This window comes from Streptococcus sp. SN-1, from assembly GCF_041154385.1.
In the GTDB taxonomy this organism is placed as follows: domain Bacteria; phylum Bacillota; class Bacilli; order Lactobacillales; family Streptococcaceae; genus Streptococcus; species Streptococcus mitis_CT.
In genome coordinates this window covers 1930005-2045347 of record NZ_AP028929.1, presented here as the reverse complement: position 1 = coordinate 2045347, position 115343 = coordinate 1930005, and the positions used below count along the sequence as shown (strand labels likewise).

The 115343-nt window shown below is 39.9% G+C and carries 106 protein-coding genes, 2 tRNA genes and 2 rRNA genes (2 of these 110 cut by a window edge); 83 read left to right on the top strand and 27 right to left on the bottom strand.

The annotated features are described in order from the left end of the window. Positions 1 to 1156: the 3' portion of an adenylosuccinate lyase gene (gene purB, locus ACAM22_RS09555; protein ID WP_369606754.1), read on the top strand. The gene continues 140 nt to the left of window position 1, outside the view; 1156 of the gene's 1296 nt are visible here — the last part of the coding sequence; the start codon falls outside the window, past its left edge; it ends in the stop codon at positions 1154 to 1156. A gap of 215 nt (positions 1157 to 1371) precedes the next feature. Here purB and ACAM22_RS09550 read toward each other — a convergent pair whose 3' ends face one another. After that, positions 1372 to 2088, bottom strand: coding sequence for a GntR family transcriptional regulator (locus ACAM22_RS09550; RefSeq protein ID WP_369606753.1), 717 nt, complete (start codon positions 2086 to 2088; stop codon positions 1372 to 1374). Between the two features lie 319 nt (positions 2089 to 2407). Here ACAM22_RS09550 and ACAM22_RS09545 point away from each other — a divergent pair, with 319 nt between their 5' ends. From ACAM22_RS09545 to rpsD, 18 genes are all read left to right on the top strand, one after another. Beyond that, complete coding sequence (locus tag ACAM22_RS09545) at positions 2408 to 4195, top strand: beta-galactosidase family protein (RefSeq protein WP_369606752.1); 1788 nt, start codon at positions 2408 to 2410, stop codon at positions 4193 to 4195. After that, the gene (locus ACAM22_RS09540; protein ID WP_369606751.1) at positions 4192 to 4668 is read left to right on the top strand and encodes a PTS sugar transporter subunit IIB; all 477 of its coding nucleotides are present in this window, start codon (positions 4192 to 4194) and stop codon (positions 4666 to 4668) included. The genes ACAM22_RS09545 and ACAM22_RS09540 overlap by 4 nt, the downstream gene beginning before the upstream one ends. 26 nt (positions 4669 to 4694) lie before the next feature. Continuing rightward, the gene (locus ACAM22_RS09535; RefSeq protein WP_369606750.1) at positions 4695 to 5600 is read left to right on the top strand and encodes a PTS mannose/fructose/sorbose/N-acetylgalactosamine transporter subunit IIC; all 906 of its coding nucleotides are present in this window, start codon (positions 4695 to 4697) and stop codon (positions 5598 to 5600) included. Next, positions 5587 to 6408 carry a PTS system mannose/fructose/sorbose family transporter subunit IID gene (locus tag ACAM22_RS09530; protein WP_020902272.1) on the top strand — a complete coding sequence of 274 codons (822 nt, stop codon included), beginning with the start codon at positions 5587 to 5589 and terminating at the stop codon, positions 6406 to 6408. Before ACAM22_RS09535 ends, ACAM22_RS09530 begins: the two co-directional genes overlap by 14 nt. A gap of 3 nt (positions 6409 to 6411) precedes the next feature. Next, a complete protein-coding gene (locus ACAM22_RS09525) occupies positions 6412 to 6816 on the top strand; it encodes a PTS sugar transporter subunit IIA (RefSeq protein ID WP_369606749.1) in 405 nt (134 codons plus the stop codon). A 99-nt stretch (positions 6817 to 6915) separates the two neighbouring features. Then, positions 6916 to 8082 (top strand): SIS domain-containing protein, encoded by a 1167-nt coding sequence (locus ACAM22_RS09520; protein ID WP_369606748.1) that lies wholly within the window; start codon positions 6916 to 6918, stop codon positions 8080 to 8082. A 314-nt stretch (positions 8083 to 8396) separates the two neighbouring features. Next, entirely contained in the window at positions 8397 to 9434 is a 1038-nt protein-coding gene (locus tag ACAM22_RS09515; RefSeq protein ID WP_261053236.1) for an aldose epimerase family protein, read from the top strand. A gap of 127 nt (positions 9435 to 9561) precedes the next feature. After that, positions 9562 to 10758 carry a CAP domain-containing protein gene (locus ACAM22_RS09510; protein WP_261053234.1) on the top strand — a complete coding sequence of 399 codons (1197 nt, stop codon included), beginning with the start codon at positions 9562 to 9564 and terminating at the stop codon, positions 10756 to 10758. Between the two features lie 461 nt (positions 10759 to 11219). After that, a complete protein-coding gene (locus ACAM22_RS09505) occupies positions 11220 to 15644 on the top strand; it encodes a ZmpA/ZmpB/ZmpC family metallo-endopeptidase-related protein (protein ID WP_369606747.1) in 4425 nt (1474 codons plus the stop codon). A 33-nt stretch (positions 15645 to 15677) separates the two neighbouring features. Then, positions 15678 to 17927, top strand: a complete 2250-nt coding sequence (locus tag ACAM22_RS09500) for a ZmpA/ZmpB/ZmpC family metallo-endopeptidase (RefSeq protein ID WP_369607024.1) — start codon at positions 15678 to 15680, stop codon at positions 17925 to 17927. 688 nt (positions 17928 to 18615) lie between these two features. After that, the gene (locus ACAM22_RS09495; RefSeq protein WP_369606746.1) at positions 18616 to 19380 is read left to right on the top strand and encodes a nucleoside phosphorylase; all 765 of its coding nucleotides are present in this window, start codon (positions 18616 to 18618) and stop codon (positions 19378 to 19380) included. A 33-nt stretch (positions 19381 to 19413) separates the two neighbouring features. Next, entirely contained in the window at positions 19414 to 20793 is a 1380-nt protein-coding gene (locus tag ACAM22_RS09490; protein ID WP_369606745.1) for a TrkH family potassium uptake protein, read from the top strand. A 13-nt stretch (positions 20794 to 20806) separates the two neighbouring features. Beyond that, positions 20807 to 21472 carry a TrkA family potassium uptake protein gene (locus tag ACAM22_RS09485; RefSeq protein ID WP_001283905.1) on the top strand — a complete coding sequence of 222 codons (666 nt, stop codon included), beginning with the start codon at positions 20807 to 20809 and terminating at the stop codon, positions 21470 to 21472. 178 nt (positions 21473 to 21650) lie between these two features. Continuing rightward, on the top strand, positions 21651 to 22667 hold the full coding sequence (locus tag ACAM22_RS09480; protein WP_369606744.1) for a glycosyltransferase family 2 protein: 1017 nt from the start codon (positions 21651 to 21653) through the stop codon (positions 22665 to 22667). A gap of 115 nt (positions 22668 to 22782) precedes the next feature. After that, positions 22783 to 25047, top strand: a complete 2265-nt coding sequence (locus tag ACAM22_RS09475; protein WP_369606743.1) for a fibronectin-binding SSURE repeat-containing protein — start codon at positions 22783 to 22785, stop codon at positions 25045 to 25047. Positions 25048 to 25169: 122 nt separating this feature from the next. Further along, positions 25170 to 25868, top strand: a complete 699-nt coding sequence (locus tag ACAM22_RS09470) for a response regulator transcription factor (protein ID WP_369606742.1) — start codon at positions 25170 to 25172, stop codon at positions 25866 to 25868. Continuing rightward, the gene (locus ACAM22_RS09465) at positions 25865 to 26917 is read left to right on the top strand and encodes a sensor histidine kinase (RefSeq protein ID WP_369606741.1); all 1053 of its coding nucleotides are present in this window, start codon (positions 25865 to 25867) and stop codon (positions 26915 to 26917) included. Before ACAM22_RS09470 ends, ACAM22_RS09465 begins: the two co-directional genes overlap by 4 nt. 195 nt (positions 26918 to 27112) lie before the next feature. Further along, positions 27113 to 27724 carry a 30S ribosomal protein S4 gene (rpsD, locus tag ACAM22_RS09460; protein WP_000092756.1) on the top strand — a complete coding sequence of 204 codons (612 nt, stop codon included), beginning with the start codon at positions 27113 to 27115 and terminating at the stop codon, positions 27722 to 27724. 94 nt (positions 27725 to 27818) lie between these two features. Here the strand turns inward: rpsD and ACAM22_RS09455 are convergent, their stop codons facing one another. From ACAM22_RS09455 to ACAM22_RS09445, 3 genes are all read right to left on the bottom strand, one after another. Then, entirely contained in the window at positions 27819 to 28985 is a 1167-nt protein-coding gene (locus tag ACAM22_RS09455) for a site-specific integrase (RefSeq protein WP_084950513.1), read from the bottom strand. A gap of 83 nt (positions 28986 to 29068) precedes the next feature. Then, entirely contained in the window at positions 29069 to 30583 is a 1515-nt protein-coding gene (locus tag ACAM22_RS09450; RefSeq protein WP_261051691.1) for an RNA-binding domain-containing protein, read from the bottom strand. 421 nt (positions 30584 to 31004) lie between these two features. Further along, a complete protein-coding gene (locus ACAM22_RS09445) occupies positions 31005 to 31691 on the bottom strand; it encodes a helix-turn-helix transcriptional regulator (protein WP_261051689.1) in 687 nt (228 codons plus the stop codon). A gap of 142 nt (positions 31692 to 31833) precedes the next feature. On the opposite strand from ACAM22_RS09445, the gene ACAM22_RS09440 reads away from it, so the two are divergent. The 18 genes from ACAM22_RS09440 to ACAM22_RS09355 all read left to right on the top strand — a co-directional run bounded on the left by ACAM22_RS09440 (position 31834) and on the right by ACAM22_RS09355 (position 42488). After that, complete coding sequence (locus ACAM22_RS09440; RefSeq protein WP_000435333.1) at positions 31834 to 32052, top strand: helix-turn-helix domain-containing protein; 219 nt, start codon at positions 31834 to 31836, stop codon at positions 32050 to 32052. Positions 32053 to 32067: 15 nt separating this feature from the next. Beyond that, complete coding sequence (locus tag ACAM22_RS09435) at positions 32068 to 32838, top strand: BRO family protein (protein ID WP_261051685.1); 771 nt, start codon at positions 32068 to 32070, stop codon at positions 32836 to 32838. Beyond that, the gene (locus ACAM22_RS09430) at positions 32829 to 33458 is read left to right on the top strand and encodes a Rha family transcriptional regulator (RefSeq protein WP_261051674.1); all 630 of its coding nucleotides are present in this window, start codon (positions 32829 to 32831) and stop codon (positions 33456 to 33458) included. Before ACAM22_RS09435 ends, ACAM22_RS09430 begins: the two co-directional genes overlap by 10 nt. Before the next feature lie 281 nt (positions 33459 to 33739). Then, positions 33740 to 34240, top strand: a complete 501-nt coding sequence (locus tag ACAM22_RS09425; RefSeq protein WP_261051671.1) for a hypothetical protein — start codon at positions 33740 to 33742, stop codon at positions 34238 to 34240. An 11-nt stretch (positions 34241 to 34251) separates the two neighbouring features. Next, the gene (locus ACAM22_RS09420) at positions 34252 to 34452 is read left to right on the top strand and encodes a hypothetical protein (protein WP_261051670.1); all 201 of its coding nucleotides are present in this window, start codon (positions 34252 to 34254) and stop codon (positions 34450 to 34452) included. A 1-nt stretch (position 34453) separates the two neighbouring features. After that, entirely contained in the window at positions 34454 to 34669 is a 216-nt protein-coding gene (locus ACAM22_RS09415) for a hypothetical protein (RefSeq protein ID WP_261051668.1), read from the top strand. Beyond that, positions 34666 to 35007, top strand: coding sequence for a DNA-binding protein (locus tag ACAM22_RS09410; protein ID WP_261051664.1), 342 nt, complete (start codon positions 34666 to 34668; stop codon positions 35005 to 35007). Before ACAM22_RS09415 ends, ACAM22_RS09410 begins: the two co-directional genes overlap by 4 nt. Then, complete coding sequence (locus tag ACAM22_RS09405) at positions 35000 to 35272, top strand: XRE family transcriptional regulator (protein ID WP_261051662.1); 273 nt, start codon at positions 35000 to 35002, stop codon at positions 35270 to 35272. Before ACAM22_RS09410 ends, ACAM22_RS09405 begins: the two co-directional genes overlap by 8 nt. Positions 35273 to 35419: 147 nt before the next feature. Next, positions 35420 to 36286, top strand: coding sequence for a primase alpha helix C-terminal domain-containing protein (locus tag ACAM22_RS09400; protein WP_261051660.1), 867 nt, complete (start codon positions 35420 to 35422; stop codon positions 36284 to 36286). Positions 36287 to 36329: 43 nt separating this feature from the next. Then, positions 36330 to 37820 carry a DNA primase family protein gene (locus ACAM22_RS09395; RefSeq protein WP_261051659.1) on the top strand — a complete coding sequence of 497 codons (1491 nt, stop codon included), beginning with the start codon at positions 36330 to 36332 and terminating at the stop codon, positions 37818 to 37820. A 318-nt stretch (positions 37821 to 38138) separates the two neighbouring features. Further along, entirely contained in the window at positions 38139 to 38315 is a 177-nt protein-coding gene (locus ACAM22_RS09390) for a hypothetical protein (RefSeq protein WP_261051644.1), read from the top strand. 13 nt (positions 38316 to 38328) lie between these two features. Continuing rightward, positions 38329 to 38862 (top strand): hypothetical protein, encoded by a 534-nt coding sequence (locus ACAM22_RS09385; RefSeq protein ID WP_261051642.1) that lies wholly within the window; start codon positions 38329 to 38331, stop codon positions 38860 to 38862. Between the two features lie 101 nt (positions 38863 to 38963). Beyond that, the gene (locus tag ACAM22_RS09380) at positions 38964 to 39473 is read left to right on the top strand and encodes a hypothetical protein (protein WP_261051725.1); all 510 of its coding nucleotides are present in this window, start codon (positions 38964 to 38966) and stop codon (positions 39471 to 39473) included. An 811-nt stretch (positions 39474 to 40284) separates the two neighbouring features. After that, positions 40285 to 40704 carry a DUF1492 domain-containing protein gene (locus tag ACAM22_RS09375; protein ID WP_261051639.1) on the top strand — a complete coding sequence of 140 codons (420 nt, stop codon included), beginning with the start codon at positions 40285 to 40287 and terminating at the stop codon, positions 40702 to 40704. Continuing rightward, positions 40704 to 41096, top strand: a complete 393-nt coding sequence (locus ACAM22_RS09370; RefSeq protein ID WP_265472232.1) for a transcriptional regulator — start codon at positions 40704 to 40706, stop codon at positions 41094 to 41096. Before ACAM22_RS09375 ends, ACAM22_RS09370 begins: the two co-directional genes overlap by 1 nt. Before the next feature lie 52 nt (positions 41097 to 41148). Next, on the top strand, positions 41149 to 41283 hold the full coding sequence (locus ACAM22_RS09365) for a hypothetical protein (RefSeq protein WP_261043244.1): 135 nt from the start codon (positions 41149 to 41151) through the stop codon (positions 41281 to 41283). 580 nt (positions 41284 to 41863) lie between these two features. Continuing rightward, on the top strand, positions 41864 to 42151 hold the full coding sequence (locus tag ACAM22_RS09360) for a type II toxin-antitoxin system RelB/DinJ family antitoxin (protein WP_001101478.1): 288 nt from the start codon (positions 41864 to 41866) through the stop codon (positions 42149 to 42151). Further along, positions 42141 to 42488: a type II toxin-antitoxin system RelE/ParE family toxin gene (locus tag ACAM22_RS09355; protein ID WP_084923593.1), complete on the top strand. Its 348-nt coding sequence runs from the start codon at positions 42141 to 42143 to the stop codon at positions 42486 to 42488. Before ACAM22_RS09360 ends, ACAM22_RS09355 begins: the two co-directional genes overlap by 11 nt. Before the next feature lie 697 nt (positions 42489 to 43185). Here ACAM22_RS09355 and ACAM22_RS09350 read toward each other — a convergent pair. The 6 genes from ACAM22_RS09350 to ACAM22_RS09325 form a co-directional block, all read right to left on the bottom strand. Continuing rightward, positions 43186 to 44451 (bottom strand): tyrosine-type recombinase/integrase, encoded by a 1266-nt coding sequence (locus tag ACAM22_RS09350; RefSeq protein WP_369606740.1) that lies wholly within the window; start codon positions 44449 to 44451, stop codon positions 43186 to 43188. 85 nt (positions 44452 to 44536) lie between these two features. Then, a complete protein-coding gene (locus ACAM22_RS09345; RefSeq protein WP_369606739.1) occupies positions 44537 to 44791 on the bottom strand; it encodes a helix-turn-helix transcriptional regulator in 255 nt (84 codons plus the stop codon). Positions 44792 to 44812: 21 nt separating this feature from the next. After that, on the bottom strand, positions 44813 to 45943 hold the full coding sequence (locus ACAM22_RS09340) for a replication initiation factor domain-containing protein (protein WP_369606738.1): 1131 nt from the start codon (positions 45941 to 45943) through the stop codon (positions 44813 to 44815). 92 nt (positions 45944 to 46035) lie between these two features. Then, positions 46036 to 47457 carry an FtsK/SpoIIIE domain-containing protein gene (locus ACAM22_RS09335; protein WP_369606737.1) on the bottom strand — a complete coding sequence of 474 codons (1422 nt, stop codon included), beginning with the start codon at positions 47455 to 47457 and terminating at the stop codon, positions 46036 to 46038. Then, positions 47454 to 47693, bottom strand: a complete 240-nt coding sequence (locus ACAM22_RS09330) for a hypothetical protein (protein ID WP_369606736.1) — start codon at positions 47691 to 47693, stop codon at positions 47454 to 47456. The genes ACAM22_RS09335 and ACAM22_RS09330 overlap by 4 nt, the downstream gene beginning before the upstream one ends. A gap of 13 nt (positions 47694 to 47706) precedes the next feature. Next, positions 47707 to 48135 carry a hypothetical protein gene (locus ACAM22_RS09325; protein WP_369606735.1) on the bottom strand — a complete coding sequence of 143 codons (429 nt, stop codon included), beginning with the start codon at positions 48133 to 48135 and terminating at the stop codon, positions 47707 to 47709. A gap of 304 nt (positions 48136 to 48439) precedes the next feature. Here ACAM22_RS09325 and ACAM22_RS09320 point away from each other — a divergent pair, with 304 nt between their 5' ends. Next, positions 48440 to 49516, top strand: coding sequence for a hypothetical protein (locus tag ACAM22_RS09320; protein WP_369606734.1), 1077 nt, complete (start codon positions 48440 to 48442; stop codon positions 49514 to 49516). Positions 49517 to 49540: 24 nt separating this feature from the next. Here ACAM22_RS09320 and ACAM22_RS09315 read toward each other — a convergent pair whose 3' ends face one another. Further along, positions 49541 to 49879 carry a helix-turn-helix domain-containing protein gene (locus ACAM22_RS09315; RefSeq protein WP_049513271.1) on the bottom strand — a complete coding sequence of 113 codons (339 nt, stop codon included), beginning with the start codon at positions 49877 to 49879 and terminating at the stop codon, positions 49541 to 49543. A 171-nt stretch (positions 49880 to 50050) separates the two neighbouring features. Between ACAM22_RS09315 and ACAM22_RS09310 the strand changes: the two genes are divergently transcribed. Together ACAM22_RS09310 and ACAM22_RS09305 are read left to right on the top strand one after the other, a co-directional pair. After that, the gene (locus tag ACAM22_RS09310) at positions 50051 to 52657 is read left to right on the top strand and encodes an SEC10/PgrA surface exclusion domain-containing protein (protein WP_369606733.1); all 2607 of its coding nucleotides are present in this window, start codon (positions 50051 to 50053) and stop codon (positions 52655 to 52657) included. An 82-nt stretch (positions 52658 to 52739) separates the two neighbouring features. Beyond that, on the top strand, positions 52740 to 53363 hold the full coding sequence (locus ACAM22_RS09305; RefSeq protein WP_369606732.1) for a hypothetical protein: 624 nt from the start codon (positions 52740 to 52742) through the stop codon (positions 53361 to 53363). Between the two features lie 354 nt (positions 53364 to 53717). On the opposite strand, the gene rpmG is transcribed toward ACAM22_RS09305, so the two are convergent. From rpmG to ACAM22_RS09285, 4 genes are all read right to left on the bottom strand, one after another. Next, a complete protein-coding gene (rpmG, locus tag ACAM22_RS09300; RefSeq protein ID WP_001265622.1) occupies positions 53718 to 53867 on the bottom strand; it encodes a 50S ribosomal protein L33 in 150 nt (49 codons plus the stop codon). Between the two features lie 15 nt (positions 53868 to 53882). Further along, positions 53883 to 54065, bottom strand: coding sequence for a 50S ribosomal protein L32 (rpmF, locus tag ACAM22_RS09295; protein WP_000290417.1), 183 nt, complete (start codon positions 54063 to 54065; stop codon positions 53883 to 53885). Positions 54066 to 54216: 151 nt separating this feature from the next. Further along, complete coding sequence (locus tag ACAM22_RS09290; RefSeq protein ID WP_000796544.1) at positions 54217 to 54417, bottom strand: PTS ascorbate transporter subunit IIC; 201 nt, start codon at positions 54415 to 54417, stop codon at positions 54217 to 54219. A gap of 2 nt (positions 54418 to 54419) precedes the next feature. Then, complete coding sequence (locus ACAM22_RS09285) at positions 54420 to 54560, bottom strand: hypothetical protein (RefSeq protein ID WP_198429497.1); 141 nt, start codon at positions 54558 to 54560, stop codon at positions 54420 to 54422. A gap of 326 nt (positions 54561 to 54886) precedes the next feature. On the opposite strand from ACAM22_RS09285, the gene ACAM22_RS09280 reads away from it, so the two are divergent. The 6 genes from ACAM22_RS09280 (at position 54887) to ilvD (ending at position 62288) form a co-directional block, all read left to right on the top strand. Next, positions 54887 to 56917 (top strand): BglG family transcription antiterminator, encoded by a 2031-nt coding sequence (locus ACAM22_RS09280; RefSeq protein WP_261031789.1) that lies wholly within the window; start codon positions 54887 to 54889, stop codon positions 56915 to 56917. 3 nt (positions 56918 to 56920) lie between these two features. Next, positions 56921 to 57205: a PTS sugar transporter subunit IIB gene (locus tag ACAM22_RS09275; RefSeq protein WP_000912476.1), complete on the top strand. Its 285-nt coding sequence runs from the start codon at positions 56921 to 56923 to the stop codon at positions 57203 to 57205. Between the two features lie 12 nt (positions 57206 to 57217). After that, complete coding sequence (locus tag ACAM22_RS09270) at positions 57218 to 58564, top strand: PTS ascorbate transporter subunit IIC (RefSeq protein ID WP_261031788.1); 1347 nt, start codon at positions 57218 to 57220, stop codon at positions 58562 to 58564. Positions 58565 to 58567: 3 nt separating this feature from the next. Continuing rightward, positions 58568 to 59428, top strand: coding sequence for a transketolase (locus tag ACAM22_RS09265; RefSeq protein WP_261031787.1), 861 nt, complete (start codon positions 58568 to 58570; stop codon positions 59426 to 59428). Further along, positions 59422 to 60354: a transketolase family protein gene (locus tag ACAM22_RS09260; RefSeq protein ID WP_261031786.1), complete on the top strand. Its 933-nt coding sequence runs from the start codon at positions 59422 to 59424 to the stop codon at positions 60352 to 60354. The genes ACAM22_RS09265 and ACAM22_RS09260 overlap by 7 nt, the downstream gene beginning before the upstream one ends. Positions 60355 to 60584: 230 nt before the next feature. Further along, on the top strand, positions 60585 to 62288 hold the full coding sequence (ilvD, locus tag ACAM22_RS09255; protein WP_000137346.1) for a dihydroxy-acid dehydratase: 1704 nt from the start codon (positions 60585 to 60587) through the stop codon (positions 62286 to 62288). A 211-nt stretch (positions 62289 to 62499) separates the two neighbouring features. On the opposite strand, the gene ACAM22_RS09250 is transcribed toward ilvD, so the two are convergent. Next, on the bottom strand, positions 62500 to 62841 hold the full coding sequence (locus ACAM22_RS09250) for a metal-sulfur cluster assembly factor (RefSeq protein ID WP_261072815.1): 342 nt from the start codon (positions 62839 to 62841) through the stop codon (positions 62500 to 62502). A 123-nt stretch (positions 62842 to 62964) separates the two neighbouring features. Here ACAM22_RS09250 and rgg point away from each other — a divergent pair, with 123 nt between their 5' ends. The 14 genes from rgg (at position 62965) to ACAM22_RS09180 (ending at position 73917) form a co-directional block, all read left to right on the top strand. Further along, positions 62965 to 63816: a quorum-sensing system transcriptional regulator Rgg gene (gene rgg, locus ACAM22_RS09245; protein WP_261072813.1), complete on the top strand. Its 852-nt coding sequence runs from the start codon at positions 62965 to 62967 to the stop codon at positions 63814 to 63816. A 304-nt stretch (positions 63817 to 64120) separates the two neighbouring features. Then, positions 64121 to 65368, top strand: coding sequence for a transporter (locus tag ACAM22_RS09240; protein ID WP_369606731.1), 1248 nt, complete (start codon positions 64121 to 64123; stop codon positions 65366 to 65368). Between the two features lie 182 nt (positions 65369 to 65550). After that, on the top strand, positions 65551 to 66831 hold the full coding sequence (hisS, locus tag ACAM22_RS09235) for a histidine--tRNA ligase (protein ID WP_369606730.1): 1281 nt from the start codon (positions 65551 to 65553) through the stop codon (positions 66829 to 66831). A 142-nt stretch (positions 66832 to 66973) separates the two neighbouring features. After that, positions 66974 to 67177, top strand: a complete 204-nt coding sequence (locus tag ACAM22_RS09230; protein ID WP_031237122.1) for a helix-turn-helix transcriptional regulator — start codon at positions 66974 to 66976, stop codon at positions 67175 to 67177. After that, the gene (locus tag ACAM22_RS09225; RefSeq protein WP_001031934.1) at positions 67177 to 67365 is read left to right on the top strand and encodes a hypothetical protein; all 189 of its coding nucleotides are present in this window, start codon (positions 67177 to 67179) and stop codon (positions 67363 to 67365) included. The genes ACAM22_RS09230 and ACAM22_RS09225 overlap by 1 nt, the downstream gene beginning before the upstream one ends. Then, on the top strand, positions 67352 to 67549 hold the full coding sequence (locus ACAM22_RS09220) for a hypothetical protein (protein ID WP_369606729.1): 198 nt from the start codon (positions 67352 to 67354) through the stop codon (positions 67547 to 67549). Before ACAM22_RS09225 ends, ACAM22_RS09220 begins: the two co-directional genes overlap by 14 nt. A gap of 2 nt (positions 67550 to 67551) precedes the next feature. Next, positions 67552 to 67902 carry a PspC domain-containing protein gene (locus ACAM22_RS09215; protein ID WP_369606728.1) on the top strand — a complete coding sequence of 117 codons (351 nt, stop codon included), beginning with the start codon at positions 67552 to 67554 and terminating at the stop codon, positions 67900 to 67902. An 18-nt stretch (positions 67903 to 67920) separates the two neighbouring features. Then, entirely contained in the window at positions 67921 to 68658 is a 738-nt protein-coding gene (locus ACAM22_RS09210) for a DUF3169 family protein (protein WP_369606727.1), read from the top strand. 10 nt (positions 68659 to 68668) lie between these two features. Then, positions 68669 to 69493: an ABC transporter ATP-binding protein gene (locus tag ACAM22_RS09205; RefSeq protein WP_369606726.1), complete on the top strand. Its 825-nt coding sequence runs from the start codon at positions 68669 to 68671 to the stop codon at positions 69491 to 69493. Then, positions 69486 to 70184 (top strand): ABC transporter permease, encoded by a 699-nt coding sequence (locus ACAM22_RS09200; RefSeq protein ID WP_369606725.1) that lies wholly within the window; start codon positions 69486 to 69488, stop codon positions 70182 to 70184. The genes ACAM22_RS09205 and ACAM22_RS09200 overlap by 8 nt, the downstream gene beginning before the upstream one ends. 9 nt (positions 70185 to 70193) lie before the next feature. Beyond that, entirely contained in the window at positions 70194 to 70832 is a 639-nt protein-coding gene (locus ACAM22_RS09195) for a CPBP family intramembrane glutamic endopeptidase (protein WP_369606724.1), read from the top strand. Between the two features lie 17 nt (positions 70833 to 70849). Then, positions 70850 to 71080, top strand: a complete 231-nt coding sequence (locus ACAM22_RS09190) for a hypothetical protein (RefSeq protein WP_369606723.1) — start codon at positions 70850 to 70852, stop codon at positions 71078 to 71080. A gap of 154 nt (positions 71081 to 71234) precedes the next feature. Beyond that, positions 71235 to 72998, top strand: coding sequence for an aspartate--tRNA ligase (gene aspS, locus ACAM22_RS09185; protein ID WP_369606722.1), 1764 nt, complete (start codon positions 71235 to 71237; stop codon positions 72996 to 72998). Continuing rightward, a complete protein-coding gene (locus tag ACAM22_RS09180) occupies positions 72976 to 73917 on the top strand; it encodes a YitT family protein (RefSeq protein WP_000806275.1) in 942 nt (313 codons plus the stop codon). Before aspS ends, ACAM22_RS09180 begins: the two co-directional genes overlap by 23 nt. 28 nt (positions 73918 to 73945) lie before the next feature. On the opposite strand, the gene ACAM22_RS09175 is transcribed toward ACAM22_RS09180, so the two are convergent. The 5 genes from ACAM22_RS09175 to ACAM22_RS09155 form a co-directional block, all read right to left on the bottom strand. Next, complete coding sequence (locus tag ACAM22_RS09175) at positions 73946 to 74932, bottom strand: LacI family DNA-binding transcriptional regulator (protein WP_369606721.1); 987 nt, start codon at positions 74930 to 74932, stop codon at positions 73946 to 73948. Between the two features lie 9 nt (positions 74933 to 74941). Next, positions 74942 to 75742, bottom strand: a complete 801-nt coding sequence (locus ACAM22_RS09170; RefSeq protein WP_369606720.1) for a DUF1189 domain-containing protein — start codon at positions 75740 to 75742, stop codon at positions 74942 to 74944. A gap of 297 nt (positions 75743 to 76039) precedes the next feature. Beyond that, positions 76040 to 76882: a sugar ABC transporter permease gene (locus tag ACAM22_RS09165; protein ID WP_084891159.1), complete on the bottom strand. Its 843-nt coding sequence runs from the start codon at positions 76880 to 76882 to the stop codon at positions 76040 to 76042. A gap of 1 nt (position 76883) precedes the next feature. Continuing rightward, positions 76884 to 78176 carry an ABC transporter permease subunit gene (locus ACAM22_RS09160; protein ID WP_265471775.1) on the bottom strand — a complete coding sequence of 431 codons (1293 nt, stop codon included), beginning with the start codon at positions 78174 to 78176 and terminating at the stop codon, positions 76884 to 76886. A 109-nt stretch (positions 78177 to 78285) separates the two neighbouring features. Further along, on the bottom strand, positions 78286 to 79557 hold the full coding sequence (locus ACAM22_RS09155) for an extracellular solute-binding protein (protein WP_265471776.1): 1272 nt from the start codon (positions 79555 to 79557) through the stop codon (positions 78286 to 78288). Positions 79558 to 80043: 486 nt separating this feature from the next. Between ACAM22_RS09155 and malQ the strand changes: the two genes are divergently transcribed. From malQ to ACAM22_RS09140, 3 genes are all read left to right on the top strand, one after another. Next, complete coding sequence (malQ, locus tag ACAM22_RS09150; RefSeq protein ID WP_369606719.1) at positions 80044 to 81561, top strand: 4-alpha-glucanotransferase; 1518 nt, start codon at positions 80044 to 80046, stop codon at positions 81559 to 81561. Between the two features lie 25 nt (positions 81562 to 81586). Beyond that, positions 81587 to 83845 (top strand): glycogen/starch/alpha-glucan family phosphorylase, encoded by a 2259-nt coding sequence (glgP, locus tag ACAM22_RS09145; RefSeq protein ID WP_369606718.1) that lies wholly within the window; start codon positions 81587 to 81589, stop codon positions 83843 to 83845. A gap of 362 nt (positions 83846 to 84207) precedes the next feature. Continuing rightward, positions 84208 to 84414, top strand: coding sequence for a hypothetical protein (locus ACAM22_RS09140; protein WP_238096478.1), 207 nt, complete (start codon positions 84208 to 84210; stop codon positions 84412 to 84414). A 340-nt stretch (positions 84415 to 84754) separates the two neighbouring features. Here the strand turns inward: ACAM22_RS09140 and ACAM22_RS09135 are convergent, their stop codons facing one another. Next, the gene (locus tag ACAM22_RS09135; RefSeq protein ID WP_261051489.1) at positions 84755 to 85603 is read right to left on the bottom strand and encodes a putative RNA methyltransferase; all 849 of its coding nucleotides are present in this window, start codon (positions 85601 to 85603) and stop codon (positions 84755 to 84757) included. A 151-nt stretch (positions 85604 to 85754) separates the two neighbouring features. Here ACAM22_RS09135 and ACAM22_RS09130 point away from each other — a divergent pair, with 151 nt between their 5' ends. Continuing rightward, entirely contained in the window at positions 85755 to 86033 is a 279-nt protein-coding gene (locus tag ACAM22_RS09130) for a DUF6110 family protein (protein ID WP_000910903.1), read from the top strand. A 1-nt stretch (position 86034) separates the two neighbouring features. Continuing rightward, on the top strand, positions 86035 to 88095 hold the full coding sequence (locus tag ACAM22_RS09125) for a heavy metal translocating P-type ATPase (protein WP_265471778.1): 2061 nt from the start codon (positions 86035 to 86037) through the stop codon (positions 88093 to 88095). Between the two features lie 77 nt (positions 88096 to 88172). Here the strand turns inward: ACAM22_RS09125 and tyrS are convergent, their stop codons facing one another. Then, positions 88173 to 89429 carry a tyrosine--tRNA ligase gene (gene tyrS / locus ACAM22_RS09120; protein WP_265471779.1) on the bottom strand — a complete coding sequence of 419 codons (1257 nt, stop codon included), beginning with the start codon at positions 89427 to 89429 and terminating at the stop codon, positions 88173 to 88175. Between the two features lie 141 nt (positions 89430 to 89570). Between tyrS and pbp1b the strand changes: the two genes are divergently transcribed. From pbp1b to ACAM22_RS09090, 6 genes are all read left to right on the top strand, one after another. Beyond that, the gene (gene pbp1b, locus ACAM22_RS09115) at positions 89571 to 92036 is read left to right on the top strand and encodes a penicillin-binding protein PBP1B (protein ID WP_369606717.1); all 2466 of its coding nucleotides are present in this window, start codon (positions 89571 to 89573) and stop codon (positions 92034 to 92036) included. A gap of 82 nt (positions 92037 to 92118) precedes the next feature. Beyond that, positions 92119 to 93030, top strand: coding sequence for a DMT family transporter (locus ACAM22_RS09110; RefSeq protein WP_009014425.1), 912 nt, complete (start codon positions 92119 to 92121; stop codon positions 93028 to 93030). A gap of 228 nt (positions 93031 to 93258) precedes the next feature. Beyond that, complete coding sequence (gene dapD / locus ACAM22_RS09105; protein ID WP_261031745.1) at positions 93259 to 93957, top strand: 2,3,4,5-tetrahydropyridine-2,6-dicarboxylate N-acetyltransferase; 699 nt, start codon at positions 93259 to 93261, stop codon at positions 93955 to 93957. 66 nt (positions 93958 to 94023) lie between these two features. Beyond that, positions 94024 to 95154: an N-acetyldiaminopimelate deacetylase gene (locus ACAM22_RS09100; RefSeq protein ID WP_369606716.1), complete on the top strand. Its 1131-nt coding sequence runs from the start codon at positions 94024 to 94026 to the stop codon at positions 95152 to 95154. An 11-nt stretch (positions 95155 to 95165) separates the two neighbouring features. Beyond that, positions 95166 to 95705: a 5-formyltetrahydrofolate cyclo-ligase gene (locus tag ACAM22_RS09095; protein WP_369606715.1), complete on the top strand. Its 540-nt coding sequence runs from the start codon at positions 95166 to 95168 to the stop codon at positions 95703 to 95705. Beyond that, a complete protein-coding gene (locus tag ACAM22_RS09090) occupies positions 95689 to 96366 on the top strand; it encodes a rhomboid family intramembrane serine protease (protein ID WP_369606714.1) in 678 nt (225 codons plus the stop codon). Before ACAM22_RS09095 ends, ACAM22_RS09090 begins: the two co-directional genes overlap by 17 nt. A 67-nt stretch (positions 96367 to 96433) precedes the next feature. On the opposite strand, the gene galU is transcribed toward ACAM22_RS09090, so the two are convergent. From galU to argS, 4 genes are all read right to left on the bottom strand, one after another. Then, on the bottom strand, positions 96434 to 97330 hold the full coding sequence (gene galU / locus ACAM22_RS09085) for a UTP--glucose-1-phosphate uridylyltransferase GalU (RefSeq protein WP_369606713.1): 897 nt from the start codon (positions 97328 to 97330) through the stop codon (positions 96434 to 96436). A gap of 21 nt (positions 97331 to 97351) precedes the next feature. Further along, the gene (locus ACAM22_RS09080; RefSeq protein ID WP_369606712.1) at positions 97352 to 98368 is read right to left on the bottom strand and encodes an NAD(P)H-dependent glycerol-3-phosphate dehydrogenase; all 1017 of its coding nucleotides are present in this window, start codon (positions 98366 to 98368) and stop codon (positions 97352 to 97354) included. 163 nt (positions 98369 to 98531) lie between these two features. Next, positions 98532 to 98777, bottom strand: a complete 246-nt coding sequence (locus tag ACAM22_RS09075; protein WP_000084859.1) for a hypothetical protein — start codon at positions 98775 to 98777, stop codon at positions 98532 to 98534. 292 nt (positions 98778 to 99069) lie between these two features. Next, positions 99070 to 100761 (bottom strand): arginine--tRNA ligase, encoded by a 1692-nt coding sequence (argS, locus tag ACAM22_RS09070; RefSeq protein WP_369606711.1) that lies wholly within the window; start codon positions 100759 to 100761, stop codon positions 99070 to 99072. A gap of 135 nt (positions 100762 to 100896) precedes the next feature. On the opposite strand from argS, the gene argR reads away from it, so the two are divergent. From argR to ACAM22_RS09010, 12 genes are all read left to right on the top strand, one after another. After that, positions 100897 to 101343: an arginine repressor gene (gene argR / locus ACAM22_RS09065; protein WP_001231476.1), complete on the top strand. Its 447-nt coding sequence runs from the start codon at positions 100897 to 100899 to the stop codon at positions 101341 to 101343. 50 nt (positions 101344 to 101393) lie between these two features. Next, positions 101394 to 103928, top strand: a complete 2535-nt coding sequence (mutS, locus tag ACAM22_RS09060) for a DNA mismatch repair protein MutS (RefSeq protein WP_369606710.1) — start codon at positions 101394 to 101396, stop codon at positions 103926 to 103928. A 145-nt stretch (positions 103929 to 104073) separates the two neighbouring features. Beyond that, positions 104074 to 105780 (top strand): multidrug efflux ABC transporter subunit PatA, encoded by a 1707-nt coding sequence (gene patA / locus ACAM22_RS09055; RefSeq protein ID WP_369606709.1) that lies wholly within the window; start codon positions 104074 to 104076, stop codon positions 105778 to 105780. A 1-nt stretch (position 105781) separates the two neighbouring features. Next, a complete protein-coding gene (patB, locus tag ACAM22_RS09050; protein WP_369606708.1) occupies positions 105782 to 107548 on the top strand; it encodes a multidrug efflux ABC transporter subunit PatB in 1767 nt (588 codons plus the stop codon). Positions 107549 to 107686: 138 nt separating this feature from the next. Continuing rightward, the gene (locus ACAM22_RS09045; RefSeq protein ID WP_369606707.1) at positions 107687 to 108376 is read left to right on the top strand and encodes a gamma-glutamyl-gamma-aminobutyrate hydrolase family protein; all 690 of its coding nucleotides are present in this window, start codon (positions 107687 to 107689) and stop codon (positions 108374 to 108376) included. A 170-nt stretch (positions 108377 to 108546) separates the two neighbouring features. Then, entirely contained in the window at positions 108547 to 109896 is a 1350-nt protein-coding gene (locus ACAM22_RS09040) for a glucose-6-phosphate isomerase (RefSeq protein WP_261051418.1), read from the top strand. Positions 109897 to 110129: 233 nt separating this feature from the next. After that, positions 110130 to 111590 carry a glutamate--tRNA ligase gene (gene gltX, locus ACAM22_RS09035; RefSeq protein ID WP_261051409.1) on the top strand — a complete coding sequence of 487 codons (1461 nt, stop codon included), beginning with the start codon at positions 110130 to 110132 and terminating at the stop codon, positions 111588 to 111590. A gap of 13 nt (positions 111591 to 111603) precedes the next feature. After that, positions 111604 to 112038: a cytidine deaminase gene (locus tag ACAM22_RS09030; RefSeq protein WP_261051388.1), complete on the top strand. Its 435-nt coding sequence runs from the start codon at positions 111604 to 111606 to the stop codon at positions 112036 to 112038. Between the two features lie 398 nt (positions 112039 to 112436). Beyond that, positions 112437 to 112508, top strand: a tRNA-Glu gene (locus ACAM22_RS09025). Positions 112509 to 112749: 241 nt separating this feature from the next. Beyond that, positions 112750 to 114295: ribosomal RNA gene (locus ACAM22_RS09020) — 16S ribosomal RNA — on the top strand. A 51-nt stretch (positions 114296 to 114346) separates the two neighbouring features. After that, positions 114347 to 114419, top strand: a tRNA-Ala gene (locus tag ACAM22_RS09015). A gap of 124 nt (positions 114420 to 114543) precedes the next feature. After that, a 23S ribosomal RNA gene (locus tag ACAM22_RS09010) occupies positions 114544 to 115343 on the top strand; it runs 2101 nt beyond the window's last position. The 16S and 23S rRNA genes sit together here with 2 tRNA genes alongside, the layout of an rRNA operon.

Genomic DNA, 115343 nt, shown 5'->3' with positions numbered 1-115343 from the left:
GATTCGTGAGAAAGCGGACTTTGACATCGACCGTATTTTGGAGATTGAGCAGGAGACGCGCCACGATGTGGTGGCTTTCACGCGTGCGGTTTCTGAGACGCTTGGCGAAGAGCGTAAGTGGGTCCACTATGGTTTGACGTCTACCGACGTGGTGGATACGGCCTACGGTTACCTCTACAAGCAGGCCAACGACATTATCCGTCGTGACCTTGAAAACTTCACCAATATCATCGCTGACAAGGCTAAGGAGCACAAGTTCACTATCATGATGGGGCGTACCCATGGTGTGCACGCTGAGCCGACAACTTTTGGTCTTAAATTGGCTACTTGGTACAGCGAAATGAAGCGCAATATCGAGCGTTTCGAGCATGCGGCTGCTGGTGTGGAAGCTGGCAAAATCTCTGGTGCGGTTGGAAACTTTGCCAACATTCCACCATTTGTAGAGCAATACGTCTGCGACAAGTTGGGTATCCGTGCTCAAGAAATCTCTACACAGGTCCTTCCTCGTGACCTCCACGCTGAGTATTTTGCAGTTCTTGCCAGCATCGCGACTTCCATCGAGCGCATGGCAACGGAAATTCGTGGTCTGCAAAAATCTGAGCAACGCGAAGTAGAAGAGTTCTTTGCCAAAGGTCAAAAAGGTTCATCAGCTATGCCTCACAAACGCAACCCTATCGGTTCTGAGAACATGACAGGTCTTGCGCGTGTTATCCGTGGTCACATGCTTACAGCCTATGAGAACGTCGCTCTCTGGCACGAACGTGACATTTCACACTCATCAGCTGAGCGTATCATCACACCAGATACAACCATTTTGATTGACTACATGCTCAACCGTTTCGGAAACATCGTTAAGAACTTGATAGTCTTCCCAGAAAATATGATCCGCAACATGAACTCTACATTTGGTTTGATCTTCAGCCAACGTGCCATGTTGACCTTGATTGAAAAAGGCATGACTCGTGAGCAAGCCTATGATTTGGTACAACCCAAAACAGCCTACTCGTGGGACAATCAAGTAGACTTTAAACCACTTCTAGAAGCAGACTCAGAAGTAACATCACGCCTCTCTCAAGAAGAAATCGATGAGATCTTTAACCCAGTTTATTACACTAAACGAGTGGATGATATCTTTGAACGTCTTGGTTTAGGATAATTAAAATAAAATCGAAGTTCTATTACTCTATTCACTGGAGTAGAAGAACTTCGGTTTTTCTTGTTTATTAAAGGTCTTTTGCTAAAAAGATTCCCAATATTTTAGTAAAATTTCAACTAATTTAATCGATCTTCATTGACATATAGAAAATACAGTTTTGATGGGATATAATAATCATAGAAAAAAGCCCAAGCGATTAGGCTTAGGCTTTCTTCTTAGTGATCACGGTCACATGAAATGAATTTGATTTTGTAGTAATCCGCTCGTTTATAAGTTTCGCTGTAAGCGAGAACCTGACCAGTAGACTCTAATTTAGTAGTTTTGGTTTGTAAAACGCTAGGGAATTGTTCATCGACTCCGAGGACTGAAGCCGCATGTTCTGGAGTTGGAAATGCTATTTCATTGATTTCTTCAAAATGTTCATCATTCATGTGGATGTGATAATCCAATTTGAAACGGTTATAGATAGAGCTATAATATTCAAGATTTGGATAATTTGCGTTGATGTATTGTTCTGGAATATAAGATGTGTGATAGATGTATACGACACCATTTGTTTCGCGTACACGTTCAATCTTGTAGTAGAATTGGTTACCGCGTAGTCCAAGTTTTTCTAAGTAGCTTAGTTTGTTTCCACGCTCAATAGAAAGGACGGTCACTTTATCATCTTTAGTTTCAAAAACTTCTACATCAGAAAACTCTACGAGTTTGTGTTTGCGTGCGCGTGAAACGAATGTACCCTTTCCTTGTTGGCGGACAATATAGCCATCTTTGGCAAGGTCGTTTAAGGCGTGGACAACTGTGATAGAACTTACATCATACATAGCGATCAATTCAGCTTCAGTGTAAAATTTATCTCCACTAGCGAATTGGCCAGAAATGATTTTGTTCTTTAATTCATCTTTTATATATTGATACTTTGGAATTGCCATAATTTCACCTCGATTTTCCTTCTCCGTTAAAGATTTTACCATAAAACCGGAAAGAATAGTAGTCTTTTGAATAAAAAAATTAGAATAATAGGCTATAAGGTTAATTTACATAAAAAATAGGAGATTTTATACATTTTTATACATGCCATCTGTTTGAAGCTATATGTCTGTAAATTCTATATCTTTATAAGTTTTTTGTGTAAAAGTTGGGGGAAAATGAAAAAAATTGTGAAAAGCTATTGACAAATGTGGTATATTGAGTTATATTCAATATATCAACAAATGAAAGCGTAAACTTTAGTTGTCAGAAGGTAAGAATATGACACGATTTGAGATACGAGATGATTTCTATCTCGATGGAAAATCATTTAAGATTTTATCTGGCGCCATTCATTATTTTAGGGTTCCTCCAGAAGATTGGTATCATTCGCTCTATAACTTGAAGGCTCTTGGTTTTAATACGGTAGAGACTTATGTTGCTTGGAATTTACACGAGCCTCGTGAGGGTGAGTTTCATTTTGAAGGAGCTCTGGATTTGGAGCGATTTCTACAGACAGCGCAAGATTTGGGTCTCTACGCTATCGTTCGTCCGTCACCCTTCATCTGTGCGGAGTGGGAATTCGGTGGCTTACCAGCTTGGCTCTTAACCAAAGACATGAGGATTCGTTCCTCAGATCCTGCTTATATTGAAGCTGTTGGTCGCTACTATGACCAGCTCTTGTCACGATTGGTTCCACATTTGTTGGACAATGGTGGCAATATCCTCATGATGCAGGTTGAAAATGAGTATGGTTCTTATGGAGAAGATAAGGCTTATCTGAGAGCAATTCGACAGCTAATGGAAGAGCGTGGCATAACCTGTCCTCTCTTTACATCAGATGGTCCATGGCGAGCTACTCTGAAAGCTGGAACCTTAATCGAAGATAACCTCTTTGTGACAGGGAACTTTGGTTCTAAGGCACCTTATAACTTTTCACAGATGCAGGAATTCTTTGATGAACATGGCAAAAAATGGCCACTCATGTGTATGGAGTTCTGGGATGGCTGGTTCAATCGTTGGAAAGAACCGATTATCACACGGGATCCAAAAGAATTAGCAGATGCAGTTCGAGAAGTTTTGGAGCAAGGCTCTATCAATCTTTACATGTTCCACGGTGGTACAAACTTTGGATTCATGAATGGTTGCTCGGCTCGAGGGACTTTGGACCTGCCACAAGTTACATCTTATGATTACGATGCCCTTCTAGATGAGGAAGGAAATCCAACTGCCAAATATCTGGCAGTCAAGAAGATGATGGCAACACATTTCCCAGAGTATCCGCAGTTGGAACCCCTCTACAAAGAGAGTATGGAGTTGGACGCGATTCCACTAGTTGAAAAAGTTTCTTTGTTTGAAACCTTAGATAGCTTGTCAAGTCCAGTAGAAAGCCTCTATCCTAAAAAGATGGAGGAGCTGGGACAAAGCTATGGCTATCTACTCTATCGAACAGAGACAAGCTGGGATGCAGAAGAAGAAAGACTTCGTATCATTGATGGTCGAGATAGGGCCCAGCTGTATGTCGATGGTCAGTGGGTTAAAACCCAATATCAGACAGAGATTGGGGAAGATATTTTTTATCAAGGTGAAAAGAAAGCGCTATCTAGATTGGATATCTTGGTAGAAAATATGGGGCGTGTCAACTATGGACACAAGTTCTTAGCGGATACGCAACGTAAGGGAATTCGGACAGGAGTTTGTAAGGATTTGCACTTCTTACTAAACTGGAAACACTATCCACTCCCACTAGACAATCCTGAGAAAATTGATTTTTCAAAAGAATGGACAGAAGGACAACCAGCCTTTTACGCTTATGACTTTACAGTCCAAGAGCCAAAAGATACCTACCTAGACTTGTCTGAGTTTGGTAAGGGAGTTGCCTTTGTCAATGGGCAGAATCTAGGACGTTTTTGGAATGTCGGCCCGACCCTCTCACTTTATATCCCTCATAGCTATCTCAAGGAAGGTGATAACCGCATCATCATCTTTGAAACAGAGGGCCAATATAGAGAAGAGATTTATTTAACTCGTAAACCTACACTAAAACACATAAAGGGGGAAAACTTATGACAATTGTAGGATGCCGTATCGATGGACGTTTAATCCACGGACAAGTAGCCAATCTTTGGGCTGGAAAACTAAATGTTTCACGTATTATGGTTGTAGATGACGAAGTTGTCAACAACGACGTTGAAAAGAGTGGTTTGAAACTTGCGACACCACCAGGTGTGAAATTGAGTATTTTGCCAATTGAAAAAGCGGCAGCCAATATTCTTGCTGGTAAATATGATAGCCAACGTCTCTTTATCGTGGCTCGTAGGCCAGACCGCTTCCTTGGTTTGGTAGAAGCAGGTGTACCAATTGAAACTCTCAATGTTGGGAATATGTCTCAAACACCAGAAACTCGTGCTATCACACGTTCTATCAACGTAGTAGACAAGGATGTGGACGACTTCCACAAACTGGCAGAAAAAGGTGTTAAACTTACTGCTCAAATGGTTCCAAATGATCCAATTTCAGACTTTTTGAGCTTATTAAAATAGGAAAAAATTTTTAGGAGGTCATTGTTATGATACAATGGTGGCAAATTTTACTTCTCACTTTGTACTCAGCTTATCAAATCTGTGATGAGTTGACGATCGTTTCATCTGCAGGTTCCCCTGTATTTGCTGGTTTCATTACTGGTTTAATCATGGGAGATGTGACTACTGGTCTGCTTATCGGTGGTAACTTGCAATTGTTCGTTCTTGGGGTTGGTACCTTCGGTGGTGCTTCTCGTATCGACGCAACTTCTGGTGCGGTTCTTGCGACAGCTTTCTCTGTTTCACAAGGAATTGATACAGCGCTTGCGATTACAACAATCGCTGTGCCAGTAGCAACTCTCTTGACTTACTTCGACGTTCTTGGACGTATGACAACTACTTTCTTTGCTCACCGTGTGGATGCTGCAATCGAACGCTTTGACTATAAAGGTATTGAACGCAACTACTTGCTTGGTGCGATTCCTTGGGCTCTATCTCGTGCCCTTCCAGTCTTCTTTGCCCTTGCTTTTGGTGGTGCCTTCGTACAATCAGTAGTAGACTTCGTTGAAGCCTACAAATGGGTTGCAGATGGCTTGACACTTGCAGGACGTATGCTTCCAGGTCTTGGATTTGCAATCTTGCTTCGTTACCTTCCAGTTAAACGTAACCTTCACTACCTTGCTATGGGATTTGGTTTGACAGCTATGTTGACTGTTCTTTACTCATATGTAACAGGTCTTGGTGGCGCTGTTGCAGGTATTATCGGTACTCTACCTAAAGATGTTGCTGAAAAAATTGGTTTCGTGAACAACTTCAAAGGATTGTCTATGATTGGTATCTCTATCGTAGGTATCTTCCTAGCAGTGCTTCACTTCAAAAATAGCCAAAAAGTAGCTGTAGCAGCACCTTCTACACCATCAGAAAGTGGGGAAATCGAAGATGACGAATTCTAATTACAAACTTACAAAAGAAGATTTTAATCAAATCAACAAACGTAGCTTGTTTACTTTCCAATTGGGTTGGAACTACGAACGTATGCAAGCTTCTGGTTACCTTTACATGATCCTGCCTCAGTTGCGTAAAATGTATGGGGATGGCACTCCTGAATTGAAAGAAATGATGAAAGTTCATACTCAATTCTTCAATACTTCACCATTCTTCCATACCATTATCGCTGGTTTTGACCTTGCCATGGAAGAAAAAGATGGTGTGGGTGCAAAAGACGCCGTTAACGGTATCAAGACAGGTTTGATGGGACCATTCGCTCCTCTTGGGGATACAATCTTTGGTTCACTTGTACCTGCTATCATGGGATCTATCGCGGCAACTATGGCTATCGCTGGCCAACCTTGGGGTATCTTCCTTTGGATTGCAGTTGCAGTAGCGTATGACATCTTCCGTTGGAAACAGTTGGAATTTGCCTATAAAGAAGGGGTTAACCTTATCAACAACATGCAAAGTACATTGACAGCTTTGATTGACGCTGCATCTGTACTTGGTGTCTTCATGATGGGTGCTCTTGTAGCCACAATGATCAACTTTGAAATTTCTTATAAATTGCCAATCGGTGAAAAGATGATTGATTTCCAAGACATCTTGAACTCAATCTTCCCACGCTTGCTTCCAGCAATCTTTACTGCTTTTATCTTCTGGTTGCTTGGTAAGAAAGGTATGACTTCTACAAAAGCAATTGGTATCATCATTGCTCTTGCATTAGGTCTTTCATTCATCGGTAAATTCTTACTTGGAATGGGCGCATAATCTATGGCTAAATCATTAATTTTGGTGAGTCATGGTCGCTTCTGTGAAGAACTTAAAGGTAGCACTGAAATGATCATGGGTCCACAAGACAACATTTACACAGTGGCTCTTCTTCCAGAAGATGGCCCAGAAGAATTTACTGCAAAATTTGAAGCTGCTATTGAAGGTTTGGATGATTTCCTAGTCTTTGCGGATCTTCTCGGTGGAACACCATGTAACGTGGTGAGTCGCTTGATCATGGAAGGTCGTGACATCGAACTTTATGCAGGGATGAATCTTCCAATGGTGATTGAATTTATCAATGCGAGCCTTACAGGTGCAGATGCGGACTACAAGAGCCGTGCTGCAGAAAGCATTGTGAAAGTTAATGACCTGTTAGCTGGCTTCGATGATGACGAAGATGAATAAGATGTGACGACGTGAAAATTGTTAGAACATATTTCATAGAATATACATGGGAATGGGGCTTACTCCCATTCCCATATTTAATAGAAAAAGAGGAATTCAATGCTACATTATACAAAAGAAGACTTGATTGAATTGGGTGCAGAAATCACTACACGTGAAATCTACCAACAGCCTGATGTATGGAAAGAAGCTTTTGAGTCTTATCAAGCAAAGCGCGAAGAAATTGCAGCCTTTCTACAAGGAATTGCTGATAAACATGACTATATCAAGATTATCTTGACAGGTGCTGGGACTTCTGCTTATGTGGGAGATACCTTGGTACCTTACTTTAAGGAAGTCTATGACGAACGCAAATGGAATTTCAATGCCATTGCGACCACAGATATCGTTGCCAATCCAGAAACTTATTTGAAAAAAGATGTGGCAACTGTCCTAGTATCTTTTGCTCGTAGTGGTAACTCGCCTGAAAGTGTGGCGACTGTTGATTTGGCCAAATCCTTGGTGGATGAGCTTTACCAAGTGACGATTACTTGTGCAGCGGATGGTGAGTTGGCTCTTCAAGCCCATGGCGATGACCGCAATCTTTTGCTTTTGCAACCAGCAGCCTCTAATGATGCTGGCTTTGCCATGACTTCAAGCTTTACGTCTATGATGTTGACAGCTCTCTTGGTCTTTGATCCTACAGAATTTGCTGTGAAAGCTGAACGTTTTGAAGTTGTATCTAGTCTTGCCCGTAAAGTTCTAGACAATGCAGAAGATGTCAAAGAGCTTGTTGACCTAGACTTTAACCGTGTTATCTACCTAGGTGCTGGTCCTTTCTTTGGACTTGCTCATGAAGCTCAGCTCAAGATTTTGGAATTAACAGCTGGTCAAGTTGCGACCATGTATGAAAGCCCAGTTGGCTTCCGTCACGGTCCAAAATCTCTTATCAACGAAGATACGGTTGTTTTGGTCTTTGGTACAACGACAGACTACACTCGTAAGTACGACTTGGACTTGGTTCGTGAAGTTGCTGGTGACCAGATTGCTCGTCGTGTTGTGCTTTTGAGTGATCAAGTCTCTGGTCTTGAAAATGTCAAAGAAGTAGCCCTTGGTTGTGGCGGTGTCTTGAATGATATTTACCGTGTCTTCCCTTACATTGTTTATGCCCAACTCTTTGCCCTATTGACTTCACTCAAGGTAGAAAATAAACCAGATACACCGTCTCCTACAGGTACAGTAAACCGTGTGGTACAAGGTGTTATCATCCACGAATATCAAAAGTAAGACTCTTCGAAAATCTCTTTAAACCATACTAGTGTCGCCTTGCCGTAGGTATATGTTACTGACTTCGTCAGTCTTATCCGGCAACCTCAAAACACTGTTTTGAGCTGACTTCGTCAGTTCTATCTGCAACCGCAAAGCAGTGCTTTGAGCAGCCTGCGGCTAGCTTCCTAGTTTGCTCTTTGATTTTCATTGAGTATAAGGTAGTGTTTATGAATTCTTGACAAGAGGATTTGTAAATTATCAGATAAACCATAGATTGTCAGTAGGCTTTCTATGGTTTGTTTGCTTGAGAGAAATAGTAAAAGGAGAAGAGAATGAAAGCATACACAGAGCGTGTATTTGGAAATGTTGAGGGCAAGGATGTCTTGGCCTATCGTTTTGAGACGGACGGTGGCTACCAACTTGAGGTTATGACTTATGGTGCGACCATCTTGCGCTATATCACACCTGACAAGGATGGAACTTTTGCCAATGTTATCTTGGGATTTGATGACTTTGCTAGCTATGTAGGCAATAGTCCTAAGCATGGAGCAAGTGTAGGTCCTGTGGCGGGACGTATTGCAGGTGCGACCTTTGAGCTGAATAGCAAGACCTATCATCTGGAAGTCAACAATGCTAGCAATTGTAACCACAGTGGTTCAACTGGTTGGGATTCCAGCTTGTTTGAATTGGTTGAAGTGAGTGACCATGGCCTGACCCTCTACACAGAGCGTACAGATGGGACAGGAGGATTCCCTGGTAATCTCAAGATTTGGATTAGCTATCACTTTGAAGAAACTGGTGCCTATGAAATTAGCTACAAGGTAACGACCGATCAGGATACGCTGGTCAATCCAACCAACCACAGCTATTTCAACTTGTCTGGTGATTTCACGCAGACGATTGACCGTCATGTCTTCCAGCTAAACACAGAGGGAATTTATCCAATCGCTCCTGACGGTGTTCCTGCAAAAACTCCAGACGCCAATCGTGATGTGGTCAAACACATCTACAATGGTGCCTTGTTGAAGGATATCCTTGCAGAAGAAGATGAGCAAATCCAGCTGGTGTCTGGTTTGGACCATCCATTTGCCCTTCCTGCAGGTCATGACAATGCTGGTTTCCTTTATGACCAAAACTCAGGTCGCTTCCTGCTTTTCAAGACAGAAGCTCCTTGCTTTGTGGTCTACACAGCAAACTTTGTGGATGAGAGTGTCATCATAGGAGGTCATCCAATGGTACAGCACAATGGGATTGCCCTTGAAGCGCAAGCGTTGCCAGATGCCATTCACAGTGACCTTAAAGACCAAGTCATTCTCAAAGCCGGTCAAACCTTCACAAGTAAGACACGTTATGAGCTTGTTGTGAAATAAGAGGATAGAATTTCTACTTTTGGGGTGAATAGTATTTGCCTTATAACATTAGTAGAAATGGGCAAAGAATAGGAAAATATGATATAATTTAATATTGAAAATACCTGTCCTATCTAAAGGATAAAAGATGAAGAAAATTGTATTTGCTAGTGCCTTGGCCTTTACCTTGGCTGGAGCAGTTTTGACAAATGATGTTTTTGCGAATGACAGACTGGTGGCAACACAATCTGTTAATGGTAAAAATGAAAATGTATTGACCTCAGAGGTGCTAAAACCTGCTAGTGGCAATGTTTTGGTTGGAATCAAGGGAGAATTTTTAACTCCAAATAAACAATCTATTTTGGACGCGATTAATAAGATTCGTAAGGAAGCGGCTGATGAAGGTTTGGTAGATAAGTATGTCCCTATTAAATGGTCTACTGATCTTGAGAAAACTGCTTTTGTACGAGCTACTGAGGTGTCAGTAGCTTTAAAACCTGAGCGTCTTTCTACGAAAGAAATCTGGACTGCTTTTCCATCTAGCAATAGTATAAGAGGAGAAGCTTTAGATGTGAACTATGAAGGTTTTCTAAAAGCAATTGAAAACTGGCATGCTGAGAAGGCGAATTATGTAGCGAAAAAGAAGGGTGGAACCTCTAAAGAATTTACAGGTTATTATGAGGTTTTGATTAATCCTAAATTTACATATGTGGGTCTTGCAGCTTTTAAAAACGCAGCCAGCTCTCAGCAAGTAGCAACGATTTCTCTAGCTTTAGGTGATGATGCTTCTTCAGAAGAATTGGCTGGTGGATATGGTTCTGCTATTCAGTATACAGAAGTAACTGCATCAAACCTTTCAACCGTTAAAAGTAAAGCTACAGTTGTAGAAAAATCGTTGAAAGATTTTAGAACATCTACATCTAGTCAGTCTGGCTGGGTGCAATCTAATGGTAAATGGTATTTTTACGAGTCTGGTGATGTGAAGACAGGCTGGGTGAAAACGGGTGGCAAATGGTACTACTTGAATGATTTAGGTGTCATGCAGACTGGATTTGTAGAAGTTGATGGTGCATGGTATTTCCTTGATAGTTCAGGCGCGATGTTTACAGGCTGGGGAACAGATGGTAGCAGATGGTTCTACTTTGATGGCTCAGGAGCTATGAAGACAGGCTGGTACAAGGAAAATGGTACTTGGTATTATCTGGATCAATCAGGTGTCATGAAGACAGGTTGGTTTAAAGTAGGCAAGTACTGGTACTATGCATATGGTTCAGGAGCTTTGGCAGTCAGCACAACAACACCAGATGGTTACCGTGTAAATGGTAATGGTGAATGGGTTAACTAGGCTGAAAATAGCAAGTCATAGGTAAAGTATTCATCTTACTTAGCAAAAAGAATGAACGATAAGAAAGAGGTTGATGGCAAACATTGGCCTCTTTTGGTTTATAAAGATTGGATTCTTTGTCGCTTCAATTTCAGACTTTTCTATTATGAGCTAATATTTTATAGTATATTAAGAGTATAATCGGTAATCTAATTAAAAAATACTGTAATTAGTTTGAAACTCCTCACTTATTTGTCTAGATTTTGTTTCCGTTTTCTATTGTTGCAGTTCACTGTATTCTTCTATAAAATTGCAGTATATTTTTAAGTATATTTCAATAGAAATTTCTATCGATTTATTGTATAATGATAAGCAATTATTGAAAAGTACTCAGAAAATTCAATACTATATTATTCTTGTGTTTATACTTTTATGCCACAAAATACAGATTGATATAAAGAATATAGAAAAGCGAGGTTAATATGAGCCGAAAAAATATTGGTGAGAAACGCCAGAGTTTCTCGATGAGAAAGTTGTCAGTGGGATTGGTATCAGTTACTGTAGCTAGTTTCTTTTTGATGAGTCAAGGGATTCAATCGGTATCAGCCGATCATATGGAAAGTCCAATTCATTATAAGTATATGACTGAGGGTGAATTGACAGACGAGGAAAAATCCTTGCTGGTAGAGGCCCTTCCACAACTGGCTGAAGAATCAGATGATACTTATTACTTGGTTTATAGACCTCAGCAGTTTTTACCGAATACAGGTTTTAACCCAACTGTTGGTACTTTCCTTTTTACTGCAGGCTTGAGCTTGTTAGTTTTATTGGTTTCTAAAAGGAAAAATGGGAAGAAACAATTTGTTCATTTTCTGCTGTTAACTAGCATGGGAGTTCAATTGTTGCCGGCCAGTGCTTTTGGATTGACCAGCCAAATTTTATCTGCCTATAATAGTCAATTTGCTATCGGAGTCGGGGAACATTTGCCAGAGCCTCTGAAAATCGAAGGTTATCAATACATTGGTTATATCAAGACTAATAAACAGGATAATGCAGGGATTTCAAGGACAGTCGATGGGAAATACTCTGCTCGAAGTGATAGTCAACCAGACTCTACAAAAATATCAGATGTAGTTCATTCAGCTGATTTAGAATGGAACCAAGGAGGGGGGAAGGTTAGTTTACAAGGTGAAACATCTGGGGATGATGGACTTTTAGAAAAATCTTCGATAGCAGCAGAAAATCCCTCTTCTAATGATTCACTCGCAAGTCAAGGGGAGCAGAATCCGGGTTACAAAGGAGAATCTGTAGTTCGACCAACATTGCCAGAACAAGAAAATCCTGTGTCTGCTACAACGGTGCAGAGTGCGGAAGAGGAAGTATTGGCGACGACAAACGATCGACCAGAATATAAACTTCCATTGGAAACCAAAGGCACGCAAGAACCGGGTCATGAGGGCGAAGCGGCAGTGCAACTGGAGTTGCCAGAGTACACTGACCCAGTAGCGACAAAAGGCACGCAAGAATCAGGTCGTGAAGGCGAAGCGACAGCGCAACCGGAGTTACCAGAGTATAAAGTTTCAGAAGAGAAAAAAGGCACACAAGAACCTGGACATGAAGGTGAAGCGGCAGTGCAACTGGAGTTGCCAGAGTACACTGATCCAGTAGCGACAAAAGGTACGCAAGAACGGGGTCATGAGGGCGAAGCGGTAGTGCAACCGGAGTTGCCAGAGTACACTGACCCAGTAGCGACAAAAGGCACGCAAGAATCAGGTCGTGAAGGCGAAGCGACAGCGCAACCGGAGTTACCAGAGTATAAAGTTTCAGAAGATAAAAAAGGCACACAAGAACCTGGACATGAAGGTGAAGCGACAGCGCAACCGGAGTTGCCAGAGTATAAAGTTTCAGAAGATAAAAAAGGCACACAAGAACCTGGACATGAAGGTGAAGCGGCAGTGCAACCGGAGTTGCCAGAGTACACTGATCCAGTAGCGACAAAAGGCACGCAAGAACCGGGTCATGAGGGCGAAGCTACAGTCCGTGAAGAATCTCCAGCTTACACAGAACCGTTAGCAACGAAAGGCACGCAAGAACCCGGACATGAGGGCGAAGCGGCAGTCCGCAAGGAAACTCCAGAATATACTAAACCACTAGAAACCAAAGGCACGCAAGAACCCGGACATGAAGGTGAAGCAGCAGTTCGCGAGGAAGAACCAGTCTACACAGAACCGTTAGCAACGAAAGGCACGCAAGAACCCGGACATGAGGGCGAAGCAGCAGTCCGCGAAGAGACTCCAGAGTACACTAATCCAGTAGCGACAAAAGGCACGCAAGAACCCGGACATGAAGGTGAAGCAGCAGTTCGCGAGGAAGAACCAGTCTACACAGAACCGTTAGCAACGAAAGGCACGCAAGAGCTCGGTCATGAGGGTGAAGCAGCAGTCCGCGAAGAGACTCCAGAGTACACTAATCTAGTAGCGACAAAAGGCACGCAAGAACCCGGACATGAAGGTGAAGCAGCAGTTCGCGAGGAAGAACCAGTCTACACAGAACCGTTAGCAACGAAAGGCACGCAAGAACCCGGACATGAGGGCGAAGCGGCAGTCCGCAAGGAAACTCCAGAATATACTAAACCACTAGAAACCAAAGGCACGCAAGAACTAGGTCATGAAGGCGAAGCGACAGCGCAACCGGAGTTACCAGAGTATAAAGTTTCAGAAGAGAAAAAAGGCACACAAGAACCGGGTCATGAAGGCGAAGCGGTAGTGCAACCGGAGTTGCCAGAGTACACTGACTCAGTAGCGACAATAGGTACGCAAGAACCCGGACACGAAGGAGAATCCGTAGTAACAGAGGAGCTTCCGGTTTTAGAAGTTACTACAAGAAATAGAACGGAAACAGAAAATATTCCTTATACAACAGAAGAAATTCAAGATGCAACACTTCTGAAAAATCGTCGTAGAACAGAACAACCAGGTCAAGCAGGAACGCGTACAATTCAATATGAAGACTACATCGTAAATGGTAATGTAGTAGAAACTAAAGAACTATCACGAACTGAAGTAGCTCCAGTAAAAGAAATCGTTAAAGTAGGAACACTAGTAAAAGTTAAACCTACAGTAGAAATTATAAACTTAACAAAAGCTGAGAACAAAAAATCTATAACTGTAAGCTATAACTTAACAGACACTACATCGGCGTATGTCTCTGCAAAAGCGCAAGTTTTCCATGAAGACGAGTTAGTCAAAGAGGTGGATATAGAGAATCCTGCCAAAGAGCAGGTGATATCAGGTTTAGATTACTACACACCTTACACACTAAAAACACGTTTAACTTATAATCTAGGCGAAAACGATGAACAAAGTACAGAAACATCAACTCAAGCTTTCCAACTAGATTATAAGAAAATAGAAATTAAAGATATCGATTCAGTAGAACTATACGGTAAAGAAAATGACCGTTATCGCAGATATTTAAGTCTAAGTGAAACACCGACTGATACGGCTAAATACTTTGTAAAAATAAAATCAGATAGATTCAAAGAAATGTATATACCTGTAAAATCTATTACAGAAAATACGGATGGAACTTATAAAGTGACGGCAGCTGTTGATCAACTTGTAGAAGAAGGTGCAGAAGGTTACAAAGAGGACTACACATTTAATGTAGCTAAAACTAAAGCGGAGCAACCAGGAGTATATACATCGTTCAAACAACTTGTAACAGCGATGAGAAGTAACTTAGCTGGTGTGTACAAATTAGCGGCAGATATGACAGCTGATGAGGTAGGATTACCAGAAGATCAATCAAGCTACATAACAGGAGAATTCACAGGAACGTTAGTAGGAGCAGAAGGAAGTAAAGCATATGCTATATACGACCTGAAAAAACCACTATTCGACACATTAAAAAATGCAACTGTAAAAGATTTAGATCTTAAAAATACACAAGTGGATAGCAAAGAAAATGCTGCAGCAGTAGCAAAAACAGCAAACAATGCTAATATCAGTAATGTAGCTGTAGAAGGTAAAGTATCAGGTAGAAAATCAGTTGCAGGATTAGTAGTAGATGCAACAAATACAAAAATAGAAAACAGTTCATTCAGTGGAAAACTAGTCGCCAACCACGCAGATAACAATGCAAATTACGCAGGAGGAATCGTCGGTAAATTAACTGGTGGAAATGCCAAAGTTGATAAATCGAAAGTAGATGCCGTAATCTCTACAGCAGCACGCAACAATAACCAGACAGCCGGAGGAATCGCAGGTAAATTAGAAAATAGAGCGTTAGTAACACGTTCTGTAACAACAGGTAAAATCCTAAATGGTCAAGGGTATCCAAGAGTCGGAGGAATAGTTGGGTCTACATATCCAAGAGGTCGTGTGGACAATGTAGTCAGCAATATGATTGTTGGTGATGGATATGCCACTACAGGAGACCAATTTGGTAGTGCAGATGTGAAGAATGTTATTACTTCTGTCGAAAACAAAAAACAAGATAACTTCGTTCGAAAAGTAACTAAAGCAGAAGCGGATGCTAAGATTGCTTCTTACGGAATCACAGTAACTCTTGACGATACTGGACAAGACCTAAAAGCAAACTCAAAAGAAATTGACTACACAACATTGAGCAAAGCTCAAGCAGAAAGAAGAGTAGCCTATAACAATATTGAAAAACTAATGCCATTTTATAACAAGGAATTAGTTGTTCACTATGGTAATAAAGTAGCTTCAACTGATAAACTTTATACTACAGAACTGTTAGACGTGGTGCCGATGAACGGAAATGAAGTAGTAACGGATATTAATAATAAGAAAAATTCAATCAATAGAGTTATGTTACACTACAAAGACAACACGGTAGAATACTTAGATGTAACATTCAAAGAAAACTTCGCAAACAGCTAAGTAGTCGAATACAATGTCGCAGACAAAGGATACATATTCACACCAGAAGCATTTGTTTCAGATTATACAGCGATAACGAATAATGTACTAAGCGAATTGCAGAATGTAACATTCAGCTCAGAAGCGACTAAGAAAGTACTAGGAGCGGCAGACGATGCAGCATTAGATAACTTATACTTAAATAGAGAATTTGAGGAAGTTAGAGCTAATATTGGAGAGCACTTAAGAAAAGTATTAGCGATGGATAAATCCATCAACACTACGGGAGATGGTGTAGTTGAGTATGTAAGTGAGAAAATCAAACATAACAAAGAAGCCTTCATGCTGGGGCTTACTTACATGAACCGTTGGTACAATATTAATTATGATAGTCTGAATACAAAAGATTTATCAGTGTACAAATTTGACTTTAACGGAAATAATGAAGCTTCAACGCTAGACACTATCATCGCTTTAGGAAATAGCGGACTAGAAAACCTACGAGGACCAAATACGACAGGTCTATATGCGAGCACGCTAGCACCACTTAAAGGAGAAGATTCAGTCTTCGACTTCGTAGAAGCCTATAGAAAACTATTCTTACCAAACAAAACCAATAACCAGTGGTTGAAAGACAATACCAAAGCCTACATAGTAGAAGCAAAATCAGATATAGCAGAAGTTCGTGAAAAACAAGAATCACCAACGGCTGATAAGAAATACTCAATAGGAGTATATGATAGAATATCAGCATCAAGTTGGGGCTATAAGAGTATGTTGCTGCCGCTATTAACGATGAAAGAAGAGAGTCTGTATGCAATATCTACGCTATCAACATTAGCCTTCGGTAGCTATGAACGTTATCGAGACAGAGGAGCTGATGGTGCTATTCTCTCAGGAGATGCCTTGAAACAATATGTTCGTGGAAAGGTAGACCAATCTGCAAAATGGCAGAGAGATCATTATGACATCTGGTATAAAGTCCTAGCGCCAGAATTTAAAGAAAGATTATACCGTGCAGTGCCGGTAACAGATGCATTTGAGGTAAAAGATACAAATGGTAGAGGCTACTGGGCAACATTATCAGACAAAAACATAGACTCTATCTATAGTTTCTTCGGGCCAGCAGGTAAATACCATACGCCAAGAAAGAATGCAGGAGCTTACGCAACAGGAGTAGAGGCCTACTTTGTAAGTGATAGATTGTTAGACCAATATGGAACATCGGTTTATAGTCATGAGATGGTGCACAACTCAGACGGAAAAGTCTACTTCGAAGGAAACGAGCGACGTGAAGGACTGGGAGCAGAACTATATGCACTAGGACTACTTCAATCAGCGGACAGTGTAGATAAAGATGCAATAGTATTAAACACAATCTTTAAAGGAGATAAAGACTCAAGAACTCGTCTACACACATACGATCCAACAGCAAGATTCACTTCTGAAGAAGAAATTCAACACTACTTACACGGAATGTATGATGTGCTATACACGCTTGATGCGATGGAAGCCAAGGCAGTATTAACTCAATCTGACACGGTTAAGAAACAATGGTTTAGAAAAATAGAGAACTATTATGTGCGTGATGATAGATATAACAAGGATACACACGCAGGAAACAAGGTTCGTCCATTAACCGATGAAGAAGTAGCAAGATTAAAAACGTTAGACTCATTAATCGAAAATGACATCATCAATAGACGTGCTTATCAAAATGAAGCTCAATACGGAAGAAACGGATATTACACAATAAGTATGTTCTCACCTATCTATGCAGGACTAAGCAATCCAAACGGTGCACCAGGGGATGTCATGTTCAGAAAAACAGCGTATGAATTATATGCTGAAAAAGGCTACCACAAAGGATTCCTACCATATGTTTCAAATCAGTATGCAGCAGATGCGCTTGCAGAAGGAAGTAAAACATATTCAAACTGGTATAAAAAAGATGTTGCTTTAGTCACAGATGATTTAGTATTGAAAAAAGTATTTGATAATCACTATCCAAACTGGGTAGAATTCAAAAAAGATATGTTTAATCAACGTATAAGTAAACAGGCAAACTTGAAGCCAATTACTATTCAATATGAACTCGATAAGCCGAACAGCACAAAAGAAGTAACCATTTCATCAGCACAAGAAATGCAAGCTTTAATTGATGCGGCAGTAGCGCACGATGTGAAAAACCTTAAACGTGCAACAGAAAATGTTCCGTCAAGTTGGGTTCATTTACTGAAACAGAAAATCTATAATGCCTACCTACGTAGCACAGATGATTTCAGAGAATCTATTTATAAATAAGATTGTAGAGTTTTATTGTTGAATAGTGTTTCTTGTAAGAATGAGGAGTAAGATGATAAATCTACTCCTTTTTCTTTCTTTATAAGTCCTCAGTTACTTTGCACAAGGCTTCTACATTTTTTTACCCAGCCCACATTTACCTACTCTATCTCTTAGAAAGTTTGCTTCATTAAGCAATTTTAAAGCATTTCGTAACTGGGATGGTTTTTGATACAAGAAGTACTAGTGTAGGAGAAAGTTTTTCTAAATGAGTAGGTGATGTCAATGATTTTTCTATTTATTTTCAGTCAAAGATGATACAATAGTAAGGTCGCAAACACTAGACTGCGTAGGCAGGAGGTGATCTTATGTGCGTTTTCATCGAACTTGTCTTGCTACCAATTCTTGCTGGTACACTAGCGAATGTCTTATCGGAGTGGCTTATCCGATTTGTAGCAAGCAAATGCGACAAGAAAAAGAAATAGCCTGAGCGCCTTGAGCAAGCGCAAAAAAACACCACTGGCGGCAACCGGTGGTGTTTTCTTATATGCTTATTTCATCGAACTTTTAAGCAAATCCATTGTACCATTAAAAAGAGTCACTGTCAAAAATGTTGCTATTGTATTGTTTTTCTCCTCAGTTTATCATTCTTCTCCTTGACACTCGGTCAGCTTTTGATACAATAGTACAAAATTAGAGGAGGTGAGTTATGATTCAGAAACATGCGATTCCCATTTTAGAGTTTGATGACAATCTTCAGGCGGTCATCATGCCCAATCACGAGGGGCTGGATTTGCACTTGCCCAAGAAGTGTGTCTATGCTTTTTTAGGTGAAGAGATTGACCGCTATGCGAGGGAAGTAGGGGCGGATTGTGTCGGCGAATTCGTTTCTGCCACCAAAACCTATCCAATTTATGTCATCAATTTCAAGGGCGAGGAACTTTGTTTGGCTCAGGCTCCTGTTGGTTCAGCCCCAGCAGCCCAGTTTATGGATTGGTTGATTGGCTATGGTGTGGAGCAGATTATCTCTACAGGTACCTGTGGTGTGTTGGCTGATATAGAAGAAAATGCCTTTCTAGTACCTGTTCGGGCTCTGCGAGATGAGGGAGCTAGTTACCACTATGTGGCACCTTCTCGTTATATGGAAATGCAGCCAGAGGCTATTGCCGCTATTGAGCACGTTTTGGAAACCAGAGGGATTCCTTATGAAGAAGTCATGACCTGGACGACAGACGGTTTTTACCGAGAAACAGCTGAAAAGGTGGCTTATCGCAAGGAGGAAGGCTGTGCTGTTGTGGAGATGGAGTGTTCTGCGCTTGCGGCAGTGGCTCAATTACGTGGGGTCCTCTGGGGAGAGTTGTTGTTTACAGCGGATTCCTTAGCTGACTTGGATCAGTACGACAGTCGTGACTGGGGTTCAGAAGCTTTCGAGAAGGCCTTGGAACTCTGCCTTGAGATTGCCTTTCAGATCTAGCTACTCTTCTTCTTTTTATGGTACAATGGATGTATGTTATTCAAATTATTTGTGAAAAAAATTGAAAGGGCCTTGGGTGGACTTTCGCCAGCTCGTCGCATCTTTTTAAGTTTCGCTGGAGTTATTTTTATAGGTTCTCTCCTTTTGAGTTTGCCTTTTGTTCAGGCAAGTGGTTCGCAGGCTACTTATTTTGACCATCTTTTTACGACGGTGTCTATGGTCTGTGTGACTGGCCTTTTTACGCAACCGGTAGCTACTACCTATAATGTCTGGGGGCAGTTGATTTGTATGCTCTTGATACAGATTGGTGGTCTGGGGCTCATGACCTTTATTGGGGTCTTTTATATTCAGGGAAAGCAGAAGCTCAGTCTTCGCAGTCGTGAAACCATTCAGGAGAGCTTTAGTTATGGGGAGACTCGCTCGCTGAAGGCCTTTATGCGCTCCATCTTTTTGACGACTTTTCTGGTAGAGGGTTTGGGTGCCTTCCTGCTAAGTTTCCGTTTTATTCCTGAGTTTGGCTGGGGACGAGGTATTTTCACCTCTATCTTTTTAGCCATTTCAGCCTTTTGTAATGCTGGTTTTGATAATTTCGGCAGTAGCAGTTTAGTGGCTTTTCAGACGGATCCCTTGATTAATCTGGTTATTGCTGGCTTGATTATCACAGGTGGTCTTGGCTTTATGGTCTGGTTTGACTTGGCAACCCAGTTTGACAAGAAGAAAAAACGCCGTCTGCGTTTCCACACCAAGTTGGTCCTTTTCTTGACTGCAGGGATTTTGCTGTTTGGGACAGTATCCACACTCTTTACGGAGTGGCACAATCCAGGGACCATTGGCAATCTCAGTGTTCCAGAGAAAGTGATGGTTAGCTTTTTCCAAACCGTCAGCATGAGAACGGCCGGTTTTGCTTCTATTGACTATACCCAAGCTCGGCCTGTGACCTTGTTTATCTATATCCTGCAGATGTTTCTGGGTGGGGCACCTGGAGGGACGGCTGGGGGGCTCAAGATTACGACTTTCTTTGTCTTGTTGGTCTTTGCGCGTAGTGAATTGCTGGGCTTACCTCATGCCAATGTGGCGCAGAGAACCATTGAGGCTCGAACAGTCCAAAAATCCTTTAGTGTCTTCATTATCTTTTTGATGACCTTCCTGTTGGGCTTGGTGTTGCTGGGAATTACAGCAGAAGGAACACCGCGATTTATCTACCTAATGTTTGAGACCATTTCAGCCCTTGCGACAGTTGGGGTAACGGCAAATCTGACACCAGAATTGGGCAAGTTAGCTCTCAGCATTGTCATGGTGCTCATGTTTATTGGCCGTATCGGTCCCTTGACCTTACTGGTTAGTCTAGCGGATTACCAGCCTGATAAGAAAGATTTGATTCAGTATATGAAAGCAGATATTAGTATTGGATAAGAAAGGAAGAACTATGTCAGATCGTACGATTGGAATTTTAGGTTTGGGGATTTTCGGGAGTAGTGTCCTAACGGCCCTAGCCAAGCAAGATATGAATATCATTGCCATCGATGACCACGCCGAGCACATCAATCAATTTGAGCCAGTTTTGGCGCGTGGAGTTGTGGGCGATATTACAGATGAGGAACTCCTCAGAACTGCAGGAATTGATACCTGTGATACGGTTGTAGTCGCAACAGGGGAAAATCTAGAGTCGAGTGTGCTTGCAGTTATGCATTGTAAGAGTTTGGGCGTACCAAGGGTTATTGCCAAGGTCAAAAGCCAGACAGCTAAGAAGGTGCTGGAAAAAATCGGTGCCGACTCGGTGATCTCGCCTGAGTATGAAATGGGGCAGTCCCTAGCGCAGACCATTCTCTTTCATAATAATGTCGATGTCTTTCAGCTGGATAAAAATGTGTCTATCGTAGAGATGAAAATTCCGAGTGTTTGGGCAGGTCAAAGTTTGAGCCAGCTAGATCTACGTGGCAAATACAATCTCAATGTCCTAGGATTTCGTGAACAAGAAAATTCACCGCTGGATGTCCAGTTTGGACCTAATGACCTCTTGAAGGCAGATGCCTATATTTTAGCAGTCATTAACAACCAGTATCTAGATGACTTGGCAGAATTAAATTCGTAAGGAGGGGATTCCCCTCTTTTTTGATGTTTAAGATAGCAGATAGAGAGAAACCTGTATCCCAAATGAGACCAGCACCTCTTGTATTCTAGTAAAAGTCCTTCAAAAACGGGACTTTATGGTAGAATAGAAAGAAGTGATAAGAGAGAGTAAGAAAATCAGTCCCCTAAAGGAGTAGATTATGAAGTTATTGTCTATCGCCATTCCTAGCTATAATGCCGCTGCCTATCTTCATTACTGTGTGGAGTCGCTAGTGATTGGTGGTGAGCAAGTTGAGATTTTGATTATCAATGATGGGTCTCAGGACCAAACTCAGGAAATCGCTGAGCGTTTAGCCAGCAAGTATCCTAGCATCGTTAGAGCCATCTATCAGGAAAATAAGGGCCATGGCGGTGCTGTTAATCGTGGCTTGGCAGAGGCTTCTGGTCGTTATTTTAAAGTAGTTGATAGTGATGACTGGGTGGATCCCCGTGCTTACCTGAAAATTTTGGAGACCTTGCAGGAACTAGAGAGTGAAGGTCAAGAGGTAGATGCCTTTGTGACCAATTTTGTCTATGAAAAGGAAGGTCAGTCTCGTAAGAAGAGTATGAGTTACGAGTCAGTCTTGCCTGTCCAGCAGATTTTTGGCTGGGATCAGGTTGGAAATTTCTCAAAAGGCCAGTATATCATGATGCACTCGCTAATTTACCGGACAGATTTGTTGCGAGCGAGCCAGTTCCAATTGCCTGAGCATACCTTTTATGTCGATAATCTTTTTGTCTTTACCCCCCTTCAGCAGGTCAAGACCATGTACTATCTGCCTGTCGATTTCTATCGTTATTTGATTGGGCGTGAGGACCAGTCTGTCAATGAGCAAGTGATGATTAAGCGCATTGACCAGCAACTCAAGGTCAATCGACTCTTGGTAGACCAGCTTGATTTATCTAAAGTGATCCACCCCAAAATGCGAGAATATCTGCTGAATCATATTGAGATTACGACGGTGATTTCCAGTGCCCTGCTCAACCGAGCTGGAACAGCGGAACATCTGACTAAAAAACGTGAGCTGTGGACCTATATTCAGCAGGAAAATCCAGAGGTCTTTCAAGCTATTCGTAAGACTATGTTGAGCCGTTTGACCAAACACTCCGTCTTGCCAGCTCGCAAACTTTCCAATGTCGTCTATCAAATCACCAAATCTGTTTATGGATTTAATTAATATAAGTATTTTATAAGAGGGATTTAAGAAAAATTTTAACTTTTTCTTAATCCTTTTTAATTTTAGGAGATTATACTAGAGTCATCAAATAAAGAAAAACTCTAAGGAGAATCCTATGAAATTCAATCCAAATCAAAGATATACTCGTTGGTCTATTCGCCGTCTTAGTGTCGGTGTTGCCTCAGTTGTTGTGGCCAGTGGTTTTTTTGTCCTAGTTGGACAACCAAGTTCGGTGCGTGCCGATGTGGTCAATCTGACCCCTGCTCAAGTTGTGCCAGACGCTGCTTTGGTGAGTGAAAAGAGCGACTTACCAGCAGAGGTTCTCAAGAAAGCAGTTGATGTAGCTCTTCCTTCAGCACAGGCAGACTCAGCACCTAAAGCAAGCTTGGATACTACAAGCTCTCCAGCAAAAGCGGATGTAGCTGCTAAAGACCAAGTAGTAGCATCAAAAGAAGAAGTGCAAGCAAAACCTGAATCTAAGAAAGAAACAGAAGATGCGGTTAAACCTGCGACAAATCCTGCTCCTGCAGTCTCTGGACAAAACCGTGAAGCAAGTGAAGCTCAACCAGCAACTACCCCAGCTGAAGTGCAAAAAGGCGTGGCTGACAATACTAAAGATACAGTGGATGTCCCAGCCACTTACTTGGATAAAGCGAATTTCCCAGGTCCATTTACAGCCGGTGTTAACCAAGTCATCCCATACGAATTCTTCGCTGGTGACGGCATGTTGACTCGCCTTATTTTGAAGGCCTCAGACAAGGCTCCATGGTCAGACAATGGCTCAGCTAAAAACCCCGCTCTTCCACCAGTAGAGAAATTGGGCAAAGGACTCTACTTCTATGAAGTGGATTTAGCAGGTACTCAAGGTAAATCAGATAAAGAGCTTCTAGACCTCTTGAAACAAAACGGCACTCAAAGCTATAAAGCTACTATCAAAGTGTACGGCGCAAAAGATGGCAAAGCCGATTTGACAAATCTCGTAGCGACTAAGGATTTGGATGTCAACTTGAACGGCTTGACTACTCCAGCCGAGGTCCAAAAAGGTGTAGCTGACAATACTAAAGATACAGTAGATGTTCCAGCTACATACTTGGATAAAGCCAACTTCCCTGGACCGTTCACAGCCGGTGTTAACCAAGTTATTCCTTACGAATTCTTCGCAGGTGACGGTATGTTGACTCGCCTTATCTTGAAGGCTTCAGACAAGGCTCCATGGTCAGACAATGGTTCAGCTAAAAATCCCGCTCTTCCACCAGTAGAAAAATTGGGCAAAGGTCTCTATTTCTATGAAGTAGATTTGGCAGGTACCCAAGGCAAATCAGATAAAGAGCTTCTTGATCTCTTGAAACAAAATGGCACTCAAAGTTATAAAGCTATCATCAAAGTTTACGGTGCTAAAGATGGTAAGGCTGATTTGAGCAACCTTGTAGCGACTAAGGATTTGACAGTAAACTTGAATGGATTAACTACTCCAGCTGAAGTGCAAAAGGGTGTGGCTGACAATACTAAAGACACAGTAGACGTCCCAGCCACTTACTTGGACAAAGCCAACTTCCCAGGCCCATTCACAGCCGGTGTCAACCAAGTCATTCCATATGAATTCTTCGCAGGTGATGGTATGTTAACACGCCTTATCTTGAAAGCATCAGACAAGGCTCCATGGTCAGACAACGGTTCGGCTAAAAATCCAGCCCTTCCACCAGTAGAGAAATTGGGCAAAGGCCTTTACTTCTACGAAGTAGATTTGGCAGGTACCCAAGGCAAATCTGATAAAGAGCTACTTGACCTCTTAAAACAAAACGGCACTCACAGCTACAAGGCAACTATCAAAGTGTACGGTGCTAAAGACGGCAAGGCAGACTTGAGCAATCTTGTAGCGACTAAAGATTTGACAGTAAACTTGAACGGACATCAGTCTCTTGTTCCGATGCAGTCAGGTTTCGTCCCATCTTCTAATGGTTCAGCTATGCAGGCTCCAATGATGAATAGTCATCAAGATGCGTCTAATATGAAAGATCAAATGCCTAGTGTCAATCAAGATGAGATGAAATCTAAAATGCCAGCTGCTAGTCAGGATAAGATGATGCCTAACAAAGAGCAGGACAAAACTATGAATGCTAGCCAACCAATGGCAACACCAAGCATGAAACAAGATCAAGCTCCAGCAACCTCAAGCAAAATGTCTGATGAAGGCAAGATGGCATCTACTAACAAGGTGTCAACTCCAATGATGGCTGATCAAATGAAAGCCCAAAAAGACATGCTTCCATATACTGGTGAAGCCCAAACATCAATGGCTACTCTTGGATTCTTTGGATTAGCCTTAGCAGGTCTGCTAGGTGGACTCGGTTTGAAAGCTAAAAAAGAGGAAAATGACTAGTCTAGCTACAGACTTTCTATCTGGGATTTGAAAAATCCAGATATCGTTTAGAATGTTCGTAAAGAGATAAAAATAGTGTTATACTATTGTGGTATAGCACTGTTTTTTCAAAGGAGAGACAGATGGGAAAGACAATTTTACTCGTTGACGACGAGGTAGAAATCACAGATATTCATCAACGTTATCTGGTTCAGGCAGGATATCAGGTTTTGGTGGCTCATGATGGAGCAGATGCCTTAGAAATCTTCAAGCGAAAACCAATTGATTTGATTATTACAGATATCATGATGCCTCGGATGGATGGTTATGATTTGATTAGTGAGGTTCAGTATCAATCTCCAGATCAGCCTTTTCTCTTTATCACTGCTAAGACCAGTGAGCAGGACAAGATTTACGGCCTAAGCCTGGGGGCAGATGACTTTATTGCCAAGCCCTTTAGCCCTCGTGAGCTGGTTTTGCGTGTCCACAATATCTTGCGTCGCCTTCATCGTGGAGGTGAGACAGAAGTCGTCAGTCTCGGGGATTTACGGATGAATCACGGTAGCCATGAGGTCCAAGTCGGAGATGTGGCGCTTGATTTGACAGTCAAATCCTTCGAACTTCTATGGCTTCTAGCCAGCAATCCAGAGCGGGTTTTCTCTAAGACAGACCTCTATGAAAAGGTCTGGCAGGAAGACTATGTGGATGACACCAATACCTTGAATGTTCATATTCATGCTCTTCGACAGGAGTTGGCTAAACATGCTAGTGCAGAAACACCGACCATCAAAACCGTCTGGGGCTTGGGCTACAAAATTGAGAAAGCACGAGGTAGTCAATGAAATTAAAAAGTTACATTTTAGTGGGGTATATCATTTCAACACTCCTAACGATTATCGTGGTTTTTTGGGCCATCCAGCGAATGCTAATTGAAGAAAGAGAAATTTATTTCCTAGTGGGGATGACTCTCGTGGCTAGTTTTGTCGGTGCTGGGATTAGTCTCTTTCTTTTATCGCCAGTCTTTACTTCATTGGGCAAACTCAAGGAACATGCCAAGAGAGTAGCGGACAAGGATTTCCCTGCAAATCTGGAGGTTCAAGGCCCTGTAGAATTTCAACAATTAGGCCAAGCTTTCAATGAAATGTCCCATGATTTGCAGGCGACCTTTGATTCCTTGGAAGAAAGCGAACGAGAAAAGGGTTTGATGATTGCTCAACTTTCGCATGATATCAAGACCCCCATCACTTCAATCCAAGCGACGGTAGAAGGGATTTTAGATGGGGTTATCAAAGAAGGAGAACAGGACCATTATCTGGCAACCATTGGACGCCAGACGGAAAGACTCAATAAACTGGTTGAGGAACTGAATTTTTTGACCCTAAACACGGCTAGAAATCAGGTTGAAACGACCGGCAAGGACAGCATTTTTCTGGACCAGCTCTTGATTGAGTGCATGAGTGAATTTCAGTTCTTGATTGAGCAAGAGGAGCGAGATGTTCACTTGCAGGTAATCCCTGAGTCTGCCCGTATTGAGGGAGATTATGCCAAACTTTCTCGTATCTTGATAAATCTGGTCAATAATGCTTTTAAATACTCAGCTCCTGGAACTAAGTTGGAAGTGGTGGCTAAGCTGGAAAATAACCAGCTTTCAATCAGTGTGACCGATGAGGGGCAGGGCATTGCTCCAGAGGATTTGGAGAATATTTTCAAACGCCTTTATCGTGTAGAAACTTCGCGTAACATGAAAACAGGTGGTCATGGTCTTGGTCTTGCGATTGCGCGTGAATTGGCCCATCAATTGGGTGGAGAAATTACAGTTACCAGCCAGTACTGTCTCGGAAGCACCTTTACCCTCGTTCTCAACCTCTCTGGCAATGAAAATAAAGCTTAGTAACCCCTTTACAAATCTAGCCATTCATGGTAAAATGGATTTTGTGTGAAATATCAGCAGGAAAGCATGAAGCTCGTCAACAGGTGTCTTATGATAAGTAACCTTGGCTGTTTAGGCGAAGGGCATCTGCACGAATCAGGGCTTTCTAAGTGACTATTTCCACCGAAATATTATTTATATCAGGAGGACATTCACATGTCACGTTATACAGGACCATCTTGGAAACAAGCTCGTCGCCTTGGCCTTTCACTTACAGGTACAGGTAAAGAATTGGCACGTCGTAACTACGTACCAGGACAACACGGACCAAACAACCGTTCTAAATTGTCAGAATACGGTTTGCAATTGGCTGAAAAACAAAAACTTCGTTTTACTTACGGTGTAGGTGAAAAACAATTCCGTAACTTATTCGTACAAGCTACAAAAATCAAAGGCGGAATCCTAGGTTTCAACTTCATGCTTCTTTTGGAACGTCGTTTGGATAACGTTGTTTACCGTCTTGGTCTTGCGACTACTCGTCGTCAAGCTCGTCAATTCGTAAACCACGGTCACATCCTTGTTGACGGAAAACGCGTTGATATCCCATCATACCGCGTAACTCCAGGTCAAGTGATCTCAGTTCGTGAAAAATCATTGAAAGTTCCAGCTATCCTTGAAGCAGTAGAAGCTACTCTTGGTCGTCCAGCATTCGTATCATTCGACGCTGAAAAATTGGAAGGTTCATTGACTCGCTTGCCAGAACGCGACGAAATCAACCCAGAAATCAATGAAGCACTTGTCGTTGAATTCTACAACAAAATGCTTTAATTTTAAGAAATATCTTACAGAAAGCCTACAACAGTGGGCTTTTTGCTTTGTCTTAAAATGTTGATTTCTGGGTTTGCTCCCCTTTTTGCTCCCCTTATAGTGCTTTTAGTGCAGTTTCATAAAATGAGACTGCTTTTTTTGCGCTTTCTTTTGAGAGGTGGCTATAAATATCCATGGTCATTGATAGAGTGGAATGGCCTAAACGGTGCTGAAGCTCCTTGTAAGGTATTCCTGAGTTAAGTAATAAACTAGCGTGAGTATGTCTGAAACCATGAAAACCTATATTAGTTACATTCGCCCGTTTAAAGTGGGTTCTTAATCTAGTTTGTAAGGTTCGATTATTAGGGTACTCATGGATAAAGTCAGAGAATACCACACTTTCAGTTTTACCAATTTTCCAAGCTTCTTGGATTTGCCTAACCTTGTAAACTTTAAGCATTGTTACAGTCGCTTGGTCTATATCTAAATCCCGATAGCTTGCTTTTGATTTTGGACTATTGGTTTCTTGTTTATAGTTTAAAGTCTTTGTGATATGTACAACTGCATTATCTAAGTCAATATCAGACCATGATAGGGCTAAAGCTTCATTGATACGACAACCAGTAGCCAGTAAGAATTTATAAAGTGTATTCTCATAACAATAACGAAACTTATTTAAGTCTAAATTATCGAGATAAGCAAGAAACTTTTTTAATTCTTCATTATCAAAGTGCTTTACTTTTTGTCGCTTTGCTTTTTGAGTGTTACGAGGTAAAACAACATCACGCGCAGGATTGGACGGTATCGCTTGCATAGTAACGCCATACTGTAAGATACGTTTATTAAGCGCGTGTATGCTATCGTAGTATAGAAAAGCACCTTCTTCCCCTTTATTGGTTTTATCAGCAAGTTTATTGACTATGCTTTGGATAAGTGGAGTAGTGAGCTTGGTAAGCTTATAAGAGCCAAATAAAGGTAAAACATGGTTATTTAGTATTCTTTTGACGTTTATTCTTGTATTAGGCTTTACTGTATGCTTGTAGCTTTCCCACCAAAGATTGGCTAACTCCTGATAGTTATCTATTGAACTAGCTTTAAATCTAGTACAACCGTCTTTCTGAAAATCTACCTTTTCTTGAGTAGCTTTCTGCTTAACTTCCTTTTGTGTCCGACCTGTTACTTTGGTTTTAACCTTTTTTCCTGTTACCTGGTCAACTCCTAAATATACATTAGCACGGTAAACTTTGCTACCGTCTTTTTTTATAACTTCAGTTATCTTCATGATGATAAACCTTTCTAAAATACATCAGCAGGCAAGCCATTATCAAAAAGGTTTTATATCATGCTAGGGGCTACGAGACCCCCTTATTTTCGTTTTATTTCTTCCAGTAAAGAATACATAGCATTAATGTGGTTATATTTTTGAAATTCAGGATCTTGGTTTTGTGTAATAAAGTATACGTATTGTCTACCAGATTTGAATTTATCGATAGCTTGTTTTTCCACTAATTTTTTTAAATATTTTAAAATTGTATTTTTGTGGATTTTTAGTTTTTCTTCCAAAGCCTCTCTTGTTACGAAACGGTGTTCGATTATTAACTCTAATATCTTTTTCTCATATTCGTTATCAATATCCAGATTATCTATAAGGGAAGTATCCCATAATGTAAATTCAACTGAGTCTAATTCAGTTCGTAAATTGGGATATTTTAAATGACTCTCTTTAACTGCTTCCATTATTTTGGGTATACCAGTTCCCGCTTTTTCACATAAATTTAAAAATCTAAAAATTTCTTGTATTAAGTAGTTTCTTGGATCAGAATGTGCCCCACTAAAAAAGTCCTTTATGTCAATTCTAAGTGTTCCGCCATTTGTGAATATATACCTGTCGGGATATCTAATTATCATTATCCCTTTTTCGCTTTTATAGTCGCTATGAATAAGGCTATTAATGAATGCCTCGCGAATTGCAATTCGTAATTTTGAAATTCCAATTCTATTCATAGAATTTTCTTGAATGTTAGAGTTGTCATTCAAAGTTAGATATAATTTTTCAATAACTAGGTAAAAGAAATTAAAAAGATTATCTTCCCCCCATGTACCATCATAAATCACACGATCTTTAAAGTGATTGTTTTCAGAAAACTCTTTTAGAACATATTCTACGTTATAGTGTGGAATAAACTCTTTTATTGAATTATGTGTACCAAAAATTAATAGTCCAGCAACTGTTGGCTTTATTTTATCGTCCTTGCGATCTCTTCGTAAAGCATTTATTTTTATTAAAAATTGTTCGTTATCCAACTTTGAAAAAGGGTGCTCCGCATTTATATTATCAAATTTTTCTCTATATAGCTTTATTGTTTCTGTATCTAAGTCTAAAATAGAAAAATCCTGAATAAGTGTGCTATCAAAACTTTCCTTAGCGGAATCTCTTAACATAGAGTTGATTTGCTCTTGTGAACACCTAAAATCACCAGTCCCCTGACGAAAATAGGTAGATGCTATGTTGTCATTAAGATATATAGGTTTATCCTTGTAGTCTACCTTGTTAACAGGGATAATGACAATCTCTTTTCCTTTTATATTTACGACTTCAACACTTTCTTCATTAATCACATTTCTATTAATTTTATTAGGGTTATTAAGTAAACTATATAATTCGTCCAGTACTTTATCGGGATCATTAACTCCAGAAATATAAAAATCTTTATTCTTTGTATTCTCTGAGACACCTAGAATTAACAGACCATTATTTGTATTAGCGAAGGAACAAATTGTTTTCATACCGTCTTTAGGGAAAGAATTTTTAGCTTCTTTGAATTCAACACCTTGGTTCTCCGCTGATAATAACAATTTTGGTATATCGTATTTTCTCATTTTTTCTCCAATCAATTTGCACACGCATTCGCACACGCGCGGGAAAAATAGTTTATTTTTAGTTAGCTAACAGTGCTATTAAAGGTTTTTTTGAAAGTAGATTATTCGCACACGCATTCGCACACGCGCTTCAGGATTGTTGGCCATTGTGGCGCGTGGGTATGCTATAGGTCGCATTTTAAATGCAAGAGTGGTATAATAATGTTGTAAATACCTAACCTTTCGCTTATTTTCAGTTAGGTACTATCAGACAAGTTGGCAGTAGCTAGCTTGTCTTTTTTTGTTGCTATTTGTCAATTTTGCCCATTTTTGCGCTTTAGTTTGAAAAATCGGCTTTCTATTCTTCAATTTCCCCTGTTTTTGCACAATAGACCATGAAAAAGGGGGTATTCGTTTAGCAAAAGAGGGGCTGAGATTAACCCTAAGCGTCTGAATGAGATAATTCTAGATTTTGAATTCTTTCCAGTATTTCACCTTCAAGCTCTGTTAATTTTTTTGATAAGTCCGGAATTTTTTGGGGATCTAGTCCGTGGATAATATATTCATTGTTATTATTTATATTGTTATTTAATATCACTTGCGTTTCTTTGAATGCTTGTGAAATGTTACGTTTTAATCTATCCAATACATAATAGTTGACTTCCTTAACATTTAACCATTTTTCTTTTACCGCAACGCTGTTTTGAGAAAAATGAATTAAAAATTGCTCTTTGTCTCTGAAAAAGTTAGAAGGATATTGTTTGTTAGGATTGAAATAAATATCATTCAATTCTGTCATAATAAAACGAGTCAATATATCGTCAATCCCGTCTTCTATAAGTTTTTTATAAAACTCTGATAGTTCGTGTCTAGCAATTTCATCTAAATTGTTGTGGAGAAAACGAGGGTCTAAATCTGATTTTTTTACATGCAAAAAATCAGCAAGTTTTTGAAGATTTCCAGCAGTTGGCATTGAACGACCTTTTACATATCCTGTCAAAGTGCTTTTAGGAATACCAAGAGCGTTATGTAAATCTACTTGCCTTATATTTTTTTCTTTCATAATTCTATTAAGATTTTCAGAAAAAAACTCTCTATTTTTTAAATCTTGAGGGCTATTTTTTGCCATGTTAAATCATCTCCTTTTTCTTAATTATAGCACAAATACATAGACGTAGTACGAAAAAAATAATATTTTTCTAAAAAACTATTGACATAGTACGAAAAAAAGCGTACACTATAACCAAGTCCAAAAGGAAAGGAGTTGCTAAATGGAACAGATAACGCTAAAAGCGGCACGTATTACGGCAGGTTTTACACTTCGTGAAGTTGGTAAAAAACTTAACCGAAGTTTTCAGACTATCGCAAAGTACGAAAAAGATAGTACTAAAATACCAATTGACTTATTGCAAGACTTGACCTCTCTTTATAATGTTTCGATGGACATTATTTTTTTAGGAGAAAGTACGAAAAAAAGCGTACAAAAATAGAAAGGCAGGCAAGCAATGAAGAGGAACTATACAAGGGTCATCGATGAAATGCGAACCACTCACGGGCTGAACTTGGTAGCTATTGGCCAACGAATAGGCATAGATCCCCGAACAGTTGGCAAGTGGGCACAGGGCAAGCATAAGCCCAACAAGGAAAGCAGAAAAAGACTAAATCAGTTATACAGAGAGGTTAAGAAAGACATGACAACACAGCAAAAAGATTTATGTGATTTTTTTGGGAACTTCTACCCCAAAGGAGAACAACACAACAAAAAGGAAGTTTTGGAAGTTGTAACAACTCAACGATTCGGATCTAAATATTTTGATGTTTATGGAGACATTCAAAATCCGTTATTTGTAGCGGTAGAGATTGCTGAGATGATTGAAATCCAAAACACCACAGATTTACTAAAACGGGTAGATGATGATGAAAAGCTGACCTATGTAATATCTAGGGCAGGTCAAAAAAGAGAAATGAATATGCTGACAGAGTTCGGAGTCTATGAAGTTTTATCGCAGTCACGCAAACCACTAGCAAAAGAGTTTAAAAAAGTGGTCAAGCACATTCTGAAAGAAATCCGACTAAACGGCTACTACATGGCTGGGGAATTGGTGGAAGAACCACAGGCCACTATAAAAGCCCCTGACACGTTGGCAGAGGCAGAGCGGTATTATATCGATACACTAGCTAAAGCCATTGCAGAGGCTCAGAATATGGACGAGAAGAGCCGTCTGACAAGCAAGCTAACCAGATTCATGCAGGAGGTAGAACCACAATGGAACTAGTCTATATGGACGGCAAGAAAGAGCCATACACCACGAGCGAGATTATCGCTGAATGTGCTGAAGTTAAACACGATACAGTGCAAAGCTTAATAAGAAATCATCAAGAGGATTTTGAAAGCTACGGAATAATCGGATTTGAAATCCGTAAATTAGACGGGCGAGGGAGACCAATGAAAATCTATCGCTTGAATGAGCAACAAGCGACCTTGCTGATCACTTATCTAAAGAATACTGAACCAGTTCGTAAATTCAAAATGAACCTAGTCAAAGCCTTCTTTGAAATGCGTGATGAACTTTCTAAGTTCCGTATGCAGAGGGCGCTAGAAAAGCCAAAAAGAAAAACCTTGCATGACAGTATTGAGAACTGGGAACAAGCCCCAAAGCACGCGCATAGCACCATGACCAACCTGCTACTAAAAGCAGTAACCGACAGGAACGCTAAGCAGTTAAGGGAAGAACGTGGGGGCTATAATGGCATTGATAGCTTGACCAGTGACGAGCTGGAGCAATACCAGGCATTTGAGGATATGGTAATAGCCATGATTGGCTTGAATATGAGTTATCAGGAAATCAAAGCCATGGCATTTAGAAATAAAAAAACACGCCAAAGAAGCGCGTGAGAGCAACAAAAAAGGCTTAGCAATAACCACACCGCAGAGCCTTTCACACTAACACTAAAACGAATTTAACAAAAAGCAGGCAAGCTATTATCAAAGAGGTTTTAGTAAAGATTTATACCTAGATTATAGCATATTTAGGGCAATTTGACCATACGGAGAGCGCCAACTCTTTAAACTGGACACCACTTCCAAGCGTTCGCCAACTTGGGGTAATCGCCCAGCGTTTGGAGTGGTGCCAATCCTGTATAAGAAACGACATTAAAGGCCAACGGAGGAAAAATATGATAGCAGATCAATTAGAAGCTATTTCAACAAATTTAGAAGAAATACAAGAAATTCTTGTAGGAGATGGAACTGCATTAGCTAAAAGAGAAATCAGCAGGGTATTGAATGACTTGGATGATGTCTACAATGAACTAACTAGCACAGAATATCATGAACAACAGCAAACACTTAAGGAACAGACGGAAAGGATGAAACAGAGAGTAGTTGCTGAAGTAATAGGAGAACTAGAAGAACGAGAAGAGTCTTATTACAGAAATTATTGGGGTGATACTAAGTTTATAAAGCTACTTTCCAACTTTGATGGATTTCTTTTCTTAAACACTTACCTAGCTGAAATAACTAAAGAAAATACCTACCCAATGGAACAAAGTCAATTATTGAATTATGTATGGGAAGTCATAGCGGTTGATATCGCAAAGAAAAAACGAGGGAAAAAGAACGTTTTGGATTCATGGACAGACTCATCCTTATATACTCGTGGAATGATGATTGATTAGGAGGCAATGCAATGACACTAGACCTAGACAACATGACACAAGCAGAATTTGATGAAATAATGGCTGAAATCAAGGAGAGAAATCCAAACCTATTCCAGTTTATCGCTGATTTTGTAGATCGAAAAGTAAGCACCGAAGAGGTGGACGACTTCTTGAAGATGGAACGAAGCGACCAAGTGGACTACATCAAGAACTACAAGGCGAGGGCATAACATGAATGAGTTAGATTTGACCAATACACAATCGGCAATCTTTATGGTGGTATTGATTGGCTTACTGCTTTATTTAAACCACCGAGACCGCAAAAAAAGCGCCCAATTTGAGCGAGAAAACCAACAGACGATAGAAACACCTAGCGAGAGTTTAAGCCCAGATTATGGGCGGTATATCCAGCTTGCAGGGGTCAACGTATGGGGAGGAACTGAATGAGTCTATCAGAGAATGACAAACGAGTATTAAGACTAATCAAGGTAGGGGCTGAAAACTCCATAACAGGGGCAGAAATCAGCCTACTCACTAAGCTAGCAGAAAGAACCGTGCAAGATATTATCAGCCGTCTAATCACGCGCTACGGCGTTCCTATCGTTGGGGTACGTCATGGGGCTTTCAGAGGCTACTTTATCCCAGCTAACAAAGAGGAGCTACTGGACGGTGCAAAGGCATTCTATAACCAAGTACAGGAAGAACAGAAACGCCTAACTGTCCTTTTAAATGCTGATTTAGAAAGCTACAAAGAAACCTTGAAGGAGGTGGGCGGATATGTTTAGCCTAAGCCGAGAAAGCGAGCAAGACCTAGCGCAAGGCATTCTGGAGGTAGTGGAAAGATACCTGGAAGCGCGTGATAGACTCAAGCCACGGCTGACAGGTTTAATCTCAGCCCAGGAAGTCATGGATGAGTTAGATATTAAGTATATGACGCTCCAAAAATGGGAAAAAGCAGGGCTAAGGCGATACCAGCCCCCACTAGAAGATACTAGGAAAATCTATTATAGAATTTCTGACTTGATGAAGTTTATGGGGGTGGAAGAATGAGAAAATTTTATATACACCCTGCACATAATAGAGGCGTGCAAGTCAGAGGTATGGACATTTACAAGGATATGAAATCAACCTTAGAGCAAACCAAAGAACAAAAGCGGTTGAAGAAATTAAGAAAGAAACGAAGAAAAGGAGGCTGATATGGTGATTTATGAGGCTAAAGGTTTTCAAAATAATCTTGTCTATCCATTTGATAAGATTGAGCCATTCGAGTATATTGAACGATTTAAGCCTTTAGTCGTTCCAGAGGGGACAGAAATTGAGGAATACAAGCGTACACAAGCGCCCTACTGTATCAGTGGCAAAGTAACAGCAGAAAAGAATGGCAGTTACAAGCGAAACAACTCCAGTCTAATCTATCGGGATTTGATTTTCCTTGATTATGACGATATACAGGGGACGTCTGAGGACTTCATAAAAGCCGTCTCTAGCGCTTTATTTGGTTACTCCTATATCTTATACCCGACTATTAAACATAGCTTAGAAAAGCCCCGTTTTCGCCTTGTAGTGAAGCCTGACAACGTGATGAACGAGGTAACCTATAAGCAGATAGTGAAAGAGATTGCTGATAAGATTGGGCTACCCTTTGACATGGCCAGTTTAACATGGTCACAACTTCAAGGGCTACCAGTAACAACAGGCGACCCATCAAGTTATCAAAAAATTGTAGAGCATGGACTTGATTATCCAGTACCACAGACAACGGCTGAACCAGTTAAACAGAATGCTACAAGCCTTCCATATACTCCAAGGCCAAGCGGTCAGAAATCTATGACCATGAGGATCATTGACACGCTTTTCAACGGATTTGGAGACGAGGGAGGGCGAAACGTAGCACTGACACGCTTTGTAGGTTTACTCTTCAATAAGTGGGTTGATTGTGACCTAGAGACCGCCTATGAACTTACAAGGATAGCCAATAGCGTGACGGTTGAACCATTGCCTATTGAAGAGCTAGACCGCACTTTTAGCAGTATAGCACGGGCTGAATATAGAAAGAGAGGTTAGAACCATAGAACTAGAAGAATTAGCAAACCTAAAAAGTGAAATCATGGAGGTCAGAGAGCAAGAACAACCTCCAAAAACAATGTGGGAACTTTATAGTAGGATTTGGGAACTTGGAGATCAATGGCGTAAAGAAAACTCCTATATCGTCAATGAAGGAAAGAAAAATGAGAGAGTAGAGGTTCCAGTGCCTAGCGTCGCAATAGTAGCCAAAGCATTGCAGGAAATTTGCTATTTTACCTTTATAGGCGAGGGTGCAATAAGTGATATTAGTAAGCTATATCTTTACCACTTGGATTTAGGCCATTATGTATCAAGTAACGATATTTTCCGAAAATTGCTTTTAAAATATGACTCACGTTTGACCTCTAACAAGTTCTTCACGGAACTTATATCTTTTATCCGTACAGAAACAAAAATGAAAAAACCGCTGGACGATTATCGATATATTCCAGTAGCGAATGGAGTTTATAATATTAAGACTCATAAACTAGAGGAATTTAGTCCTAATTTTGTCATTACCAGCAAGATACAAACGGAGTACAACCCATGCGCCAGAAAGCCTATTTTAGATGGTTGGTTTGATTTTGATAGATGGTTAGAGACATTAGCAGTTAACGATAAAGAAGTTGTAGCTTTATTGTGGCAAGTCATAAATGAGGCTATCAATCCAAACCGAACACGTAAGAAAATGGTGCTAATGGTTGGAGATGGTAATAATGGGAAAGGTACTTTCCAAGCCTTGCTGGAGAATTTAATAGGGCGGTCAAATATTAGTAATTTGAAACCTGACCAGTTTGGAAAAGAGTTCTATTTGGGTGCTTTGGAAGGAAAGGTTTGTAATATTGGAGATGATATTTCTAACAAGTACCTGGATGAAGTTTCTGACCTTATGAGTGTAATTAGTGGAGATCCAGTGCAGGTCAATAAAAAAAGCTTGCAACCCGTGGAAGCACGTTTCAGACTATTGTGTATCTTTTCGGGCAATGATTTGCCTAGAGCTAGAAATAAGACGATGGGTTGGTATAGACGGCTTTGTATCATTCCTTTCCGTGCAGATTTTAACGGTCAGAAAGAACGTCATGAAATCAAAGACCGATTTATAAAGAACAAAGAGCTACTAGAGTGGGTTTTGTTTAAAGTTTTAAATATGCCAGATTTTGATAGCTTTATAGAACCAACAGTAGTACAAGAAATGCTTAGCAAGTACAAAAACGACAATGATTATATCAAAGTTTGGGTAGAGAATTTCTATATCCCTAATGGTTGGCATAAAGTAAATCATGTTCCAATGTTTATAGCAAGAAACAAACTAAAAGAATTTGCTGAGGATATAGGAATAGATAAACCTAAACTTGGACAATTTGGTAATGCAGTAATGGCCGAATTGGAAAAAACAACGTCATATAAGTACTCGGCAAAAAATGGAACGGTTAGCCCTAAGTTTTATGAAGTACTTGACCCACAAGGTTTTCAACGTAAAAGATTTGTCAAAGGGGTATGGGGAATACACTTAGAAGATGAAGATTTAGGTTAGGAAATTTAATACTAAAAAACCAATTACACCAAGGGTTATAGCAATTTAGGTTATGCAAAAAATAGAAACATAACCTAAACGCTAATCTTTGTAAACGTTGATATAAAAGTCTTTGCGAGTATTTAGGTTAGTAGGTTAGTTTTTATTTCTAATATCTCTATATAAAAAAATAAATATAAACGTGTTATATAGACGCGAACTTGAAAAGTAAAACTAACCCTAATCTAACACCCTTGAAGCGCTTATATACTAGGCTTTTAAAGGGTTATTTTTTAAAACTAATCAAAACCTAATCTAAGAGAAAAAAGGAGAAACAACATGAAAACTAAACTATTTTTTTATTATAAATGGCAACAACCGCTTGAAGAATTTGAGCAGGAAGTAAATGATTTTATGGCGACCGTGGAGGTAATTGATGTAAAATATTCAACCGCAACCGTAGGAGATAGTGATGGTATGGGCGCGATTGCTAGTTTGCTAGTATTATACAAATAAAAGGAGAAACAACATGACACTAAAAACATTTTCGGATAAAGCCAAAACACTTACTTTCACTTACGAATTTAAAGACCTAGATACTGCTATGGTAGCAGGTCACGCGTTACTGGGATATATGACTGGAACATATTGCCAGCCTACAATCTCATTGACCTACAAGGATAAAGGCACTCTTGTAGCTGAGTATGTGGAGGATAGCAAACTAAACAAGACCTTCAAGCGTATTTGTGACAGTTTCAAAGACTATTACAACCAACCAGTGGACGATGAAGCATTTGAAGAACGTTATAAACGGGAGCGCGTGCTCCAACTTAAAGAGTCAGAGGACTTTGAGAGTTTACTGAATAAGGTCACAGATTACGAGCTGGAACTATTAGACTATGCTGATCGCTTGCTTTCTGATAAGCCTATCCCTATGGACTCTATGACTGCTTTTGGTACGTTGGAAATGCTGGACGATGAAAGTATTAGCCTACTCCAAAAATTGGACGTAGAGGGAGAATATAAAGGCCTTGCTGATTATGTGGCAGAGGCAGAAAGCTAGAACTATCAAGAGAGGCACCAGCCTCTTTTTGTGGTTTTATTACTACTAACCCAAACGATTTGGGTTTTTCTATATAAAGGTATTTTGAATGAATGGAAATTATAGAATCAATAACCATAGAAACGTTTATAAAGCCAATGAAAGACAAGAACATTAGTCACGGTATAGCTGAGTTGGACGGTAGAAAACTAGAAATAGACTTAGATAATCTGTACATCATCTTTGAACATGATTGTTTTGATTTAGCAAGAATACCAGGAACTAAGGGAGGTAATCGATATTTCTTTCTTTGCCCTGATTGTGGGAGACGGTGCAGGTTGCTTTATAAACGGTATTTGTATTTTAGTTGCGGTACATGCCAAGAGATCCACAAGAGCACCCTGAACCGTAGTAAAACGGATTGCCAATACTACTGGGAGCTTGCGCTTAGGGAAGCTAGAAAGGTAGAACCAAATTGGAGTCCTAGACGTGGTGGATATATGTTTGATAGTTTCCCAGAAAGACCAAAGTATATGAAACAGAAACGATATTACAAGCATTATCAAAAGTTTGTTTACTATACTAGAAAGGGAGATAGATTTTGGCTGAATGGATTGAGTAATCTGAAGTAGTGATTTGGAGGATTTACAAACAAACAAATCTAAATAAAGATTAATCTAAAAAGGAATAAGATAAACATTGTTTGTCTTTACAATTAGAAAACTTCAATTACAATATACTAAACAGGCATGAAGGTTAGACAGGAGGCAGAGATACCCCCGTTATTTTTAGACGGGGCTAGTTATTGTTCGGATATAGGAACGCGCCCCTCTTCCGTGCAAAAAATTCCCTTTTTGAAATGTTTTTAATTTTTGTATAATGTAGTATTACTAAGTGTTTAGCTTGATTTTTTGACCGATAAAGCTACTCCAATTTTATAACACAGTGGGGGTGTCTCCCCCACCCACGCGCTTCTATGAGCTTCCCCCGTCACTGTACATTTTTTCTCACGGAAATCATTTGAAGCTAGAGCGAACGCCGAGAAAGTGGATATATCCCCTGTCATTTATCAAGGAGATAAGGACGACAATAAGCCTTCTTAATTGCTTACAAAATGATAAGCCAATAAATAACTTGCCTTAATTGCTTTAAAGTATGAACAAGTATGAACATATTCCACCAGTCGTTGAAAATACAAAAAGCCAAGGCTTACCACCTCAGAATGATTAGGTTTTGGTTAGGTTTTACATTTTAAAATAGCAAGGTAAGGACTTTATTCTAGAGATAAAATACTAAGATTTCCTAAGATACAAATACTTTTAGAGATAAAGAACGTTAAGGGGGTATAATCGAACTCCTAGAAAACGCAAAAAAAGCCAGCACAGGGCTGACTCCTTTATAAATTATTCCTTGAAATTATTATACCATAGAGGAGGCTGAGGCATGACACCAGAGCAGGTAAAAGAAAAACTAGAGGGCGTTAAGTGGATAAACAAGGAGATAGAAGGCTTATATTTAGAGCTTGCAGCTTTAGAAAGCGGTATTATCAAAAAGCAAGAACTGAGCAATACCAGAGTACAAACAAGCAGGGTAAATACAGCAGAGAATAACCTTATAAGTGTTCTAAAACTAAAAGAGGACACTTTACAGAGAATTGAGCGACTTACTGAAGAGAGAATGGAAATATCTAGGCTGATCGATAAGCTGGCCAATCCGCTTGAACGTTCTGTTCTCAGGCTGTTCTACTTGAATGTTCTTGACGCTTGGCAAGTTGCTGAGGAAATAGGTGTATCTACAACCTCGGTATATCGAGTAAGGCAAAAAGCCATAGAAAACTTGACCAAGGTGGAAGGGGCAAACTAATGGAGCTGGATAAGTTTAAAACGATGATGAACGTCAGAGAGCGGATGACTTACTTTCTACGTTTCCAGAGGATGGCAGGAAGTGAAAGCCAAGTTACGATAGATGAAGAGGCTTGGAAACTTGTCTTACCTGATCAGTGGAATTTGAGCGGTGAGCATGAAAAAGCAATCCGTGAGGGGTTGGAGATATTCGCCCACGACATCAACAGCATAGAGAACGAGAGAGCCAGAAAATACTTCATTATCCATTATTGCTACATGAGAAAGAAAACAATGAGCGAATGCGTAGAAATGGCAGGTACTAGCTCCACTAGCTACCACCGATACAAACAGATAGCAGTCTTAAACTTTGCGAGAATCCACCAGAACGGAGAGCTGGAAGCATATAAGTAGGTGTTTGGGGTGTTTTGTTGAGAAATGTTGAGATTTAAGTGAGGGGGATGACATGATTGAAGATTTTTTGATTGATTTGGAGAATATCCAATTAGAGGATATGGAGATAGATTTAAACATGGATTTTGAAATAGATGTTGACCTTGATGATTTAGATTTAACCTTACTACAAGAATTAGAAGCGTAAATGTTGGCAAATGTAGGCGTAGGCTTCATATTCGCCCCCTATTTTGCTTTGTTTCGTACTGGACAACTAAAACACCATGGATAAACTACAAGCCCTCAGAAACGAATCTGGGGGCTTTTGTGAGGTCATAATCTTATAAACCACGCGCTTCATGGTATAATATACCTATCAGCAACCAGCAATAAAAAAAGCACGTTTGACCGTGCTAGTTTCTTGCCTGCTGAACTCGTCAAATCCTAGCCCTTTTGTGGGGCTTTTTTGCTCCCCTTTTTGCGTACTTTGGGGGAGCAAGTAGTGAAAAGTAATATTAGTGATTTTTGTTAAAAAGCGCGTGATATAAGGGTTAGGAAGCCCAAAAGAAACATAAAATAAGTAGTTTTTGATTATACAACAAGATGTTGTAATATTTTATTGAATCAGATAGGCTTTAGAGCCTTGATATTGAGCACTTTGGGGCGCTTTCCCTTAGTGCTTTTTTTAACATTTTACAATAGCTTTTAAGCATACAGCTATAAGTATCCATACGCAGCTAGACCTGTATAGTTTAAAGTGATATAATAGTCTAAAAGGAGGTACTACTATGAATGTTTTAGAAAAAAATACACAGGTAAACTTTAAGACTAACAGAGACTTGTTAGAGAAGGCTAAAGCTATTATCACAGCGCAAAATCTTGATATGACAGCCAGTTTTAACTTGTTTTTAGAACACATTGTAGAAAATAAAGCTTTGCCATTTGAAACTCAAGTAGATAAAGAAAGAGAAGAACTTCTATCAGGGTTGCGTGCTGAAATTGCCCGTAGCTTTGACGATTTAGAACATGGAAGAACTTACAGCCTTGATGAAGTGAGGGCTAACCTTGGAATTTAACGAGAACGTATATAGCCTTATTATCTCCGAAACGGTACAAGAACAGCTAAGAGGTATTAAAGATTATATCTCAGCTAACTACTTTTCAGAACAGGCAGGAGCAAACACAGTTAAGAATATTCTTTACGGATTGGAACGTCTTGAAGTTTTCCCGGAAGCAGGATTTGATGCTGATGAAAGAGTAGGAGTTATTATATACCCACCCCACAAAACTCGATGCATCATTTTAGGCGATTACCTAGCCTTCTATCATATTTTAGAGGACAGAAAAGCTGTCTTTGTATCAGATATTATTCATAGCAAACAGGATTACATTCGCTTGTTCAAGAAAAAATAGCGCCTTAGGAAGGCGTTTTTGTTTGGGAATTACGTGATATTGATGATATAATATTTTGGCCCCCTCAATTTAAGGAAGGGAGGTGTTACATATGTTAGAAACTTTACTCACAGTGTTTCTAGCTCCGTTACTTATTAACGTGTTATCTGAGCTTTTCAAGTTATGGCTTAAGAAACGTAAGAAGTAATGATTAACCCTTTTAGAGGGTAGCAAAAAACCCCATCGGTGGCACGGTGGGGCTTTTTTAGTTACATATGCTGTAACTTTACTCACATTGTAAGTTCATTCTAACACAACCCTTTCGATTTTTCAAGCTTTTGTTTTGATATTGCCACAGAGTGTGTTTGTGTCTTGAGTTCATTTTACTGAAATTAGAATCCGTGTTACCAATTTCCATTTTGCACATCATGTATAATACAGGTAAACAATGATGACATTGGTTAAGTAGAGTGCTAAAATTACCTGATTCAAATCAGCTTTACAAAAAAAGATTGTAGGATAAGTAGAGTCTGAATTGAAATATAAGATAATTAACAAAAAGAAAAAAACGCTTGGAACAGCGTTTTTCTTCTGTATTGATTCGTATTGAATGCTTACTTAACTTCTGTAAAGGTTAAATAATTGACCTATATCCCCTATATTATCAAGGATTGTAGAGCTTTAAAGTTTAAAGGTAGTGATAAAGGTAGTGATGGAATCAACTTGCCAGTTCTTCCATTTTATTTAGGAAAATATCCACTGCTTCAAATGTCTTTTTAGGAGCTAATTCAGCGTATGTGTCCATAGTTGTTGTGATAGACTTGTGTCCCATTCTATGTTGCAACTCTTTCCAGTTCATACCTGCATTTAACATCAGAGAAGCGTGTGTGTGGCGGAATAAGTGAAAACCATAGTCTGGTAGTCCTAAAGCAGATAGACGCTTTTTAAGAGTTGCTCTTTCATTTCTATCGCACATATAATTCCCGTATATGGTTGGGAATATGAGTGAAGATTTTGGCAACTCATGCTTTTCAAAATAGCCAGTCATTTCCTCGTGAAACTCTTTGAGACTTTCCATGATTGAAAGTGAAACTGCAACCCTACGATTACCAGAATCCGTTTTAGGAGTTTTCTTACAAACCATTTCCCCTTTGACACCTAGTTTTTTATTTGCACTTTTCCACATTAATGTTTTACTGACAAGAATTTCATTAGTTTCAAAATCAAGGTCAGTAATTTCTAACGCTAGCAACTCATTGATTCGTAATGCAGACGCTAATAACGTGTTACAAATGACCTTAAAGCGTCTATTTGCTCTGGTATTGGGCAAGGTCTCAAGGTAAAATAACCAATGTTTCAGATCATCATCATGGAGTACCATGATACGCTCTTTGTTTGCTTTTGGTTTAGGTGGAATCTTGATTGATTTAGCTGGATTAGTGGTCAGCCCACAGTTTGTAATGCCAAAATCAAAAATATCACTGACTTTGTGAGCCATTGCACCAAAATCTTTTGCACTACCTTTTGGGGCACGTTTTACACCGGAATCAACAGATTTCTTTGCTTTTCTAGCTAGCTTATTTACCCAAAGTTGAACATCAGCAGGTTCAATTTGACAAGGTTTATAATCCCCAAAGTGAGGAATGATATAGGTATCAAGATACCCCCTCACTCGGTTGATAGTATTTTGTGAAGACACCCAAGTTTTGAAGTTGCTAAACCATACCTCAGCTAGACTTTCAAAGTTATCAATTTTGATAGTTTCTTTAAGGGTAGAGCCAGCTTTTTCAAACTCAATTTTAGCTTCAACAATTTTTCTATCCAAAGATTTCAATGTCTTAGCAGTGATAGTTTTTGTGATGCGTTTACCAGTCTTTACATCAGTTCCAATGTAAACACCTTTAAGTGAATAACTGATTATGCCATTTTGTTTTGTGGTTTTTGTTATCTTTTTATTGTTGTGTTGAATGATTTCTTTATTCATATAGCCTCTTTTTCGGACAATCAAAAAGCTAAAATAGAACCCTCACATTCTTTGTTTGATAATTCTATTCTAGCACATTTTGAAGTTAAATAGTCAAAAATTCAATGACATCTTCCAATTTATAATAAATTGTACGTGTTCCCTCTATGGGAGGTTCAAGTCGTTTTAATCCTTTATTTTCCCATGATTTCAACGTGTTGTGAGAAATCTGTAAAATTTTCAATAGTTCTTTCTGTGTGACTATTCCATGAGAATTATTACTTTGTAATTCTTGTTGAATGATAACAATGAGCATATTTAGTAGCTCTTCAATTTGATTTAATTTCGTCATATCTGTCATATAAGTTTTCCTTTCATCGTTTTACTTGAATACATCCCACGGCTTCTTTTCTTTCTTTAGTTCATCTTTTCGATTATTTAAAAATATAATCGTATCAGGAGAGGGTTTGTACTTTGTTTTGAAATGAATCAAAACATGCCTGAAAAACTCCTGAATTGATTCTTTACCGTAAATTTTATCAATCTTGTATAGAAATGATTCTAAACCGCTATTTTTCAATAAGTAAACATAGGTAGATAATAAATCATTTTTTCGCCGTGGTTTTGACCTCAATAAATCAAAATCAGTCGAAACGTATTCCAGCATAACCTTTGAAATATCCCATAATTCATCATTTTTGAAAAATAAATATTTGTCCGTAAATCGTTGAAAAATTAGGCTCGATAGTTCTTTATCATTTCTACATTTTAAAATATCTAAGCCTGTTTGGTTAGCGTAAGCCTGTCTGATTGACATTTCAAATCTCACCCAATCATCACATTTCAAGGCATCATCATAAAAGATGCCCTTTTTTTTCTCCTGCTCCAATTTTTTATCATAGATTCTTAACAATAGAGAGTTTCCTTTATTTGCTTTGCTACCAACATAAATTGTTTCTACTCTATTGTTTGTATTGAACGTACTGATATTTGACTGATTTTTTCTCAATTTAATTGTATTTGAAAAACTGTCAATGTATTTTGATTTTATTGTTGACTTATTTAATTCCTGATGAATCTGATTCACTTTCAAACCTTCATCTATAAAATCAATCGCAAAATCAATTTTGGAAACTCTACAACTACCACTAAAATAATTTTCTAATTCAAAAAATTTTTGAACTAATTGACGATACGAAATTTTTTGATTATCTTCTTCACGTCGCTTCATGTAGTGTTTTAAACCTTGACCTGAGAATTTGAGAAAAATTCCCATCCTTGAACTGTCTGTGTTAAAACATAATAGAATTTCAAATTCATCAAAATTGACAATATAATTGTAGCCTGCAAATCCTTTTTCATTTAACTTATAGTTAACCGTGTACTTTTCTAATTCCAATAATTCATCAATTTTTAAACAGATAGTTGAAGCAAATGCTTCATAATCAGACATCATTTCATTAAAGTCAGGCAAAAAAACAAATGCAATTTCATCTATATCGCATAAAATCATAGTAAAATAACTCCTTTTAGTTATATTGTAGTTAACCCCGTAAGGGGTGGGATGGGGGTCATTACTAGACCCCCATGAATGCTAGTACCCCATTATTTACACTTCTTTCTTAATCGTTGACCGTATAAAAACGCTAGTTTAAATGTACTAATCTTTTCCAATCCGTGTTCGTGTAGATTGATATTCCAGAACTTTCTTGGTTTACTGAACTGTCCATCAGTAGTCATGATGTATCCTGAAAATCGTGGCGCATGATTATCAATATTATCTATTTCTCCAAAGACCATTCTAGCTAATTCATCTGTTATAGCGCCATTTGATAAACAAATACGAACACCTAAATTATCTCGTATCGCTGTACTTAAAAGTTCTGACCTTGGTTGTTGCATACAGATACAGATATAGACACCACTAGAGCGAGAGCGAGACACAATAGACAAGACCAAATCTTGAACCCTTTTTCTCATCTTGTTATCTGTAATGCTTGAAAGCATAGCTGAATATTCTTCTATAATACATAGCTTCATCTTCATCTCTTTACCGAAATTCACAAAAGTTGCGCCAGTAATATCATCACGTGCTGACAATTTTGCAATTTCTTTTTCACGTTTCATAACTAATTCTAATAACTCTTCAAAGTATGCTAAAATCTCTTCACTGTCTGATAAAATAGTCCCAACTGGTAGAAAATTCCATGAGCTGAACTCAGATTTTACATCTAATATTGTTAAATCAACATCTTCATTGAACATAAATACTTGTGCAAGCATTGATTTTAAAAATGTTGTTTTTGAACTGTTTGTATTTCCGACTAATAAAATTTGAGGAGAACGTATGAATGAAAAGGTCAAGCCTTTTTCAACTGTTATTTCAAAATCATTAGCTGGTTTTAATTCTGTGATATGTTTAGGCTTCAGCTGTCTTGCTTTAGCTTCTACAATATCATCTAGTAAATAAATGAACTCTGTATTATCTTCACTTAACCAATAATCTAAAACAATGAGTGAACGGTTTTTACCCACTAAACACGCTGATAACATTTCCGCAAACTTTTCTAAATCGTCCGTAGTCTGGTCAGCTAATTTTTTGATTTTAACCGATATGCGCCTGCTTAGCTTTTCAAAGCACGCATGCGCTTTACTAACATCTATGAATTTGCTACCAACTTTGAGATTTGCAGTTGCTGAATCCAACAGTGCTTTGTGTGTTTGTCGTTCAATCAACCTTAGTTGATAGTATAGAGATACTGAGCCAATTTTTGATAGCTTTAAAACAAATCGAACCAGTAAAACAAGATTAACCAAAAGCAAGACAGCTATTCCAATTACTTCTAAATGAAAGCCAAGCTGTGCTTCACTTCTAAAAATCCCAATCTTTGTTCCTTTAAATAGTAGCCATCGAATAATACCACCACCAAATAGTAACCCAACTCCAAAAAATTGGAGTAGAGTTACTAGGCTTGGCAAGGTTGGCATCAGATGACCCGTATTTTTATTTAATTTATACCGAATCATAAATACCTACAAATTTCTTCCATTTCTTTTAACATCTTACGACGCATAAGTTCAAAATACATGTATGAACGAATGAAATCAGTGTAACGACCGTTTGAGTAAACCAAACTCAAATTCACGAAAGATGAAACTCGTCCTTGGACTTCAGAACGCATGTATGCTGATAAAATCTTTCGTAGTTCAATGGGCAAGTCTAAAGCTGATAAATCATCTAATTCTTTAGAAATATCTTTCATATCTATTTCCTCTCTACTTTAAACTAACTTCTTTAACATCTTCAGCCCAGACTTCGATGACATCAAAACTTTTATACTTGTATTTTCCTCTTGGATTGACCAATTGATACAAATGTCTAAACTGAATCTTATTCGCAATTTCTATCGTAGGAACAACAAGGCTAATCAACTTAACTGCGCCATCGTCTTTGGGCATTGATAAAAATACTTCATAACCAATTGATTTTTCTGAGAATACAGGGGCGTTTTTACCATTACTGTTTTTCTCAAACCCAACGATTGGGAAAAATGGTTTTGGCTCTGTAACACTTACTGCGACGCATGTAGAAATGTTGCTAAGAACTGGAGCAGTACGACGGTCATTTACAATTGAATCGCCTGATTGATTTGATTTGTTTCCGAACAAACCACTTTGTAGTAAATTTTGGTTAGCATTAACCATATTAATATTCCTCTACTAGCTTAAAGCTAGTTCTTTCTGTTAAATATTTCTTGTAAATATTTGAACGTTCTTTATTTACAAGACCAGTTTATCAAAAAATACATTGCATTTCCTTGTAAGAATTCAGGCAGGTATTTAAAAATATTTTATACAACTATTTTAATTATGTGACGTAAAACTAGCATATATAAAGGAAGAGAAATGTTGTATGATAAATCTCGTAAAATTAAAAATAAAACCGTTTGCAACATACAATATATTGTGTTATACTCTAACTATAACAAAAATGAAAGTAGGTAACTAAATGTATAGACATACTATAGAATTTTTAAAACGTGCAACAATTGATACAGTACCTGAGAAGATTAAAAATTTTAAAGCTGAACAGTTAGAGAAAGGGAAAAAATATTATTGGTATATGTTTTTACATGATGAAAGGTTTGGCGAATTAAGTAATAGTGGTGCTTACTATAGCGGAAACAAGGACACGGCTAAAGAAAAAATGAGTCGATTAATGAAAGATAGTCGAACTCATTTGTCTGAATATGTTTTAGAGTTGCTTGCTAAGAATATGAATTTAACTGTTTCAGAATTGCTTTGGGGGCATGAAGAAAACTGGAAGAAATTGCTTCCAAGTCTTTTCTATTTAATAGTTTTTGAATCTATTAGCTCATCTGATTTTAAAACAATTAGAGAGCAACAATTGAAATCGAATATGCTTGAAGCTTTGAAAGAGTCTGTCTTGTTTTCAAGTGAATTAGCTAAAAAAGAAATCGAAGCAGACCTATCTGATGGTATTGTTGCATTTGATATTTTTGATAAGAATTTATTTAAAGTTATTTCAAGACTTTATCAAAATGAAGTAGAAGAAAAATTTTACAGACTATTTAAAGAATTCTTTATTGAAAAAAAATATTATTTGAAAAAATTAGATAATAGAATAATTGATTTTGCGGAACGAGTGTATGAAGATGTTATTTTTGATAACAAACAAACAGAAGATTCGCTAGGGCTTCAGGTTTATCAGACTTCAAATTTATTTTTGAATGCGGATTATAGAGAATATAGAGCAAGCACTATACAAAAGAACTCCTTGAATGAACTAGTACTAGAAGATGGGGAAGTATTAGAACATTATTTAGAGGAAGAACAAAGAATGATAGTTGAACAAGTTTCAAAATTTGTAAATGGTTTAGATAAGCTTCAAAGAAAACAAGATGAACGCTTAGGCTATCGAAAGAACAACAAAAATTTATTCAAATATGGATTTAATGTTGTTCAATTTGATGAAAAATATTTTAAAGAATCAGAAGAGAAGATAGAAGAAACTATGATATCTACTGAACAAATGGCAGCAGATTTGAAAAAATTAGATATGTAAAAAACAACCGTTAAGATTTCATTCTTAGCGGTTGTTTATGTTGTTTAATAGGGTTGCTATTGCATCAATTATATCTGTTTTTTGTGGTTCTGGTATCTGTTCAAGTTGATTGATGATATTTTCAATTTCTTTGCTTTTTTCTGGAAACTCGAAATTAAAAAATGTTTTTTCATCTACTTCAAGAGCTATAAGTATTTTATTTAATGTTTGTATTTGAAAATTATATTTTTCATTTTCAATATTATGTATATGTTTAGAACCCAAACCAGCCAGTTCAGAAAGTTTTTCTTGGCTAAGTCCTTTGGTTAGTCGCAAATATCTAATTCTTTTTGCAATAAATGTTTGTAAGTTGTTTTGATTCATAGTTTTTACCTTTACCTAATATTATTTTAAAGATAAAAATTATAAATAATAAGTAGTACAAATTACACTTGTATACTATATAAGTGTTGAATATTACACTATATAATGATAAAATAGTGTAGTAAAACTATAAAAATTAGCTCATTTTATCAGCCATCAAAGGAGAAAATGATGAAGAAACTGAAACCCCTCACAACTTCAACAGCTATCGCGATTGCGTCAATTAGTGCGCCTGCATTTGCTCAGGAAGCAACTGCACCTGCTAAACCTGTTGAGTCAAATACTACTACTACCGCTGTTGCGAAACCACAAGTGAAACCACTTGAGAAAAGTGCTGTTGAAGCACCTGCTACAGTAAAACCTGCTCTTGACGCACAGAAAGCTGTTGTGAAAGAAGCTGACGCTAAAGTAGCCACTGCTGAAGCTAATGTAAAAGCAAAAGAAACTGCTCAAGCATCTGCTGAAAAAGAAGTAGCTAACGCAACTCAAGCTGTCAAAGACGCTGAAGTTGTTGCTAATCAAGCAACACCTGAAAAAGTTGCTGAAGTCAAAGATGCTCAAGCTAAGAACCTTGAAGCTCAGACTGCTAACCAAAAAGCAACTGAAGCTACAAATGCTGATCTTGCAAAAGAAAAAGAAGCTCTTTCAGCTGAACAAGCTAAAGTTGCAACTGCAAATGCTAAAGTTGCAGAAACAGCTAAAGACGTCAAAACAGCTGAACAAGCCGTTGCAAGCGCACAATCTGCCCTTGACGGTACTGGACTTGCTTCTGCTGAAAAAGACTTAAAACAAGCTCAAGCAGATGTCAAAGAAGCAACTAAATCAGTCGCAGATGCTCAAACTGCAAAAGAAAACGCATCTAAAGCAGATGCGAACCGCGCCCAAGCTATCAAATCAGCTGAAACAGACGTAAATACTAAAAATGACGCTGTCAAATTGGCTAAAGATAAACTTGCGAGCGCTACAGAACATGCTGACTCAGTTGAAAGCAAATTGCAATCAGCTCAAGCTGAACTAAAATCTGCTCAAGATAAATTAGCAAATACTGGTGTTGATACTGTCACAATCGCAGACTTGACTCAATTCAAGAAAGATAAAGCCGAAGGCGACTCAGACTTCATGACTGACTCTGGTGCCACTGTTATTGAAAATTCTTCAACAAAAATTAGTGAAGATGATAAAAACAAAATTGTTGATTTCAATAACATCACAGACGAACAAAAACAAGAACTTGCACTTTATAACTTGAAAGTTGTAAATGCTATTCGTAAAAATCTTGGTTTATCTGAGCTTGAATTGAACACTGGTTCAATGAAAGCAGCTCAAAACCAAATGGATAAATACATCGATAGAAACAAAGATATCCTAACTCATGGACATTTACCTGGTGATTACTTCGGTGAAAACGGTGGACCTATTGCTTTTGCTAAACATGGAACATCATTGACTATGTACAAAGTTAAGCAAGAAATCTACAATATTGTAATGTCACAAGCTTTCGCTGACGCTCCATCAAAATGGGGACACTCAAGCAATATTCAAAAAGCAATTTCACACCTTGGAGCATCATTTGGTATCATCGATGGTGAACTTTACAGCATTAACGTATATGGTGTATATGCTGGTTCAAAAATTGAAGAAACAAACGACACAGCATCTCTTGAAAAATCTGTTGAAACAGCTAAATCAAACCTTGCTCAAGCTGAAACTGCATCAGAAAATGCTAAACGTGCTTTGACAAAAGCTTCAACTGATTACGCAAGCGCACTCAGCTTGAAAACTGAAGCTGAAAAAGTCCTTGCTGACGCAATGGCTACACCACTTCAAGCCCAAGTTGCTGAAAACAACCTACGTTTGGCAGAAATTGCTCTTGACAATGCTAAAACTCGTGAAGCTAAAGCAAGTGAAGCAGTCGCTAACTTCTCAGCAAGTCTAACTGACAAGAAAGTTGCTCTTGAAAAAGCTCAAGACGCTCTTAAAGAAGCTCAAGCTGTTCAAAAATCTGCGTCACAAGCTCTTGCAGATGCTTCAGCTAAACTACAAACTCAAGAAGATAAAATCAACAGTTTGAAAGCACAAAGTGACAAATTGATTGCAGAAAAAGATGCTCTTGTTAAAGAAGCTAAGAAATTGGCTGAACAATTGCAAGAATATTTGGACGCACCTGCTAAACTAGCAACTGCTCAAGATATGAAAGCAAAAGCTGAAGCTAAACTTGAAACAGCAAAAGCTGAACTCAAGACTGCACAAACTGCTCTTGAAGAATTATTGTCTGCACAACGTACAGAAAAAGCTAAGTTGGCTGATTTGCAAGCAGAATACGATAAACTCGTTGACCTTGCAGAAAAAGCTCAAGAAAACGTTGTTGCCAAATTACCTGATGGAACAGTAATCGCTGTACCAAAAGTAGCACCTACTGCTCAAAATCTTCCAGAATTGAACCTTGCTGAAGTTGCTAAAGAAGACGCTAAAGATAGTGTTATCAAAACTCTTCCAAACGGAATAATCGTAGCTGTTCCAAATGTAGCTCCAACTGCTGAAGCGTTGCCTGAAGCAAATGTAGACGAATTGAAGAGATCTATTGATGGTGGGAAAGCAAATTCAGAAACATACTCAGCGCCAGCCGTTAAATCTACAGAAAACAAGAAACCGACTTATTCACGTGTTGAGCGTGCGAAATCATTACCAAACACTGGCGAAAACTCAAGTATTATCATGATGCTTCTAGGTGCTATTTTTGGAGTATTTGGACTTGTAACAGTACATAGAAAAAATTAGAATAATAAAAAATCTTCTTATTCATATAGGAAGATTTTTGTTAAAATATATTAGAAGAAATTAATAATGTGAGGATTAAAAAATGAGAACTCCTAAAAAATATAGTGATTTAATTAAGAATAAAGAAATAACAAATAAAATTATTGCAGAATGTATATATTCTGTTAATAAAAGAGCAAAAAACTATCGAGATAAAATAGAAGATTATAAGCAAGCTGGATTCTACAAATACAAAGAAAATAATATTGAAAATGCAAAAGAACAGAAACAAAAATACTATAGTATGAAAGAAGATTTATTATTAAACTTCAGACCAAAATTAATTCATAAACAGTATGTAGGGGAGAAAACACAACGTGTCTATAGTTATCAAAAAAATTTTGCAAAACTATATAATGAAAAAAGAAATGAAATAACTTGGGAAAATAGTTACTATGACTACGATAGAAATAGGGAAGTTGATTTTTTTGATTATAGCTTAGGTGAGAAAGAATATTTTTATTTCTTGTATTATGAAATTGGTGAATATAGTTTTCATTCCCCAATTACAGAAAAAAGGGCAGAAAAAAATACTCAATTAGAAATCAAAGAAATAGATGAGAATTTTAAAACCCATGGAGCTGATATAGTAGATTTACTTTCAACTCAGTTTGTTCAAAAAGTAATAGACTTATTAGATAGTGGAGATTATACAATTATAGAATAATTAAAAAAATCTTCTTATTAAATAGGAAGATTTTTTGGATTCACAAAATTAGTTGAAAAGACTGCGCTATTTAAACTAGTTTTGAGAATGACTATATTTTAGATTGTATCGATGTCTTGGTATATCTGATACAAATAGTGTAGAGGCATTATTTGAAATATATAAAGAAAAGGAACCCATCTTATAATGGAGTTCCTTTTGCTTTTTAATTGTCCGAATCAGTATTCTTATTTCAAAAAAGGTAGTGAAAAAGGTAGTGATTCGGTTGATTTTTATTGCAATGTAGTGAAATTTAAAATTTCAAGAATCGCTTAAAATCAAGGGCTCTCACATCTATTGACGTGTAGTGAATCCCTATTTCACCTCGGTGAACACAACGTGTTTGCGAAGTTTTGGTGAGTATTTCTTCAATTGAAGACGGTCTGGAGTGTTACGTTTGTTTTTAGAAGTAAGGTACAAGCGTTCACCAGATTCTTTGTGTTCAAGTGTAATATTTACGCGCATGGTATCTCCCTTCTATTATTCAGCTGATGCAGCTTTAGCGATTTTACGTCCTTTGTAGTATCCTTTAAGTGATACACGGTGAGAACGTGAGTAATCTCCAGTAGTTTCGTCAAAGTTTACAGATGGAGCTGTTACTTTGTAGTGTGTACGACGTTTGTTTTTCTTCGCTTTTGAAGTGCGACGTGCAGGTACTGCCATTTTGATTTCTCCTTTAGGTATTTATATTCGATTCAATCTACTGATTTTCATCAACCATACTAGGATAACACATTTTTTTTGTAAAGTAAAGTTACTTGACAAAAAAAGATGAAAAAATTCTCCTGTCCGACCTAGCAGACAGGAGAAGGTCTTAAATATCAATCTCAAATGGTTCATCAATGGTTTCTGATACGTATTTCCCGTCTTTCTTCCGTTGCTTGACACATTCTGTGAGGAGATATTCTATTTGTCCATTGACTGAACGAAAGTCGTCTTCTGCCCATGATGCGAGTGCAGCGTATAACTTTGTTGAGAGTCGAAGGGGGATCTGCTTTTTTTTAGCTTCAGCCATCTTTAGTAAAGACTTCCTGTGTTGACAATTGGTTGTGCATCATGATTGCCACAGAGAACGACTAGGAGATTTGAAACCATGGCAGCTTTTCGTTCTTCATCAAGCTCTACCAATTCCCCTTCATTGAGACGTTTTAGTGCCATTTCAACCATTCCTATTAATTGATGAGTCTGGGACAAAAGTCTAACCTTAAATATAAAAAGCGAACAAAACAAGTTATCTGACACTCAGAATTCTGTCTTGTTCGCTTTTTTGTCTAACCTATCGATTTTAAAAATTTATAATAAAGAATTCCTAAAACCAAAATCTTTTTGTCCCAGACTCATCAAAAGTCAATAGAAAGTTGACAAATAATCACTAAAAAGTTTCAGCCCAATAATTACTTGTAGGAAGTGAGATTATATTGTGCTGAAATACTCTTTTATTCTTATAACTTTTACACTATAATTGTAGTTAGAAAGGAAGAGAAATGTTTGATTATAGAGCACTAGTTATTTTGATGACTTTGATGGATCATTGTGAGCTATCATTATATGAATTATCTGTTAAGGTGAGCTTACCTATAAAGGAAGTCAAAGAAGGAATAGATTATTTAGTGCCTTATCTAGCTAATAAAGGGATAGTGCTGGATAAAAAACAAGGTCGCTATAGTTTATCAAATCGTACGAAGCAGTCTTTGACAGATATTATTAAGTCGGATGAATTGGTTTTACCAAAGTCGACTCGCTTAGCATTAATCTATCTTTACACTTTTTGCCGATTAGATTTTATATCGAATAATCATTACCAAGACTTTTTGAAAGTAAGTAAGAATACAACCTTATCGGATATTCAATCATTAAGAAAGATTATGTTAGATAATGATTTGGAGCTAGGGTACAGTAGAGCAAAAGGTTATACTTTACACGGTTCAGAGTGGAATAAGCACCGTTTAGCTTTTCAAATGGTTAGTGAGTTGCTGGAATCCTCCATAGGGATTTGGGGGTTGGATTATGTTTTATCCAGTTGGGGGTATTCATTAACTTATGATTTGATTGATCAGGTAGTTAAAGATTATTATGAAAAGCTACAGATAGTACCTATTGTTAATCAATTAAAAGTTTGCCTTTTCGGTTTAGTATTCATTATATGTAGGTATCAAAGAGATGTTGAAAGAGTATGTCTTTCAGAGACACTAGTATCTCCTATTATTCAAGATATAACGACTATTTTATTGGATACAGTAGTTGATTTGGGAATTATAGATACGGTATTTTCAGAGGATGATTATCGCTATATCACAGTTTTATTATCAAGTTGCTTTGAAGGTGAAGTAGATGTTGCTCCGGTTTACTTTAATCAATTAACCGAGGCTATTATAAGTAGAATGGAAGATATTTCTTTGTTACATTTTAAACAAAGAGAAGTATTGAGAGAAAATCTTCGTCGCCACCTTATACCGGCTTACTATAGATTAAAGTTCGGCTTACCTAGTTCAAATGAATATGTGTTGCATGTTAAAGAACATTATCCTGATTTATTTGAACTAGTAAAAGATTCTTTGACTCCCTTGATGGACGCTATTGACAAGCCCATACCTGATAGTGAAACAGCATATTTTGTTATCCATTTTGGAGGATATTTAAAGAAAGCAGACAATTTGCCTCAAAAATGTTATAAAGCAGCAATTATCTGTCCTAATGGAATTAGTTCTTCATTGATGATAAAAGAGAATCTATTAGCATTATTCCCTCAGATTGAGTTTATAGGAACCTCAAAGATTGATGATTTATATGCGAAAACTAGTAGTGACTATGATATGGTTTTTTCTACTATAAAGGTGGATACAGAGAAGCCAAATTATCTAGTTTCTGTTATGATGACGGAAGAACAAACAACACAGTTAGTTGAATTGGTATCAAAAGATTTCCCAGATACAGGCTATCGAGATATTGAGCTTAATCAGATAATTAGTATAGTAAGACGATATAGTATAATCACACAAGAATTAGAGTTAAAATTAGCATTAAAGAGGTATCTCTATCAAGAAATGAACAGAAAGGAAGTGTTACCATTGTTAGAAGAATTAATTACAAAAGAAACTTATCAGGTTAGTTCGGAAAAATTAGGATGGAAGGAGGCAATTCGTTTAGCAGCTAAACCGCTTTTGGATCAACATAAGATAACTGAGAACTACCCTGAGGCAATGATTCAAAAAGTAGAAGAGTTTGGGCCTTTTATTAATTTAGGGAAGGGAGTAGCAATTCCTCACGCTCGGCCAGATGAAGGTGTGAATGAAATAGGAATGTCAATGTTAGTTTTGGAAGAACCGATTTATTTATTGGATAATCCAGAACAAGAGGTAAGATTGTTGATTTGTATTGCAGCCATTGATAATGAGAGTCATTTAAAGGCTTTGTCACATTTAACAACAATTTTAAGAGATAAAAATCATGTTCAAACTTTAATATCATCAAAAAACTATGATGACATTGAAATGATAATTAAACAGGAGGATTAGATAATGTTAAAAATTGGTACAGCTTGTGGTTCAGGATTAGGTTCAAGTTTTATGGTACAGATGAATATTGAATCTGTATTGAGTGATTTGAATGTTTCAGATGTAGAAGTTGAACACTATGATTTAGGTGGAGCAGATCCAAATGCAGCTGATATTTGGATTGTTGGTCGTGATTTAGCTGATTCAGCTAGTCATCTTGGAGATGTTCGTATCTTAAATAGTATTATTGATATGGATGAACTACGAGAATTAATTACTAAACTTTGTGAAGAAAAAGGACTTATTTAGGAGGCTAGCGTCATGATGAAGTTCATATTGGATATTGTTAGTACACCAGCTATTTTAGTAGCTTTAATTGCAATCTTAGGATTAGTTCTTCAGAAGAAGAAATTACCTGATATTATTAAAGGTGGAATTAAGACTTTTGTTGGTTTCTTAGTTGTATCTGGTGGTGCAGGAATTGTACAAAATTCTTTGAATCCATTTGGTACCATGTTTGAACATGCTTTTCATTTATCTGGAGTTGTACCGAATAATGAAGCAATTGTAGCTGTAGCTTTAACAACATATGGCTCAGCTACTGCAATGATTATGTTTGCAGGTATGGTATTCAATATCTTAATTGCTCGTTTTACTCGATTCAAATATATCTTTTTAACAGGGCACCACACTCTATATATGGCGTGTATGATTGCGGTCATTTTATCAGTTGCTGGCTTTACTAGTTTGCCTCTTATCTTACTAGGAGGATTAGCACTCGGTATTATTATGAGTATTTCTCCAGCATTTGTACAAAAATATATGGTTCAATTAACTGGAAATGACAAGGTGGCTTTAGGCCATTTCAGTTCTTTGGGATATTGGTTGAGTGGTTTCACTGGTAGCCTTATCGGTGACAAATCAAAATCAACAGAGGACATTAAATTTCCAAAGAGTTTAGCTTTTTTACGTGATAGTACTGTTAGCATTACTTTATCCATGGCAATTATTTACATTATTGTAGCTATCTTTGCAGGGTCAGAGTATATAGAAAAAGAAATCAGTAGTGGTACAAGTGGTCTAGTTTATGCTTTACAATTAGCAGGTCAATTTGCAGCAGGTGTATTTGTTATTTTAGCAGGTGTTCGCCTTATTTTGGGTGAAATTGTTCCAGCCTTTAAAGGTATTTCAGAGCGTCTTGTACCTAATTCAAAACCTGCTTTGGATTGTCCGATTGTTTATACTTATGCACCTAATGCAGTCCTAATTGGATTTATCTCTAGTTTTGTTGGTGGTTTAGTAAGTATGGCAATTATGATTGCTTCAGGAACGGTTGTCATCTTACCAGGCGTTGTGCCTCATTTCTTCTGTGGAGCGACTGCAGGTGTCATTGGGAATGCATCTGGTGGTGTTCGTGGAGCCACTATTGGAGCATTTTTACAAGGTATTTTAATTAGTTTTCTTCCAGTCTTTTTAATGCCAGTTTTGGGAGGACTTGGTTTCCAAGGGTCAACTTTCTCAGATGCAGATTTTGGTCTATCAGGAATTATTTTAGGAATGTTGAATCAATTTGGCTCACAAGCAGGCATTGTTATTGGTCTTGTTCTTATTCTAGCAGTTATGTTTGGAGTATCCTTTATTAAAAAGCCATCTGCAAAGGAGGAATAAGGGATGATTTTAAGTGAAAATAGAGAAGATGAGTTAAGAAAATTTGCAACAAAAATCCGATTAAATACTCTTAGAACATTGAATCATCTTGGATTCGGCCATTATGGAGGGAGTCTGTCTATAGTAGAAGTTTTAGCAGTGCTTTATGGTGAAATAATGCCGATGACTCCAGAAATATTTGCGTCACGAGATAGAGATTATTTTGTTTTATCCAAGGGACATGCTGGACCAGCTTTGTACAGCACACTCTATTTGAATGGTTTCTTTGACAAAGAATTCTTACATTCTTTAAATACAAATGGAACCAAATTACCGTCTCATCCTGATAGAAATCTAACGCCGGGCATAGATATGACAACTGGCTCTTTAGGACAGGGAATTAGTGTTGCAACCGGACTTGCATATGGTCAGAGAATAAGAAAGAGTCCCTTTTATACTTATGCTATTGTTGGAGATGGTGAGTTAAATGAGGGACAATGTTGGGAGGCTATACAGTTTGCTTCTCATCAACAGTTATCCAATTTAATTGTATTTGTTGACGATAACAAAAAACAATTAGATGGTTTTACAAAGGATATTTGTAATCCAGGTGATTTTGTGGAAAAATTCTCAGCATTTGGATTTGAATCCATTAGAGTCAATGGTTCAGACATTAGAGAAATTTATGAAGGGATTGTCCAATTAAAACAGTCAAATAATCCATCACCTAAGTGTATTGTATTAGATACTATTAAAGGTCAAGGGGTTCGAGAGCTGGAAGAAATGAAATCCAATCATCATCTTCGCCCTACTGTAGAGGAGAGACAAATGTTAACTTCAGTTGTAGAAAGATTAAGTCAGGAATTGGAGGAAACAGAATGGTAAGAAGTACGAAAGAATTACGGCATGTATATAGAGATTTCCTTCTAGAGGCTAATCAAAGTTATTCTGACATAGTAGTTTTAGAAGCAGATTTGTCAAGTTCGATGGCTACTAATAATCTTGAAAAGGACTTTGCAGACCGTTATGTGAATGTTGGAATTATGGAAGCAGAAATGGTCGGGCTTGCAGCAGGGTTGTCTATTCAGGGGTTTAGACCTTATCTTCATACATTTGGCCCTTTTGCCTCACGAAGAGTCTTTGATCAATTATTTATTTCTCTTGGGTACGCACAATTGGATGCCACTGTGATTGGATCAGATGCAGGAGTAACTGCAGAGATGAATGGTGGGACACATATGCCATTTGAAGAAATTGGATTGTTACGTTTAATTCCTAAATCAATTATTTTCGAAGCAACTGATGATATCCAATTTCATGAAATCTTGAACCAGACATTAGACTTAAAAGGACTAAAATATATTCGAACAATTAGAAAAGCTCCAGAGGCTGTGTATCAAGGTGGAGAAGATTTTTCTAAAGGCTACATTGAGTTAAGACACGGTGAAGATGTTGTAATCGTTGCTTCTGGTATAATGGTTGCTCCAAGTATTCGAGTTGCGGATGAACTGTCTAAATTAGGTTATTCAGTAGGTGTGATAGATTTATTTAGAATCAAACCGATACCAGAACAGATAAAAACAATGTTAAGCGGAAAGACTATATTTACTGTAGAAAACCACAATCAGATAGGTGGAATTGGTAGTGCTTTATGTGAATTATTCTCTGATGATGGAATAACAAAAATTCATCGGATGGGTGTTCAAGAAAGATTCGGTCAAGTAGGGAAAATGGATTATCTTCTTAATGAGTATGGTTTGAGTGAATCGAATATAAAAGAGAAAGTTTTAGCGTTTTATAATGCAAGATAGATGTTAAATACACTTATCTGAAAGAACTTCTGTAAAAATTACATTACGTTATTTAAAGCGAGCGGATTAAAAGCATATTCTGGTAATCAGAAAGTGCCCTGATCCGCTTTGTTGTTTTTAATTTAAAATGTTTATATGTGTATAGAATTTTCTGAAAATTCAAGAATTTTCTTCTGTTCATTGCTTTTAAAATGTGCTATAATAGTAAAAACTGAAATGGGAGGGAACAAATGACTGAATTAGATAAACGTCACCGCAGTAGCATTTATGACAGCATGGTAAAATCGCCAAACCGTGCTATGCTTCGTGCGACTGGTATGACAGATAAGGACTTTGAAACACCGATTGTGGGAGTGATTTCGACTTGGGCGGAAAATACACCGTGTAACATTCACTTGCATGATTTCGGGAAATTGGCCAAAGAAGGTGTTAAATCGGCAGGTGCTTGGCCTGTGCAGTTTGGGACTATCACTGTAGCGGACGGGATTGCCATGGGAACGCCTGGTATGCGTTTTTCTTTGACATCTCGTGACATCATTGCGGACTCAATCGAGGCAGCTATGGGTGGCCACAACGTGGATGCCTTCGTCGCTATCGGTGGCTGTGACAAGAACATGCCTGGATCCATGATTGCTATTGCCAATATGGATATTCCGGCTATTTTCGCCTATGGTGGAACCATTGCACCGGGAAATCTTGATGGCAAAGACATCGACTTGGTTTCTGTTTTTGAAGGTATCGGAAAATGGAATCACGGTGACATGACGGCTGAGGATGTGAAACGTCTTGAATGTAATGCCTGCCCTGGCCCTGGTGGCTGTGGTGGTATGTACACAGCTAATACCATGGCGACTGCTATCGAAGTTCTCGGTATGAGTTTGCCAGGGTCTTCCTCTCACCCAGCTGAATCAGCTGATAAGAAAGAAGACATCGAAGCAGCAGGACGTGCTGTTGTTAAGATGCTGGAGCTTGGTCTCAAACCGTCAGATATCTTGACTCGTGAAGCCTTTGAAGATGCCATCACTGTGACGATGGCTCTCGGTGGTTCTACCAATGCCACTCTTCACTTGCTTGCCATTGCCCATGCTGCCAATGTTGACTTGTCACTTGAGGACTTCAATACGATTCAAGAGCGTGTGCCTCACTTGGCCGATTTGAAACCATCTGGTCAGTATGTCTTCCAAGACCTCTACGAAGTCGGTGGTGTGCCTGCGGTTATGAGATATCTCTTGGCAAATGGATTCCTTCATGGAGACCGCATCACATGTACTGGTAAGACTGTCGCTGAGAACTTGGCTGACTTTGCAGACCTCACACCGGGTCAAAAAGTCATTATGCCACTTGAAAATCCAAAACGTGCAGATGGTCCGCTTATCATCTTGAACGGGAACCTTGCCCCTGACGGTGCTGTTGCCAAGGTATCAGGTGTTAAAGTGCGTCGTCACGTTGGACCAGCTAAGGTCTTTGACTCAGAAGAAGATGCGATTCAGGCTGTTCTGACAGATGAAATCGTTGATGGCGATGTAGTTGTTGTTCGTTTCGTTGGGCCTAAGGGTGGTCCTGGTATGCCTGAGATGCTGTCACTTTCATCAATGATTGTTGGTAAAGGTCAAGGAGACAAGGTTGCCCTCTTGACAGATGGTCGTTTCTCTGGTGGTACTTATGGTCTGGTTGTTGGACATATCGCCCCTGAAGCTCAGGATGGTGGACCAATTGCCTACCTTCGTACAGGTGATATCGTTACGGTTGACCAAGATACCAAAGAAATTTCCATGGCCGTATCTGAAGAAGAACTTGAAAAACGTAAGGCAGAAACAACCTTGCCACCACTTTACAGTCGTGGTGTCCTCGGTAAATACGCTCATATCGTATCATCTGCTTCACGCGGAGCCGTGACAGACTTCTGGAATATGGACAAGTCAGGTAAAAAATAAACTCATACTCTTTGAAAATCTCTTCAAACCACGTCAACGTCGCCTTGCTGTATATATGTTACTGACTTCGTCAGTTCTATTTACAACCTCAAAGCAGTGCTTTGAGCAACCTGCGGCTAGTTTCCTAGTTTGTTCTTTGATTTTCATTGAGTATCAAAAAGCAAGCCAACTTCGGCTTGCTTTTTTTCATCTTTAAAAGTTATTGATCTGCTTAACGAGGTGGCAGTCCAAGGGCAATGCGGCCGTAGCGACTGATTCGTGTGATTTTCCAAGCAGGCGACCAGGTAACTTCAACCTTGACATCTTCGATACCCTCGATTTGTTTCAGACCTGCCACGATTTCGATAGGCAGGCTTTCGGCACAATCACAGGCAGTGTCGGTGAAGGTCATGACAATCTTGCAGAGACCTGTCTCATCCAGATTGATTTCATAAATCAGTCCTAGATTGTAAACATCCAATTCCACATCTGTATCAAAAACCTTCTCTAGTTTTTCGATAATTTGGTCTTGCAAGGCCAAAGCACTGTCATTGATTTTGATATCCTCTCTCATTACAGTCCCTCCACGTGATAAATATCCTCTATTTTCTCATAATTCTGACAATTTGGCAAGTTTTTGATGAATTTTCTGAAAAATATGATAAAATGAAGAAAATACTGAATCAAGGGGAAGCCTATGGAGCAGATTGGAAAAGTCTTTAGACAATTACGAGAGTCAAGAAATATCTCGCTGAGACAAGCAACTGGGGGACAATTTTCGCCGTCTATGTTATCTCGCTTTGAAACAGGTCAGAGTGAGCTTTCGGTGGAAAAGTTTTTATTTGCCCTAGAAAATATATCTGCTAGTGTAGAGGAAATTCTCTTTCTGGCGAGAGGTTTTCAGTATGATACAGATTCTGAGTTGAGAAAAGAAATCATAGCTGTCTTGGATCCAAAGAATATAGCTCCGCTTGAGGACTTGTATCGCAGGGAGTATCAAAAGCATGCCCATTCTCAAAATAAACAGAAACATATCCTAAATGCCATTCTTATCAAGTCTTACATGAAGAGCATGGACGAAAGGGTAGAGTTAACGGCAGAGGAGGGGAAAGTCCTTCATGATTATTTGTTTTCTACCGAAATCTGGGGAATCTATGAACTCAATTTATTTTCAGTCAGTTCACCATTTCTATCTGTTTCTCTTTTCACTAGGTATGTTAGAGAGATGGTACGAAAATCTGATTTTCTAATGGAAATGTCTGGCAATCGAAACCTTTTTCACACTATGCTATTGAATGGTTTTTTAGCCAGCATTGAGTGTGAAGAATTTACCAATGCCTCTTATTTTAAACGTGTTATCGAAGAGCATTTCTACAATGAAAATGAAACCTATTTCCGAATTGTCTATTTGTGGGCGGAAGGTCTCCTTGATAGCAAGCAAGGTAGAGTCAAGGAAGGCCAGAAAAAGATGGAGGATGCTGTCCGTATTTTTGAGATGCTTGGCTGTAACAAATCTGCCGAATACTATAGAAAAACGACCGATTGTTGAATATCTGCAAACCAAGAAAAAAATTTGAAATTTGAAGCGATAGAACTGTTGGGCTCTCTCGTGTCACTGGAGAAATTCTATCGTTTCTTTTTACTCATTTTTTTGTTGCATATATTCAAAAGTTTTCCTCTAAAATTTCTAAGTGCTATACTGTAGTCATACTTCATATAGAACTTATACTCTTCGAAAATCAAATTCAAACCACGTCAGCTTCACCTTGCCGTACTCAAGTACAGCCTTCGGCTAGCTTCCTAGTTTGCTCTTTGATTTTCATTGAGTATTTGAACAAGAAGGGAGATTACCTATGAAACTATTGTTTAGAAATCAAGCTTATCGACTCTTGACTTTGTCACGCTTCTTCAATGCTTTTGGTGCTTCAATTTTTAACCTGGTATTTATCGTCTATGCATCGACCTTGCCACAAGCCTCCTTTGCTGTTGCTATGGCGAATATTGTCATGCTTCTTCCTACTCTCTTTACAGTTTTTGTAGGGATTCGAGCAGATTATACGAGGGACAAGGTCAAATGGATGGTCTATAGCGGTTTGTTTCAGGCGGTTTTATTTTTTCTGGCAGCCCTAGTTGTTCAGCAAGCTACTCTATTTGCCTTTTCTACTCTGTGTTTGATCAATGTCATTAGTGATGTCATCAGTGATTTTGCCGGTGGTTTGCGCATGCCTCTTATTAAGGAAAAAGTAGCTGAAGATGATCTGATGGAGGCTTATTCTTTTTCACAGTTCATCACCTATATTTCAGCTATTGGTGGTCAAGCTTTCGGGGTCTGGCTCTTAGGTCTATCAGTCAACAATTTTTCTCTCGTTGCGGGAATCAATGCCTGTTTCTTCCTCGTATCAGCCTCTGTTCTCTTTTTAGGAAAAAGCAAATTGAGACTGTCAATGTCATCTGCTGATGGTGAATTACATAAAAATGAGAAGCTTTCTATCAAAGATCAATTTCTAACGATTTATAGAAATTTACGTCTCGTTTTTCTTAAAGGTGGACAGAAAAACTTTGGTTTTATGCTCTTTGCTGTCTTGCTTATCAATGCCTTGGGTGGCGCTTTGGGTGGAATTTATAATATCTTCTTTTTGAGCCATTCTCTCTTGAATTTTTCTTACACAGAGGCACTATTTATCAGTCAATTCGGTGCTTTGTTAGCAGTCATCATCAGTAGTCTTACGGGAAATGATTATTTTGGGAAACAGTCCTTGCCTAGATTGATGATGTGGGTTACCGTAGGACTCAGTCTAATTGGTCTGGCTAATTTATTCAATCAAGTCGTACTTGGTTTGCTATTTCTCTTTTCAACTCTATATGTGTCTGGTAAAGTTCAACCAAAGATTAGTGCCATGCTCATGAAAAATCTAGCTCCAGAGGTTTTAGCTCGTACCAGTAATTTTTTAGGTCTCTTGTTTACCTTATCCATACCTGTGGGAACAGCCTGTTTTTCACTTGTAGCTGTATGGAATATACAGTTGACTTGGATGCTATTTGTTGGTCTTTCCTTCCTGGCTATTCTTTTGACAATCCTTAATCTCAAAAATGATATCTAATACTCTTCGAAAATCAAATTCAAACCATGTCAACGTCGCCTTGCCGTACTCAAGTACAGCCTGCGGCTAGTTTCCTAGTTTGCTCTTTGATTTTCATTGAGTATAAATCCTAATTTTTTCTTACTGTTTTAATCCCTCTATTTATGGTAAAATAAGACTATTAAGTTTAAAGAGGATTCCCTATGAAATTACAAAAACCAAAAGGAACGCAGGATATTTTACCTGCTGAATCTGCCAAATGGCAGTACGTTGAGGGCTTTGCCCGTGAGATTTTCAAGCGCTATAACTATGCAGAAGTGCGCACGCCTATTTTTGAGCACTACGAGGTCATCAGCCGCTCTGTCGGAGATACAACGGATATCGTAACCAAGGAAATGTACGATTTCTATGATAAGGGTGACCGCCATATCACCCTCCGTCCAGAAGGAACTGCTCCCGTTGTTCGTTCCTATGTGGAAAATAAACTCTTCGCGCCAGAAGTGCAAAAGCCAAGCAAGTTCTACTACATGGGCCCAATGTTCCGTTATGAGCGTCCGCAGGCAGGGCGTTTGCGCCAGTTCCACCAGATTGGGGTTGAGTGTTTTGGCTCTAGCAATCCAGCTACCGATGTGGAAACCATCGCGATGGCAGCCCATTTCTTGAAAGAAATCGGCATCCAAGGTGTCAAATTGCACCTCAACACTCTTGGAAATCCTGAGAGCCGTGCGGCCTACCGCCAAGCTTTGATTGACTATTTGACACCGCTCAAGGAGATCTTGTCTAAGGATAGCCAACGTCGTTTGGAGGAAAATCCTCTCCGTGTCTTGGACTCTAAGGAAAAAGAAGACAAGGTGGCAGTAGAGAATGCACCGTCTATCTTGGACTTCCTTGATGAAGAAAGCCAAGCCCACTTTGATGCTGTGCGTCAGATGTTGGAAAATCTTGGAGTAGACTATATCATCGATACCAATATGGTGCGTGGTCTGGACTACTACAACCACACCATTTTCGAGTTTATCACTGAGATTGAGAGCAATGACCTGACAGTTTGTGCGGGTGGCCGTTACGATGGTTTGGTTTCTTACTTTGGAGGCCCTGAAACTGCTGGATTTGGTTTTGGACTTGGTGTAGAGCGCCTGCTTCTCATTCTTGAAAAGCAAGGTGTGGCCCTCCCTATCGAAAACGCCCTAGATGTCTATATCGCAGTCTTGGGAGAAGGAGCAAATGTCAAAGCCTTGGAGTTGGTACAAGCCCTTCGCCAACAAGGATTCAAAGCAGAGCGTGATTACCTCAACCGTAAACTCAAAGCTCAGTTTAAGTCAGCCGATGTCTTTGCGGCTAAGACCCTCATCACCCTAGGAGAGAGCGAAGTCGAAAGCGGACAAGTAACGGTTAAGAACAACCAAACCCGAGAAGAAGTGCAAGTGTCGCTTGAGACAATCAGCCAAAATTTCTCAAAAATCTTTGAAAAACTAGGATTTTAATAACAGAAAAACTGGTCAGAAAACTACTCTGACCTTTTTCTTTTGCAAAATGACAAAAATCATAAACTTTTTGACAAATATACTTGTCAAAAAGAAAAAGATGTGTTACAATGTAAGCAAGTTAAGAGAAAAGGAGAAAGGAATGCTTAAAAATCGTCTAAAAGAGCTTCGGGCTCGCGATGGTCTGAATCAAACCGACCTAGCCAAGCTAGCTGGGGTTTCCAGACAGACCATTAGCCTACTAGAACGGGATGAGTACACCCCATCCATTATCATTGCCCTGAAAATATCTCAAATTTTCAACGAAACAGTCGAATCGGTATTTCGCTTGGAGGAGGACGAGTGATGAACAAGTTTAAAGTGATTTATTACATGAGTGTTCTTGCCCTCATTGTGAATGCTTTCGCTATGATTGGAACATTACTGGGGTGGTTCTATTTTGTTGAAAGTAAGTATTTGTTTTGGCTTAATTTAGCCCTCGTGTCCATTTTCAATCGGTTGAAGAAAAAGGAGAAAAATGATGAGCAAGTATAAAGTGATTTATTATGTAGTTGCCATAGCTCTATTAGTCAGCGTATTTCTACTGATTGGGATAGACTTAGGCTGGTTTAGTCCCTATCAAAGTAACAAATTTGTTTGGGCCTATTTTGCCCTCATACCAGTAATTGAATGGATTGAAAAGAAATCAAAAAATCTAGCAAGTGAAAAAGGAGAATGAATATGAAAGAGTTTTTAGCAGGTTTTCAAGTAGATACTGAGAACAAAGAACTTGCAGGTGTCTGTGCAGGTTTAGGAAATTATCTTAATATCAAGACTAACGTCATCCGTTTAGTAGCAATTTTGCTGTTTCTTTCGTCAACAGAGTTTGGGATTTTAACAGTCATCCTATATGCTTATCTAGCAGGCTGGCTTGGGAGAGATCCTTTAGGAGAAGGGGCGAAAAAAGCAAGAAACCAAGCTATTCTCTTGTTTGCTGTTTGTTTGATTTTAGTATCACTTGGAACAGAGGGCTTGACAGCTATTTATGAATCAGGTAAAGTGTTTGGTCGGTGGTTAGTTGGATTGGTTTAATATAGAAGGAGAATGAATATGAAAAAGAAACGTGGATTGTTATTATTTTTAATGTCTATTGTCTTGGGATTTTTTTTGGCCATGTTTGTAGGGACGTTTAAGGCACTTGCTGAATCCCACGGAATTATGTTAGATGTAAAAGTCTTGATACCATGGATATCAGCTATTTGTTTAGTGTTAGGTTTCATTAGCATTCTTTTGACATTCAATTTCTTAAAGAAAAGCAGAAAATTTCATTCCTTGTATCAAGAGGAAATGGATGATGATCTGAATGAAACCTATTATGTGCAAATGTATCGGAATCTCGAGTTTGGAACCATTGCTTTTAATATTGCAAGCGTAGCGATTTTATTGGCTCTTTTCATCTCAGGTAGTGAAGTGATTGTACCAAATAGAAGCAATCTAACCTTATCTCTTTCTTTTTTGGGATTAGTGCTGATTTTCAGTGTTCAAAAATATCTTTTTAAGACCATTGCGATTGTTCGTCAGTTTGATTTGGCATTTTTCTCAACACCAAAGGATGTCTTAGAGTATGTAAATTCTTATGATGAAGGGGAGCGACAAGCTAATTTAGAACAGAGTTTTCGGATTTTATTCCAATTAAATCAGTATGTCTTACCAATCTTGTATATTTTTCTTTTTTTCATTTCTGTCTTGACAGGAGAGATTCAGTTACTAGCCTTCTTGCTTGTAGGAGCAATCCATATTTATATCAATGTGATGCAGTTACCTATGGTAAAACGTTATTTCAAATAAAGGAGTTTCTATGATTCGTGTTGAAAATGTAAGCAAAAGTTTTGGGAGCAAAAAAGCTCTTCATCAGATTTCTTTTGAGATTAAGGAGGGTGAAATCTTTGGTTTTCTTGGTCCTTCTGGCTCAGGTAAAACAACCATGATCAATGTCTTGACAGGTCAGTTGGCTGCAGATCAAGGTAACACAGTTTTGTTAGGTAAGAATTCTCAAGATTTAACCTCAAATGATTTGGAACAAATTGGTATTGTGAGTGATGGCAGTGGTTTTTATGAAAAGATGAGTCTTTATAAAAATCTTCTCATCTATGCTAAGTTATATGGTCTCAAGTCAGATAGAGTAAATCAGGTGCTCCAACAGGTTGGATTGGCAGATGCTAAAGATATTATCGCAGAAAAACTATCTACAGGAATGAAACAACGAATGTTCTTGGCTCGTGCCCTTCTGAATGCTCCTAAGATTCTCTTCCTAGATGAGCCAACCAGTGGCTTAGACCCTACAACATCTAAGATGATTCATACCCTACTTCAAGAATTAAAGCAGGCGGGGACAACTATCTTTCTGACAACGCATGATATGAATGAAGCAACTCTGCTTTGTGATCGCTTATCTCTTTTAAATAAGGGGAACTTAATAGAGTATGGAAGTCCGCAAGATATCATCCAGAAGTACCATGTGGATAAGAAAGTACGTATGGTTTATAATGATGGACGAGAACAGATAGTTCCATTTGAAGAATTGCCACATTTAGACACGACAGATTTGATGATGGTTCATTCTTGTGAGCCGACACTAGAAGAAATCTTTATTAGATTGACAGGAGAAAAGTTAGATGTTTAGAAAATTAAATGCCCTACTATGGTTAAGAATACAAGTTATTATTAGTAATTCAACTTTATTGGCGAGTCTATTGATGCCTTTTGGTATTGCTGTTTTATATAATGAATTTTCAAATAAGAATGGACAATTGAGCCTATTTTTATTATCTGCTAGCTTGACGATGGTCTTGAGCATGGGAAGTGGTTATATGGTATCGATTATGATGGCAGAAGATAAGGAAAAACGAAATCTTAAATCACTCATTCTAAGTGGTGTGACAGCAACAGAATATACTTTCAGTATGCTTGTTCTCCCTATTCTGATAATGTTACTTGCTATGATTGTACTTCCCATCTATCTTAGAGTAGATGTATCTGGTTATTTATTTGCTTACGTTATCTATTTGCTCCTAGCAACTATTAGTATTATTTTTCTCAACCTTCTAATCGGTGCGGTGTCAGATACTCAATCTAAAGCGCAAGTTTATAGTATCTTCCCTATGTTAATTGTCTCTTTTTTACCTATGATTGCTCTTCAAAATGATACGGCTCAGAAAGTGTTAGATTACTCTTTTGTTGGTCCAATTGTAAATCTTTTAAATAAAAAAGGTGGGGAAATATCTTTTTCTAATATTGGTATGTTACTTGCTTGGGTACTTGTATTAGGAATAGCAAACCTCTTTGTATTGAAAAACAGCTATAAAGCAAGATAGGAGACCTTTATGAAATTACTTAAAAACCTCGGCTGGTTTCTTCTAGCTGTTCTATCCTTTTTCTTTGGCTATGGTCTGGTTCAGAGTATGGCTCTGTCAGCTCTTGGACTAGGGGCTTCGATATATGGAGTTTTACCACTTTATATCGCCCTGTCAGGGGCCTATGTTTATGGAGTTTACAGATGGTATCAGACAGAAAAGGTTAGCATCCAGACAACAGCTTTTAATCGTCATATCTGGTTGCCTACTCTGGTTTTGCTAGTGGCTATTACAGCCCAGTTCTTTTTACCAGAAGATCCGTCGGTCAGTCAACAAATCGTATCTCAACTGACAGTGGAACAGCCTGCATTTGGTTTCTTTATGGTGGTGGTCTTTGCTCCTTTGACGGAAGAACTTATCTTTAGAGGGATGTTGGCACGCTATCTCTTTCCTAAGCAGGACAAGAGCAAACAGGTTCTGTTTCTTCTGGTATCTAGTGTTCTGTTTGCCTTGATTCATTTCCCAGGTGATGTGCAACAATTTTTAGTTTATACTAGTCTTGGTTTTAGCTTGGGCTTGGCTTATATTAGCAGAAAAGGTCTGGTCTACAGTATTTCTCTCCACGCTTTGAATAATTTAGTCAGCTTTTTGATGATTCTCATGCTATAATAGAGTCAGGAGGTCATATGAAACGAGTAATTTTATTAGCAGTGATTCAAGCAGTTGTTCTATTTTTCATCATTGGAGCGCTAGCTTATGCCTTTAAGGGCGATTTCTTCTACAACTATCTAGCAGTCGTCTTTGCCCCTATTGCAGGTGTCTTGCGCTTTGGGACAGCTTATACAACGGAAATTGTCTTGCCTCGAAAGGCAGCTGAAATCGCTGAAAAGCACAAAGCAGGCAAAAATTCAAAATAAAAGAGTCCGGTGAACTTCATCGGATTTTTGTATGGGCGTCAATTTTTAGAGTCTTCACTTGATTTTTAAAGACTGGCAAACTTTTCTGATGATTTTCATGAAGAGCCTGCGCTTTTATGGTAAAATAGTAACAGAATAAAAGAGGAGAGAAAACATGAAACGTAGTATGTATGCTGGTCGTGTTCGTGAGGAACACATCGGACAAGAAATGACTTTGAAAGGATGGGTTGGCCGTCGTCGTGACCTTGGTGGTTTGATCTTTATCGACCTTCGTGACCGTGAAGGAATCATGCAGTTGGTTATCAATCCTGAAAAAGTCTCTGCAGAGGTCATGGCAACAGCTGAAAGCCTTCGTAGCGAATTTGTTATCGAGGTGACTGGTCAGGTCGCTGCGCGTGAGCAAGCCAATGATAAGTTGCCAACTGGTGCAGTTGAGTTAAACGTGACAGCTCTGACAGTGCTTAATACAGCTAAGACAACCCCATTTGAGATTAAGGATGGCATTGAGGCTAATGACGATACACGTTTACGTTACCGTTACCTTGACCTTCGTCGTCCAGAAATGTTGGAAAATCTTAAACTTCGTGCTAAGGTGACCCACTCTATCCGCAACTACTTGGATGAGTTGGAGTTTATCGACGTGGAGACACCATTCCTTTCTAAGTCAACGCCTGAAGGGGCGCGTGACTACTTGGTACCGTCTCGTGTTAATAAAGGGCATTTTTACGCGCTTCCTCAAAGTCCACAAATCACGAAACAGCTCTTGATGAATGCTGGTTTTGATCGTTACTACCAAATCGTCAAATGTTTCCGTGATGAGGACTTGCGTGGTGACCGCCAGCCTGAGTTCACTCAGGTCGACTTGGAAACGTCTTTCCTTACTGAGCAAGAAATCCAAGATATCACAGAAGGCTTGATTGCGCGTGTCATGAAGGAAACAAAAGGCATTGAAGTAACTCTGCCTTTCCCACGTATGAAGTATGATGACGCTATGGCTCTTTACGGTTCTGACAAGCCTGATACTCGTTTTGACATGTTACTTCAGGACTTGACAGAAGTGGTCAAAGGTGTAGACTTTAAAGTCTTTTCAGAAGCACCTGCTGTAAAAGCAATTGTGGTCAAAGGAGCTGCGGACAACTATTCACGTAAAGACATCGACAAGATGACCGAAGTAGCCAAACAGTACGGTGCCAAAGGTCTTGCTTGGGTCAAGGTGGTTGATGGAGAATTAAACGGACCAGTTGCCAAGTTCTTGACTAGCATCCAAGCAGAATTGACAACAGCGCTTGCTCTTGAAGATAAGGACTTGGTTCTCTTTGTGGCGGATACGCTTGAAGTGGCTAATGCAACGCTTGGTGCCCTTCGTGGACGTATTGCCAAAGAGCTTGGTTTGATTGATAATGATAAATTCAACTTCCTTTGGGTGGTTGACTGGCCAATGTTTGAATGGTCTGAAGAAGAAGGTCGTTACATGAGCGCCCACCATCCATTTACTCTACCACAGGAAGAGACTGCTCACGAATTAGAAGGTGATTTGGCGAAGGTTCGTGCCATTGCTTACGATATTGTCTTGAACGGTTATGAACTTGGTGGTGGTAGCCTTCGTATCAACCAAAAAGACCTTCAAGAACGTATGTTCAAGGCTCTTGGTTTCTCAGCCGAAGAAGCAAATGACCAGTTTGGTTTCCTTCTTGAAGCCATGGACTATGGTTTCCCACCACACGGTGGCTTGGCTATCGGGCTTGACCGATTTGTCATGCTCTTAGCAGGAGAAGAAAATATCCGTGAAGTCATTGCCTTTCCTAAGAACAACAAGGCAACTGATCCAATGACACAAGCTCCTTCAACAGTAGCTCTCAAACAACTAGAGGAACTCAGCTTACAAGTAGAAGAAGATGAAACAAGCAAAACGAATTAAGCGGTGGCGCTATTATCTGCGCCGCTTTGCTCATCAGATAAAAATTTTACGTGTCTTACAAAGCATCTCTCGTGAAAAATACGATGAGAAGATTTCGGCTTCTCTGGTCTATGGTTTTTTATCAGCAGTAGCGGTCAATTTCTTTTTCCAACCAGGTCATGTGTATTCGAGTGGTGCGACAGGTCTGGCACAGATTATCTCTGCCTTGAGTAATCACTGGTTTGGTTTTCATATTCCGATTTCGCTGACCTTTTACGCCATTAATTTTCCTTTGATGGTCTTGGCTTGGTATCAGATTGGCCATAAGTTTACGATCTTTACCTTTATTACGGTTTCCATGAGTTCCTTCTTTATCCAGTTTGTCCCTGTGGCAACCTTGACGGAGGATCCCATTATCAATGCCCTTTTTGGGGGTGTTGTCATGGGCTTGGGGATTGGTTTTGCTCTTCGAAACAATATCTCCAGTGGTGGGACGGATATCGTCAGCCTAACTATTCGCAAGAAAACAGGTAAGAACGTCGGTAGTATTTCTTTCTTGGTAAATGGAACCATCATGCTGATAGCAGGCTTGACCTTTGGTTGGAAATACGCTCTCTACTCTATGATTACCATCTTTGTCTCTAGCCGTGTGACAGACGCTGTCTTTACCAAGCAAAAGCGTATGCAGGCCATGATTGTGACCAATCATCCAGACAAGGTAATTGAAAAAATCCATAAAAAATTGCACCGCGGAGCAACCATGATCCACGATGCAGAAGGAACCTATAATCACGAAAGAAAGGCAGTTTTAATCACTGTCATTACACGTGCAGAGTTTAATGAATTTAAACAGATTATGAAACAGGTGGACCCAGGTGCCTTTGTCTCTGTATCTGAGAATGTTCATATTTTGGGACGATTCGTTGAAACAGAAAATTAGTAACTAAAAAACCAGCGCGAGCTGGTTTTTATTTTTCGATAATTTTGTGGGCAATTAACTGACGGTAACAAATTTGCTTATTGCTTTTAGCATCGCTGATAATCTGGAGGATAGTTTCAAAGGAAACACGACCAAGCTCCAAACTATTGATATCGACATAGGCCGCCAAGTTGAGCTTGGGATTGACTGAGTCGAAGCTGAGGACAGGGACATCCAGTTGGTGTTTTGCGATGTAATCACAGACCCCTGCAGCAAGGAGACTATCAATGGTAATAATAGCGTCAATATTTGGATCGTATTTGAAGAGAAGTCTACTAAAGCGATAACCATTATCTTCAAGAAATTCAGTAGCAAAGTAAGTCAGATTAGTATCGAGAGGAAGTTGGTGTTGTTTTAGAGCTAGCTCGTAACCTGTCAGACGGTCTTGTGTTACGAAGAGTCGCTTAGTCCCTCCGATAAAGGCAATTCGCTTGCATCCTTTTTTGATGAAATACTCTGTCGCATCAAAACCAGCTTGGACATTGTCATTATCGACAAGTGGAATGAAGGGAGATAGAGACTTACCTAAGATAAGGAAAGGGAATTGCTCGTCTGCTACTAACTTAACCAAAGGGTCCTCTTCTTGGGCATAGAGGAAAATCAAACCATCTACACGCTTACCATAGACCATCTGAGAAATAGCTTTAAGGCGCTCTTTTTCATCTTTACCTGTTGCAATCTGAATGGCATAGTGGTTTTCAGAAGCGACTTGGGCGATACCACGGAGGACAGATGGGAAGAAAGGATTTTGATAGAAGGCGTCTGAGTCGTCAGGAAGCACCAAGCCGATAACTTGGGTATAACTGCTTACCAAGCTACGAGCGTTGAGGTTGGGATGGTAATTGAGCTCCTTCATAGCCTTGCGAACGCGTTTTTTTGTTTCGTCGCTAATGGTTGATTTGTTTTGAATAACACGGGTTACGGTTGAAGGTGAAACACCAGCAGCCTTGGCCACATCTTTAATCGTAACGGGCATAAAAATCTCCTATTTATAGTAATCTGGATCACGGAAATGTGTTTTATAAAAAATAGTGACCAGATACAGAACAAAAAGAATGTTTTGTACAGTGATGAGGTTTGACATATTTTGGCCAAAGAGTCCCAAAATAAGCGTAATCAGAGTTGGTAATCCTAAACAGTTCAAGATAAAATGGTAGCACTCTTTAAAGGTCCTAAATGAAAAGAGGCGTGATTTCTTAGTGATATAAAGGAGAAGACTCGCTCCTAGAGAGACAATAAAGAAATTCAAACCAAAGAGGAAGCTCGCACCGAGAACTAGGAAGAGACTGATATAGACACGATTTTGCTGATACCAGTCTTTAGAAATGGCTTGGGTCAAGCTGTCTTTACTTTTGAAACTCTCAGTCTCAATCGCTCGGTAAGAGATACGGGTCAGCTCTTTACTTTCCTTGCTGATGACGAGCTCATTCGTATCGAAATGCAGTTGCAAGTCCTTAGGTAATTCCTTACTTTGACTTGGACCGATCACGATAGAAGGCTCTTGACTAGCTGTTCCAGTATAAGTTAATTTGCCATCAACAATTGTAGCGTGTTCAGAGAGATCTTGTACAACCTTATCTGTCAATGGTTCATAGACATTATCGATAAAGGTTTCTAGCGGATAAGTCTCCTGCGAGCTGTTTTGGATGGCAATAGGTACCATAGATAAGCTGATAAGGAAGATACTGGTAAAGAGAAGTTGGAACCAGTTGAGTCCGAAACGTTTGGACAGGGGCTTACGAAATCCCCAAATACTTGAAAAATAGGAAAATGGATATGGAAGCATAGGTATCTTTCTAAAAGGTGTTTTCTATATGAGTATTATTATATAGAGAAATGCTCTTTATTTCAAGTCTAGGAGAAAAATTGCTTGTTGCAAGAATATTATTTACAGTAGCAATCGCTAATACTCAATGAAAATCAAAGAGCAAACTAGGAAGCTAGCCGCAGGTTGCTCAAAACACTGTTTTGAGGTTGTGGATAGAACTGACGAAGTCAGTAACCGTACTACGGCAAGGTGAAGCTGACGTGGTTTGAAGAGATTTTCGAAGAGTATAAAATGAAAAAGGGTGGCGGGGATAAATTATCCCTTGTCGCCACCACTTGTAAGTCCTGAAACAAAGTTCTTTTGTAGGAAGAAGAAGAGAATACAGATTGGAAGAGCGATGAGGATAGCACCTGCTGAGAAGTAGGCAATCTTCATGTTTTTCGCATTGTTGACGAAAGTTTGGAGACCTACGGCAACAGTAAAGTATTCTTTCTCACGAAGCAAGAAACTAGAGAGGATGTAGTCCCCGAAAGGTCCCATGAAGGCCCAGAGAGCTTGTACGGCAACCATTGGGCGAACAAGTGGAAGAACAATTTGCCAGAAGCGGCGGAAGTGTCCTGCACCGTCTAGTTTTGCAGATTCGTCTAGAGACATTGGCACTGTATCGAAGTAGCCTTTCATGAGCCAAGCATTCATCGGGATACCTCCACCAACGTATAGGAAGATGAGGAACCAGCTGTGGTTAAGGGCGTTCAACATAAGCGCCATAACGAAGAAGGCTGTCAAAGCGGCCATGGTTGGCACCATTTGGATAATCAAGAAGAAAACCAAACTTTGTTTACGAGCCAAGAAGTTGTAACGGCTGTAGGCATAACCAGCAAGTACGATGATACTTGTTTGAACAGCCATAGTAATCAAGGCGATAATCAAAGTGTTGAGGTACCAAGTACCGTACAAGGTTTCAGAGAAGAGTCCTTGGAAGTTAGCAAAACTAAAGTCGACGTTGCTGTCTAGTTTAAAGGCTACTACGTTACCAGTCTTGAAGGCTGACATAATGGTAATCAACAGTGGATAGATAATCACAATTGAGAGACCAATCAGGTAAAGGTATGTAAGGGTTTGAGTCAGTCTACGTTTGAGTTTAATTGAGTTATTCATCTTAGACGTCCTCCATATCAAATGCGTGTAGTTTCTTGAATGCGATCATAGAGATTGAGATGACAATGATAGAGATAATCAAGGTAACAGCTGCCGCCATTGAGTATTGAGGAGATGTACCTGTTGTCAAACGGTAAATCCATGAGATCAAGATATCGGTTGAACCAGCTCCACCACCGACGCTACCAGGTCCTCCAGCATTGAAGAGGTACATGATAGAGAAGTTGTTAAAGTTGAAGGTGTATTGGCTAATCAAAGTAGGTGCAGCAACAGCCAAGATCATTGGGAAAGTGATGTTGCGGAATTTTTGCCAAGCATTGGCACCGTCAATATAAGCTGCTTCGTAAAGGTCGTTAGGAATAGATTGCAAGATACCCAAAGTCAAAACGTAGATGTATGGGAATCCAAGCCAACCTTGCATCATAATCAAGGCAATCTTAGTCCAAGTTGGGTCTGTTTTCCAAGGAATAAGTGCACCATCAAGGAAAGGAAGGAATTTAGCCAAGATTGGTAATACTTGAGTGTTGATAGCTCCGACACTATCGTTAAACATGTTTGAGAATGTCAAGATAGTGATGAAGGCTGGGACAGCCCAAGGAAGAAGGAAAATAACACCAAAGATGCGTTTTCCTTTGATAAATGGTTGGTTAGCAATGATAGCTGTGAAGATACCAATCACGATCTGTAAAGTTGAAGCTGCCAAAGCCCAGATGATGGTCCAAGACAGAACGGCACCGAAGGCAGAACGGAAGGTACTCAAACTCCAGATGTTCGTAAAGTTGGTCAAACCAACCCAGTCCAACAATTTGTTTGGTGGTAAGTGTTGGAAGTCATAGTTAGTAAAGGCAATCATCAAGGTTACGATAACTGGGAAGATAATCGCAAAAGTCATGGCAACATAAGATGGAATGATCAAGAGGTAAGGGAAGCCATTTTCATAGATTCCTTTGATCATATCTTTGAGGCTACGTGGAACTGGAATTCCATTGTTAATACGTTTTGCAATTGTATGTGCATCTTTGATATTTGAGAAATAAAAGAGTACATAAACGACTACAAAGATTAAATGGAAGGCACCACGAATCAGCATAAAGAGGGAATTATCACGACCTGGTTTGTCACCAAGAGTGATGAGATTGCTCAATTCAGGGGCTGCAAGTGATAGGAAGTAAAGGACAAATACAAGGGTTACACCAAGGAAGATAAAACCTTTGGCTTTTTGTTTATTGTAAATCTGTCCTAACCCAGGAATGATAGACAGCAGGGCTGCTTTACTAGGTTGTTGCTTTTCCATAATAACTCCTTTCATAGAATACTGGTTTTTAGATAAAACCTAAACTATTTATGTTTCTATTGATAAATTCAAAGGGGGATTTGAATTCCACCCCCCTTGAACAAATTTTTTATTCACCGAATTTTTGTTTGATTGTTTCTTTGATCAATGTTACAGCATCGTTAGCAGCTGTTTTAGCATCTTTCTTGCCACTTACAGAGTCAAAGAGCATGTTAGCAGCTGGTTCCCAAACTGCAGACATTTGAGAGATGTTTGGCATTGGTTGAGCGTTCTTGAACTGTTTGATAACAGCTGTTGTCAACTCATCGTTTTTACCTTCTGCATAAGTACGAGCTTCAGTGTTAGCTGGGATTTCGTTAGTTGCATCGTAGAAGGCTTTTTGTTGTTCAGTTGAAACAAGGAAGTCTACAAATTTTTGTGCGCCTTCAAGGTTTTTAGTGCTTGATGGGATAATCCAAGCTTTACCACCACCGAATGCTGCGTAATCTTTTCCGTTTGGAAGAGTTGGGATAGTTGCAACACCGTAGTTTACTTTAGCATCTTTGAATGCTTGAGCTTTCCAAGGTCCATCAATGATAGCAGCTGTTTTACCTTCTTGGAATTGAGTTTGGATTAAGTTTCCAGCAGCTGTACCATCTTGCATACCTTTAGGCCATTTTTCATACCAAGATTTAGCGTAGTTGATACCTGCAATAGAACCGTCGTTTGCAAGACCGATGTCTTTAGCATCTTTACCGTTTTGTCCGAATACGTAAGCACCGTTACCAGCAAGAAGTCCGTATGCGTAGTAGAAGTTTGTCCAGTCAGCTAGGAAAGCAGAAGTTTTTCCATCTTCACCAGCGAAGGCATATTTGCTATCTTTAGCAAGGTTTTCCAAGTCAGCAAATGTTTTTGGAGCTTCTTTTACCAAGTCTTTGTTGTAGTACATAACAAGTGACTCGATAACGGCAGGAGCACCATAAACTTTACCGTCAGCAGCTGTTACAAGAGATTTAGTTTTATCATCTGTTTTAGCACCGTCGCTCAATTTCACTTCTGAAAGTTGTCCGTCAGTACCAAGGCTACCTACACGGTCGTATGGAGCCATCATAACGTCAGCAGCTTGACCTGATTGGTTGTCAAGAGAAAGTTTGTCAAGACCACCAAGTTGGTCACCAGATTTGATGTTAACTTTTGTTCCTGATTCTTTTTCATAAGCTTTAGCAACTGTTTCAGCATAAGCTTTGTATTGGTCTTCGACGTAAAGAGTGATTTCTTTGGTTTCAGATGAACCAGAATCAGCAGGTTTATCAGCAGTTTTGCTTCCGCAAGCTACCAAAAGCAAGCTAGCAAGTGTAGCAGTTCCAAGCACAGCAGCGCTCTTCATGAATTTAGATGACATAGTGTATTCCTCCTAAAGAATAACAAATTTTATAATGAGGAAACGCAAACGTTTTCCTTTATGGGACTAGTATAGCACAAATAGAAAACGGTTGCAAGTGTTTTTTGTAAAAATTTTAAAAAAATTTCACGAAAAGAGTAAGCGTTTTATTTGTTTATAATAGAAGAAAAGTCAGAAAATATATTTTCACGATTTTACTGAAATTATTTAGGGAAACGATTGCCTGAATTTTGAACAAAAAATAAATTGCTCTAGACCAAAAGTAGACTAAGTTGCCCCTTCTATTTGTAGTTGAAGAAGATTTTGCAAATAGAAAAGAAAAAATGTATATGTATACATAAATAAGGACAAGTTTTTTTAAAAAATAATCAAAAAGTTTTTTTAAAACCGCTTGCAATTATTCCAAAAATGAAGTATACTTATATTAACGCAAACGTTTGCGCCCAAAAATGAAAAATTAAACTACAAATACACGAGGTGTTGTTTATGAAAAAACGTCAAAGTGGTGTGTTGATGCACATCTCTTCTCTCCCAGGAGCCTACGGAATCGGATCGTTTGGTCAAAGTGCTTACGACTTCGTTGATTTCTTGGTTCGCACAAAACAACGTTACTGGCAAATCCTTCCATTAGGAACAACTAGTTACGGAGATTCTCCTTACCAATCTTTCTCAGCCTTCGCAGGGAACACTCATTTTATCGATTTAGATATCTTGGTGGAGCAAGGTTGGTTGGAAACAAGTGACCTTGAAGGAGTTGACTTTGGTAGCGATGCGTCTGAAGTTGACTATGCTAAAATCTACTATGCACGTCGTCCTCTTTTAGAAAAAGCGGTAAAACGTTTCTTGGAAGTAGGAGATGTTAAAGATTTTGAGAAATTTGCTCAAGACAACCAATCATGGCTTGAGCTCTTTGCTGAGTATATGGCTATCAAAGAGCATTTTGACAATCTTGCTTGGACTGAATGGCCAGATGCTGATGCTCGTGCTCGTAAAGCTTCAGCCCTTGAAAGCTACCGTGAGCAATTGGCAGACAAGTTGGTTTACCACCGTGTGACTCAATACTTCTTCTTCCAACAATGGTTGAAATTGAAAGCTTATGCTAACGACAACCACATCGAAATCGTTGGGGACATGCCAATCTACGTAGCGGAAGATTCAAGCGATATGTGGGCAAATCCACATCTCTTCAAGACAGATGTCAACGGTAAGGCTACTTGCATCGCAGGATGCCCACCAGATGAATTTTCTGCAACTGGTCAGCTTTGGGGTAACCCAATCTATGACTGGGAAGCAATGGATAAAGACGGCTACAAATGGTGGATTGAACGCTTGCGTGAAAGCTTCAAAATCTACGATATCGTTCGTATCGACCACTTCCGTGGTTTCGAATCTTACTGGGAAATCCCTGCTGGTTCCGATACAGCAGCACCTGGTGAGTGGGTGAAAGGTCCTGGCTACAAGCTCTTTGCAGCCGTTAAGGAAGAACTTGGTGAGCTAAACATCATCGCTGAAGACCTTGGCTTCATGACAGATGAAGTTATTGAGTTGCGTGAACGTACTGGATTCCCAGGAATGAAGATTCTTCAATTTGCTTTCAACCCAGAAGACGAAAGTATCGATAGCCCACACTTGGCACCTGCTAACTCAGTTATGTACACAGGAACTCACGATAACAACACGGTCCTTGGTTGGTACCGTAACGAGATCGATGATGCGACTCGTGAGTACATGGCTCGCTACACTAACCGTAAAGAATACGAAACAGTTCCACACGCTATGCTTCGTACAGTCTTTTCATCAGTTAGCTTTATGGCAATTGCAACTATGCAAGATTTGCTAGAATTAGATGAGACAGCTCGTATGAACTTCCCATCTACCCTTGGTGGAAACTGGTCTTGGCGTATGACTGAAGATCAATTGACACCAGCTGTCGAGGAAGGCTTGCTTGACTTGACAACAATCTATCGACGAATTAATGAAAATTTGGTAGAATTAAAGAAATAATACAATATCAGGAGACACCTTAAACATGTTATCACTACAAGAATTTGTACAAAATCGTTACAATAAAACCATTGCAGAATGTAGCAATGAAGAGCTTTACCTTGCTCTTCTTAACTACAGCAAGCTTGCAAGCAGCCAAAAACCAGTTAACACTGGTAAAAAGAAAGTTTACTATATCTCAGCTGAGTTCTTGATTGGTAAACTCTTGTCAAACAACTTGATCAACCTTGGTCTTTACGATGATGTTAAAAAAGAACTTGCTGCTGCAGGTAAAGACTTGATCGAAGTTGAAGAAGTTGAATTGGAACCATCTCTTGGTAATGGTGGTTTGGGACGTTTGGCTGCCTGCTTTATCGACTCAATTGCGACTCTTGGTTTGAATGGTGACGGTGTTGGTCTTAACTACCACTTTGGTCTTTTCCAACAAGTTCTTAAAAACAACCAACAAGAAACAATTCCAAATGCATGGTTGACAGAGCAAAACTGGTTGGTTCGTTCAAGTCGTAGCTACCAAGTACCATTTGCAGACTTTACTTTGACATCAACTCTTTATGATATTGATGTTACTGGTTATGAAACAGCAACTAAAAACCGCTTGCGTTTGTTTGACTTGGATTCAGTCGATTCTTCTATTATTAAAGATGGTATCAACTTTGACAAGACAGATATCGCTCGCAACTTGACTCTCTTCCTTTACCCAGATGATAGTGACCGTCAAGGTGAATTGCTCCGTATCTTCCAACAATACTTCATGGTTTCAAACGGTGCGCAATTGATCATTGACGAAGCAATCGAAAAAGGAAGCAACTTGCATGACCTTGCTGACTACGCAGTTGTCCAAATCAACGATACTCACCCATCAATGGTCATCCCTGAATTGATCCGTCTTTTGACTGCACGTGGTATCGAGCTTGACGAAGCAATCTCAATCGTTCGTAGCATGACTGCCTACACTAACCACACAATCCTTGCTGAAGCCCTTGAAAAATGGCCTCTTGAATTCTTGCAAGAAGTGGTTCCTCACTTGGTACCAATCATCGAAGAATTGGACCGTCGCGTGAAAGCAGAATATAAAGATCCAGCTGTTCAAATTATCGATGAGAGCGGACGTGTTCACATGGCTCACATGGATATCCACTATGGATACAGCGTTAACGGGGTAGCAGCACTCCACACTGAAATCTTGAAGAACTCTGAGTTGAAAGCCTTCTACGAACTTTACCCAGAAAAATTCAACAACAAAACAAACGGTATCACTTTCCGTCGTTGGCTTATGCATGCCAACCCAAGACTGTCTCACTACTTGGATGAGATTATTGGAGAAGGTTGGCACCATGAAGCAGATGAGCTTGAAAAACTCTTGTCTTATGAAGATAAAGCAGCTGTCAAAGAAAAATTGGAAAGCATCAAAGCTCACAACAAACGTAAATTGGCACGTCACTTGAAAGAACACCAAGGTGTGGAAATCAATACAAACTCTATCTTTGATATCCAAATCAAACGTCTTCACGAGTACAAACGCCAACAAATGAACGCTTTGTACGTAATCCACAAATACCTTGACATCAAAGCTGGTAACATCCCTGCTCGCCCAATCACAATCTTCTTTGGTGGTAAAGCAGCTCCAGCCTACACAATCGCTCAAGACATCATCCACTTGATCCTTTGCATGTCAGAAGTTATTGCTAACGATCCAGCAGTAGCTCCACACTTGCAAGTTGTTATGGTTGAAAACTACAACGTTACTGCAGCAAGCTTCCTTATCCCAGCATGTGATATCTCAGAGCAAATCTCACTTGCTTCTAAAGAAGCTTCAGGTACTGGTAACATGAAGTTCATGTTGAACGGAGCTTTGACTCTTGGTACTATGGACGGTGCTAACGTGGAAATCGCTGAGTTAGTTGGTGACGAAAACATCTACATCTTTGGTGAAGATTCAGAAACTGTTATCGATCTTTACGCAAAAGCAGCGTACAAATCAAGCGAATTCTACGCTCGTGAAACTATCAAACCATTGGTTGACTTCATCGTTAGCGATGCAGTTCTTGCAGCTGGAAACAAAGAACGCTTGGAACGTCTTTACAATGAATTGATCAACAAAGACTGGTTCATGACTCTTCTTGACTTGGAAGACTACATCAAGGTTAAAGAACAAATGTTGGCTGACTACGAAGACCGTGACGCATGGTTAGACAAAGTCATCGTTAATATCTCTAAAGCAGGATTCTTCTCATCTGACCGTACAATCGCTCAGTATAACGAAGATATCTGGCACTTAGATTAATACTCTTCGAAAATCAAATTCAAACCACGTCAGCGTTGCCTTGCCGTACTCAAGTACAGCCTGCGGCTAGCTTCCTAGTTTGCTCTTTGATTGTCATTGAGTATAAGATACAAATTTATACTAATACATCTTGTAAAAAAGCGAGTTTCGGTTGAAATTCGCTTTTTTGCCTCTTTATTTGAATGCTGTGGATTTGGGTCAGTCTTGTCTAAAAACAGATAAATCCTAGATACAGTGAAGGTTTAGAAATGCTGGTTTTTACTGTCTTCAGCCTTATATTTCTTCGTAGTTGATTACCTCATATCTCTTGTATTCGCTTACATAAAGTATTATAATATGATTATAGGAAAGAAGGTGTTTTTATGTGGAAAAAATATTTTTCAAAATATAAATGGACTGATTTATTTTGGATACTATTTGTGATTTTGACATGCCTCTTGGCGGGTAATAATACTCTTTTCCCCCTTACCCATCAAGAAATCTCTTATCATGGTTGCTTATTGGGAATTACACTCGCCTTATTTCACTTGCTATTTATTGATAAGTTTGTTATCTCGAATCGAAAATAAATATGAGGTATATGCCTGACTGGCTACTTTTAATATTGATTTTGGAGGAAGATTTTGTCTCTATTATTTATTATTTTAAATTTGTTTATCTTGTACAAGATCTATTCTTTGAGGCGGGAAAAATCGAAATACTTGATTTATACGGCCTATATCATATTTGGGGCAAATGTAATATATGGTATTCAATGGTTATTAAAAGAACTGGTTTCCAATATTTCCACTTAATATGTATGGAAACTATAACAAAACGCATAAGATTAAGGTTTTTGAGTACCTGTTCTTATGCGTTTTCGTAATATTGAAGATTCTTAGTAAGTTTTCTACTTTTGCGAAGTCTAGTTTAGAATGCTTTCCCGACCAGAATCTCTGCTTCAATGGTAATCTCTGTCAGTTGGCTCCAGTCAATCTTAGTCTGGTCGATGTGAAAGAGGAGAGGAGTCATGCTGAGTAGGGCTTGAAGATGCTCTGTTGTGATAGTCTTAGTCAGAGAGACCGTTTGGTTAGATAGGATGGTAAAGTATTCTTGGAAATGATTTTTGATATCTTGATTAGAATAATCCTTGTTTGTCAGTTGGTCTTGTACCCTTTGGCGAATTTCTTTGAGGTGATTTTCCGTTGGGATGACCTTTATCAAGACGCCGTCTTTGGATAAAACGCGACGAAATTCTCCATAGTTGGCAGGTGAAAAGATATCTAGTAGGATATCCATGCTGGCGTCTTTTATAGGAAGTCGTGCCAAGTCGCCAACGAACCAATTGACTGCCCAGTTGGCTTCACTTTTAGCAGCGATTTGGACTGAATCTTTGGAGATGTCAAAGGCATAGAAGGTTTTGTCAGGGTGACTTTCTTGTAGCTTACGAGAGTAGAATCCCTCGCCACAACCGATATCTAAGACTGTGGTGCTAGTTTCTGAACTGGCTAGCAAGTCAGATACAGCCTCTAAGATAGCCTGATAAAAGCCGGCTTCTAGGATTTGTTGGCGGTTTTGAAAGTTTTCCTTGTCGTAGTTGGCAGATTGCTTGATTTGAGGGGCTAGGTTGACATAGCCAAATTTAGCCAAGTCAAAAGAATGGCGATTGTTGCATTTGAGACTGCTCTCTACCAGAGTCAGATTTTCTTGACAGATAGGACAGGCAAAGGCAGTCGCAGAAGCAAAACGCTGAAGTTTGGGTTTGAGATTTGTATTCATAGTTTAAGTGTATCAAAAGAGGCAAATGAAAGCAACTTTAGGAATAAGTAGATGGGAGATTCAGTAGAAATAAAACTAATTCTCCAATTTATGGAATGAAATTGCTTTTATATCTAAATTGCTATATAATAATGATAAGGAGGAAATAAGTATGTTAAAAGAAGTATTGAGCGTCGCAAAAGTTGCGAAAAAATCATCACTCTTTTTGGGTGGTGTCGCATTTGGTACCCTTGGCTTGAAAATCTTAGCAAGTAAGGAAGCTAAAAAAGGTTATTCTAAAGCTTTGGCTAAGGCTTACAAGTTGAAAGACGAGCTAGACGCCTCTGTTTCTGTTGTGAAGCAACATGGAGACGATGTCTTGCAAGATGCCAAATATTTGTACGAGCAAGAGAAAAAAGAAGAGCAATTAGATAGCCTTATAGGAGAATAATATGTCTTTTAAAGTGCTATATAGAGGATATCAACATATCCGACTATCATCTTCTTTTTCACTCACCTTGGATATTCAAGACTATCTTCGTTCCTTGGCGAGAGATGAAAAGGGAGTTGAGTCTATCCAGTTCTACATGGATCAACAGCACTTTACTCTACGTATAAAAGAAGGCTTCTCCGTATTAGATAATACAGAAGCCTTTTTAAAAAGAATTGATAAAGGGAAAGTTTCTGAGTTGATGACTCTTCCCATTCGTAGAGAAGAGAGTGCTTATTCTATTGTTTCAGGTGCAGCGATTAAGCGTATGATTTTTCGTAGTTTTGTGCCGTATCCTATTCGCTATATATGGACTTGTTATCAGGCTTTGGGTTATATCAGAGAAGCCTATCAAACACTAGCGCGTAAGGAACTAACGATGGAGGTCTTGGACTGTTCGGCGATTTTATTGTCTTTGTTCATGAACCAATCCAAGACGGCTAGCAATATCATGTTTATGCTTGCTTTGGGGAATCATTTAGATCAGTGGTCCTTGAAAAAAACTGCAACAGATTTAGAACAGAGTCTTCTTGCAAAAGAGAGCGATGTATTCTTAGTACAGGGCGATACAGTCGTTAGTATCAAGAGTTCCGATGTTCAAATAGGAGATGTTTTGGTCTTATCTCAAGGAAATGAAATTCTGTTTGATGGACAAGTAGTTTCAGGTTTAGGTATGGTCAACGAAAGTTCCTTGACGGGAGAGAGTTTTCCAGTTGAAAAAAGAGAGTCTGATTTGGTTTGTGCAAATACAGTATTAGAAACTGGAGAGTTACGCATTCGTGTAACCGATAATCAGATGAACAGCCGGATTTTACAACTGATTGAGTTGATGAAGAAATCTGAAGAAAACAAGAAAACGAAACAACGCTATTTCATCAAGATGGCGGACAAGGTCGTCAAATATAATTTCTTGGGGGCTGGGCTGACTTACCTATTAACAGGTTCTTTTTCTAAGGCTATTTCTTTCCTATTGGTCGATTTCTCCTGTGCTTTGAAAATCTCTACTCCTGTAGCTTATTTAACGGCTATCAAGGAGGGGTTGAATCGTGAAATGGTGATTAAGGATGGGGATGTTCTGGAGAAATATCTGGAAGTTGATACTTTCTTGTTTGATAAGACGGGAACAATCACAACTAGCTATCCTATAGTTGAAAAGGTGTTACATTTTGGAGACTATAGTGAGGAAGATATTCTCAGAATCAGTGCCTGTCTTGAGGAGCACATCTATCATCCTATTGCTAATGCCATCGTCAAGCAAGCTGAGATAGAAGGAATTGAACATGAGGAAATGCATGGGAAACTACAATATATCGCAAGTAAGGGGATCAAATCTCATATAGACGGTCAACCAGTTCTTATTGGAAATTATGTCTTGATGCAGGATGAGCAGATTCATATCAGTTCGGAGCAAAATGCTTTAATTGAAGAGCACAAGAGTCACTACAATCTCTTATTCTTAGCCTATCAGAATGAATTGATTGGAATGTTCTGCATTCATACTCCTTTGAGAAAAGAAGCAAAAGCAGCCTTGGAGAAACTTAAGGTGCAAGGGAAAAAATTGATTCTGGCAACAGGGGACACCTTGGTTAGAACAGAGGAATTAGTCAAAGATTTGCCCTTTGATCAGGTCTATACAGACTTGAAACCTGATGGGAAATTTGAGTTAGTAGAGGAACTGCAGAAAGCAGGTCACACTATTTTGATGGTTGGAGATGGATTGAATGACTCAGCGGCTCTAACCCTATCAGATATCGGTGTGGTGATGAATGAGAGTGCAGATATTTCTAAGCAGATGAGCGATATCTTATTGTTAGATAATCGTTTGGATTTCTTCCAAGAGTTGGATTCGCTATCATCATCTTTGCAAACACTCATCAAGAAGAATATTCAAGATACCGTTGTCGTAAATAGTAGTTTGATTGGCTTTGGCTTGTTTAACTGGCTCAGCCCTTCAAATCTCTCTATCTTACATAATCTAACAACCTTACGCATTGTACTGCGTAGCCTGTCTATTAAGGGATAGGTGGGGACTATTCACAGCAAAAAGGAGTTACCTTTCTCGAGGGTAACTCCTTTGTTTATAGGTAAATGTTTAATAATTTAGTAAGTCAATACGAAGTATTTTTTCTTCCCGCGACGGATAACAGTCAGTTCGTTCTCTAACTTATCTGCGTCGCTCAAGACATAGTCAAGGTCTTGGATACGGTCGCCGTTTACGTAAATAGCTCCATTTTGGACATCTTCACGGGCTTGGCGTTTTGAGTTAACCACACCAGATGCCACGAGAAGTTCCACGATATTGTGGTTTTCATCTGCTTGAACTTGGTAGTTTGGCACGCCACGAAGTCCTTGTTTGAGTTCTTTAACAGAAAGATTTTTGATATTTCCTGCAAAGAGTTGCTCAGTGATGTTGAGGGCTTCTTTGTAAGCTTCTTCGCCGTGAACAAGTGTTACGACTTCACGAGCCAAGACTTTTTGAGCCAAGCGTTCGTGTGGCGCTGCTTCAAATTGTTTACGAATGTCTTCAATCTCCTCAAGTGACAAGAAAGTAAAGATCTTCAAGAAGCGAACAGCGTCAGCGTCCATAACGTTCATCCAGAATTGGTACATTTCGTATGGGGAAGTCTTTTCAGGATTGAGCCAAACTGCGTTTCCTTCTGATTTACCAAATTTCTTACCAGTTGCATCTGTAATCAATGGAACAGTGATAACGTGGCCAGTCTTGTCAGCCTTACGACGAAGCAATTCGGTACCAGCTGTCATATTTCCCCACTGGTCAGAACCACCGATTTGTAGCGTTACGTTGTGATCTTGGTTAAGGACGAAGAAGTCATAACCTTGCATGATTTGGTAGGCAAACTCAGTGTAGGAAATCCCAGTTTCAATCCGTTTTTTCACAGATTCCTTGCTCATCATATAGTTGACAGTGAAGTATTTTCCGATATCACGGAGGAAGTCAATGAAGCTGATGCTGCCAAACCAGTCGTAGTTGTTGACCATGACAGCCTTGTTTTTGCCATTTTCAAAGTCAAGAAAACGAGAAAGTTGTCCTTGGATAGACTTGACCCAGCCATCTACTGTGTCTTTTGTTTGGAGACTACGTTCAGCATCTTTGAAGGACGGATCTCCGATGAGACCTGTAGCACCGCCAACGAGCGCATAAGGTTTGTGACCTGCTAGTTGCAAGCGACGACTTGTCAAGATTGCGACAAGATGGCCTAGGTGAAGGCTGTCAGCAGTTGGATCGTAGCCAGTATAATAAGAAACTTGACCTTCTTCTAGGGCTTTACGCAAAGCTTCTTCATCAGTCGTTTGAAAAATCAAACCACGCTCTTTTAGCTCATCAAAAATGTGCATGTGTCTTTTCTCCTTTTTAAAATTATTGTTTCTAACTATTGTATCACAAACTTGGGCAATAGCCTAGCAGAATAGGGAAGAAAGTGGCTATTTTATTGAAAGTTTACCTTTTGTGGTATAATAGATAGAGTGAGGAAATCCATGCAAAATCAATTAAATGAATTAAAACGAAAAATGCTGGAATTTTTCCAGCAAAAACAAAAAAATAAAAAATTAGCTAGCCCTGGCAAGAAAGGCTCAAGTGTCCAAAAATCTAAATCCTTAGAGAAGCCAGCCATTTTTCCAGCTATTTTACTGAGTATAAAAGCCCTATTTAACTTACTCTTTGTGCTCGGTTTTCTAGGAGGAATGTTGGGAGCTGGGATTGCTTTGGGGTACGGAGTGGCCTTATTTGACAAGGTTCGGGTGCCTCAGACAGAAGAATTGGTACATCAGGTCAAAGATATTTCTTCGATTTCAGAGATTACCTATGCGGATGGGACGGTAATTGCTTCCATAGAGAGTGATTTGTTGCGTACTTCTATCTCATCTGAGCAAATTTCGGAAAATCTGAAGAAGGCTATTATTGCGACGGAAGACGAACACTTTAAAGAACATAAGGGTGTAGTGCCCAAGGCGGTGATTCGTGCGACCTTGGGGAAATTTGTAGGTTTGGGTTCCTCTAGTGGGGGTTCAACTTTGACCCAGCAACTGATTAAACAGCAGGTGGTTGGGGATGCACCGACCTTGGCTCGTAAGGCGACAGAGATTGTGGATGCTCTTGCCTTGGAACGCGTCATGAATAAAGATGAGATTTTAACGACCTATCTCAATGTGGCTCCGTTTGGTCGAAATAATAAGGGGCAGAATATTGCAGGAGCTCAGCAGGCAGCTGAGGGGATTTTCGGTGTAGATGCAAGTCAGTTGACTGTTCCTCAAGCAGCATTTTTAGCAGGACTTCCACAGAGTCCCATTACCTATTCCCCTTATGAAAATACTGGGGAGTTGAAGAGTGATGAAGACTTAGAAATAGGCTTGAGACGGGCTAAGGCAGTTCTTTACAGTATGTATCGTACAGGTGCATTAAGCAAAGACGAGTATTCTCAATATAAGGATTACAATCTTAAACAGGACTTTCTCCCTTCAGCTACAGTCACAGGTGTGTCACGAGGCTATTTATACTTTACAGCCTTGGCAGAAGCTCAGGAACGTATGTATGACTATCTAGCTCGGAGAGACAATGTCTCCGCTAAGGAGTTGAAAAATGAGGCAACTCAGAAGTTCTATCGCGATCTGGCAGCCAAGGAAATTGAAAATGGTGGTTATAAAATTACTACTACCATAGACCAGAAAATTCATTCTGCCATGCAAAATGCAGTTGCTGACTATGGCTATCTTTTAGACGATGGAACAGGTCGTGTAGAAGTAGGGAATGTCCTGATGGACAACCAAACAGGTGCTATTCTAGGCTTTGTAGGTGGTCGTAATTATCAAGAAAATCAAAATAATCATGCCTTTGATACCAAACGTTCGCCAGCTTCTACTACCAAGCCTTTGCTGGCCTACGGTATTGCTATTGATCAGGGCTTGATGGGAAGCGAAACGATCCTATCTAACTATCCAACAAACTTTGCCAATGGCGATCCGATTATGTATGCTAATAGTAAGGGAACAGGAATGATGACTTTGGGAGAAGCTTTGAACTATTCATGGAATATCCCTGCTTACTGGACCTATCGTATGCTCCGTGAAAAGGGTGTTGATGTCAAGGGTTATATGGAAAAGATGGGTTACGAGATTCCTGAGTACGGTATTGAGAGCCTGCCAATGGGTGGTGGTATCGAAGTCACAGTTGCCCAGCATACCAATGGCTATCAGACCCTAGCAAATAATGGTCTATATCATAAAAAACATGTGATTTCTAAAATTGAAGCAGCAGATGGTAGAGTGGTGTATGAATATCAGGATAAACCAGTTCAAGTCTATTCAAAAGCTACTGCGACGATTATGCAGGGCTTGTTGCGAGAAGTTCTATCCTCTCGTGTGACAACAACCTTCAAGACAAATCTGACTTCTTTAAATCCTACTCTGGCTAATGCAGATTGGATTGGGAAGACTGGTACAACCAACCAAGACGAAAATATGTGGCTCATGCTTTCGACACCTAGATTAACCCTAGGCGGCTGGATTGGGCATGATGATAATCATTCATTGTCACGTAGAGCAGGTTATTCCAATAACTCTAATTACATGGCTCATCTGGTAAATGCGATTCAGCAAGCCTCCCCAAGCATTTGGGGGAACGAGCGCTTCGCTTTAGATCCTAGTGTCGTAAAATCCGAAGTCTTGAAATCAACAGGTCAAAAACCAGGGAAGGTTTCTGTTGAAGGAAAAGAGGTAGAGGTCACAGGTTCGACTGTTACCAGCTATTGGGCTAATAAGGCAGGAGCGCCAACGACCAGTTATCGCTTTGCTATTGGCGGAAGTGATGCGGATTACCAGAATGCTTGGTCTAGCATCGTGGGGAGTTTACCAACTCCATCAAGCTCCAGCAGTTCAAGTAGTAGCTCTAGCGATAGCAGTAACTCAAGTGCTACACGACCTTCTTCTTCAAGGACGAGACGATAAGTTCTATAAACTGTGCTAAATGAAGTGGCTAATCAATGGATTGCCACTTTTTTCTTTTTCCCTTTCGTGTTACAATAAAGGTATGAATCAATATCAGAAAAAGATTGTTAAAGGAACCATTTATTCGCTCCTATCCGGCTTAATCTGGGGAATATGTGGAATTTTAGGAGAGTATTTCTTTACTCATTACCAGGTGTCTTCGGGCTGGATTACTTCTATGCGTTTGACACTGGCAGGGAGTCTTGTGCTCATTTGGTCTGCAATGCAATTAAAATCGCAAGTGCTAGATATTTGGCGAGATAAGAAAAATTACCTGCCCTTTTTAGCCTATGCTATTTTGGGGATTTTTTCAGTCCAGTATTTTTTCTATCTCTGTGTAGAATATTCAAATGCAGCGACAGCAACTATTTTACAGTTTATTAGCCCTGTCTTTATCCTCTTTTACAATCGCTTGGTTTATCAAAAACGAGCTTCAAAAAGTGCTATTTTCTATGTTTTGGTTGCCATGTTGGGTGTTTGTTTGATGGCGACAAAGGGAGATCTCTCTCAGTTATCCATGACGCCGCTAGCCCTTATAACAGGTCTGCTGAGCGCTATGGGGGTTATGTTTAATGTTATCCTACCTCAGCCTTTTGCTAAGCGCTACGGTTTTGTTCCCACGGTTGGGTGGGGGATGATTTTGGCAGGTTTATTTAGCAATGTTCTCTCGCCGGTTTATCAGCTTTCCTTTACTCCTGATATTTGGAGTATCTTGATTTGCCTCATTATCGCTTTCTTTGGGACGGCTTTTGCCTTTTTCATTTCAATGAAGGCTGTTTCCTTGGTTTCTCCTTTGGTGGTTTCCGTTATCAGTGCCAGTGAACCTCTCTCTTCTGCCCTTTTGAGTGTTTTGTTTTTAGGCTTGGTAGTGGATTGGTCCCTTCTTCTAGCAATGGCCTTGATTATTTTACCTATGATTTTCCTATCGATAGAAGAAGCGAAAGAAAGTAAATAAAAAGTCTTTTCTTAATTCTAAAAGTGTGCTATACTAGAATAGTCAATAAAACATGGGGAGATAGTTGTGAAGAGTGTTTTTAGGTTGTATCGGTAGGGGCCTGCTTTTACCGACAGCACGTTTTATCTCACATCCCTAAAAATCATACCTAAAAACAAACAAAAAGGCTTCAAATTTGAGGCCTTTTTTGGTAGAATAGGTATCATTAAAATGAACTAGGAGGCGCCTATGACTGCCACAAAAATGAACGCTCAAGAAATTATCCAATTTATCGCCAATGCTGAAAAGAAAACCAGTGTGAAAGTAACCTTTGAGGGGGAACTTGCAACTGCTGTACCTGGATCTGTTGTTAAACTAGGAAATGTCCTATTTGGAGACTGGAAGGACGTAGCTCCTCTTCTCGAGGGTTTAGTAGAAAATCAAGACTATGTTGTTGAGCAAGACGCTCGTAATTCTGCCGTTCCTTTGCTAGATAAACGTGATATCAATGCTCGTATCGAGCCAGGTGCTATTATCCGTGATCAAGTTGAAATTGGTGATAATGCTGTTATCATGATGGGGGCTGTTATCAATATTGGTGCTGAAATTGGTGCAGGAACTATGATTGACATGGGGGCTATCCTTGGTGGCCGTGCTATCGTTGGGAAAAACAGTCACGTTGGTGCGGGTGCCGTTTTGGCAGGTGTGATTGAGCCAGCTAGCGCAGAACCAGTCCGTGTTGGGGACAATGTTCTGATTGGTGCCAATGCAGTGGTTATCGAAGGAGTCCAAATCGGTAGTGGTTCAGTTGTGGCAGCAGGAGCTATTGTTACCCAAGATGTCCCAGAAAACGTGGTGGTAGCAGGTGTTCCAGCTCGCATTATCAAAGAGATTGATGCCCAAACCCAACAAAAAACAGCGCTAGAGGATGCGCTTCGTACCTTGTAATGGTAAAAGAAAAATAGAGGCGGAACCCTTTTCCAGCCTCTTTCTGCTATATAGGAGGACAGATAGATGTTAGATTTGATTCAGACTAGACGAGATTTGCACCAGATTCCAGAGATTGGCTTGGAGGAGTTCAAGACTCAGGCTTATTTGCTGGATGTGATTGAAAAATTGACTGCGGGCAAGGATTTTGTCCAAGTTCGTACTTGGCGGACAGGTATTTTGGTTTATTTGCAGGGAAGTCAGCCAGAGCGAACCATTGGTTGGAGAACAGATATTGATGGCCTACCTATTGTCGAACAAACAGGCCTTCCTTTCGCCTCTCAGCACCAAGATCGTATGCACGCTTGTGGACATGATTTCCACATGACCATTGCCTTGGGCTGTCTTGAGCGAGCCCTTGAGGAGCAACCAAAGAACAATATGCTCTTTCTGTTTCAGCCTGCTGAAGAAAATGAAGCTGGTGGCATGCTCATGTATGAGGATGGCGCTTTTGGAGATTGGTTGCCAGACCAGTTTTATGGCCTCCATGTTCGACCAGATCTGAAGGTTGGACAAATTGCGACCAATACTCATACACTTTTTGCAGGGACTTGCGAGGTGAAGATTCGTTTTAAAGGTAAAGGAGGACATGCAGCTTTTCCTCATGAAGCCAATGACGCCTTGGTGGCGGCTAGTTACTTTGTGACCCAGGTGCAGTCAGTTGTTAGCCGCAATGTCAACCCAATCGAGGGAGCGGTGGTGACCTTTGGTGTTTTTCAGGCTGGAACAACCAACAATGTTATCACAGACACAGCCTTTTTGCATGGAACCATTCGGGCGTTGACACAGGATATGAGTCTCTTGGTGCAAAAGAGGGTCAAAACAGTTGCAGAAGGAGTTGCAGCAGCCTTTGATATGGAAGTCGAAGTGGAACTCAAGCAAGGTGGTTATCTGCCTGTTGAAAATAATCCAGCTTTGGCGCGTGAACTGATGGATTTCTTTGAAGAAAAAGACGGAATTGAGTTGATTGATATCGAGCCTGCTATGACAGGTGAAGACTTTGGTTATCTCCTTTCAAAAGTTGATGGCGTTATGTTCTGGCTTGGTATAGATAGTCCCTACGCCCTTCATCACCCTCAGATGAGTCCTAAGGAAGAAGCCTTAGCCATTGGGGTAGATGCGGTCTCTAGTTTCCTGAAAAAGAAGGCAGTAGAGTAGAGGGCTTGTCTATGAAATCGGAATTACGCAAGCAAGTCTTGCACGAAATGAAGGCTATCCCTCGAGAGCAAAAACAGTTTATAGACCAAGCTTTAACTGAGCGACTTTTACAACACCCCTTTTACCAAGAAGCCAAGGTCATCGCAAGCTACCTCTCTTTTCCTCATGAGTTTCAAACTCAGGAACTGATTGACCAGGCGCTGAGGGACGGCAAGAAGGTTCTGATACCCAAAACTTATCCCAAGGGGCGCATGGACTTTGTAGTCTATGATCCGCAGCAGTTGGTAAAAACTTCCTTTGGCTTACTGGAGCCACAGGGAGATTTGGAAGTGGTAGATGCCTCTCGGATTGATTTGATTCATGTTCCTGGCTTGGCTTTTACGACCAAGGGCTATCGGATTGGCTACGGTGGAGGTTACTATGATCGCTATCTGGAACATTTTTCTGGTCATACTTTGAGTACGATATATCCTTGTCAAGTTCAGGACTTTATGCCTGAAAACCATGATATTCCTGTTCAGGAGGTATTAATTGATGAAGGAAATCTTTGATAGACGTTACCCTGTGACGAGTTTCTTCCTCTTAGTGACGGCCTTGGTATTTCTACTAATGTTGGTGACTACAGGAGGAAACTTTGACAGGGCGGATACCCTATTTCGATTTGGAGCCATGTATGGGCCGGCTATTCGCCTCTTTCCTGAGCAGATTTGGCGTCTCTTCTCTGCTATTTTTGTTCATATTGGGTGGGAGCATTTCATTGTTAATATGCTTTCGCTCTATTATCTTGGTAGGCAAGTAGAGGAAATTTTCGGATCCAAGAAGTTTTTCTTTCTCTATCTTTTATCAGGAATGATGGGCAATCTCTTTGTTTTGGTATTTAGTCCCAAATCCTTAGCAGCAGGAGCCTCGACTTCTCTCTATGGGCTATTTTCCGCGATTATCATTCTTCGCTATGCCACTCGCAACCCCTATATCCAACATCTAGGACAGTCTTATCTGACACTTTTTGTGGTTAATATTATTGGAAGTGTTCTGATTCCAGGAATCAGTCTAGCAGGTCATATCGGAGGTGCAGTTGGTGGTGCATTTCTAGCAGTTATCTTTCCAGTTAGAGGAGAAAGACGGATGTATAGTGCTAGTCAGAGGTTAGGAGCGGTAGTGTTGTTTGTAGGACTTGCAGTCTTGCTTTTCTACAAGGGAATGGGATTGTGATGACTAATATGTAAATTTGTGTAATGAAAAAAGATAAGGCATTTTTGAACCTTATCTTTTTATGTTATTACTTCTCAGCCAATTCTTTTCCTAGTTGGATGATGTAATCTTTCAAGTCATCTTTGACTTGTGGGTGCTTGAGGGCGTAGTCAATAGATGTTTTCATAAAGCCAAACTTATCCCCAACGTCGTAACGAGCTCCTGTAAATTCACGAGAGAAAACACGTTGTGTTTTATTGAGCGTATCAATAGCGTCGGTAAGCTGGATTTCATTTCCAGCGCCAGGAGCTTGTTTTTCGAGAATATCAAAAATTTCTGGTGTGAGTAGATAGCGACCGATAATTGCTAAATCACTTGGTGCATCTTCGGGAGCTGGTTTTTCTACGAAAGTTTCAACACTATAGAGTCCATTGATTCCTTCTCCTTGAGGAGCGATGACTCCATATGATGAAACGTCTTCGTGTGGTACGGGCATGACAGCAATGGTTGATGCGTGTGTCGTCTCGTAATCGTTCATCAATTGTTTTGTCAAAGGAATGGCGTACTCATCTGTGATGTCCATAAGGTCATCGCCCAGCATGACAACGAAGGGTTCATTCCCAACAAAAGCTTTGGCTTGTAAGACAGCATCCCCAAGACCACGAGGATGGCTTTGACGGATAAAGTGAAGGCGAATGCCAGTTGTTTCGTCTACCAATTTTAGCAAGTCATGCTTGCCTTTTTCTTTGAGGTTGTACTCAAGCTCAAAGTTTGAGTCAAAGTGGTCCTCAATAGAGCGTTTGGATTTACCAGTGACAACCAGAATATCTTCAATACCTGATTTAAGAGCCTCTTCCACGATAAACTGGATAGTTGGTTTGTCTACAATTGGCAACATTTCTTTGGCAAGGGCCTTGGTTGCTGGTAAAAATCGAGTTCCGAGTCCAGCGGCAGGGATGACTGCCTTTCTAACTTTTGATGACATAAGAATCCTTTCTTTAGAGGGTTAAGACCACTCATTTTCTGCTTTAAATTCATTGTTCATGATGTCATAAATGGCATCTTTGATATTGGTTCCGTGGTAAATAACTTGGTAAATGGCCTGTGTAATTGGCATATAGACTCCAAGTTCTTGTGCTAGTTCATAGGCTGCTCGTGTCGTTGAAATTCCTTCAATCACCATGCCCATATTGGCTTCGATATCAGCTAGAGATTCTCCACGACCAAGAGCATCTCCGGCTCTCCAGTTACGAGAGTGGATGGAGGTTCCCGTTACGATCAAGTCTCCTACACCAGACAAGCCACTATAGGTCAATGGACTGGCACCGAGTGCTACTCCTAAGCGGGTAATTTCTGCCAAGCCTCGAGCGATGATGGCTGCCTTGGCATTGTCACCAAATCCTAAACCATGTAAGGCTCCAGCACCGACAGCGATAATGTTTTTAAGAGCACCAGCGGTTTCGACCCCGATAACATCCGTATTGGTATAAAGTCGGAAGTAGTGATTACTAAAGAGTTCTTGAACGTATTGAGCTGTGTGTAAATCTTTAGAAGCAGCAGTGATTAAAGTCAGGTCACGCACAATGGTCTCTTCTGCATGGCTAGGCCCTGAGACAACGACGATATCACTGCGGAGATGTTCAGGAATTTCTTCTTCAAGGATGGTTGATAATCGTTTATGGCTATCAGGCTCTAATCCCTTTGACGCGTGCATGATGATCGCCTTATGGTCTAAGGTTTTTGCAACTTGTTGGGCAACAAGTCGTGTCACTTTTGTTGGGACAACAAACAAAATCGCATCTACATCTTTCAGTGCCTCTGATAAGTCGGTGTAGGCAATAATATTTTCATCTAGAACGACATCTTTAAAGTATTGTTTATTAGTATGGTGTGTATTAATTTCATTGATTTGCTCGGGAAGATTTCCCCAAATACGTACCTCGTGTCCATTATCATTTAAGACTTGTGAAAGGGCAGTTCCCCAAGAACCAGGCCCCAAGACGGCGACGGTTTGTTTTTCCATGTTTTCCTCCTTTATAGAGTTCTCTTTTTATTTTATCACATTCTAGGGGATTTTGCACTTGCATTGCTGGGGAGTGGTGGCTTTGTTGTTTGAAAAATATATAAAAACCGAGGCTATTAAACTCTCAGTCTCGGTTTTGATATTCGTTATAGTATAGCTAGGTTTATTTCAATTGATCTGTAATGTCTTTTGACAGTAACATTCCTAGATGATAAGTTTTATTGATGTAAGCAATGACATCATTGATGTTTTCAGTCGTGTGAATCTTCTCTTTGATGTCAGCCCTAAATGTTTCATCCTTCAAAAGTTGTTCTTGGTAGAGCCTTTGAAGTCTCTCCTTCTCGTACTTATTGAGCAGAAAAAGGAACACCAAGCTAATTACAACGAGGATATAAGCATATTGGCTCATAGGAAATCTCCCTGTATGATAAAGAAGTAGTAGTGAATAAATTGATTCAGTGGGCCTAAAATAGCAGATCAAGTTAGCAAAATTTTGATAGGCTTCTAATCCAAAGTCCGAATAGGATTTGGCGCTAGTTACTTAGATTGTTCCGTAATCAAGTAATTTAAAAAATTACGACATGAACCAAACCAAATCGATATTATTTGGTTTGGTGAGTTAGTGAAGCGTTTAGGCAATTCGCCATATAGCGATTGCCGTCAAGAGACTAGGAACTTTAGTTCCAGTCTCTTGTAACGATTTACATCTTCTCTGGCGCTTCTACTCCAAGCAAGCGAAGGGCTTCTTTGAGAACGACTGCGGTTGCGTAGCTGAGAGCTAGACGGCTGTCGCGTTCTGGACTTTCATCCAAGATACGTGTATGTGCATAGTATTTGTTGAAGGCTTGAGCAAGGCTAATTGCAAATTTAGCAATGATAGAAGGTTCAAAGTTATCTGCCGCACGGTTGATAATACGTGGGAAGTCTTGGATGAGTTTGATGATTTCCCAGCTTTCAGCATCATTCAAGCTATAGGTACCAGCTGTTTCTGGTTTGAAATCCGCTTTGCGTAAGATAGATTGGATACGAGCGTAGGCATATTGAACATAAGGACCAGTTTCCCCCTCGAAGGATACCATAGCCTCTAGGTCGAAATCGTATCCATTTGTACGGTCAGTCTTGAGGTCATAGAATTTAATGGCTCCAACCCCAACAGCATGTGCTACCTGGTCTTTATTTTCCAGTTCAGGATTTTTTGCTTCAATTTGGGCTTTGGCACGGCTAACAGCCTCTGCAACTGTAGGCTCTAGCAAGATGACATTCCCTTTACGGGTAGAGAGTTTTTTCCCTTCTTTTGTAACCAAACCAAAAGGAACGTGAGTAATGTCGTCACTCCAATCGTAGCCCATCTCTTGCAAGACAGCTTTGAGCTGTTTAAAGTGGGCAGATTGCTCTTGACCAACGACGTAGATAGATTTAGCAAATTGGTATTCGTTTTTACGGTAAAGAGCTGCAGCCAAGTCACGTGTGATGTAGAGAGTTGCACCATCAGATTTTTTGATAAGGGCTGGATGTTCAATTCCATATTTCTCGAGATTCACAACTTGGGCACCTTCTGATTCAACAAGAAGGCCTTTTTCAGAAAGAATGTCTACAACTGCATCCATCTTATCGTTGTAGAAGGCTTCTCCATTGTAGCTGTCAAATTCGACTTGCAATTCATTGTAAAGGCGGTTAAATTCCACCAAACTTTCATCACGGAACCATTGCCAAAGTGCGAGAGCTTCCTCGTCTCCATTTTCAAGTTTACGGAACCATTCGCGTGCTTCTTCATCCAAGCTAGGGTCATTTTCAGCCTCAGCATTGATGCGGACATAGAGTTTAAGAAGTTCATCGATTGGATGAGCTTTTACAGCTTCTTCGTCGCCCCATTTTTTGTAGGCAACAATCAACATCCCAAACTGTTTACCCCAGTCTCCCAAATGGTTGACCTTGACCGTTTGATAACCGATTTTTTGGAAAATATGTGACAAGCTATCTCCGATAACAGTTGAGCGTAGGTGACCAATAGAAAATGGTTTAGCGATATTGGGACTAGACATGTCGATAACAACATTTTCTTGTTTACCAATAGTTTGGTCAGCATAGTGTTCTTTTTCAGTGATAACCGCTTGCAACACTTGAGCAGAAATGGCAGATTTATCAAGGAAAAAGTTGACGTAAGGTCCTGTTGCAACAACCTTTTCAAAGGCTTGGCTATTAATTTTTTCAGCCAGTTCAGCCGCAATCATTTGAGGTGCTTTACGTTCGACTTTTGCAAGAGAAAAAGCAGGAAAAGCAATGTCTCCCATTTCTGAGTTTTTAGGGGTTTCCAGTAAATTTAAAATAGCCTCTTGGTCCAGGCTATCAATGATGCTAGCCAATTCGCTAGCAATCAATTCTTTTGTATTCATTAAGAGCTCCTTTTTGGACTTTTCTACTATTTTATCACAATTTTAAAGAAAGAAGAAAAAATTTTTGAAATCTCCTATTTTTTTGGTATAATATAGTTATAAAAATAGTTATAAATATTCACATAAGAGGATTTTATGAGAAAAAGAGATCGTCATCAGTTAATAAAAAAAATGATTACTGAGGAGAAATTAAGTACACAAAAAGAAATTCAAGATCGGTTGGAGGCACACAATGTCTTTGTGACTCAGACCACCTTGTCTCGTGATTTGCGCGAAATCGGCTTGACCAAGGTCAAGAAAAATGATATGGTGTATTATGTACTAGCAAATGAGACAGAAAAGATTGATTTGGTGGAATTTTTGTCTCATCATTTAGAAGGTGTTGCAAGAGCAGAGTTTACCTTGGTACTTCATACCAAACTGGGAGAAGCCTCTGTTTTGGCAAATATTGTAGATGCAAACAAGGATGAATGGATTTTAGGAACAGTTGCTGGTGCCAATACCTTATTGGTCATTTGTCGAGACCAGCACGTTGCCAAACTCATGGAAGATCGTTTGCTAGATTTGATGAAAGATAAGTAAGGTCTTGGGAGTTGCTCTCAAGACTTATTTTTGACAAGGAGAGACGGAAAATGGCGACAGAAAAGCTATCACCCGGCATGCAACAGTATGTGGATATTAAAAAGCAATATCCAGATGCTTTTTTGCTCTTTCGTATGGGTGATTTTTATGAATTATTTTATGAGGATGCGGTCAATGCTGCGCAGATTCTGGAAATTTCCTTAACGAGTCGCAACAAGAATGCCGACAATCCGATTCCTATGGCGGGTGTTCCCTATCATTCTGCCCAACAGTACATTGATGTCTTGATTGAGCAGGGTTATAAGGTGGCTATCGCAGAGCAGATGGAAGATCCTAAACAAGCAGTTGGGGTTGTGAAACGAGAGGTTGTTCAGGTTATTACGCCAGGGACAGTGGTCGATAGCAGTAAGCCAGACAGTCAGAACAATTTCTTGGTAGCCATAGACCGCGAAGGCAATCAATTTGGTCTAGCTTATATGGATCTAGTGACAGGTGATTTTTATGTGACGGGTCTATTGGATTTTACGCTGGTTTGTGGGGAAATCCGCAATCTCAAGGCGCGAGAAGTGGTGCTGGGCTATGACTTGTCTGAGGAAGAGGAACAAATCCTCAGTCGCCAGATGAATCTGGTGCTTTCCTATGAAAAAGAAGGCTTTGAAGACCTTCATTTACTAGATTCACGATTGGCAACTGTGGAGCAAGCGGCATCTAGTAAGCTGCTCCAGTATGTTCATCGGACTCAGATGAGGGAATTGAACCACCTCAAACCTGTTATCCGCTATGAAATCAAAGATTTCTTGCAGATGGATTATGCGACCAAGGCTAGTCTGGATTTGGTTGAGAATGCCCGTTCAGGCAAGAAGCAAGGTAGTCTTTTCTGGCTTTTGGATGAAACCAAAACAGCCATGGGTATGCGGCTCTTGCGGTCTTGGATTCATCGTCCTTTGATTGATAAGGAACGGATCATCCAACGTCAAGAAGTGGTGCAGGTCTTTCTCGACCATTTCTTTGAGCGCAGTGATTTGACAGACAGTCTCAAGGGTGTTTATGATATCGAACGCTTGGCTAGTCGTGTTTCTTTTGGCAAAACAAATCCCAAGGATCTCTTGCAGTTGGCGACCACCTTGTCTAGTGTGCCACGGATTCGTGCGATTTTAGAAGGGATGGAGCAACCTGCTCTAGTCTATCTCATCGAACAATTGGATGGAATCCCTGAGTTGGAGAGTTTGATTAGCGCAGCGATTGCTCCTGAAGCTCCTCATGTGATTACAGAAGGTGGTATTATCCGGACTGGATTTGATGAGACTTTAGATAAGTACCGTCGCGTTCTCAGAGAAGGGACTGGTTGGATTGCTGAGATTGAGGTTAAGGAGAGAGAAAGCTCTGGTATCAGCACGCTCAAGATTGACTACAATAAAAAGGATGGCTACTATTTCCATGTGACCAATTCTCAACTGGGAAATGTGCCAGCCCATTTTTTCCGCAAGGCGACGCTGAAAAACTCAGAACGTTTTGGAACCGAAGAATTAGCCCGTATCGAGGGAGATATGCTGGAAGCGCGTGAGAAGTCAGCCAACCTAGAGTATGAAATCTTTATGCGTATTCGTGAAGAGGTCAGCAAGTACATCCAACGTTTACAAGCTCTAGCCCAAGGAATTGCGACAGTTGATGTCTTACAGAGTCTGGCGGTTGTAGCTGAAACCCAGCATTTGATTCGACCAGAGTTTGGTGACGATTCACAAATCGATATCCAGAAAGGACGCCATGCTGTCGTTGAAAAGGTTATGGGGGCTCAGACCTATATTCCAAATACGATTCAGATGGCAGAAGATACCAGTATTCAGCTGATTACAGGGCCAAATATGAGCGGGAAGTCAACCTATATGCGCCAGTTAGCCATGACAGCGATTATGGCCCAGATGGGTTCCTATGTGCCAGCAGCAAGCGCCCATTTACCGATTTTTGATGCGATTTTTACCCGTATCGGAGCAGCAGATGACTTGGTGTCAGGTCAATCAACCTTTATGGTGGAGATGATGGAGGCCAACAATGCCATTTCGCATGCGACCAAGAACTCTCTCATTCTCTTTGATGAGTTAGGTCGTGGAACTGCAACTTATGACGGAATGGCTCTTGCTCAATCTATCATCGAATACATCCATGAGCACATCGGAGCCAAGACCCTCTTTGCGACCCACTACCATGAGTTGACTAGTCTGGAGTCGAGTTTACAACACTTGGTCAATGTCCATGTGGCAACTTTGGAGAAGGATGGGCAGGTCACCTTCCTTCATAAGATTGAACCAGGTCCAGCTGATAAATCTTACGGTATCCATGTTGCCAAGATTGCTGGCTTGCCAGCAGATCTCCTAGCAAGAGCGGATAAGATTTTGACTCAGTTAGAGAATCAAGGAACAGAAAGTCCTGCTCCCATGAGACAAACAAGTGCCGTCACTGAACAGATTTCACTCTTTGATACGGCAGAAGAACATCCTATCCTAGCAGAATTGTCTAAACTGGATGTTTACAATATGACACCTATGCAGGCTATGAATGTCTTAGTAGAGTTAAAACAAAAATTATAAAGAATGAATTACTTGTCATTCTAGCTGTATCAAGGAGACTTCTTTGACAATCCTCCGCTTTTTTGCTAGAATAACATCACACAAACAGAATGAAAAGGAGCTGACGCATTGTCGCTCCCTTTTGTCTATTTTTTAAGGAGAAAGTATGCTGATTCAGAAAATAAAAACCTACAAGTGGCAGGCCTTAGCTTCGCTCCTGATGACAGGCTTGATGGTTGCTAGTTCACTTTTGCAACCACGTTACCTGCAGGAAGTGTTAGACGCCCTCCTTGCTGGAAAATATGAAGCTATTTACAGTATCGGGGCTTGGTTGATTGGTGTGGCCTTGGTCGGTCTAGTTGCTGGTGGGCTCAATGTTGTCCTTGCGGCCTATATTGCCCAAGGAGTTTCATCCGATCTTCGGGAGGATGCCTTCCGTAAAATCCAAACCTTTTCTTATGCCAATATTGAACAATTTAATGCGGGAAATCTAGTCGTTCGCATGACAAATGATATCAACCAGATTCAGAACGTCGTCATGATGACCTTTCAAATTCTTTTCAGACTTCCTCTCTTGTTCATCGGTTCGTTTATTCTGGCGGTTCAAACCTTACCTTCTCTGTGGTGGGTGATTGTTCTCATGGTAATCTTAATTTTTGGCTTGACTGCTGTCATGATGGGTATGATGGGGCCTCGTTTTGCCAAGTTTCAAACCCTTCTTGAGCGCATCAATGCCATTGCCAAGGAAAATCTGCGCGGTGTTCGTGTGGTCAAGTCCTTTGTCCAAGAAAAAGAGCAGTTTGCTAAGTTTACGGAGGTTTCAGACGAGCTTCTCGGTCAAAATCTTTACATCGGTTATGCCTTTTCAGTAGTGGAACCTTTCATGATGTTGGTCGGCTATGGGGCGGTATTTCTCTCTATTTGGCTAGTTGCAGGGATAGTTCAGTCGGATCCGTCGGTTGTTGGTTCCATTGCTTCCTTTGTCAATTACCTAAGCCAGATTATCTTTACCATTGTTATGGTTGGATTTTTGGGAAATTCTGTCAGTCGTGCCATGATTTCTATGCGTCGTATTCGAGAAATTCTTGACGCAGAGCCAGCCATGACCTTCAAGGATGTCCCAGATGAAGAGTTGGTCGGCAGTCTTAGCTTTGAAAATGTGACCTTTACCTATCCAATGGATAAGGAACCGATGTTGAAAGATGTGAGCTTTACTGTCGAACCTGGTCAAATGGTTGGTGTCGTTGGAGCGACTGGTGCAGGAAAATCAACCTTGGCTCAATTGATTCCACGTCTCTTTGATCCACAGGACGGGGCCATTAAAATCGGTGGCAAGGATATTCGAGAAGTGAGTGAAGGAACCTTGCGTAAAACAGTTTCTATCGTTCTTCAGCGTGCCATTCTCTTTAGTGGGACGATTGCAGATAACTTGAGACAGGGTAAGGGAGATGCCACTCTATTTGAAATGGAGCGCGCAGCCAATATTGCCCAAGCCAGTGAATTCATTCATCGTATGGAGAAAACCTTTGAAAGTCCGGTTGAGGAACGGGGAACCAACTTCTCAGGTGGGCAAAAGCAAAGGATGTCGATTGCTCGTGGGATTGTCAGCAATCCGCGTATTCTGATTTTTGACGATTCGACCTCGGCCTTGGATGCCAAGTCAGAGCGCCTGGTGCAAGAAGCTTTGAATAAGGACTTGAAAGGGACGACAACCATTATCATCGCGCAAAAGATTAGCTCGGTTGTTCATGCAGATAAAATCTTGGTTCTAGACCAAGGACGATTGATTGGTCAAGGTACGCATGCAGACTTGGTTGCCAACAATGCTGTTTACCGTGAAATCTACGAAACACAGAAAGGAAAGGAGGAGTAAAATGAAGACAGTTCAATTTTTTTGGAATTATTTTAAAGTCTATAAGCTATCATTTGTAGTTGTTATCCTGATGATTGTTCTGGCGACTCTTGCCCAAGCTCTCTTTCCGGTATTTTCTGGACAAGCAGTGACGCAGTTAGCTAATTTAGTTCAAGCTTATAAAGATGGCAATCCAGAACTTGTTTGGCAAAGCCTATCAGGAATCATGGTCAATCTTGGTCTGCTAGTTTTGGTTCTATTTATCTCCAGTGTCATATACATGTGTCTCATGACGCGCGTGATTGCAGAGTCGACCAACGAGATGCGCAAAGGCCTCTTCGGTAAGCTTGCTCGCTTGACGGTTTCTTTCTTTGACCGCCGACAAGATGGCGATATCTTGTCTCGTTTTACCAGTGATTTGGACAATATACTCCAAGCCTTTAACGAAAGCTTGATTCAGGTCATGAGCAATATTGTTTTATACATTGGTCTGATTCTTGTCATGTTTTCGAGAAATGTAACTCTGACCCTCATCACTATCGCCAGCACACCAGTGGCCTTCCTCATGCTGATTTTCATCGTGAAAATGGCCCGCAAATACACCAACCTCCAGCAGAAAGAGGTAGGGAAGCTCAATGCCTATATGGATGAGAGTATCTCAGGTCAAAAAGCTGTCATTGTGCAAGGGATTCAAGAGGATATGATGGCAGGATTTCTTGAGCAAAATGAGCGCGTGCGCAAGGCAACCTTTAAAGGAAGAATGTTCTCAGGGATTCTTTTCCCTGTCATGAATGGGATGAGTCTGGTCAACACAGCCATCGTTATCTTTGCTGGTTCAGCTGTACTGTTGAATGATAAGACTATTGAAACAAGTACAGCCCTAGGTTTGATTGTTATGTTTGCCCAATTTTCTCAGCAGTACTACCAGCCTATTATTCAAGTTGCGGCTAGTTGGGGAAGCCTTCAGTTAGCCTTTACAGGTGCTGAACGAATTCAGGAAATGTTTGACGCAGAGGAAGAAATTCGACCTAAAAATGCTCCGACCTTCACTCAGTTGCAAGAAGGTGTCGAAATCCGTTATATAGATTTTTCATACTTACCTGATAAACCTATTTTGAAAGATGTCAGCATTTCTGCCCCTAAAGGTCAGATGACAGCAGTTGTTGGGCCGACAGGGTCAGGGAAAACGACTATTATGAACCTCATCAATCGCTTTTATGATGTTGATTCTGGTGGTATTTATTTTGACGGCAAAGACATCCGTGACTACGACTTGGATAGCCTCAGAAGCAAGGTGGGAATTGTCTTGCAAGATTCGGTCTTGTTTAGCGGAACGATTCGAGACAATATCCGTTTTGGTGTGCCAGATGCTAGTCAGGAAATGATTGAGGCAGCAGCCAAGGCAACCCATATTCACGACTATATCGAAAGTTTGCCTGATAAATACGATACTCTTATAGATGATGACCAGAGCATCTTTTCAACAGGGCAGAAGCAATTGATTTCTATCGCTCGAACCCTGATGACAGATCCAGAAGTTCTCATTCTAGATGAAGCCACTTCAAACGTAGATACGGTGACAGAAAGCAAGATTCAGCATGCCATGGAGGCAGTTGTAGCAGGTAGAACTAGTTTCGTTATTGCCCATCGTTTGAAGACCATCCTCAATGCAGACCAGATTATTGTCCTCAAAGATGGAGAAGTCATTGAACGTGGTAACCACCATGAACTCTTGAAGTTAGGTGGATTTTACTCAGAACTCTATCACAATCAATTTGTTTTTGAATAAGAAAAAAGTTGTCCTATTCGGGCAGCTTTTTCTTGTCCATAAAAAATTTTTATCACAGCCTTAAAAAAAACATATTAGACGAAAGTCATTTTGAGTGATATGATAGGACTATCGTTAACATTCGAAAGGAGAGATATCATGGCCAGAACGGTTGTAGGAGTTGCTGCAAATCTATGTCCCGTAGACGCGGAAGGAAAAAACATTCATTCATCTGTATCTTGTAGATTTGCAGAGAGCATTCGTCAAGTCGGTGGCCTCCCTTTAGTCATTCCTGTTGGTGATGAGTCAGTTGTACGCGACTATGTAGAAATGATTGACAAGCTCATCTTGACAGGTGGGCAAAATGTCCATCCTCAGTTTTATGGAGAGAAAAAGACTATTGAGAGCGATGATTACAATCTAGTACGTGATGAGTTTGAACTGGCTCTCTTGAAAGAAGCGCTCCGTCAGAATAAACCAATTATGGCAATCTGTCGCGGTGTCCAACTTGTCAATGTTGCCTTTGGGGGAACCCTCAATCAAGAAATCGAAGGTCACTGGCAAGGCCTGCCTTTCGGAACATCTCATTCTATTGAGACAGTAGAAGGAAGCGTGGTGGCCAAGCTGTTTGGAAAAGAAAGTCAGGTTAACTCGGTCCATCGTCAAAGCATTAAAGATTTGGCACCTAATTTCCGCGTAACTGCTATTGATCCAAGAGACCAAACCATCGAAGCGATTGAGTCTATCGACGACCACCGCATTATCGGTTTACAGTGGCATCCAGAGTTTCTGGTTAATGAAGAAGATGGTAATTTAGAATTATTTGAGTATTTATTGAATGAACTGTAACGACTGGGACATCTAGTCGTTCTTTCTTTTATTTTTTCAAAATTTTTGGAATGTGGGATTTTTACGCAAACGTTTGAATTCTGATAAAAATTGGAGAAATTCGACAAAAAAACTTGAAAAAAACGAAGGTAAGCGTTATGATAGAAAAGAAGAAATATTGGAGGAATAACATGTCACATATTAAATTTGATTATTCAAAAGTTTTAGACAAATTTGTTGCACCACATGAAGTGGAATACATGCAATCACAAGTAACAGCAGCAGATGAATTGATCCGTAAAGGAACTGGTGCTGGTAGCGACTTCTTGGGATGGTTGGATCTTCCTGAAAACTACGACCGCGAAGAATTTGACCGTATCTTGAAAGCTGCTGAGCAAATCAAATCAGACAGCGATGTTTTGGTTGTGATCGGTATCGGTGGATCTTACCTTGGTGCTAAAGCAGCAATCGACTTCTTGAACCACCACTTTGCTAACTTGCAAACAAAAGAAGAACGCAAAGCTCCACAAATCCTTTACGCAGGAAATTCAATCTCATCTACTTACCTTGCTGACTTGGTAGAGTATGTTGCAGACAAAGACTTCTCAGTAAACGTGATTTCTAAATCAGGTACAACAACTGAACCAGCTATCGCTTTCCGTGTCTTCAAAGAACTCTTGGTTAAGAAATACGGTCAAGAAGAAGCCAACAAACGTATCTATGCAACAACTGACCGCCAAAAAGGTGCTGTTAAGGTTGAGGCAGACGCTAACGGTTGGGAAACATTTGTTGTTCCAGATGATATCGGTGGACGCTTCTCAGTATTGACAGCCGTTGGCTTGCTTCCAATCGCAGCATCAGGAGCTGACATCAAAGCCCTTATGGAAGGTGCGAATGCAGCTCGCAAAGACTACACTTCAGATAAAATCTCTGAAAACGAAGCTTACCAATACGCAGCAGTTCGTAACATCCTTTACCGTAAAGGTTATGCAACTGAGATTTTGGTAAACTACGAGCCATCACTTCAATACTTCTCAGAGTGGTGGAAACAATTGGCTGGTGAATCAGAAGGAAAAGACCAAAAAGGTATCTACCCAACTTCAGCCAACTTCTCAACTGACTTGCACTCACTTGGTCAATTTATCCAAGAAGGAACTCGTATCATGTTTGAAACAGTTGTCCGTGTTGACAAACCTCGTAAAAACGTGATTATCCCTAGCTTGGAAGAAGACCTTGATGGACTTGGTTACCTTCAAGGAAAAGACGTTGACTTTGTAAACAAAAAAGCGACTGACGGTGTTCTTCTTGCCCACACAGACGGTGATGTACCAAACATGTACGTGACTCTTCCAGAGCAAGACGCTTTCACTCTTGGTTATACAATCTACTTCTTCGAATTGGCTATCGCTCTTTCAGGTTACTTGAATGCTATCAACCCATTTGACCAACCAGGTGTTGAAGCCTACAAACGTAACATGTTCGCCCTTCTTGAAAAACCAGGATTTGAAGAATTGAGCAAAGAACTTAACGCACGTCTATAATAGAAGAAAAGAGTGGTTTGTCCACTCTTTTTACTCTCTTTATTCATAGAAATTGGACTCAGCCAAGACTTGTGATATAATATAGAGAGCAAAAAGGCAGACGCCTAATACTCTTCGAAAATCAAATTCAAACCGCGTCAACGTCGTCTTGCCGTACTCAAGTACAGCCTGCGGCTAGTTTCCTAGTTTGCTCTTTGATTTTCATTGAGTATAAAGACTTTATAGGAGAAACTATGTCAAAAGATATCCGCGTACGTTACGCACCAAGTCCAACAGGACTATTACACATCGGAAATGCCCGTACAGCATTGTTCAACTACTTGTATGCGCGCCATCATGGTGGAACTTTTATCATTCGTATTGAAGATACTGACCGAAAACGTCATGTTGAGGATGGTGAACGTTCACAGCTTGAAAACCTTCGTTGGTTAGGCATGGATTGGGATGAAAGCCCAGAAACACATGAAAACTACCGCCAGTCTGAACGTTTGGACTTGTATCAAAAATACATCAATCAACTATTAGCTGAAGGAAAAGCCTACAAATCTTACGTTACAGAAGAAGAGCTGGCAGCTGAACGCGAACGCCAAGAAGCAGCTGGTGAAACACCTCGTTATATCAACGAATACATCGGTATGAGTGAAGAGGAAAAAGTGGCTTACATCACAGAACGTGAAGCAGCAGGGATCATCCCAACCGTTCGCTTGGCTGTCAATGAGTCAGGTATCTACAAGTGGCATGATATGGTTAAAGGCGATATCGAATTTGAAGGTGGCAATATCGGTGGTGACTGGGTTATTCAAAAGAAAGACGGTTACCCAACTTACAACTTTGCCGTTGTCATCGATGACCATGATATGCAAATTTCTCACGTAATCCGTGGAGACGACCACATTGCTAATACACCAAAACAGCTCATGGTTTATGAAGCACTTGGTTGGGAAGCTCCAGAGTTTGGTCACATGACTTTGATTATCAACTCTGAAACTGGGAAAAAATTGTCTAAACGTGACACCAACACCCTTCAGTTTATCGAAGACTACCGTAAAAAAGGCTATTTACCAGAAGCAGTCTTTAACTTTATTGCTCTTCTTGGTTGGAACCCAGGTGGCGAAGATGAGATTTTCTCTCGTGAAGAACTCATTAAACTTTTCGATGAAAACCGCCTGAGCAAGTCTCCAGCAGCCTTTGACCAGAAAAAACTAGACTGGATGAGCAATGATTATATCAAGAATGCAGACCTAGAAACTATCTTTGAAATGGCAAAACCATTTCTAGAAGAAGCAGGTCGATTGACTGACAAGGCTGAAAAATTAGTTGAGCTCTATAAACCACAAATGAAATCAGTTGATGAAATTATTCCATTGACAGATCTCTTCTTCTCAGATTTCCCAGAATTGACCGAAGCAGAGCGCGAGATCATGGCAGGTGAAACAGTCCCAACAGTTCTTGAATCCTTCAAAGCAAAACTTGAAGCGATGACAGATGATGAATTTGTAACAGAGAATATCTTCCCACAAATTAAAGCAGTCCAAAAAGAAACAGGTATTAAAGGAAAAAATCTCTTCATGCCAATTCGTATTGCTGTTTCAGGTGAAATGCATGGACCAGAATTGCCAGATACTATCTTCTTGTTAGGTCGTGAAAAATCAATCCAGCATATCGAAAATATGTTAAAGGAAATCTCTAAGTAAGAAGGGTACAATAATGGACATCTGGGAAAAGATGTATGAAGAAGCACAGAAACTATACGATCCACATGAAGTATCTGATTTTGTTTATGCTAATCATGTCGTTGCCGCAGTAGAAGCAGAAGATGGACAAATATTTACAGGATTCTGTATGGAGGGAACTTGTGGTGTTTTCCATCTCTGCGCAGAGCGGGCAGCACTCTTCAATATGTACCAATTTTCGGGACGAACTAAGGTTAAAAAAGTCTTAGCCTTTCGAGATAAACCACCTTATGGTGGAAGTTCAGCCATGCCTTGCGGTGCCTGTAGAGAATTCCTTTTAGAGCTTAATGCTGAAAATAAAGATGCAGAATTCATGATGGACTACGATACAAGAAAGACGGTGAAAGTCGCAGAACTAATCCCCTATTGGTGGGGAGAAGAACGTGCTTCCAAGTTTAATAATCAATAGAAGAGTCAGTATAATTCTGGCTCTTTTTACTATAATTTGAAAAACTGTACTTGAAAAGAATTGAAAAAAGGTAAATTCCCAAAGTAACTTCCACCGCTAAACCAAGTGGAAGTTAATCTGATAAAAATTCTAAAAATCCTAAAAATCAGTGAACATCCGTGTCAGGGCAAATTCCACTGGTTTTAATCATGTTTGATTTCATAGCTTTTGTAGACAAAATGAATCGAAAAAAAGAGCGCACAAAACCCCCTCATCTGAAAGCGTTTCAGATTAAGTTCCGCTATGGTGGAAGTTACTTTGAGAAGTTACGAGATTTGAAAAAATGAAAAAAGTTTAAAAAAGTAGTTGACAAAAAACAAAAAGCCGGTATAATAGTAAGAGTTGAAAATAACAACTCAGGTCCGTTGGTCAAGGGGTTAAGACACCGCCTTTTCACGGCGGTAACACGGGTTCGAATCCCGTACGGACTATGGTATGTTGCAGTTGAAACACTTGATGAAAAAAGTTTTAAAAAAAATTCAAAAAAGTGTTGACAAGCGAAAGTAACTGTGATATACTAATATAGTTGTCACTTGAGAGAAGTGAGTGACAAAGACCTTTGAAAACTGAACAAGACGAACCAATGTGCAGGGCACTACAACTAAGGTTGTAGTACTGAACAATGAAAAACAATAAATCTGTCAGTGACAGAAATGAGTGAGAACTCAAACTTTTAATGAGAGTTTGATCCTGGCTCAGGACGAACGCTGGCGGCGTGCCTAATACATGCAAGTAGAACGCTGAAGGAGGAGCTTACTTCTCCGGATGAGTTGCGAACGGGTGAGTAACGCGTAGGTAACCTGCCTGGTAGCGGGGGATAACTATTGGAAACGATAGCTAATACCGCATAAGAGTAGATGTTGCATGACATTTGCTTAAAAGGTGCAATTGCATCACTACCAGATGGACCTGCGTTGTATTAGCTAGTTGGTGGGGTAACGGCTCACCAAGGCGACGATACATAGCCGACCTGAGAGGGTGATCGGCCACACTGGGACTGAGACACGGCCCAGACTCCTACGGGAGGCAGCAGTAGGGAATCTTCGGCAATGGACGGAAGTCTGACCGAGCAACGCCGCGTGAGTGAAGAAGGTTTTCGGATCGTAAAGCTCTGTTGTAAGAGAAGAACGAGTGTGAGAGTGGAAAGTTCACACTGTGACGGTATCTTACCAGAAAGGGACGGCTAACTACGTGCCAGCAGCCGCGGTAATACGTAGGTCCCGAGCGTTGTCCGGATTTATTGGGCGTAAAGCGAGCGCAGGCGGTTAGATAAGTCTGAAGTTAAAGGCTGTGGCTTAACCATAGTACGCTTTGGAAACTGTTTAACTTGAGTGCAAGAGGGGAGAGTGGAATTCCATGTGTAGCGGTGAAATGCGTAGATATATGGAGGAACACCGGTGGCGAAAGCGGCTCTCTGGCTTGTAACTGACGCTGAGGCTCGAAAGCGTGGGGAGCAAACAGGATTAGATACCCTGGTAGTCCACGCCGTAAACGATGAGTGCTAGGTGTTAGACCCTTTCCGGGGTTTAGTGCCGCAGCTAACGCATTAAGCACTCCGCCTGGGGAGTACGACCGCAAGGTTGAAACTCAAAGGAATTGACGGGGGCCCGCACAAGCGGTGGAGCATGTGGTTTAATTCGAAGCAACGCGAAGAACCTTACCAGGTCTTGACATCCCTCTGACCGCTCTAGAGATAGAGTTTTCCTTCGGGACAGAGGTGACAGGTGGTGCATGGTTGTCGTCAGCTCGTGTCGTGAGATGTTGGGTTAAGTCCCGCAACGAGCGCAACCCCTATTGTTAGTTGCCATCATTCAGTTGGGCACTCTAGCGAGACTGCCGGTAATAAACCGGAGGAAGGTGGGGATGACGTCAAATCATCATGCCCCTTATGACCTGGGCTACACACGTGCTACAATGGCTGGTACAACGAGTCGCAAGCCGGTGACGGCAAGCTAATCTCTTAAAGCCAGTCTCAGTTCGGATTGTAGGCTGCAACTCGCCTACATGAAGTCGGAATCGCTAGTAATCGCGGATCAGCACGCCGCGGTGAATACGTTCCCGGGCCTTGTACACACCGCCCGTCACACCACGAGAGTTTGTAACACCCGAAGTCGGTGAGGTAACCGTAAGGAGCCAGCCGCCTAAGGTGGGATAGATGATTGGGGTGAAGTCGTAACAAGGTAGCCGTATCGGAAGGTGCGGCTGGATCACCTCCTTTCTAAGGATAAGGAACTGCGCATTGGTCTTGTTTAGTCTTGAGAGGTCTTGTGGGGCCTTAGCTCAGCTGGGAGAGCGCCTGCTTTGCACGCAGGAGGTCAGCGGTTCGATCCCGCTAGGCTCCATTGGTGAGAGATCACCAAGTAATGCACATTGAAAATTGAATATCTATATCAAATAGTAACAAGAAAATAAACCGAAAACGCTGTAGTATTAATAAGAGTTTATGACTGAAAGGTCAAAAAATAAGGTTAAGTTAATAAGGGCGCACGGTGGATGCCTTGGCACTAGGAGCCGAAGAAGGACGTGACAAACGACGATATGCCTTGGGTAGCTGTAAGTAAGCGATGATCCAGGGATTTCCGAATGGGGGAACCCAACAGGTACTACCTGTTACCCGCATCTGTTAAGGATGTGAGGAGGAAGACGCAGTGAACTGAAACATCTAAGTAGCTGCAGGAAGAGAAAGCAAAAGCGATTGCCTTAGTAGCGGCGAGCGAAACGGCAGGAGGGCAAACCGAAGAGTTTACTCTTCGGGGTTGTAGGACTGCAATGTGGACTCAAAGATTATAGAAGAATGATTTGGGAAGATCAGCCAAAGAGAGTAATAGCCTCGTATTTAAAATAGTCTTTGTACCTAGCAGTATCCTGAGTACGGCGGGACACGCGAAATCCCGTCGGAATCTGGGAGGACCATCTCCCAACCCTAAATACTCCCTAGTGACCGATAGTGAACCAGTACCGTGAGGGAAAGGTGAAAAGCACCCCGGGAGGGGAGTGAAATAGAACCTGAAACCGTGTGCCTACAACAAGTTCGAGCCCGTTAATGGGTGAGAGCGTGCCTTTTGTAGAATGAACCGGCGAGTTACGTTATGATGCGAGGTTAAGTTGAAGAGACGGAGCCGTAGGGAAACCGAGTCTGAACAGGGCGAATTAGTATCATGACGTAGACCCGAAACCATGTGACCTACCCATGAGCAGGTTGAAGGTGCGGTAAGACGCACTGGAGGACCGAACCAGGGCACGTTGAAAAGTGCTTGGATGACTTG

Coding starts and splice junctions, on each gene's coding strand:
- ACAM22_RS09550 (WP_369606753.1), bottom strand. CDS start 2,088: ATGGCAATTCCAAAGTATCAATATATAAAAGATGAATTAAAGAACAAA.
- ACAM22_RS09545 (WP_369606752.1), top strand. CDS start 2,408: ATGACACGATTTGAGATACGAGATGATTTCTATCTCGATGGAAAATCA.
- ACAM22_RS09540 (WP_369606751.1), top strand. CDS start 4,192: ATGACAATTGTAGGATGCCGTATCGATGGACGTTTAATCCACGGACAA.
- ACAM22_RS09535 (WP_369606750.1), top strand. CDS start 4,695: ATGATACAATGGTGGCAAATTTTACTTCTCACTTTGTACTCAGCTTAT.
- ACAM22_RS09530 (WP_020902272.1), top strand. CDS start 5,587: ATGACGAATTCTAATTACAAACTTACAAAAGAAGATTTTAATCAAATC.
- ACAM22_RS09525 (WP_369606749.1), top strand. CDS start 6,412: ATGGCTAAATCATTAATTTTGGTGAGTCATGGTCGCTTCTGTGAAGAA.
- ACAM22_RS09520 (WP_369606748.1), top strand. CDS start 6,916: ATGCTACATTATACAAAAGAAGACTTGATTGAATTGGGTGCAGAAATC.
- ACAM22_RS09515 (WP_261053236.1), top strand. CDS start 8,397: ATGAAAGCATACACAGAGCGTGTATTTGGAAATGTTGAGGGCAAGGAT.
- ACAM22_RS09510 (WP_261053234.1), top strand. CDS start 9,562: ATGAAGAAAATTGTATTTGCTAGTGCCTTGGCCTTTACCTTGGCTGGA.
- ACAM22_RS09505 (WP_369606747.1), top strand. CDS start 11,220: ATGAGCCGAAAAAATATTGGTGAGAAACGCCAGAGTTTCTCGATGAGA.
- ACAM22_RS09495 (WP_369606746.1), top strand. CDS start 18,616: ATGATTCAGAAACATGCGATTCCCATTTTAGAGTTTGATGACAATCTT.
- ACAM22_RS09490 (WP_369606745.1), top strand. CDS start 19,414: ATGTTATTCAAATTATTTGTGAAAAAAATTGAAAGGGCCTTGGGTGGA.
- ACAM22_RS09485 (WP_001283905.1), top strand. CDS start 20,807: ATGTCAGATCGTACGATTGGAATTTTAGGTTTGGGGATTTTCGGGAGT.
- ACAM22_RS09480 (WP_369606744.1), top strand. CDS start 21,651: ATGAAGTTATTGTCTATCGCCATTCCTAGCTATAATGCCGCTGCCTAT.
- ACAM22_RS09475 (WP_369606743.1), top strand. CDS start 22,783: ATGAAATTCAATCCAAATCAAAGATATACTCGTTGGTCTATTCGCCGT.
- ACAM22_RS09470 (WP_369606742.1), top strand. CDS start 25,170: ATGGGAAAGACAATTTTACTCGTTGACGACGAGGTAGAAATCACAGAT.
- ACAM22_RS09465 (WP_369606741.1), top strand. CDS start 25,865: ATGAAATTAAAAAGTTACATTTTAGTGGGGTATATCATTTCAACACTC.
- rpsD (WP_000092756.1), top strand. CDS start 27,113: ATGTCACGTTATACAGGACCATCTTGGAAACAAGCTCGTCGCCTTGGC.
- ACAM22_RS09455 (WP_084950513.1), bottom strand. CDS start 28,985: ATGAAGATAACTGAAGTTATAAAAAAAGACGGTAGCAAAGTTTACCGT.
- ACAM22_RS09450 (WP_261051691.1), bottom strand. CDS start 30,583: ATGAGAAAATACGATATACCAAAATTGTTATTATCAGCGGAGAACCAA.
- ACAM22_RS09445 (WP_261051689.1), bottom strand. CDS start 31,691: ATGGCAAAAAATAGCCCTCAAGATTTAAAAAATAGAGAGTTTTTTTCT.
- ACAM22_RS09440 (WP_000435333.1), top strand. CDS start 31,834: ATGGAACAGATAACGCTAAAAGCGGCACGTATTACGGCAGGTTTTACA.
- ACAM22_RS09435 (WP_261051685.1), top strand. CDS start 32,068: ATGAAGAGGAACTATACAAGGGTCATCGATGAAATGCGAACCACTCAC.
- ACAM22_RS09430 (WP_261051674.1), top strand. CDS start 32,829: ATGGAACTAGTCTATATGGACGGCAAGAAAGAGCCATACACCACGAGC.
- ACAM22_RS09425 (WP_261051671.1), top strand. CDS start 33,740: ATGATAGCAGATCAATTAGAAGCTATTTCAACAAATTTAGAAGAAATA.
- ACAM22_RS09420 (WP_261051670.1), top strand. CDS start 34,252: ATGACACTAGACCTAGACAACATGACACAAGCAGAATTTGATGAAATA.
- ACAM22_RS09415 (WP_261051668.1), top strand. CDS start 34,454: ATGAATGAGTTAGATTTGACCAATACACAATCGGCAATCTTTATGGTG.
- ACAM22_RS09410 (WP_261051664.1), top strand. CDS start 34,666: ATGAGTCTATCAGAGAATGACAAACGAGTATTAAGACTAATCAAGGTA.
- ACAM22_RS09405 (WP_261051662.1), top strand. CDS start 35,000: ATGTTTAGCCTAAGCCGAGAAAGCGAGCAAGACCTAGCGCAAGGCATT.
- ACAM22_RS09400 (WP_261051660.1), top strand. CDS start 35,420: ATGGTGATTTATGAGGCTAAAGGTTTTCAAAATAATCTTGTCTATCCA.
- ACAM22_RS09395 (WP_261051659.1), top strand. CDS start 36,330: ATGGAGGTCAGAGAGCAAGAACAACCTCCAAAAACAATGTGGGAACTT.
- ACAM22_RS09390 (WP_261051644.1), top strand. CDS start 38,139: ATGAAAACTAAACTATTTTTTTATTATAAATGGCAACAACCGCTTGAA.
- ACAM22_RS09385 (WP_261051642.1), top strand. CDS start 38,329: ATGACACTAAAAACATTTTCGGATAAAGCCAAAACACTTACTTTCACT.
- ACAM22_RS09375 (WP_261051639.1), top strand. CDS start 40,285: ATGACACCAGAGCAGGTAAAAGAAAAACTAGAGGGCGTTAAGTGGATA.
- ACAM22_RS09370 (WP_265472232.1), top strand. CDS start 40,704: ATGGAGCTGGATAAGTTTAAAACGATGATGAACGTCAGAGAGCGGATG.
- ACAM22_RS09365 (WP_261043244.1), top strand. CDS start 41,149: ATGATTGAAGATTTTTTGATTGATTTGGAGAATATCCAATTAGAGGAT.
- ACAM22_RS09360 (WP_001101478.1), top strand. CDS start 41,864: ATGAATGTTTTAGAAAAAAATACACAGGTAAACTTTAAGACTAACAGA.
- ACAM22_RS09350 (WP_369606740.1), bottom strand. CDS start 44,451: ATGAATAAAGAAATCATTCAACACAACAATAAAAAGATAACAAAAACC.
- ACAM22_RS09345 (WP_369606739.1), bottom strand. CDS start 44,791: ATGACAGATATGACGAAATTAAATCAAATTGAAGAGCTACTAAATATG.
- ACAM22_RS09340 (WP_369606738.1), bottom strand. CDS start 45,943: ATGATTTTATGCGATATAGATGAAATTGCATTTGTTTTTTTGCCTGAC.
- ACAM22_RS09335 (WP_369606737.1), bottom strand. CDS start 47,457: ATGATTCGGTATAAATTAAATAAAAATACGGGTCATCTGATGCCAACC.
- ACAM22_RS09330 (WP_369606736.1), bottom strand. CDS start 47,693: ATGAAAGATATTTCTAAAGAATTAGATGATTTATCAGCTTTAGACTTG.
- ACAM22_RS09325 (WP_369606735.1), bottom strand. CDS start 48,135: ATGGTTAATGCTAACCAAAATTTACTACAAAGTGGTTTGTTCGGAAAC.
- ACAM22_RS09320 (WP_369606734.1), top strand. CDS start 48,440: ATGTATAGACATACTATAGAATTTTTAAAACGTGCAACAATTGATACA.
- ACAM22_RS09315 (WP_049513271.1), bottom strand. CDS start 49,879: ATGAATCAAAACAACTTACAAACATTTATTGCAAAAAGAATTAGATAT.
- ACAM22_RS09310 (WP_369606733.1), top strand. CDS start 50,051: ATGAAGAAACTGAAACCCCTCACAACTTCAACAGCTATCGCGATTGCG.
- ACAM22_RS09305 (WP_369606732.1), top strand. CDS start 52,740: ATGAGAACTCCTAAAAAATATAGTGATTTAATTAAGAATAAAGAAATA.
- rpmG (WP_001265622.1), bottom strand. CDS start 53,867: ATGCGCGTAAATATTACACTTGAACACAAAGAATCTGGTGAACGCTTG.
- rpmF (WP_000290417.1), bottom strand. CDS start 54,065: ATGGCAGTACCTGCACGTCGCACTTCAAAAGCGAAGAAAAACAAACGT.
- ACAM22_RS09290 (WP_000796544.1), bottom strand. CDS start 54,417: ATGGCTGAAGCTAAAAAAAAGCAGATCCCCCTTCGACTCTCAACAAAG.
- ACAM22_RS09285 (WP_198429497.1), bottom strand. CDS start 54,560: ATGGCACTAAAACGTCTCAATGAAGGGGAATTGGTAGAGCTTGATGAA.
- ACAM22_RS09280 (WP_261031789.1), top strand. CDS start 54,887: ATGTTTGATTATAGAGCACTAGTTATTTTGATGACTTTGATGGATCAT.
- ACAM22_RS09275 (WP_000912476.1), top strand. CDS start 56,921: ATGTTAAAAATTGGTACAGCTTGTGGTTCAGGATTAGGTTCAAGTTTT.
- ACAM22_RS09270 (WP_261031788.1), top strand. CDS start 57,218: ATGATGAAGTTCATATTGGATATTGTTAGTACACCAGCTATTTTAGTA.
- ACAM22_RS09265 (WP_261031787.1), top strand. CDS start 58,568: ATGATTTTAAGTGAAAATAGAGAAGATGAGTTAAGAAAATTTGCAACA.
- ACAM22_RS09260 (WP_261031786.1), top strand. CDS start 59,422: ATGGTAAGAAGTACGAAAGAATTACGGCATGTATATAGAGATTTCCTT.
- ilvD (WP_000137346.1), top strand. CDS start 60,585: ATGACTGAATTAGATAAACGTCACCGCAGTAGCATTTATGACAGCATG.
- ACAM22_RS09250 (WP_261072815.1), bottom strand. CDS start 62,841: ATGAGAGAGGATATCAAAATCAATGACAGTGCTTTGGCCTTGCAAGAC.
- rgg (WP_261072813.1), top strand. CDS start 62,965: ATGGAGCAGATTGGAAAAGTCTTTAGACAATTACGAGAGTCAAGAAAT.
- ACAM22_RS09240 (WP_369606731.1), top strand. CDS start 64,121: ATGAAACTATTGTTTAGAAATCAAGCTTATCGACTCTTGACTTTGTCA.
- hisS (WP_369606730.1), top strand. CDS start 65,551: ATGAAATTACAAAAACCAAAAGGAACGCAGGATATTTTACCTGCTGAA.
- ACAM22_RS09230 (WP_031237122.1), top strand. CDS start 66,974: ATGCTTAAAAATCGTCTAAAAGAGCTTCGGGCTCGCGATGGTCTGAAT.
- ACAM22_RS09225 (WP_001031934.1), top strand. CDS start 67,177: ATGAACAAGTTTAAAGTGATTTATTACATGAGTGTTCTTGCCCTCATT.
- ACAM22_RS09220 (WP_369606729.1), top strand. CDS start 67,352: ATGAGCAAGTATAAAGTGATTTATTATGTAGTTGCCATAGCTCTATTA.
- ACAM22_RS09215 (WP_369606728.1), top strand. CDS start 67,552: ATGAAAGAGTTTTTAGCAGGTTTTCAAGTAGATACTGAGAACAAAGAA.
- ACAM22_RS09210 (WP_369606727.1), top strand. CDS start 67,921: ATGAAAAAGAAACGTGGATTGTTATTATTTTTAATGTCTATTGTCTTG.
- ACAM22_RS09205 (WP_369606726.1), top strand. CDS start 68,669: ATGATTCGTGTTGAAAATGTAAGCAAAAGTTTTGGGAGCAAAAAAGCT.
- ACAM22_RS09200 (WP_369606725.1), top strand. CDS start 69,486: ATGTTTAGAAAATTAAATGCCCTACTATGGTTAAGAATACAAGTTATT.
- ACAM22_RS09195 (WP_369606724.1), top strand. CDS start 70,194: ATGAAATTACTTAAAAACCTCGGCTGGTTTCTTCTAGCTGTTCTATCC.
- ACAM22_RS09190 (WP_369606723.1), top strand. CDS start 70,850: ATGAAACGAGTAATTTTATTAGCAGTGATTCAAGCAGTTGTTCTATTT.
- aspS (WP_369606722.1), top strand. CDS start 71,235: ATGAAACGTAGTATGTATGCTGGTCGTGTTCGTGAGGAACACATCGGA.
- ACAM22_RS09180 (WP_000806275.1), top strand. CDS start 72,976: ATGAAACAAGCAAAACGAATTAAGCGGTGGCGCTATTATCTGCGCCGC.
- ACAM22_RS09175 (WP_369606721.1), bottom strand. CDS start 74,932: ATGCCCGTTACGATTAAAGATGTGGCCAAGGCTGCTGGTGTTTCACCT.
- ACAM22_RS09170 (WP_369606720.1), bottom strand. CDS start 75,742: ATGCTTCCATATCCATTTTCCTATTTTTCAAGTATTTGGGGATTTCGT.
- ACAM22_RS09165 (WP_084891159.1), bottom strand. CDS start 76,882: ATGAATAACTCAATTAAACTCAAACGTAGACTGACTCAAACCCTTACA.
- ACAM22_RS09160 (WP_265471775.1), bottom strand. CDS start 78,176: ATGGAAAAGCAACAACCTAGTAAAGCAGCCCTGCTGTCTATCATTCCT.
- ACAM22_RS09155 (WP_265471776.1), bottom strand. CDS start 79,557: ATGTCATCTAAATTCATGAAGAGCGCTGCTGTGCTTGGAACTGCTACA.
- malQ (WP_369606719.1), top strand. CDS start 80,044: ATGAAAAAACGTCAAAGTGGTGTGTTGATGCACATCTCTTCTCTCCCA.
- glgP (WP_369606718.1), top strand. CDS start 81,587: ATGTTATCACTACAAGAATTTGTACAAAATCGTTACAATAAAACCATT.
- ACAM22_RS09140 (WP_238096478.1), top strand. CDS start 84,208: ATGTGGAAAAAATATTTTTCAAAATATAAATGGACTGATTTATTTTGG.
- ACAM22_RS09135 (WP_261051489.1), bottom strand. CDS start 85,603: ATGAATACAAATCTCAAACCCAAACTTCAGCGTTTTGCTTCTGCGACT.
- ACAM22_RS09130 (WP_000910903.1), top strand. CDS start 85,755: ATGTTAAAAGAAGTATTGAGCGTCGCAAAAGTTGCGAAAAAATCATCA.
- ACAM22_RS09125 (WP_265471778.1), top strand. CDS start 86,035: ATGTCTTTTAAAGTGCTATATAGAGGATATCAACATATCCGACTATCA.
- tyrS (WP_265471779.1), bottom strand. CDS start 89,429: ATGCACATTTTTGATGAGCTAAAAGAGCGTGGTTTGATTTTTCAAACG.
- pbp1b (WP_369606717.1), top strand. CDS start 89,571: ATGCAAAATCAATTAAATGAATTAAAACGAAAAATGCTGGAATTTTTC.
- ACAM22_RS09110 (WP_009014425.1), top strand. CDS start 92,119: ATGAATCAATATCAGAAAAAGATTGTTAAAGGAACCATTTATTCGCTC.
- dapD (WP_261031745.1), top strand. CDS start 93,259: ATGACTGCCACAAAAATGAACGCTCAAGAAATTATCCAATTTATCGCC.
- ACAM22_RS09100 (WP_369606716.1), top strand. CDS start 94,024: ATGTTAGATTTGATTCAGACTAGACGAGATTTGCACCAGATTCCAGAG.
- ACAM22_RS09095 (WP_369606715.1), top strand. CDS start 95,166: ATGAAATCGGAATTACGCAAGCAAGTCTTGCACGAAATGAAGGCTATC.
- ACAM22_RS09090 (WP_369606714.1), top strand. CDS start 95,689: ATGAAGGAAATCTTTGATAGACGTTACCCTGTGACGAGTTTCTTCCTC.
- galU (WP_369606713.1), bottom strand. CDS start 97,330: ATGTCATCAAAAGTTAGAAAGGCAGTCATCCCTGCCGCTGGACTCGGA.
- ACAM22_RS09080 (WP_369606712.1), bottom strand. CDS start 98,368: ATGGAAAAACAAACCGTCGCCGTCTTGGGGCCTGGTTCTTGGGGAACT.
- ACAM22_RS09075 (WP_000084859.1), bottom strand. CDS start 98,777: ATGAGCCAATATGCTTATATCCTCGTTGTAATTAGCTTGGTGTTCCTT.
- argS (WP_369606711.1), bottom strand. CDS start 100,761: ATGAATACAAAAGAATTGATTGCTAGCGAATTGGCTAGCATCATTGAT.
- argR (WP_001231476.1), top strand. CDS start 100,897: ATGAGAAAAAGAGATCGTCATCAGTTAATAAAAAAAATGATTACTGAG.
- mutS (WP_369606710.1), top strand. CDS start 101,394: ATGGCGACAGAAAAGCTATCACCCGGCATGCAACAGTATGTGGATATT.
- patA (WP_369606709.1), top strand. CDS start 104,074: ATGCTGATTCAGAAAATAAAAACCTACAAGTGGCAGGCCTTAGCTTCG.
- patB (WP_369606708.1), top strand. CDS start 105,782: ATGAAGACAGTTCAATTTTTTTGGAATTATTTTAAAGTCTATAAGCTA.
- ACAM22_RS09045 (WP_369606707.1), top strand. CDS start 107,687: ATGGCCAGAACGGTTGTAGGAGTTGCTGCAAATCTATGTCCCGTAGAC.
- ACAM22_RS09040 (WP_261051418.1), top strand. CDS start 108,547: ATGTCACATATTAAATTTGATTATTCAAAAGTTTTAGACAAATTTGTT.
- gltX (WP_261051409.1), top strand. CDS start 110,130: ATGTCAAAAGATATCCGCGTACGTTACGCACCAAGTCCAACAGGACTA.
- ACAM22_RS09030 (WP_261051388.1), top strand. CDS start 111,604: ATGGACATCTGGGAAAAGATGTATGAAGAAGCACAGAAACTATACGAT.